105 protein-coding genes and 1 other RNA gene (2 of these 106 cut by a window edge) are annotated in these 115,343 nt (G+C 45.5%); 60 read left to right on the forward strand and 46 right to left on the reverse strand.

The window, feature by feature from the left end; all coding sequences use genetic code 11:
- Positions 1 to 99, forward strand: partial view of a 2TM domain-containing protein gene (locus tag ACZIX4_RS17040; RefSeq protein ID WP_463336847.1) — the 3' portion only. Its footprint begins 558 nt before the window's first position; the window shows 99 of its 657 coding nt (coding positions 559–657); its start codon lies off the left edge, out of view; it ends in the stop codon at positions 97 to 99.
- Position 100: 1 nt separating this feature from the next.
- Here the strand turns inward: ACZIX4_RS17040 and ACZIX4_RS17045 are convergent, their stop codons facing one another.
- A complete protein-coding gene (locus tag ACZIX4_RS17045; protein WP_463336848.1) occupies positions 101 to 688 on the reverse strand; it encodes a Crp/Fnr family transcriptional regulator in 588 nt (195 codons plus the stop codon).
- Positions 689 to 827: 139 nt separating this feature from the next.
- On the opposite strand from ACZIX4_RS17045, the gene ACZIX4_RS17050 reads away from it, so the two are divergent.
- Positions 828 to 1,307, forward strand: coding sequence for a hypothetical protein (locus tag ACZIX4_RS17050; RefSeq protein WP_463336849.1), 480 nt, complete (start codon positions 828 to 830; stop codon positions 1,305 to 1,307).
- A gap of 32 nt (positions 1,308 to 1,339) precedes the next feature.
- On the opposite strand, the gene ACZIX4_RS17055 is transcribed toward ACZIX4_RS17050, so the two are convergent.
- The 4 genes from ACZIX4_RS17055 to ACZIX4_RS17070 all read right to left on the reverse strand — a co-directional run bounded on the left by ACZIX4_RS17055 (position 1,340) and on the right by ACZIX4_RS17070 (position 5,407).
- Positions 1,340 to 1,753, reverse strand: coding sequence for a hypothetical protein (locus ACZIX4_RS17055; protein ID WP_463336850.1), 414 nt, complete (start codon positions 1,751 to 1,753; stop codon positions 1,340 to 1,342).
- A 160-nt stretch (positions 1,754 to 1,913) separates the two neighbouring features.
- The gene (locus ACZIX4_RS17060) at positions 1,914 to 3,836 is read right to left on the reverse strand and encodes an OmpA family protein (protein WP_463336851.1); all 1,923 of its coding nucleotides are present in this window, start codon (positions 3,834 to 3,836) and stop codon (positions 1,914 to 1,916) included.
- A 7-nt stretch (positions 3,837 to 3,843) separates the two neighbouring features.
- Positions 3,844 to 4,782, reverse strand: a complete 939-nt coding sequence (locus ACZIX4_RS17065) for a PorP/SprF family type IX secretion system membrane protein (protein WP_463336852.1) — start codon at positions 4,780 to 4,782, stop codon at positions 3,844 to 3,846.
- Positions 4,783 to 5,017: 235 nt separating this feature from the next.
- Positions 5,018 to 5,407 carry a hypothetical protein gene (locus ACZIX4_RS17070; RefSeq protein ID WP_463336853.1) on the reverse strand — a complete coding sequence of 130 codons (390 nt, stop codon included), beginning with the start codon at positions 5,405 to 5,407 and terminating at the stop codon, positions 5,018 to 5,020.
- A gap of 306 nt (positions 5,408 to 5,713) precedes the next feature.
- Here ACZIX4_RS17070 and ACZIX4_RS17075 point away from each other — a divergent pair, with 306 nt between their 5' ends.
- The 12 genes from ACZIX4_RS17075 to ACZIX4_RS17130 all read left to right on the forward strand — a co-directional run bounded on the left by ACZIX4_RS17075 (position 5,714) and on the right by ACZIX4_RS17130 (position 22,579).
- A complete protein-coding gene (locus ACZIX4_RS17075; protein WP_463336854.1) occupies positions 5,714 to 7,732 on the forward strand; it encodes a peptidylprolyl isomerase in 2,019 nt (672 codons plus the stop codon).
- Entirely contained in the window at positions 7,732 to 8,589 is an 858-nt protein-coding gene (locus tag ACZIX4_RS17080; RefSeq protein ID WP_463336855.1) for a peptidylprolyl isomerase, read from the forward strand. The genes ACZIX4_RS17075 and ACZIX4_RS17080 overlap by 1 nt, the downstream gene beginning before the upstream one ends.
- Positions 8,573 to 9,973 (forward strand): peptidylprolyl isomerase, encoded by a 1,401-nt coding sequence (locus tag ACZIX4_RS17085; protein ID WP_463336856.1) that lies wholly within the window; start codon positions 8,573 to 8,575, stop codon positions 9,971 to 9,973. Before ACZIX4_RS17080 ends, ACZIX4_RS17085 begins: the two co-directional genes overlap by 17 nt.
- A 102-nt stretch (positions 9,974 to 10,075) precedes the next feature.
- Entirely contained in the window at positions 10,076 to 11,029 is a 954-nt protein-coding gene (locus tag ACZIX4_RS17090) for an AAA family ATPase (RefSeq protein WP_463336857.1), read from the forward strand.
- Between the two features lie 88 nt (positions 11,030 to 11,117).
- A complete protein-coding gene (locus ACZIX4_RS17095) occupies positions 11,118 to 11,369 on the forward strand; it encodes a hypothetical protein (RefSeq protein WP_463336858.1) in 252 nt (83 codons plus the stop codon).
- Positions 11,370 to 11,390: 21 nt separating this feature from the next.
- Positions 11,391 to 11,930 (forward strand): hypothetical protein, encoded by a 540-nt coding sequence (locus tag ACZIX4_RS17100; RefSeq protein ID WP_463336859.1) that lies wholly within the window; start codon positions 11,391 to 11,393, stop codon positions 11,928 to 11,930.
- Positions 11,931 to 12,180: 250 nt separating this feature from the next.
- The gene (locus ACZIX4_RS17105; protein WP_463336860.1) at positions 12,181 to 12,564 is read left to right on the forward strand and encodes a hypothetical protein; all 384 of its coding nucleotides are present in this window, start codon (positions 12,181 to 12,183) and stop codon (positions 12,562 to 12,564) included.
- A 175-nt stretch (positions 12,565 to 12,739) separates the two neighbouring features.
- Positions 12,740 to 13,096 carry a hypothetical protein gene (locus ACZIX4_RS17110; RefSeq protein ID WP_463336861.1) on the forward strand — a complete coding sequence of 119 codons (357 nt, stop codon included), beginning with the start codon at positions 12,740 to 12,742 and terminating at the stop codon, positions 13,094 to 13,096.
- Positions 13,097 to 13,417: 321 nt separating this feature from the next.
- Positions 13,418 to 16,195, forward strand: a complete 2,778-nt coding sequence (locus ACZIX4_RS17115; protein ID WP_463336862.1) for a bifunctional aconitate hydratase 2/2-methylisocitrate dehydratase — start codon at positions 13,418 to 13,420, stop codon at positions 16,193 to 16,195.
- A 55-nt stretch (positions 16,196 to 16,250) separates the two neighbouring features.
- The gene (locus ACZIX4_RS17120; RefSeq protein ID WP_463336863.1) at positions 16,251 to 18,515 is read left to right on the forward strand and encodes an aconitate hydratase; all 2,265 of its coding nucleotides are present in this window, start codon (positions 16,251 to 16,253) and stop codon (positions 18,513 to 18,515) included.
- A 242-nt stretch (positions 18,516 to 18,757) separates the two neighbouring features.
- Positions 18,758 to 20,596, forward strand: a complete 1,839-nt coding sequence (locus ACZIX4_RS17125) for a M61 family metallopeptidase (RefSeq protein WP_463336864.1) — start codon at positions 18,758 to 18,760, stop codon at positions 20,594 to 20,596.
- A 120-nt stretch (positions 20,597 to 20,716) separates the two neighbouring features.
- Positions 20,717 to 22,579 (forward strand): T9SS type A sorting domain-containing protein, encoded by a 1,863-nt coding sequence (locus ACZIX4_RS17130; protein WP_463336865.1) that lies wholly within the window; start codon positions 20,717 to 20,719, stop codon positions 22,577 to 22,579.
- 122 nt (positions 22,580 to 22,701) lie between these two features.
- Here ACZIX4_RS17130 and ACZIX4_RS17135 read toward each other — a convergent pair whose 3' ends face one another.
- The 8 genes from ACZIX4_RS17135 to ACZIX4_RS17170 all read right to left on the reverse strand — a co-directional run bounded on the left by ACZIX4_RS17135 (position 22,702) and on the right by ACZIX4_RS17170 (position 29,520).
- Entirely contained in the window at positions 22,702 to 23,112 is a 411-nt protein-coding gene (locus ACZIX4_RS17135) for a DUF2721 domain-containing protein (protein WP_463336866.1), read from the reverse strand.
- Positions 23,113 to 23,198: 86 nt separating this feature from the next.
- On the reverse strand, positions 23,199 to 25,415 hold the full coding sequence (locus tag ACZIX4_RS17140) for a redoxin family protein (RefSeq protein ID WP_463336867.1): 2,217 nt from the start codon (positions 25,413 to 25,415) through the stop codon (positions 23,199 to 23,201).
- Between the two features lie 12 nt (positions 25,416 to 25,427).
- On the reverse strand, positions 25,428 to 26,339 hold the full coding sequence (locus tag ACZIX4_RS17145; protein WP_463336868.1) for an ABC transporter ATP-binding protein: 912 nt from the start codon (positions 26,337 to 26,339) through the stop codon (positions 25,428 to 25,430).
- A 149-nt stretch (positions 26,340 to 26,488) separates the two neighbouring features.
- The gene (locus ACZIX4_RS17150) at positions 26,489 to 27,193 is read right to left on the reverse strand and encodes a hypothetical protein (protein ID WP_463336869.1); all 705 of its coding nucleotides are present in this window, start codon (positions 27,191 to 27,193) and stop codon (positions 26,489 to 26,491) included.
- A 168-nt stretch (positions 27,194 to 27,361) separates the two neighbouring features.
- Positions 27,362 to 27,709: a VOC family protein gene (locus ACZIX4_RS17155; protein ID WP_463336870.1), complete on the reverse strand. Its 348-nt coding sequence runs from the start codon at positions 27,707 to 27,709 to the stop codon at positions 27,362 to 27,364.
- Between the two features lie 58 nt (positions 27,710 to 27,767).
- Positions 27,768 to 28,295, reverse strand: a complete 528-nt coding sequence (locus ACZIX4_RS17160; RefSeq protein ID WP_463336871.1) for a DUF4199 domain-containing protein — start codon at positions 28,293 to 28,295, stop codon at positions 27,768 to 27,770.
- A gap of 101 nt (positions 28,296 to 28,396) precedes the next feature.
- Complete coding sequence (locus ACZIX4_RS17165; protein ID WP_463336872.1) at positions 28,397 to 28,852, reverse strand: response regulator transcription factor; 456 nt, start codon at positions 28,850 to 28,852, stop codon at positions 28,397 to 28,399.
- Positions 28,853 to 28,923: 71 nt separating this feature from the next.
- A complete protein-coding gene (locus tag ACZIX4_RS17170; RefSeq protein WP_463336873.1) occupies positions 28,924 to 29,520 on the reverse strand; it encodes a hypothetical protein in 597 nt (198 codons plus the stop codon).
- Between the two features lie 92 nt (positions 29,521 to 29,612).
- Between ACZIX4_RS17170 and yaaA the strand changes: the two genes are divergently transcribed.
- The gene (gene yaaA / locus ACZIX4_RS17175; protein ID WP_463336874.1) at positions 29,613 to 30,371 is read left to right on the forward strand and encodes a peroxide stress protein YaaA; all 759 of its coding nucleotides are present in this window, start codon (positions 29,613 to 29,615) and stop codon (positions 30,369 to 30,371) included.
- 11 nt (positions 30,372 to 30,382) lie between these two features.
- Positions 30,383 to 31,306, forward strand: a complete 924-nt coding sequence (locus ACZIX4_RS17180; protein ID WP_463336875.1) for a hypothetical protein — start codon at positions 30,383 to 30,385, stop codon at positions 31,304 to 31,306.
- A gap of 58 nt (positions 31,307 to 31,364) precedes the next feature.
- Here ACZIX4_RS17180 and ACZIX4_RS17185 read toward each other — a convergent pair whose 3' ends face one another.
- The 5 genes from ACZIX4_RS17185 to ACZIX4_RS17205 all read right to left on the reverse strand — a co-directional run bounded on the left by ACZIX4_RS17185 (position 31,365) and on the right by ACZIX4_RS17205 (position 36,579).
- Entirely contained in the window at positions 31,365 to 31,655 is a 291-nt protein-coding gene (locus ACZIX4_RS17185) for a DUF3861 domain-containing protein (RefSeq protein WP_463336876.1), read from the reverse strand.
- Positions 31,656 to 31,931: 276 nt separating this feature from the next.
- Positions 31,932 to 33,521, reverse strand: coding sequence for an MDR family MFS transporter (locus ACZIX4_RS17190; RefSeq protein WP_463336877.1), 1,590 nt, complete (start codon positions 33,519 to 33,521; stop codon positions 31,932 to 31,934).
- A gap of 4 nt (positions 33,522 to 33,525) precedes the next feature.
- Positions 33,526 to 34,608 (reverse strand): HlyD family secretion protein, encoded by a 1,083-nt coding sequence (locus ACZIX4_RS17195; protein ID WP_463336878.1) that lies wholly within the window; start codon positions 34,606 to 34,608, stop codon positions 33,526 to 33,528.
- An 11-nt stretch (positions 34,609 to 34,619) separates the two neighbouring features.
- Positions 34,620 to 35,966, reverse strand: coding sequence for a TolC family protein (locus ACZIX4_RS17200; protein WP_463336879.1), 1,347 nt, complete (start codon positions 35,964 to 35,966; stop codon positions 34,620 to 34,622).
- Entirely contained in the window at positions 35,956 to 36,579 is a 624-nt protein-coding gene (locus ACZIX4_RS17205) for a TetR/AcrR family transcriptional regulator (protein ID WP_463336880.1), read from the reverse strand. Before ACZIX4_RS17205 ends, ACZIX4_RS17200 begins: the two co-directional genes overlap by 11 nt.
- Before the next feature lie 481 nt (positions 36,580 to 37,060).
- Here ACZIX4_RS17205 and epsC point away from each other — a divergent pair, with 481 nt between their 5' ends.
- Positions 37,061 to 37,876: a serine O-acetyltransferase EpsC gene (epsC, locus tag ACZIX4_RS17210; RefSeq protein ID WP_463336881.1), complete on the forward strand. Its 816-nt coding sequence runs from the start codon at positions 37,061 to 37,063 to the stop codon at positions 37,874 to 37,876.
- A gap of 21 nt (positions 37,877 to 37,897) precedes the next feature.
- Complete coding sequence (gene cysK, locus ACZIX4_RS17215) at positions 37,898 to 38,806, forward strand: cysteine synthase A (protein WP_463336882.1); 909 nt, start codon at positions 37,898 to 37,900, stop codon at positions 38,804 to 38,806.
- 250 nt (positions 38,807 to 39,056) lie between these two features.
- Here cysK and ACZIX4_RS17220 read toward each other — a convergent pair whose 3' ends face one another.
- Entirely contained in the window at positions 39,057 to 40,100 is a 1,044-nt protein-coding gene (locus tag ACZIX4_RS17220; RefSeq protein WP_463336883.1) for a glutaminyl-peptide cyclotransferase, read from the reverse strand.
- 95 nt (positions 40,101 to 40,195) lie between these two features.
- On the opposite strand from ACZIX4_RS17220, the gene ffs reads away from it, so the two are divergent.
- An RNA gene (gene ffs / locus ACZIX4_RS17225) (signal recognition particle sRNA small type) lies at positions 40,196 to 40,294 on the forward strand.
- A gap of 48 nt (positions 40,295 to 40,342) precedes the next feature.
- On the opposite strand, the gene ACZIX4_RS17230 is transcribed toward ffs, so the two are convergent.
- Positions 40,343 to 41,800 carry a WG repeat-containing protein gene (locus ACZIX4_RS17230; RefSeq protein ID WP_463336884.1) on the reverse strand — a complete coding sequence of 486 codons (1,458 nt, stop codon included), beginning with the start codon at positions 41,798 to 41,800 and terminating at the stop codon, positions 40,343 to 40,345.
- A 240-nt stretch (positions 41,801 to 42,040) separates the two neighbouring features.
- Here ACZIX4_RS17230 and ACZIX4_RS17235 point away from each other — a divergent pair, with 240 nt between their 5' ends.
- The 19 genes from ACZIX4_RS17235 to hisIE all read left to right on the forward strand — a co-directional run bounded on the left by ACZIX4_RS17235 (position 42,041) and on the right by hisIE (position 59,377).
- A complete protein-coding gene (locus ACZIX4_RS17235; protein WP_463337105.1) occupies positions 42,041 to 42,799 on the forward strand; it encodes a pirin family protein in 759 nt (252 codons plus the stop codon).
- Between the two features lie 117 nt (positions 42,800 to 42,916).
- A complete protein-coding gene (locus ACZIX4_RS17240) occupies positions 42,917 to 43,450 on the forward strand; it encodes a YceI family protein (protein WP_463336885.1) in 534 nt (177 codons plus the stop codon).
- Between the two features lie 635 nt (positions 43,451 to 44,085).
- Complete coding sequence (locus ACZIX4_RS17245) at positions 44,086 to 45,465, forward strand: anthranilate synthase component I family protein (RefSeq protein WP_463336886.1); 1,380 nt, start codon at positions 44,086 to 44,088, stop codon at positions 45,463 to 45,465.
- A gap of 25 nt (positions 45,466 to 45,490) precedes the next feature.
- Positions 45,491 to 46,081, forward strand: coding sequence for an anthranilate synthase component II (locus tag ACZIX4_RS17250; RefSeq protein ID WP_463336887.1), 591 nt, complete (start codon positions 45,491 to 45,493; stop codon positions 46,079 to 46,081).
- A gap of 77 nt (positions 46,082 to 46,158) precedes the next feature.
- A complete protein-coding gene (gene trpD, locus ACZIX4_RS17255; protein WP_463336888.1) occupies positions 46,159 to 47,142 on the forward strand; it encodes an anthranilate phosphoribosyltransferase in 984 nt (327 codons plus the stop codon).
- On the forward strand, positions 47,139 to 47,909 hold the full coding sequence (trpC, locus tag ACZIX4_RS17260; protein ID WP_463336889.1) for an indole-3-glycerol phosphate synthase TrpC: 771 nt from the start codon (positions 47,139 to 47,141) through the stop codon (positions 47,907 to 47,909). The genes trpD and trpC overlap by 4 nt, the downstream gene beginning before the upstream one ends.
- Complete coding sequence (locus tag ACZIX4_RS17265) at positions 47,906 to 48,505, forward strand: phosphoribosylanthranilate isomerase (RefSeq protein WP_463336890.1); 600 nt, start codon at positions 47,906 to 47,908, stop codon at positions 48,503 to 48,505. Before trpC ends, ACZIX4_RS17265 begins: the two co-directional genes overlap by 4 nt.
- Complete coding sequence (gene trpB, locus ACZIX4_RS17270) at positions 48,502 to 49,692, forward strand: tryptophan synthase subunit beta (RefSeq protein WP_463336891.1); 1,191 nt, start codon at positions 48,502 to 48,504, stop codon at positions 49,690 to 49,692. Before ACZIX4_RS17265 ends, trpB begins: the two co-directional genes overlap by 4 nt.
- Positions 49,689 to 50,465 carry a tryptophan synthase subunit alpha gene (gene trpA / locus ACZIX4_RS17275; RefSeq protein ID WP_463336892.1) on the forward strand — a complete coding sequence of 259 codons (777 nt, stop codon included), beginning with the start codon at positions 49,689 to 49,691 and terminating at the stop codon, positions 50,463 to 50,465. The genes trpB and trpA overlap by 4 nt, the downstream gene beginning before the upstream one ends.
- A gap of 134 nt (positions 50,466 to 50,599) precedes the next feature.
- Positions 50,600 to 51,403, forward strand: coding sequence for an SDR family oxidoreductase (locus ACZIX4_RS17280; RefSeq protein WP_463336893.1), 804 nt, complete (start codon positions 50,600 to 50,602; stop codon positions 51,401 to 51,403).
- A 35-nt stretch (positions 51,404 to 51,438) separates the two neighbouring features.
- The gene (gene fsa / locus ACZIX4_RS17285) at positions 51,439 to 52,095 is read left to right on the forward strand and encodes a fructose-6-phosphate aldolase (protein WP_463336894.1); all 657 of its coding nucleotides are present in this window, start codon (positions 51,439 to 51,441) and stop codon (positions 52,093 to 52,095) included.
- 274 nt (positions 52,096 to 52,369) lie between these two features.
- Positions 52,370 to 53,227 carry an ATP phosphoribosyltransferase gene (hisG, locus tag ACZIX4_RS17290; protein ID WP_463336895.1) on the forward strand — a complete coding sequence of 286 codons (858 nt, stop codon included), beginning with the start codon at positions 52,370 to 52,372 and terminating at the stop codon, positions 53,225 to 53,227.
- 139 nt (positions 53,228 to 53,366) lie between these two features.
- Positions 53,367 to 54,656 carry a histidinol dehydrogenase gene (gene hisD, locus ACZIX4_RS17295; protein WP_463336896.1) on the forward strand — a complete coding sequence of 430 codons (1,290 nt, stop codon included), beginning with the start codon at positions 53,367 to 53,369 and terminating at the stop codon, positions 54,654 to 54,656.
- Positions 54,649 to 55,674, forward strand: coding sequence for a histidinol-phosphate transaminase (gene hisC / locus ACZIX4_RS17300; RefSeq protein WP_463336897.1), 1,026 nt, complete (start codon positions 54,649 to 54,651; stop codon positions 55,672 to 55,674). Before hisD ends, hisC begins: the two co-directional genes overlap by 8 nt.
- Positions 55,671 to 56,759, forward strand: coding sequence for a bifunctional histidinol-phosphatase/imidazoleglycerol-phosphate dehydratase HisB (hisB, locus tag ACZIX4_RS17305; protein ID WP_463336898.1), 1,089 nt, complete (start codon positions 55,671 to 55,673; stop codon positions 56,757 to 56,759). Before hisC ends, hisB begins: the two co-directional genes overlap by 4 nt.
- On the forward strand, positions 56,756 to 57,334 hold the full coding sequence (hisH, locus tag ACZIX4_RS17310) for an imidazole glycerol phosphate synthase subunit HisH (RefSeq protein ID WP_463336899.1): 579 nt from the start codon (positions 56,756 to 56,758) through the stop codon (positions 57,332 to 57,334). Before hisB ends, hisH begins: the two co-directional genes overlap by 4 nt.
- A complete protein-coding gene (gene hisA, locus ACZIX4_RS17315) occupies positions 57,331 to 58,044 on the forward strand; it encodes a 1-(5-phosphoribosyl)-5-[(5-phosphoribosylamino)methylideneamino]imidazole-4-carboxamide isomerase (RefSeq protein ID WP_463336900.1) in 714 nt (237 codons plus the stop codon). Before hisH ends, hisA begins: the two co-directional genes overlap by 4 nt.
- On the forward strand, positions 58,038 to 58,790 hold the full coding sequence (hisF, locus tag ACZIX4_RS17320; protein WP_463336901.1) for an imidazole glycerol phosphate synthase subunit HisF: 753 nt from the start codon (positions 58,038 to 58,040) through the stop codon (positions 58,788 to 58,790). The genes hisA and hisF overlap by 7 nt, the downstream gene beginning before the upstream one ends.
- Positions 58,787 to 59,377, forward strand: coding sequence for a bifunctional phosphoribosyl-AMP cyclohydrolase/phosphoribosyl-ATP diphosphatase HisIE (gene hisIE / locus ACZIX4_RS17325; protein ID WP_463336902.1), 591 nt, complete (start codon positions 58,787 to 58,789; stop codon positions 59,375 to 59,377). Before hisF ends, hisIE begins: the two co-directional genes overlap by 4 nt.
- 49 nt (positions 59,378 to 59,426) lie before the next feature.
- Here the strand turns inward: hisIE and ACZIX4_RS17330 are convergent, their stop codons facing one another.
- The 6 genes from ACZIX4_RS17330 to araA form a co-directional block, all read right to left on the reverse strand.
- Positions 59,427 to 61,349, reverse strand: coding sequence for a glycoside hydrolase family 97 protein (locus ACZIX4_RS17330; RefSeq protein ID WP_463336903.1), 1,923 nt, complete (start codon positions 61,347 to 61,349; stop codon positions 59,427 to 59,429).
- 122 nt (positions 61,350 to 61,471) lie between these two features.
- Positions 61,472 to 62,428 (reverse strand): transketolase family protein, encoded by a 957-nt coding sequence (locus ACZIX4_RS17335; protein ID WP_463336904.1) that lies wholly within the window; start codon positions 62,426 to 62,428, stop codon positions 61,472 to 61,474.
- A 100-nt stretch (positions 62,429 to 62,528) separates the two neighbouring features.
- Positions 62,529 to 63,380 (reverse strand): transketolase, encoded by an 852-nt coding sequence (locus ACZIX4_RS17340; protein WP_463336905.1) that lies wholly within the window; start codon positions 63,378 to 63,380, stop codon positions 62,529 to 62,531.
- A gap of 6 nt (positions 63,381 to 63,386) precedes the next feature.
- Positions 63,387 to 64,052 (reverse strand): fructose-6-phosphate aldolase, encoded by a 666-nt coding sequence (gene fsa, locus ACZIX4_RS17345; protein WP_411406857.1) that lies wholly within the window; start codon positions 64,050 to 64,052, stop codon positions 63,387 to 63,389.
- Positions 64,053 to 64,076: 24 nt separating this feature from the next.
- On the reverse strand, positions 64,077 to 65,783 hold the full coding sequence (locus ACZIX4_RS17350) for a sodium:solute symporter family transporter (RefSeq protein ID WP_463336906.1): 1,707 nt from the start codon (positions 65,781 to 65,783) through the stop codon (positions 64,077 to 64,079).
- A 98-nt stretch (positions 65,784 to 65,881) separates the two neighbouring features.
- Positions 65,882 to 67,372: an L-arabinose isomerase gene (gene araA / locus ACZIX4_RS17355; RefSeq protein WP_463336907.1), complete on the reverse strand. Its 1,491-nt coding sequence runs from the start codon at positions 67,370 to 67,372 to the stop codon at positions 65,882 to 65,884.
- A 365-nt stretch (positions 67,373 to 67,737) separates the two neighbouring features.
- On the opposite strand from araA, the gene ACZIX4_RS17360 reads away from it, so the two are divergent.
- The gene (locus ACZIX4_RS17360; RefSeq protein ID WP_463336908.1) at positions 67,738 to 68,877 is read left to right on the forward strand and encodes an MFS transporter; all 1,140 of its coding nucleotides are present in this window, start codon (positions 67,738 to 67,740) and stop codon (positions 68,875 to 68,877) included.
- 264 nt (positions 68,878 to 69,141) lie between these two features.
- Here ACZIX4_RS17360 and ACZIX4_RS17365 read toward each other — a convergent pair whose 3' ends face one another.
- A complete protein-coding gene (locus ACZIX4_RS17365) occupies positions 69,142 to 70,611 on the reverse strand; it encodes a TonB-dependent receptor (RefSeq protein ID WP_463336909.1) in 1,470 nt (489 codons plus the stop codon).
- Positions 70,612 to 70,697: 86 nt separating this feature from the next.
- On the opposite strand from ACZIX4_RS17365, the gene ACZIX4_RS17370 reads away from it, so the two are divergent.
- The 3 genes from ACZIX4_RS17370 to ACZIX4_RS17380 are packed head-to-tail and all read left to right on the forward strand — an operon-like array spanning position 70,698 to position 72,497.
- Positions 70,698 to 71,462, forward strand: coding sequence for an MBL fold metallo-hydrolase (locus tag ACZIX4_RS17370; RefSeq protein WP_463336910.1), 765 nt, complete (start codon positions 70,698 to 70,700; stop codon positions 71,460 to 71,462).
- A 1-nt stretch (position 71,463) separates the two neighbouring features.
- A complete protein-coding gene (locus ACZIX4_RS17375; protein ID WP_463336911.1) occupies positions 71,464 to 71,964 on the forward strand; it encodes a hypothetical protein in 501 nt (166 codons plus the stop codon).
- A 38-nt stretch (positions 71,965 to 72,002) separates the two neighbouring features.
- A complete protein-coding gene (locus ACZIX4_RS17380) occupies positions 72,003 to 72,497 on the forward strand; it encodes a hypothetical protein (RefSeq protein WP_463336912.1) in 495 nt (164 codons plus the stop codon).
- A gap of 80 nt (positions 72,498 to 72,577) precedes the next feature.
- Here the strand turns inward: ACZIX4_RS17380 and ACZIX4_RS17385 are convergent, their stop codons facing one another.
- On the reverse strand, positions 72,578 to 73,543 hold the full coding sequence (locus ACZIX4_RS17385) for a hypothetical protein (RefSeq protein ID WP_463336913.1): 966 nt from the start codon (positions 73,541 to 73,543) through the stop codon (positions 72,578 to 72,580).
- A 230-nt stretch (positions 73,544 to 73,773) separates the two neighbouring features.
- On the opposite strand from ACZIX4_RS17385, the gene ACZIX4_RS17390 reads away from it, so the two are divergent.
- Entirely contained in the window at positions 73,774 to 74,901 is a 1,128-nt protein-coding gene (locus ACZIX4_RS17390) for a cysteine desulfurase family protein (RefSeq protein WP_463336914.1), read from the forward strand.
- 244 nt (positions 74,902 to 75,145) lie between these two features.
- Here the strand turns inward: ACZIX4_RS17390 and ACZIX4_RS17395 are convergent, their stop codons facing one another.
- On the reverse strand, positions 75,146 to 75,832 hold the full coding sequence (locus ACZIX4_RS17395) for an OmpW/AlkL family protein (protein ID WP_463336915.1): 687 nt from the start codon (positions 75,830 to 75,832) through the stop codon (positions 75,146 to 75,148).
- Between the two features lie 535 nt (positions 75,833 to 76,367).
- Here ACZIX4_RS17395 and ACZIX4_RS17400 point away from each other — a divergent pair.
- Entirely contained in the window at positions 76,368 to 78,866 is a 2,499-nt protein-coding gene (locus ACZIX4_RS17400; protein ID WP_463336916.1) for a M14 family metallopeptidase, read from the forward strand.
- 176 nt (positions 78,867 to 79,042) lie between these two features.
- On the forward strand, positions 79,043 to 79,561 hold the full coding sequence (locus ACZIX4_RS17405; RefSeq protein WP_463336917.1) for an O-acetyl-ADP-ribose deacetylase: 519 nt from the start codon (positions 79,043 to 79,045) through the stop codon (positions 79,559 to 79,561).
- Positions 79,562 to 79,566: 5 nt separating this feature from the next.
- Here the strand turns inward: ACZIX4_RS17405 and ACZIX4_RS17410 are convergent, their stop codons facing one another.
- The 6 genes from ACZIX4_RS17410 to ACZIX4_RS17435 all read right to left on the reverse strand — a co-directional run bounded on the left by ACZIX4_RS17410 (position 79,567) and on the right by ACZIX4_RS17435 (position 84,301).
- Positions 79,567 to 79,965: a hypothetical protein gene (locus ACZIX4_RS17410; RefSeq protein ID WP_463336918.1), complete on the reverse strand. Its 399-nt coding sequence runs from the start codon at positions 79,963 to 79,965 to the stop codon at positions 79,567 to 79,569.
- Between the two features lie 176 nt (positions 79,966 to 80,141).
- Complete coding sequence (locus tag ACZIX4_RS17415; RefSeq protein WP_463336919.1) at positions 80,142 to 80,321, reverse strand: GldL-related protein; 180 nt, start codon at positions 80,319 to 80,321, stop codon at positions 80,142 to 80,144.
- Between the two features lie 4 nt (positions 80,322 to 80,325).
- Entirely contained in the window at positions 80,326 to 81,693 is a 1,368-nt protein-coding gene (gene rimK / locus ACZIX4_RS17420) for a 30S ribosomal protein S6--L-glutamate ligase (RefSeq protein WP_463336920.1), read from the reverse strand.
- Between the two features lie 183 nt (positions 81,694 to 81,876).
- A complete protein-coding gene (locus ACZIX4_RS17425; protein WP_463336921.1) occupies positions 81,877 to 82,374 on the reverse strand; it encodes a hypothetical protein in 498 nt (165 codons plus the stop codon).
- Between the two features lie 232 nt (positions 82,375 to 82,606).
- A complete protein-coding gene (locus ACZIX4_RS17430; protein WP_463336922.1) occupies positions 82,607 to 83,407 on the reverse strand; it encodes a hypothetical protein in 801 nt (266 codons plus the stop codon).
- Positions 83,408 to 83,467: 60 nt separating this feature from the next.
- Positions 83,468 to 84,301, reverse strand: a complete 834-nt coding sequence (locus ACZIX4_RS17435) for a UDP-2,3-diacylglucosamine diphosphatase (RefSeq protein WP_463336923.1) — start codon at positions 84,299 to 84,301, stop codon at positions 83,468 to 83,470.
- Positions 84,302 to 84,468: 167 nt separating this feature from the next.
- Between ACZIX4_RS17435 and aroC the strand changes: the two genes are divergently transcribed.
- From aroC to ACZIX4_RS17455, 4 genes are all read left to right on the forward strand, one after another.
- Positions 84,469 to 85,530 (forward strand): chorismate synthase, encoded by a 1,062-nt coding sequence (aroC, locus tag ACZIX4_RS17440; protein ID WP_463336924.1) that lies wholly within the window; start codon positions 84,469 to 84,471, stop codon positions 85,528 to 85,530.
- A gap of 160 nt (positions 85,531 to 85,690) precedes the next feature.
- Positions 85,691 to 87,277, forward strand: a complete 1,587-nt coding sequence (locus tag ACZIX4_RS17445) for a choice-of-anchor J domain-containing protein (protein ID WP_463336925.1) — start codon at positions 85,691 to 85,693, stop codon at positions 87,275 to 87,277.
- A gap of 203 nt (positions 87,278 to 87,480) precedes the next feature.
- Positions 87,481 to 88,398, forward strand: a complete 918-nt coding sequence (locus ACZIX4_RS17450; RefSeq protein ID WP_463336926.1) for a T9SS type A sorting domain-containing protein — start codon at positions 87,481 to 87,483, stop codon at positions 88,396 to 88,398.
- 132 nt (positions 88,399 to 88,530) lie between these two features.
- The gene (locus ACZIX4_RS17455; protein WP_463336927.1) at positions 88,531 to 89,424 is read left to right on the forward strand and encodes an OmpA family protein; all 894 of its coding nucleotides are present in this window, start codon (positions 88,531 to 88,533) and stop codon (positions 89,422 to 89,424) included.
- Here ACZIX4_RS17455 and ACZIX4_RS17460 read toward each other — a convergent pair.
- Both ACZIX4_RS17460 and ACZIX4_RS17465 read right to left on the reverse strand, forming a co-directional pair.
- Positions 89,421 to 89,792, reverse strand: coding sequence for a VOC family protein (locus ACZIX4_RS17460; RefSeq protein ID WP_463336928.1), 372 nt, complete (start codon positions 89,790 to 89,792; stop codon positions 89,421 to 89,423). The genes ACZIX4_RS17455 and ACZIX4_RS17460 overlap by 4 nt on opposite strands.
- 2 nt (positions 89,793 to 89,794) lie before the next feature.
- Positions 89,795 to 90,676, reverse strand: coding sequence for an AraC family transcriptional regulator (locus tag ACZIX4_RS17465; protein WP_463336929.1), 882 nt, complete (start codon positions 90,674 to 90,676; stop codon positions 89,795 to 89,797).
- Between the two features lie 224 nt (positions 90,677 to 90,900).
- On the opposite strand from ACZIX4_RS17465, the gene ACZIX4_RS17470 reads away from it, so the two are divergent.
- Positions 90,901 to 91,260: a DUF983 domain-containing protein gene (locus tag ACZIX4_RS17470; protein WP_463336930.1), complete on the forward strand. Its 360-nt coding sequence runs from the start codon at positions 90,901 to 90,903 to the stop codon at positions 91,258 to 91,260.
- A 146-nt stretch (positions 91,261 to 91,406) separates the two neighbouring features.
- Positions 91,407 to 93,059, forward strand: a complete 1,653-nt coding sequence (gene recN, locus ACZIX4_RS17475; RefSeq protein ID WP_463336931.1) for a DNA repair protein RecN — start codon at positions 91,407 to 91,409, stop codon at positions 93,057 to 93,059.
- On the opposite strand, the gene ACZIX4_RS17480 is transcribed toward recN, so the two are convergent.
- Both ACZIX4_RS17480 and ACZIX4_RS17485 read right to left on the reverse strand, forming a co-directional pair.
- Positions 93,048 to 93,527, reverse strand: a complete 480-nt coding sequence (locus ACZIX4_RS17480; RefSeq protein ID WP_463336932.1) for a hypothetical protein — start codon at positions 93,525 to 93,527, stop codon at positions 93,048 to 93,050. The genes recN and ACZIX4_RS17480 overlap by 12 nt on opposite strands.
- A gap of 2 nt (positions 93,528 to 93,529) precedes the next feature.
- The gene (locus tag ACZIX4_RS17485) at positions 93,530 to 93,991 is read right to left on the reverse strand and encodes a hypothetical protein (protein WP_463336933.1); all 462 of its coding nucleotides are present in this window, start codon (positions 93,989 to 93,991) and stop codon (positions 93,530 to 93,532) included.
- 603 nt (positions 93,992 to 94,594) lie between these two features.
- Between ACZIX4_RS17485 and fabV the strand changes: the two genes are divergently transcribed.
- From fabV to ACZIX4_RS17515, 6 genes are all read left to right on the forward strand, one after another.
- Positions 94,595 to 95,788 (forward strand): enoyl-ACP reductase FabV, encoded by a 1,194-nt coding sequence (fabV, locus tag ACZIX4_RS17490; RefSeq protein ID WP_463336934.1) that lies wholly within the window; start codon positions 94,595 to 94,597, stop codon positions 95,786 to 95,788.
- 508 nt (positions 95,789 to 96,296) lie between these two features.
- Positions 96,297 to 101,198: an Ig-like domain-containing protein gene (locus tag ACZIX4_RS17495; RefSeq protein WP_463336935.1), complete on the forward strand. Its 4,902-nt coding sequence runs from the start codon at positions 96,297 to 96,299 to the stop codon at positions 101,196 to 101,198.
- A gap of 104 nt (positions 101,199 to 101,302) precedes the next feature.
- The gene (locus ACZIX4_RS17500) at positions 101,303 to 102,295 is read left to right on the forward strand and encodes a glycosyltransferase family 2 protein (protein ID WP_463336936.1); all 993 of its coding nucleotides are present in this window, start codon (positions 101,303 to 101,305) and stop codon (positions 102,293 to 102,295) included.
- Positions 102,292 to 102,885: a dephospho-CoA kinase gene (gene coaE, locus ACZIX4_RS17505; RefSeq protein WP_463336937.1), complete on the forward strand. Its 594-nt coding sequence runs from the start codon at positions 102,292 to 102,294 to the stop codon at positions 102,883 to 102,885. Before ACZIX4_RS17500 ends, coaE begins: the two co-directional genes overlap by 4 nt.
- A gap of 102 nt (positions 102,886 to 102,987) precedes the next feature.
- Positions 102,988 to 104,475 (forward strand): sensor histidine kinase, encoded by a 1,488-nt coding sequence (locus ACZIX4_RS17510; protein WP_463336938.1) that lies wholly within the window; start codon positions 102,988 to 102,990, stop codon positions 104,473 to 104,475.
- Between the two features lie 7 nt (positions 104,476 to 104,482).
- Complete coding sequence (locus ACZIX4_RS17515; RefSeq protein ID WP_463336939.1) at positions 104,483 to 105,208, forward strand: response regulator transcription factor; 726 nt, start codon at positions 104,483 to 104,485, stop codon at positions 105,206 to 105,208.
- A 534-nt stretch (positions 105,209 to 105,742) separates the two neighbouring features.
- Here ACZIX4_RS17515 and ACZIX4_RS17520 read toward each other — a convergent pair.
- From ACZIX4_RS17520 to ACZIX4_RS17535, 4 genes are read right to left on the reverse strand one after another with little or no spacing between them, the layout of a single operon-like run.
- Positions 105,743 to 106,327 carry a YdeI/OmpD-associated family protein gene (locus ACZIX4_RS17520; protein WP_463336940.1) on the reverse strand — a complete coding sequence of 195 codons (585 nt, stop codon included), beginning with the start codon at positions 106,325 to 106,327 and terminating at the stop codon, positions 105,743 to 105,745.
- Positions 106,327 to 107,574, reverse strand: coding sequence for a peptidase T (pepT, locus tag ACZIX4_RS17525; protein ID WP_463336941.1), 1,248 nt, complete (start codon positions 107,572 to 107,574; stop codon positions 106,327 to 106,329). The genes ACZIX4_RS17520 and pepT overlap by 1 nt, the downstream gene beginning before the upstream one ends.
- 51 nt (positions 107,575 to 107,625) lie before the next feature.
- The gene (locus ACZIX4_RS17530; RefSeq protein ID WP_463336942.1) at positions 107,626 to 108,243 is read right to left on the reverse strand and encodes an HD domain-containing protein; all 618 of its coding nucleotides are present in this window, start codon (positions 108,241 to 108,243) and stop codon (positions 107,626 to 107,628) included.
- Positions 108,230 to 108,709, reverse strand: a complete 480-nt coding sequence (locus ACZIX4_RS17535; protein ID WP_463336943.1) for an SRPBCC domain-containing protein — start codon at positions 108,707 to 108,709, stop codon at positions 108,230 to 108,232. The genes ACZIX4_RS17530 and ACZIX4_RS17535 overlap by 14 nt, the downstream gene beginning before the upstream one ends.
- A gap of 72 nt (positions 108,710 to 108,781) precedes the next feature.
- On the opposite strand from ACZIX4_RS17535, the gene ACZIX4_RS17540 reads away from it, so the two are divergent.
- On the forward strand, positions 108,782 to 109,810 hold the full coding sequence (locus ACZIX4_RS17540) for a quinone-dependent dihydroorotate dehydrogenase (RefSeq protein ID WP_463336944.1): 1,029 nt from the start codon (positions 108,782 to 108,784) through the stop codon (positions 109,808 to 109,810).
- A gap of 141 nt (positions 109,811 to 109,951) precedes the next feature.
- Complete coding sequence (locus ACZIX4_RS17545) at positions 109,952 to 110,815, forward strand: hydroxymethylglutaryl-CoA lyase (RefSeq protein WP_463336945.1); 864 nt, start codon at positions 109,952 to 109,954, stop codon at positions 110,813 to 110,815.
- Between the two features lie 160 nt (positions 110,816 to 110,975).
- On the opposite strand, the gene ACZIX4_RS17550 is transcribed toward ACZIX4_RS17545, so the two are convergent.
- Positions 110,976 to 111,329 carry a nucleotidyltransferase family protein gene (locus tag ACZIX4_RS17550; RefSeq protein ID WP_463336946.1) on the reverse strand — a complete coding sequence of 118 codons (354 nt, stop codon included), beginning with the start codon at positions 111,327 to 111,329 and terminating at the stop codon, positions 110,976 to 110,978.
- Between the two features lie 156 nt (positions 111,330 to 111,485).
- On the reverse strand, positions 111,486 to 112,988 hold the full coding sequence (locus tag ACZIX4_RS17555; RefSeq protein ID WP_463336947.1) for a T9SS type A sorting domain-containing protein: 1,503 nt from the start codon (positions 112,986 to 112,988) through the stop codon (positions 111,486 to 111,488).
- A gap of 247 nt (positions 112,989 to 113,235) precedes the next feature.
- Between ACZIX4_RS17555 and guaB the strand changes: the two genes are divergently transcribed.
- Positions 113,236 to 114,708, forward strand: coding sequence for an IMP dehydrogenase (gene guaB / locus ACZIX4_RS17560; RefSeq protein ID WP_463336948.1), 1,473 nt, complete (start codon positions 113,236 to 113,238; stop codon positions 114,706 to 114,708).
- Between the two features lie 250 nt (positions 114,709 to 114,958).
- On the opposite strand, the gene ACZIX4_RS17565 is transcribed toward guaB, so the two are convergent.
- Positions 114,959 to 115,343 carry the 3' end of a GTP cyclohydrolase gene (locus tag ACZIX4_RS17565; RefSeq protein WP_463336949.1) on the reverse strand. The gene runs 740 nt beyond the window's last position, so only the last 385 of its 1,125 coding nucleotides appear in the window; its start codon lies off the right edge, out of view; its stop codon occupies positions 114,959 to 114,961.

Raw genomic sequence — 115,343 nt, forward strand, 5'->3', positions numbered from 1 at the left:
GGTACTAACGCTTTCCTTGGCAAAGGCTGGGAAGAGCGTAAAATGAAGGAATACCTTGATAAGCACGACAGCAGCCACACTACATCTAAATGGGAGTAGGCTACTGTTTGGCCAGCTTGGCGCGAGTCTTGCTTAAAAACTCAGCCGAAATGCCCAGGTACGATGCTATATAGTGCTGGGCCACACGCTGGGGCAGGGTAGGGTACATTTCCAGAAATTCCAGGTACTTGTCCAGTGCGGTTTTGCTGATGGTATTGATAAGCCTGTTTTGGGTAACCCAAAGGTGGCGCTGTACCAGTATACGGAAGGCACGCTCAAAACGGGGTGCCAACTCAAAAAGCTGTTCCTTGGTTTCGGGGTTAAACGACAGGAATTCACAGTCTTCAAGCGTTTCTATGTACAGCCTGCTCGGTTTCTGGTCGTAGGCGCTGCTGGAAATATCACCCACCCAGGCATCTTCTATAGCAAATTGTAATATTACCTCAAACCCGTTTCCGTCTATATAATACTTACGTACACAGCCTTTTACCACAAAAGCCTCGAAGGTACATATGTCGCCCTCGCGAAGCATAATGGTCTTTTTAGGTACTTTTTTTAATTCCAGTAACGAATTGAAAATGTCCAGCTCTTCGTCTGAAAAGTTTACGTAACGGCTTATGTTCTTGTTTATCTGGGTATACGGATCCATAATGTGTGAGAGGTTTACACAAAAATAAGGATTTTGCCACAAATTTCCGAAAATCAACAGTATTCAGTTTTTTTGTTTTATGCCAATGGACTTCAGGTGCGCCCGGCGTTAGAAACTGTATATTAGCAAAAACATAATCATGAAGCGTTTCCTGAAATATATTGTTCCGGCAGTGTTTGTCAGTTTGGTAATGCTGTCCTGTTCTGATAAACAGCCTGAGGTACGTACCGATGCTGTTGTATTAAGTAAACTTATCAATTTACCTGTGAAACCTGTTTCGGTGCTGTGGGTTTCCCCAAAAGTAGTTGAAAACCCCCGCGTAGATTTAGGACCCACTGATTATTACATTAATGCAGTAATAAAACTGAATGATGCTGATTTTGAAAAGGTAAAGCAGCAATGCAGCACAGCGCCTTACAGCGAAGCCCAACTGGATAAAAGCTTTATGAAGCCCTGGTTTCCGCAGTCGGTAAAAGAATGTTTTAAAGATAAGGGAGATTACCTCCGGGTACCCGTTACCTGGGCCGACCCCAAAGTTTTTATTAAATCGCCACTACTACAGGGATTTTGCTTTTTTACCAATAACAATGAGGTATTCGTGCATTTGTATACGATGTAGTTTAATAGCGAATTAACCTTTATTGTTAACCTTTATTGTGAGTCAGGTACCCATGGCTTTAAACTCCGTTTTATTTCATTCTGGCTGAAGCCTTCGCGACGTAAGGCTACGGTATCTGTTACCCGTTTTGTAAAATCAACCCTAACCTTATCCGGGTCTAAAGAAGAATAGTTTATAACATAAAATTTCTTCAGCATCTCCTCATAATTATCCGGGCAGCCACTGCATTCTTTTTTAATTTTTCTATTATTGATATAATATACCATAACAGCATAATCGAATTTGCCACGTTTACAGTAACTGAATTTACCGATGGACACCACTTTATTTTCGTCAATTTCTTTGTTGTAAGAGTATTCCGATGTTTTAGAATAAATTATCATAACTGCAATTAATGCAGAAAAAATAAAAATCTTCCATAAACCTTTTTTTTCAATCTGATCCATAATCATTTGTTATTGTACTTGAATCAAATCCACGCTATCAATAGTAATTATGGCACGCGAAGAAAGCAACCTTATACATCACTTAATTTTGTATTCCAAATAAACACGCGTGTCTTCAATCGGGTGAAGTTCCCAACAACCGACAACTATCAACCAACAACTACTTCTTCACGATAATAAAATTACTCCTCCTGTTTAGCTGGTGGTCTTCTTCGCTGCACTGCTCATTATTGCTGCATTTGTTCAGCAGGCGTGTTTCACCAAAGCCCTTCACGCTTTCTATACGCTTAGGATCTATGCCTTTACTTACAATATAGCTGTAGGTGCTTTTGGCGCGGTCATCGCTCAGGCGCAGGTTGTATTCGTCCTTACCGCGGCTGTCGGTATGCGATTCTATCTTAATCACCACATTCGGGAAATGCTCCATCACATATACCACCTTATCCAGCTCTTTGGCAGCGAGCGGGGTGATGTAGTATTGGTCGAAATCAAAATAAATAGGGTTGATGTCTATCATTTCGGCATTCTCTTTTTTGGTAACCAAATCAGAATATGCGGTTAGTTTAAAGTCAAGTTCCACAGGGTCGGCAGAAATTACGCCCTGCTCGGTAGTATATTCCGGTTTTTCGGCAATTACGGTAACAGTCTCGTCACAAGGGATGGTAAATTCATAATGCCCCTGAGCATCGGTTTGCACCGAAGACGTAACCGTACCGTCGGCCTTTACTGCCTTAACCGTTGCCGCCGCTATAGGCGAACCATCCTTAGTATTGGTCACAGTACCTTTTATGTTTTTAACGCAGGGTTCGTCTTCCTTAGGCGTTACCAGGTAGATGTCGTCATCGCCCTTGCCCCCGGCGCGGTTGCTGCTCAGGTAAGTAAGCTTACCGTCGGCCGACTGCACATAGGCAAAATCGTCGCGGTTGCTGTTAACCGGTTTGCCCATATTCTGCGGAATCGAAAACTGCCCCACACCGCTTACAGTGCTGGTAAACACATCGAGCCCCCCCAGGCCGTAATGCCCGTCTGATGAAAAGTACAGCACATCCCCCTTCAGGAACGGGAACATTTCCTTACCCTCGGTATTAATCACAGCCCCGGCATTTTTAGGGTTGCCCAGCTTGCCATCACTGTATATTTCGCAATAGTAAATATCGGTTTCACCATAGCCCCCCGGCATGTCGCTTACAAAGTACAGCCATTTACCATCGGCACTTACAGCAGGTTGCCCTACCGAATAATCAGCACTGTTAAACGGTGCAGGCTGCTTTTTATCAAAGCGCTCACCGGTTACTTTGCCGTACACAATCTGTACGTTATTGGTGCCTGCCTTATCGTTTTGCAGGCGGTTGCTTTTGCTTACGTTGTTTACGCTTACGTAGGCCGTTTTCAGGTCGGGTGAAAAAGCCACCGCAGCGTTGTGGTAATCGGTCTGTGCATTTTTAAGGAACAGCTTTTCCTTGCCAAAGGTTCCGTCGGCATTCAGGTCGGCTACAAAAACCGACAGGTAGGGCTGCTGGTTCCAGGCGTAGGTTTTAGAACCGTCGCGCACCGTGTCTTTAGCCGAAGTGTAGACTGCCTTTTTACCAAAGAACACTACCCCGAAATCGGATTTTTCTGTGTTTATTTCAAGATTTTTTAGTTCATATTTTACAGGACGTTTGCTGATGCTATCAAGGTGCCGTTTTTGTTTGGAAAATTTTTGTCTTAAGGTATCATTGCCTTTTGAATTAAGCCACATAAGCTGTAATTCATCAGCAGTTTCATACTGCTCCTCCATCCTTAATGCATTATAATAACGCCTTAAAAATTTATACTGTACAGTATCTCCCTGAAGTGAAAATGCTCTTTTATAATAAAGTATTGCCGCCCCCGTATTGCCTATGTAGTAATTAGCCTCAGCGGCATGAAGCAATACTTCCTGCTTGGGGTTCTTTTCCTTTTCAAGGTATTGTTCATATTCGGCGGCAGCCTGGGTATAGGCCAGGTCGCGGAAGTGTATCTCTGCCTTGCGCAGCGCCCCCTGCGCCATCATGGTAGCTATGCAAAAAAACAGGGCTGCTGTGTAGTAGTATTTTTTCATAAGCTGATTAGAAGAAGCGTGGCGATTTTATACGGTTTGTTTTCGGGGCAAGCTCAAAGCGCAGCATAAACTCGTGCGTACCATTGTTGTACTTGTTCAGTTCGGTAACCGAATAGTCGAATGAATACCCCACAAAAATATTGCGGTTTATCTGTACACCTGCCAGTGCGCTTACCGAGTCGTCCCAGCGGTAACCGGCACCCAGCGTTACCACCTCCTGCAGCAGGAAGTTGGCCGAGACATCAGCCGTTATCGGTGCGCCGTTTACAATCTTAACCAATGCGGCAGGCTTAAACTTCACGTCTTCCGACAGGTCAAACACATAACCGCCTATTACATAATAATGCAGGCGGTCAGCCATCATGCTTTCCTGCACGTCGTTATAATAGTTATTTTGTATAAAATTCGGTACAGAAACCCCGGCATACCACTTATCGGTATAGTAATAAACACCGGCGCCTATGGTAGGGTTAAAGCGGTTATTAATGTTTGTATTAAGCAAAGGGTCGCCATCTTGGTAATAGGTACCGCGGCTCCAGTCAATGTTCAGTACGCGTACGCCTGCCCTGAGGCCAAAAGCCAGTTTGCTTTCCTCGCCGGTGCGTATGCTGTAGCTGAAGTTGGCATCGGCATATACCTCGTCACTCGGGCCTATGCGGTCATTTACCACGCTGAGGCCTACGCCTATGTTCTCGTAATATTCGCTCCACGGGGTGTGGATGCTGAAAGCCTGTGTTTGCGGTGCACCGCGCACGCCCACCCACTGGTTGCGGTACAGCAGGTTGGCCTGCAACACGCCCGGCGAACCCGTGTAACCGGGGTTTACCGTAAGGGTATTGTACATATACTGGGTGTACTGGGGTTCCTGCTGGGCATAAGCAGCCACTGCCAAGAACAGCACGGGGATAGGGATATATTTTTTAAAAACAGCGTAAATGTTCCGCATAAAGCTTGGTAATATTGGCCATAAGCTGTAAAAATAGTGTTTTTTTCTTAGCGGCTGAGTCGCTGAGTAACAAAGTTGCAAAGTTTAGCTTCCATTGCATACATATAGTATATACCACAGCTTAGGATACTTTAAAAATGAAACAAAAATGCATCCGTTAAGGATGCATTTTCAGTAAAAAGCAACAGTAAACACTTAGTTTAGTGTATCGTTCCAGAAACGTTTTAAGCTTCCGTTATTCATTCGTTGTAAACTCCATCCGCTTAAATGTAACGGTTTCCGGAGCTACCATTTCTTCAGGGGCACTTATGGCTATGTTGCTAATCTTTATGGTGTTCCTGTCAATTTTTGTAACAGTATGTTCTATTGGAGTGGTAGACCCGGATGCATAAAACAATAGTTTATTACCTGAAACGGTATAGTCAAACACCATCATAACACCGTCTGCGCGTGTCAGCATAGCCTGGGTATCGCTAAAGTTTACAGAGCGGTGGCCTTCAATGGGTTTGTGCTCCATCCAGCTGGCATCTTTAAGGAAATCAGTAGTTACGGTGTTGTTGTCGTCATCGCTGCAAGCGGTAAGGGCAAGGCAGGCCATGGCCAGGAAAAGGAATATTTTTCTCATAATTAATTGGTTATATTATATAGTAGATGCAGGTTTTAGGAAAAGGTTGCGTGGGAGCCCCTCCCCAGCCCTCCCCAAAGGGGAGAGGGGAAGCTTCACTCAGCATTTTTAGCTTTCTGTTTGCTCAGTAGCTAAGCGGCTCAGAGACTCAGCAGCTAAGAAGCTAAGTAGCTTTTTAAAATATATTCCTTGCACAATACTACCGATTGTTTACTTTTGTGAGTCGCAAACCCACAGCGGGTATACTATTTTGTATACTGCTGCGTTTAGTAAACCGTATCACTGATATATAAATTAAACTTTATAATGAAATTAAACAGGTTTTTTTCAGGCCTTTTAGCAGCCTCAGTTGTTGTAACCGGCTGTAAATCATCAAAAGAAACCACCACTCCTGCAACCGTTGCTGCCGCCCCGGCGCCACAAAAGGAGGTGCTTTTTACCGTAAACGATAAACCGTACTATACAGACGAGTTTGAAAGGGTATACAAAAAGAACCTGGACCTGGTGAAGGACGATTCGCAAAAAGACCTTAACAATTACCTGGACCTGTACATAGGCTATAAGCTTAAGGTAAACAAAGCCTACAAACTGGGCCTTCAGGATAATAAAAAATACCAGGGCGAACTGAAAAGCTACCGCAACCAGCTGGCTAAAAACTACCTTACCGACAGTAAGGTTACTGCCGAGCTGCTTCAGGAAGCATACGAGCGTTCGCTAAAGGAGGTACGCGCATCGCACATACTTATAATGGCCGATGAAAATGCTACCCCTGCCGATACCCTTAAAGCGTATAATAAAGCCGCTGAAGCCCGTAAGCGTGTGCTTGCCGGTGAAGACTTTGGAAAAGTGGCTGCCGAACTTTCGGAAGACCCTTCTGCAAAAGAGAATAAAGGCGACCTGGGTTACTTCTCTGTACTGAGGATGGTGTACCCGTTTGAAACTGCTGCCTTCAGCACCCCGAAAGGGCAGGTAAGCAAGCCTGTACGTACCCGTTTTGGCTACCACGTCATTAAAGTAACAGATGTGAGGGACAACCGTGGCGATATTACCGTGGCGCACATTATGGCACTGAAACCAAAAACTAATGATGCTGCCGAAGCTGAAAAGGCTAAGACCAAAATACAGGATATTTACAAGAAGCTGCAACAGGGTGAAGATTTTGCAGCCCTTGCCAAGCAGTTTAGCGAAGATAAATCGAGTGCTGAAAAAGGCGGTGTGCTAAACACCTTCAGCAGTGGCGAACTTACTTCTCAGGAGTTTGAAGACCATGCTTTCGCACTTAAAAATCCGGGTGATATTACCCAGCCGTTTGAAACACAATTCGGTTGGCATATCGTAAAGCTGGTTGAGAAGAAACCGGTTAAAACTTTTGAGCAGGCTAAAACTGAGTACGAAAACCGCATTAAGCGCGACGAGCGTTCAAGGCTTATTTCTGAAAGCTTTACGGCCAACCTTAAAAAGAAATATCCTATCGAAAAAAACAAGGCAACTTTTGAGCTTGCTGCCAAAACGCTTACCGACAGTATTTACAGCATGACCTGGAAAATGCCTGCACAAAGTGCCGCTTATACCCAGCCGATACTTACCATAAACAAGGATAAGAAGCTTACCGGCAGGGATTTCCTTAACTACGTTTCTACCCAGCAGAACCTTGGCATTACTGCCAAGCCGGTTGCGCATGCAGCTGAGGTGCTGTTTGAAAAATATACTAACGAGCAGATAAATGCTTATTACAACGAAAACCTTGAAAAGGAATTCCCTGAGTTTGCACAGGTAATGGAGGAGTACCGTGACGGCCTGTTGCTGTTTGACCTTATGGAGAAGGAAATATGGAACCGTGCCAAGACCGATACCATAGGGCTTCAGAAATATTATGATGACCATAAAGATGCCTACCAATGGAAGGAGAGGGCTGAGGTGGAAATTTATTCTTCTACCGATGCGAAGAAGGTAAACGAAGCCCGACAACTGTTGGTTAAAGGCAAAGACGCAAAAGCCATTAAGGCCAAGCTGAACACTAAAGAAAAGGTAAACATTATAGACAAGACCGGCACTTTTGAAACCGGTACTGATGCCATGCCGAAACTTACTGCCTGGAAACCGGGTGTAAGCGAGGTGGTAAAAGAAGGCAATTACTACTACGTGGTAAAAACCAAAAAGGTATTGCCGGCGGGCCCTAAAACGCTTGAAGAAGCTAAAGGCCGCGCCATAAACGACTACCAGCAGTATCTGGAAAATACCTGGGTAGACGACCTGAAGAAAGAGTTTACCGTGAAGGTGAACACCGATGTTTTTGAAAAAGTAAAAAAGGAGCTTAACCAGTAATGGGTAAAAAAGCGCTGTTGTACATAGTGTTGACCCTCGGGGCATTTTCATGCGGACGGAAAAACGATACCGTGCGCAGGGAAGATGCTGTGGCCCGCGTGGGCGATACCTACCTTGCCAAAAGCGAGATAGAAGGCCTGGTGCCGCCGGGTACGCCTAAAAAAGACAGCGTTGCCATGGTTAAGGCGTTTATAGACCGCTGGGCTTCGCAACGGCTGATGTATGAAGCGGCCAATGTGAACATAGGGGAGGAGAAGCAGGAAGAGCTGGATGAGCTGATCCGCCAGTATAAGACCGACCTGTACACACGTGCCTACCTTGAGGAAATGGTGAAGCAAAGCGTGGACACCCTCCTTACCGAGGAACAGCTGGTACAGTATTATAATGACAATAAAGAGAACTTCCGTACTACGGGCATGCTGGTAAAGCTGCGCTACCTGCGTATGGAAAAGAACCATGCTAAATTTGCACTGGCACGCCAGCGCTTTCTTAGCGGCAATAAAAAGGACAGGAAGGCGCTTACCGATATGTCGCTTTACTTTAAAAGCTACGCCTTTAACGACACTACCTGGGCCGATATGAACGAAATTTACCAGAAGCTTCCGTTTATAACACCCGATAACAGGCAGCGTTACGTGTCGGGGGGTATATCGTACCAGTATCCTGATTCGGCCGATGTGTACCTGGTTAAGGTAAATAAGGTACTGGACAGGAACCAGGTGGCACCATACGAATATATAAAGCCCACACTAAAGGAAGTTATAATAAATAACCGCAAACTGGAGTTAATTAAAAAGATCCAAAAAGACATTACGGATGATGCAATTAAAAATAAGAAGTATGAAGTTTATAAATAGCAGGCTTGCCGCATTTTTGTTACTTGCGCTGGTGAGTTTGCCCGCAGTTGCCCAGGAAATTATAAAAGATACGGTAAAGCCGCGCCCTGTGGCCCGTCCCGGTAAAGTTAAGGTAGACGGCGTGGTGGCTGTAGTAGGAGACTACGTGGTGCTGGAATCGGACATTGACCTGGCGTATAAAGAACTTCAGACACAAAATATAGCTACCGAAGGCATATCGCGCTGCGAAATGCTGGGCAAGCTTATGGAAGACAAACTGTATGCCCATCAGGCCATACAGGACAGTATTATTGTAGGCGATGCCGAGGTAAACGAGCAGATGAACCGCCGTATCGATTATTTTGTAGAGCAACTTGGCTCCCAGGATAAGATGGTAGAATACTTTAAAAAGAAAGACCTTGATTCGTTTAAGGCTGAGCTTTTTGAAATGATAAAAACACAGGAACTTACTTCGCAGATGCAGAAAAAAGTAATCGACGAGGTAGAGATAACCCCTGAGGAGGTAAGGCAGTTCTTCATGAAGTTTAAGAAGGAGGAGATACCGCAGTTTGGTGCCGAAATGGAAATTTCGCAAATCGTGGTAAAACCTGTTGTTTCGCAGGAAGAAAAACAGAAAGTCATCGACAGGCTTAAACAGATAAAAAAGGATGTGCAGGAAGGTAGCAGCTTTTACAGTAAGGCTGTACTGTATTCTGAAGACCCGGGTTCTAAAAACAGCGGCGGTTATTACAAAATGAACCGTAAAACCGCATTTGTAAAGGAGTTTAAGGACACGGCATTCAGCCTTGAGGAAGGAGAAATATCAGACCCGGTAGAGACCGAGTTTGGCTACCACCTTATTTATGTGGAAAAAATACGCGGACAGGAACGTGATGTGCGCCACATACTTATGTCGCCCAAAATAACCCCTCAGGCACTTAAAGATGCTAAGGACAAGATAGAAAAAATCAGGCAGCGCATAGCCAGCGGTGCCATAACCTTTGCCGATGCAGCCCGTTCTGAATCGGATGATAAGGAAACCAAAAACAGTGGTGGCCAGCTGATAAACCCAAGTTCACTTGGTACCCGTTTTGAACTTACTAAAATGGACCCTAACGTGTACAACGAGGTTTCGAACCTTAAAAACAACGAGGTGTCTGAACCGATACTGGATGTAGACCGCCGTGGCGTGCAGAGCTATAAGCTGTATGTAGTAACCAACAGGTACGACGAGCACCCTGCCGACTACGCACAGGACTATATTAAAATTAAAGAGCTTGCCCTTAAGGAAAAGCAGATAAAGACCATAGCCAAGTGGAGCGCCGAGAAAATTAAGGATGCTTATATTAAGGTTAGCGACGACTATAAAGGCTGCAAATTTGCAAACAACTGGCTGAAAAAATAAGCTGCAATTGCAGATATTATTAGGCAGGGAATAAAATTATTTATAAGTTTGAAGCTAAGGTACAAGCCTTAGCTTCATTTTTTAAAAACCGATTCAGAAACTATGTCAGACGTAGCAGCGATACAGAATTTAGTACAGAAACAGGCCGCATTAAAACAGGAAATAGCTAAAGTAATCGTGGGCCAGCACGAAGTGGTAAACCAGATAGTGCTGAGCATCTTTTCGGGGGGGCATGCCCTGCTTGTGGGTGTACCCGGACTTGCCAAAACACTTATGGTAAACACCATCAGCCAGGCGCTGGGGCTTGATTTCAAGCGCATACAGTTTACGCCCGACCTTATGCCGAGTGACATACTGGGTAGCGAGATACTGGATGAAAACCGTAACTTCAAGTTTATAAAGGGGCCTATTTTCAGTAATATTATCCTTGCTGACGAGATTAACCGTACACCGCCAAAAACTCAGGCGGCACTACTGGAGGCGATGCAGGAAAAATCGGTTACCATAGCCGGTGAAAACCACAAGCTGAGCCTGCCGTACTTTGTACTGGCTACGCAAAACCCGATAGAGCAGGAGGGAACCTACCCGCTGCCTGAGGCACAGCTGGACCGTTTTATGTTTGCCATAAAGCTGGATTACCCTACGTTTGAAGAAGAAGTACAGGTGGTAAAAAGCACCACCGCCGATAATAAGGTAACGATAACGCCGCTGTTTACCGCAGAGGAGATTGTGGAGTTCCAGCACCTGATACGCCGCATACCGGTAGCCGATAATGTGATAGAGTATGCTGTGAAGCTGGTGAACAAAACCCGCCCGGGCAATGCGCTGAGCAACGATTACGTAAAGACGTACCTGGACTGGGGTGCGGGGCCTCGCGCTTCACAGAGCCTTATCCTTGCTGCCAAGGCCAACGCCGCACTTACCGGCAAGTACAGCCCCGATATAGAGGATGTACAGGCGGTAGCCACCGGGGTACTGCGCCACCGAATCATTAAAAACTACAAGGCCGATGCCGAGGGCATTACCGAAGAAACGATAATCAAAAAGCTGTTTTAAGACAGCTTTTTTTATGTAATTAAATTTATTTAAAATGTTAGTTAGATTTATTTTTTTACTATTTTTAATAAAATAAATCTGACAACCAATGACAAATTTTTATTGCGAATATTGTGGAGCTAAAAGTTCAAGTGTTTCAAGTTTAACCAGTAGTTTATGTTCCCGTCATCCTTTAGGAACATCTAAGGGTAAGCATAAATTATACGAAGGAAGTGAAAAATCTAAATATACTTGTAAATATTGCGGAACTTCTAATTCTTCAATTTCAAGTTTGACCAATAGTTTGTGTTCTCGTCATCCAAATGGAACATCAAAAGGCAAACATTCACCAGCATTATAACCAATCAAAAATAATATATAAATGGCTTGGGGTACAAGAGAACAAAAAGGAGAAATTGCAAAAATGGGTATTGAAGCCCTAATAGGCTTTACTTCGTCAATGATTGAAGAGGGAAAACGAATTGATAAAGAAACTCGGAGTAATTCTGACAATGTCAATCGTAAAGAGTTTGAAGAATTGCTTGAGATCAATTCTGAATTAAATGAGTTAATTGATAACCTACTAACTGATGCGGAGCTTGGTTGTAAATATAAAAAGACTGAAGAGATTTTTTTGTACATCATCAGAATCATTATGTATGACGTGGAGAGTGACTACCGGGAAATAATTGATAATTTTACAAAGGCTATTGATACACAAGAGTTCATTGATTCTCATGAGTTGGCAGAAAAACGGAGGGAGGATAGGCTAGATGCTGAACATGCCGCTGCAATGAAAATATACAATTCTGAAATGACTCATTACAATGAAGAGCTAAAAGAGTTTAAATCAAAAAATTTTTTTTCAAAATTGTTCGTTGATGAGCCTGTAGAACCAGTAAAACCAATTAGAAGAGAATAATATAATCAAAAAGCTGTTTTAAGACAGCTTTTTTTATTTGGTGTAATATAGGAAACCTACAAGGTTGGAAAAACCTTCCAGGTTAGGGTGCGGATAGGAATGTTTGGTTTCCTACAAGGTCTTTAAGACCTTGTAGGTATTAAATATTAGACTGTTTAAATGCAATATAAATGGTGTGAAAAAAAACTTTTCATGATAATAAATTATTGAAAATTAAGTTGTTATTTTATGTAACCAAATAGCAACAATCATGAAGAAATACCTTTTACTATTCCCGGAATTGTTTTTTACGGCCCTTGCCACATACTGGGCTTACGAGAATTTTACCGTAAACGATTCGGTAAATTACATCGCCCTGTTTGTTATAGCGGTAATGTTGTTTCAGATGGTTTTCAGCAAAAGGGTACTGGGCCTTACCATGGGTGCAACGCTTACGTTGTTCTCTTTTTACATGATGCTGGCGGTGGTTTCGGAGTACAGGGATTTCCCTGAGGGTGACCCAGCCGGTACGCGTTTTTTGTATACGGGTTTGGGCTTCTTCTTGCTTTCGGTACTTACCGGCCTTGGCATGCTGCTGAAATATGGGCTACAGAAAAGCAACACTGTTGCGCCTGCTACAGGGATTACGGTATAAAATCTTATATTTGCGGTGTTTTCCATTTGCTACGCCAGTTCGGGCTTACGCCCTCGGGTCGAGCGAAACGCAGTGAAGCCTAGAAATCTAAAGCAAAATAGAGATTTCTCCATTCCGCTACGCTTCAGTCGAAATGGAAGAGTGGGCAACTCAGCCCTTTTTTAATGCATTAAAAATGAACAAACTCCTGCGTTTTGCCCCTGCAATATATTTTATACTGTTTACTGTATTCTGGTTTTTACAGGAATACGACAGCCTTGGCATTATAAACTACCCGTGCATTGCGTTGTTTATAGCATTGGCGGCACAGCTGTTTACTAATAACAAAACCACGGGTTTCCTGTACGGTATTTTGTTTGTTATTGTGTCGGGGTACATGCTTATCACTTCCTGGATTTCGTACTCAGAAACCGCTACCGGCGGCGATGGCTTCGGTTCGTTTTATGCCATACAGTTCGGTTTTTTTGGCTTCAGTTTGCTTATGGCGGCGGCTATGGTGTACTACAACCGTTATTTCAGTGTAAAGAAATAACCGTCAGTAAAATTCGTGTAAGTATTTTTGTATTGCTATATCGTTTTAGCAGTCGTTTTACCCAATAAAACCGTTGGTGCTATTTGCAGCAAATGTATGATTTTAGGCAGAATTTTTATATTTTGGCAATATGAGGTTAAATTAATGATAATTCCTAACCAAACCCTGCTTTAACATAAAACTTTTGAATTATCCTCACTAAAGTAGAATGTTTATAAATAATAATTTTGCCATTCTAAAGAAACAATAAAAATTTTTTAATTGAAATAAGTTTGAGTAAATTTACAGACTTTTTTAACAAACGAACATAAAGATTTAAGTATGGCTTTCGATAATATTTACAAGGAATACATCAAAGAAATTGAGGAAAGAAAAGCCCAGGGACTTCACCCAAAACCAATAGACGGAGCAGAATTAACAAGTGAAATTATTGCCCAGATAAAAGATACAGAGAATCCGGACAGAGCAGATTCTGTTAAGTTCTTTATTTATAACACGCTGCCGGGTACTACGCCTGCGGCAGCTGTAAAAGCAAAATTCTTAAAGGAAATCATCCTTGGCCAGGCTGTAGTTGCTGAAATTACACCTGAGTTTGCTTTCGAATTACTGTCGCACATGAAAGGCGGTAAATCAATCGAGGTATTGCTTGATTTAGCCCTTGGCCATGACATCGCTATCGCAAAACATGCGGCAGATGTGCTTAAAACACAGGTGTTCCTTTACGAGGCTGACACAGACCGTTTGAAAGCGGCTTATACAAGCGGAAATTCAATTGCAAAAGAAATACTGGAAAGCTACGCGAAGGCAGAGTTCTTTACTCAGCTTCCGGAGGTACCTGAAGAAATAAAAGTGGTTACCTACATTGCTGCCGAAGGTGATATTTCTACCGATTTACTTTCGCCGGGTAACCAGGCACACTCACGCTCAGACCGCGAACTGCACGGTTTGTGTATGATGACGCCGGAACAGCAACAGGAAATCAAAGATTACCAAACGAAGTTCCCTGATGCAAGCATCATGCTTATTGCCGAAAAGGGCACCATGGGTGTAGGTTCATCGCGTATGTCGGGTGTAAACAACGTGGCGCTTTGGACCGGTAAGCAGGCCAGCCCATACATCCCGTTTGTAAACATCGCGCCTATTGTGGGCGGAACTAACGGTATTTCGCCAATTTTCCTTACAACCGTAGACGTTACAGGTGGTATAGGTATCGACCTTAAAAACTGGGTTAAAAAACACGATGCCGACGGTAACCTTGTACGGAACGAAAAAGGTGAGCCGGTGCTGGAGGAGGTTTACTCTGTAGCTAGCGGAACGGTATTAACCATTAATACAAAGAAGAAAAAACTATATCACGGCGACCAGGAACTGATTGACCTTTCTAAATCGTTCACGCCGCAAAAATTAGAATTTATCAAAGCCGGCGGTTCTTACGCTGTGGTATTTGGTAAAAAAATACAAACATTCGCTGCCCAGACTCTGGGTATTGAAGCACCAACGGTATTTGCACCTTCAAAAGAAATTTCTATAGAAGGGCAGGGCCTTACTGCGGTTGAAAAAATATTCAATAAAAATGCAGTAGGTGTAACGCCGGGCAAACTACTGTACGCAGGTTCAGATGTTCGCGTTAAGGTAAACATTGTAGGTTCACAGGATACTACAGGCCTTATGACCGCGCAGGAGCTGGAGTCTATGGCTGCAACGGTGATTTCGCCAAGCGTAGACGGTGCATACCAGTCAGGTTGCCACACGGCTTCGGTTTGGGACAAAAAAGCGCAGGCAAACATCCCGAAACTGATGAAGTTCATGAATGATTTCGGTGTGATTACCGCCCGCGACCCTAAAGGCGTGTACCATTCAATGACCGACGTTATCCACAAAGTGCTTAACGATATTACCGTAGACGAGTGGGCGATTATCATTGGTGGCGACTCGCATACCAGGATGTCTAAAGGTGTCGCTTTCGGTGCCGATTCAGGTACTGTGGCACTTGCGCTGGCTACTGGTGAGGCTTCAATGCCAATCCCTGAGTCGGTAAAAGTAACCTTTAAAGGTGAAATGAAACAGCACATGGATTTCCGCGATGTGGTTCACGCTACACAGGCGCAAATGCTTCAGCAATTTGACGGTGAAAACGTGTTCCAGGGCAGAATTATAGAAGTACACATCGGTACACTACTGGCTGACCAGGCCTTTACCTTTACAGACTGGACTGCGGAAATGAAGGCGAAAGCTTCAATCTGTATTTCGCAGGACAATACCCTTATTGAGTCACTGGAAATTGCTAAGAGCAGGATCCAGATCATGATTGATAAAGGTATGGACAACCACAACCAGGTACTGCAAGGTTTGATTGATAAAGCAAATGCAAGGATCACTGAGATAAAACTGGGTTCTAAGCCGGTATTGACTCCCGACGAAAATGCAAAATATTACGCCGAAGTTGTAATTGACCTTGATGTAATAGAAGAACCAATGATTGCTGACCCGGATGTAAACAACGAAGACGTTTCTAAACGCTATACACACGATACTATCCGTGCTATTTCTTACTACGGTAACGACAAAAAAGTTGATTTGGGCTTTGTAGGTTCTTGTATGGTTCACAAAGGCGATTTGAAAATCGTTTCCCAAATGCTTAAAAACCTGGAAGAACAGCAAGGCGAAGTGAAGTTTAATGCACCTCTTGTTGTGGCTGCGCCTACGTATAACATTATTGATGAGCTGAAAGCTGAAGGCGACTGGGATTTACTACAGAAGTATTCAGGCTTTGAGTTTAGCGACCTTCTGCCTAAAAATACAGCCCGTACAGAATATGAGAATATGATGTACCTGGAGCGCCCGGGTTGTAACCTTTGTATGGGTAACCAGGAAAAAGCGGCGAAAGGCGATACGGTAATGGCTACTTCTACACGTCTTTTCCAAGGCCGTGTGGTGGAAGATACCGAGCGCAAAAAAGGCGAATCGCTACTTGCTTCTACACCGGTTGTTGTACTGTCGGCAATTTTAGGACGTATCCCAACCATCAACGAATACAAAACGGCGGTTGAAGGTATCGACCTGACTAAATTCTCACCTGCCAGTAAGCAGTTGGCATAATTTTAGTGCCTTTTACTGTCAGGAAAAATAAAGTATAATATTAAATTATAGAGATATGGCTTTTGATATTGAAATGATCAAAAAGGTGTATGAAAATCTGGCTGAGCGTGTGGACAAAGCACGTGAGCTGGTAGGACGTCCGCTTACACTTTCTGAAAAAATCCTGTACTCTCACCTGTGGGAGGGAACTCCTTCACAGGCGTTTACAAGGGGGAAAGATTATGTGGACTTTGCACCGGACAGGGTTGCCTGCCAGGATGCTACCGCCCAGATGGCCCTATTGCAGTTTATGCATGCCGGCAAAGCCAAAGTAGCCGTTCCTACCACAGTACACTGTGACCACCTTATACAGGCGAAAGTAGATGCTGCTACCGACCTTAAGCGTGCCAAAGAGCAGAGCAATGAGGTTTTTGACTTCCTGTCTTCAATTTCTAACAAATATGGCATTGGGTTCTGGAAACCGGGTGCCGGTATCATCCATCAGGTAGTGCTAGAAAACTATGCATTTCCGGGCGGTATGATGATAGGTACCGATTCTCACACGGTAAACGCAGGCGGCCTTGGTATGCTTGCCATAGGTGTGGGTGGTGCCGATGCTGTAGACGTAATGAGCGGTATGGCCTGGGAACTTAAATTTCCGAAACTTATCGGTGTAAAACTTACCGGTAAGCTAAGCGGCTGGACTGCCCCTAAAGACGTAATCCTTAAAGTAGCAGGTATCCTTACCGTAAAAGGCGGTACCGGCGCTATTGTAGAATATTTTGGCGAAGGTGCCACATCTATGTCATGTACCGGTAAAGGTACCATTTGTAACATGGGTGCCGAAGTAGGTGCTACTACATCTACTTTTGGTTATGACGAGTCTATGGGCCGTTACCTTCGTGCCACTAACCGTGCCGATGTGGCTGATGCTGCTGACAAAGTGGCTGCTTACCTTACAGGTGATGCCGAAGTATATGCCAACCCTGAGCAGTACTTTGACCAGGTGATAGAAATTAACCTTTCTGAGCTTGAGCCGCACCTTAACGGTCCTTTCACCCCGGATTTGGCTACGCCTATCTCTAAAATGAGGGAAGAGGCTGCCAAAAACAACTGGCCGCTACAGGTACAGGTAGGACTTATCGGTTCTTGTACCAACTCTTCTTACGAAGATATTTCACGTTCGGCTTCACTTGCCAGGCAGGTTGCCGAGAAGAAACTTAAAACAAAAGCGAAATTTACCATTACCCCGGGTTCTGAGGTAGTGCGTTCTACCATAGAGCGCGATGGTTTTATTGAAACTTTTGATAAAATTGGCGGTACTGTATTTGCCAATGCATGTGGCCCGTGTATCGGTATGTGGGACAGGGAAGGTGCCGAGAAAGAGGAACGTAACACTATCGTCCATTCATTTAACCGTAACTTCTCTAAGCGTGCCGACGGTAACCCTAACACGCTTGCGTTTGTAGGCTCTCCGGAGCTTGTAACGGCGCTTGCCATTGCCGGTGACCTTGGCTTTAATCCGCTTACAGACAAGCTTATCAACGAGAACGGCGAAGAAGTAATGCTTGACGAACCAACAGGGAACGAACTTCCTCCGAAAGGTTTTGATGCTGAAGACCCCGGTTACCAGGCTCCGGCTGCCGACGGTAGTTCTGTCCAGGTTGCAGTAAGCCCTACATCTGAGCGCCTTCAGCTGCTTGACCCGTTCACTCCGTGGAATGGTGAGAACATTATGGGTGCCAAGCTGCTTATTAAAGCGTTCGGTAAGTGTACTACAGACCACATTTCTATGGCAGGTCCATGGTTGCGTTTCCGTGGCCACCTTGATAACATTTCTAACAACATGCTTATCGGTGCCGTTAACGCATACAACCAAAAGACAAATAATGTAAAGAACGAGCTTACAGGTGCTTATGATGCAGTTCCGGCTGTACAGCGCGCTTATAAAGCTGCAGGTGTACCAACAATAGTAGTGGGCGACCACAACTATGGTGAAGGTTCATCCCGTGAGCACGCTGCCATGGAGCCGCGCCACCTTGGTGTTAAGGCGGTTCTTGTGAAGTCATTTGCACGTATCCACGAAACCAACCTTAAAAAGCAGGGTATGCTTGCGCTTACTTTTGCCAATGAGGCTGATTACGACAAAATACAGGAAGATGATACATTCAACTTTATCGACCTTGTAGAATTTGCACCGGGCAAGCCGCTAACGCTTCAGGTTGTACATGCCGATGGCAGTGTGGAAAACATCATTGCTAACCACAGCTACAACGCAGGTCAAATAGAATGGTTTAAGGCCGGTAGTGCACTAAACCTTATTGCAGCAAGCGCCCACTAAGAATAAGTATTGCTTTTATATACAAATGCCCACGCTGAAAAGTGTGGGCATTTTTGTTAGTTAGTGGATTTACTTTATCTGTTCAAACTAAACCCTCAGGTGTCATTTGGCTCAGGGTATAAACTGCAAACTGAGACTGCAAACTGAAAATGAGGTTCTGTTTTGAAGTTGCACACTTTTTTTTATCTTTAGCCGTAACAAAAAAGCCAATCGCTATACATATTGGCAAGAAAACATAGATCATGAATAAATTTATCTGTACACTGGCCTTATCCCTTACACTGGGCGGCCTGGCTTATGCACAAAAAGGCGGCGACATTAAGGTAGCCATAGACCTTACCAATGTAAAGGACGACAAAGTCCAGGTAACAGTAATCCCCGATGCTATAAAATCGGCTACGGTAACCTACTTTATCCCAAAAACAGTACCCGGGACCTATAGTGCCGATAACTACGGTACGTTTATAGAAGGCCTTAAAGCCTTTGACAAAAAAGGCAAGGAACTTACCGTAACCCAGCCCGATGTAAACTCTTGGAAAATAGAAGATGCTAAAAAGCTGGCCAAAATTACCTACCTGGTAAACGACAGCTATGATAACGAAAAAGAAAAGGAAGACCCTATCTTTTCACCATCGGGTACTAATATAGATGCAGGTAAAAACTTCATGCTGAACACTCACGGCTTCGTAGGCTACTTTGAAGGTAAGACCGAAACCCCGTATACCGTTACCGTAATGCACCCGGCAGAGCTTTGGGGCGCTACAAGTATGACTGACAGCAATGCATCGGCTACGATAGACGAGTTTAAAACATCGCGCTACCACGAGCTTACCGAGTTCCCGGTTATGTACAGCAAGCCTGATTATACCACCTTTACTGCCGATGGCATGGAGATTATCATTGCGGTATATTCGCCTACAGGCAAAGTAAAAGCTGCCGATGTAACCCCGATGCTGGAAAAAACAATGCGCGCCCAGAAGAAATTCCTTGGCCCTATAAACAGCAACAAAAAATATGCAGTGCTTATCTACCTTTCTCAGATGGGTGATAACGATGCAAACGGCTTTGGAGCATTGGAGCACCCTACCTGTACTACGGTGGTGATGCCTGAAATGATGGACATAGAAGAACTTGCCGAAAACTTTAAGGATATCGTATCGCACGAGTTTTTCCACATTGTTACCCCGCTTAGCGTACACAGTAAGGAAATACAGTATTTCGATTTCAACAACCCTAAAATGAGTGAGCACCTGTGGATGTACGAGGGTATTACCGAGTACTTCGCTAACCTGTTCCAGATAAACCAGGGGCTTATAGATGAGGAGGCTTTCTACAACCGTATGGCTGAGAAAATAGCACACTCACGCAAGTACAACGACACTATGCCGTTTACCACTATGAGTAAAAACGTGCTGGAGCCGGGCTACAAAGACCAGTACAACAACGTATACGAAAAAGGTGCGCTTATAGCAATGTGCCTTGACATTACCCTGCGTGAGCAGAGTAACGGTAAGCGCGGAATCCTTAGCCTTATGGCTGAGCTGAGCAAAACCTACGGCAATAACAAGCCGTTTAACGACAGCGAACTTTTCGATAAGATAACTTCTATTACATACCCTGCTGTGGGCGAATTCCTTAAAACATACGTATCGGGTAACACCGCTATACCATACGAGCAGTTTTTTGCCAAAATGGGTGTAAGCGAGGCTAAAACCAGCAAAACAGGCAACCCGTTCCTTATCAACATGCAGGAGCCTACCATTACTGTAGACCGTTCTACAAAAACGATACTGCTAAGGCCTGACCTTGAGCCAAACGCTTTCTACAAAACACTGGGCATACAAAAGAACGATGCACTGCTTGAAATAAACGGCACTGCTTACAACCTTGACAACATTTATGACCTGATAACCCTTAGCATCGGCTGGAAAGGCGGCGAGGACATCAGTGTGAAGATAAAACGCGACGGCAAAGAGCAGGTAGTTAAAGGCAAAGTTGTCCTTCCTACTGAAGAAGTAAACACATGGAAAGGTACTGATGCTTCTAAAGCTGCACTGCGTAATGCATGGCTGAAGGGTTAATTCATACCATTTTTCTTAAAATATTAAAATCCTGCATTATTTGCAGGATTTTTTTTATGCTTATACGCAACCTTTTGCATAAATTTATGTCTATATTAAACAAACCATTACCTAATACATATGAAAAAGATTTTACTCCTTTTGCTTTTTATTGTTAGCCCGTTGGTTTTTGCCCAGAATGCAGCTACCTGCGAAGAAGCGTATTCACTATGCGGGTCATTGGGTGTACCGTTCCCTAATACAACCGGCATACCTGCCGGACAAAACCCCCAACTTGTGGGTTGCCTTTATTCACAACCTAACCCTGCCTGGTTTTATTTCAGTGTGGAACAAAGTGGCCCCCTGGCATTTGTTATGAACCAGGTGTCTGACACTGGTGCCCCCATAGATGTCGACTTTATCTGCTATGGGCCATTTACCTCACCTGATGGTATGTGTAGTATTATGGGAGACAATAATATTGTGGACTGCAGCTACTCCGCTTCGGCTACAGAACAGCTTGATGTGCCTTACGCACAGGCAGGCGAATATTACCTGCTTATGATAACCAATTTTAACGGCAGTGCGGGGTTTATCACCATAGAAAGTCTGTTGAACAGCACAGGTGTTATAGGCTGCTCGGGCATAAACATCAATGCTTTTATAGATGCCAATGCTAATGGCGTGCGCGATATTGATGAAAACGGTTTCCCTTACGGTATCTTGAGTTATGAGGCGAACAGTAGTGGAGATGTACACAACATTACCGATTCAGACGGGTTTGTAACCCTGTACGATGAAAGCGCTACAGCCAGCTATGATTTCAGCTACAGCATACCGGAGCCTTATACAAGCTACTATTCGGTAAGCCCGGCTTCTTACCAGGGCATCAACCCGCAAGTGGCAGGCAGCATACAAACCTATGATTTTGCCATTACACTGTTGCAACCGTATAACGACCTTAACGTGCATATAATACCCGGCAGTGCGCCTTTGGCAGGTTTTAGCCACACGCTGCTTCTTGCATACAGCAACCAGGGCGCAGTACCGGTATCGGGTACGGTAACGTTTACAAACGATGCGGCTTATACCATTACCGATATTTATCCGGGCAGTATAGCCACTACTACAACCACAGGCTTTGAGTTTCCGTTTACCGACCTGCTTCCGCAGGAAACCCGTTACATAACTGTTACAATAAGTGTACCTGCCATACCGGAGGTAGAACTGGGCCAGCTTGCTACCTGTTCGGCTTCAATCACGGTGCCTGAAAATGACCTTACGCCTGCAGATAACGTAGCTGAACTTACACAGGAAATTGTGGCTTCTTACGACCCTAACGACATTACCGAATCGCACGGGCGCGAAATTGAAGCGGCTGCCTTTACTGATGATGACTACCTGTACTATACCATCCGTTTCCAAAACCTTGGTACTGCCCCGGCACATAATGTGCGTATAGAAGAAGTGCTGGATGTGCAGATAGATGCCTCAACGCTTACCATGCTAAGCAGCAGCCACAGCTATGAGCTGGACCGCACCGGAAGCAGCCTTAGCTGGAAGTTTGACAATATTATGCTGCCTGCCGCCGAAGATAATGAGGCCGGAAGCAATGGTTATGTATATTTTAAAGTGAAGCCGTTACCGGGCAGGCAGGTGGGCGACATGATACCGGCATCGGCAGGAATCTATTTCGACTTTAACCCTGTGGTAGATACCAATACGTTTACTACCGAGTTTGTGGCCACGCTTACTAACCCTGAAGTTATAGCAAAAGCCTTTACACTATATCCGAACCCTGCATCGGGCAATGTGAATATTGTTTCTGTAAACGGTATAGATACGGTGAAGATTTATGACATTACCGGTAAAGTATTGCTAAGCAAAGCCTGCAACGGCGCACTGCAAACTACCGTAGATACCGCAAGCTTTTCGGCAGGTACTTACTTTGTAGAAGCAGGGCAGGGCGGTACCCACAGCACGCTGAAACTTATAAAGCTGTAAATGCCCCAATTCTAAATATTCCAAAGAAAATGGCTGCTCGTTACCGGGCAGCCATTTTTGATTTATTTTTTGTAAAGGCGCTAAGATTGAATAAACTGAAAACTGATCCTGAAAACTGTAAACTATTTCCGGTGCTGTTCCGCTTCTTCTATAAGGTCGCTTAGGTGGATGCGTAGTGCTTTTACCGAAATACTGATTTCCCAAAACGAAACCCCCAGCGAGGCCAACAGTAATAACAGGCTAAGGCCAAAGGTATAAGCGCCCCAGTTTTCTATACCGAAGAACAACAGCATCATGGCAAATACTGAAAAGAACAGACTCAGTACGCCATACATCTGCATGTGGCGTATCAGGGTGAGGCGCTTGTTTAGGTTGGCTATTTCCAGCAGTATGCTTTTGGTCTGGTTTTGCTCGTAGCTTACTTTAAGCCCGCGCACTATACCCGCTATGGTTAGGAAACGGTTAGTATAGGCCAGCAGTATAAGCGATGTGGCCGAAAAAAGCAGGGCAGGGGTTTGTATGCTGAGTTCCAAAATATTTATGTTTTGTTGTAGAGACGCTGCATGGCAACGTCTCTGTGTATAAAAACGGACTGTAAATTATTAAATGCAAGAGTATATTACAACTCCTTCATGCCCAGTTCGCGGCGGATAACCTGCTCAAAGGTTTTTTCGCTTGGGCGCGGCATCGCTGCATTCACTATATTTCCTTTGTCATCTATCAGTATAAAGTGCGGAATGCCCTGTATGTCGTAATCTTCACCAAACTTATCGCCGTCATTGCTGTGCAGTTGCAGTACGCTTTTGCTTTTCAGTTTGGCATCAAGGTACCATTTATCCTGCTGCTGGTCGGTGCTTATGGCTACAAACTGTATGTTTTCTCCTTTGTACTTAATAGCCAGTTTTTCAAAGTAAGGCGATTCAGCCTTACACGGACCGCACCAGGTAGCCCATACATCTATAGCCAGGTATTTTCCTTTAAACTGTTCCAGAGAAGCAGGTTTACCGTCAAGCCCGGCAAGGGCTATTGCAGGGGCAGGCTTGCCTTTGTCTATACCTCCCAGGGTTTTGTTCAGTGCCAGTACATTTTGGGTAAAGTGCCCGTTAGTAAACGTGTGGGCATAATCCTTAATCAGGTTTTCACGTTCCAATGGATCACTGGCTTCACGAAGGCTGCTGCGTAGTTGCCATACCAGCATTTTGTCTTTAAAGATGCCCGGTTTCAGTTTGGCTATGGCGTGCAGTGATTTGGTATTTTCATCGGTATCGGTTTCATCCTTAAAAATCATCAGGCTGCGTACATAGCTAAAATAGGCTTCACTACTCAGCATCGCTGCGTCATCAAGCGGCACCATTTTTTTAATCGAAGCAATATCTGCATTCTCAGGAGTGGCTTTGCCGGGGAACATCACCTTGCGCTTTTTCAGGTACTCCTGCCAGTAATTTAAAAAGGTAAGTGTACGCTGCTGTTTCAGCTTGTTTATATAATCAGGCCCCGGTATATAATTATCGGCAGTACGGAACTTACTGGTTTCATCCATATCGTCTTTCCACTCCTTATATAATTGGCTGCTGAAAACCTCTACGTTTTCTAAGTTATCGTTAGACTCAAGGTAGTACTGCACCACGCTGAATGCCGGCGGCTGCTTTTCGTCAAATGCGTTTTCGGCCATCCTTGTGCCGGTTAGCTTGGCTTCCAGGGCTTTGCCGTATTGTTTTATATTCAGGTAAATGCTGTCCTTAGCGCCAAAAGAGAAGTTGCCGTTTAGGCCGTTATCCAATGTAAAACGGTACAAGTCCAGAGGTACTTCTTCCTTTATTTCATAATGGAATTTATTATCGGTTACAGGGATTATCGCTACCGTATCGTTAATAAATACGTCGGTAATTACTATGCTGTGGCATTGGCTTTTGCTGTCAATATTGCCGCTAATTATGGTTTTGGTATAGCGGTCAGTGGTTTTTGGTGTAAACATAAAAGCTGTTATACCCAGGGTTACAACCAGTGTTGCAATGAATACCCCAATGCGTTTTCCGTTACCAAAAAATGCAGGCTTTAGCCCTTTATGACTGTACCAATTAAAGCCGATGTAAACCATAAGATATGCAAGAACCAGCGACGCCAGTTCGGTTATGGTAATGGGGTAACCCAGTTCGCTGCCCTTTGCAAAATCAGCTACGTGGCCTATTACGTTAAGTGGGTACCACGCCGGCAGTACCTTAAACAACGAAAGGAACAGGTAACCCAGCAGCATAAAAAAGCCGATGAGGATGCTCCACACAAAGCTGGGTATAAGCACCGAAACCATGTATTGCAGGGCGGTAAAAAACAACCCGGTTACAAACAGCCTCAGTATTATCTTCAGTACGGCACCGGCCTCAAAGCCAAAGGTGGCTGCCTTGGGTGCTTCGGTAAACAGCAACGTAATGCCCCCGCCCACATAGCTCATAATAATAAGCGACAGTATAGAGATGAGGTTGGCCGTAAGTATCATGGTAAGCTTGGCGCTGTATATATCCCAACGCTTAATGGGCTGGGTTTCCATAAGCTGCCAGCCGCCGTTGCGGTGGTCGGTCTGGGTAATTCGGCTCACGGCAATAATAATGAACAGCGGGTAGAAAAACTGAGCGTACCCGGCCAGCATTTCCTCTATTATTTTGGTGAAATAGTTGTAGGGTATGGCATCGGCATTTTCGCTGCCCATGGTGTATTGTACAATCATCACAATTGCATATACTATGGGCATAAAAGCCCCCATACCGGCAGCAAGCCAAAACAGCCCGGTGCCTTTCTTTTTTATGTATTCGCCCTTAAGGGCTGTTATAAACGTATTCATAATCGGGTGGTTTTATTTTTGGTTGATTAGCGACATAAACCATTCTTCAAGGCCGTTCAGTACTTTCAGTTCGTACACATCGGCACCGGCAGTAACCAGCTTACGCAAAAACGCAGGGATATCATCGCGCCCCGGTAATTCCAGGAGCAACTGGTTTTCGGCTTCGCGAATTACGTCCGGGTGGTCGGCAAGGAGTTTGGTATGCCAGCCGGCTGCATCGTTAAGGGTAAGCTGCACACGGCATGCTCCCGATGCAGAGGCCAGTTCGCCTATGGTACCCTCAAAGCGCAACTTGCCGTGGCTTATAATACCCACATGGGTACACATACGCTCTACTTCGGCCAGCAGGTGGCTCGATACAAATATTGTAATGCCTTTTTCCTTATTCAGTTTCACCAAAAGCTGGCGAATGTCGCGCATACCGTTAGGGTCAAGGCCGTTTACGGGTTCGTCCAGCAAAAGCAGCTCGGGTTCGCCCAGCAGTGCCATAGCTATGGCAAGGCGTTGTTTCATACCCAGCGAATACTGCCTGGCTTTGCGGTGGGCATCGCGGTGCAGGTTTACCAGTTCCAGTGCTTCGGATATTTTGCTTTCGGGGATGTTCCGCAGGCGGGCTATGTAGCGCATGTTGTCCTGCCCGCTGAGGTGCAGGTACAGGGCAGGGCTTTCTACCAGTGAGCCTATACGGTGAAACACGGCAGGCATTTGCTCCTGTAGCGGTTGGCCAAACAGCTTTATGGAAGATTGCTGCTCGGCGAGGATGCCCGTAAGCAGGCGCATAGTGGTACTTTTACCCGCGCCGTTCGGCCCCAGGAAGCCGTATATTGCCCCTTTCGGGATGTTTAAAGAAACGTTGTCCAGGGCTTTCCTGCCCTTAGAGTAGTGGAAGGTAAGGCCATCCGTCTGTATAATGTTTTCAGGCATGATTGTTTCCGATTGGTTCGAGATGCTAATATAACATTAAAGCCACGAATTTCACGAATTTACACCAAGTTTATGTTATTGTGATTTGTAACTAAAAGTGTTATCGGAAGAATGTAGTGATGGTTTTTATCTAAATTTGTTTTCTGCTGTTAGTAACAATTTATCCCTTTACAATATGTACCAAGGCTTTTTGTTTTAACTAATCCTTTTGGCGTAACAACAACTTCGGCTGCTTCTGATTTTGGTTCAAAACGCGATTCTACAGGATCCTGGGCTCTTCGCAGGTTCATCTCGTAGTTGTTGTTTGTTATTCTGTAGCGGGCAGAAATTATACTGTCACCCAGAATATATCCATAAGTTTTAGCCAGTAGCATAGCTTCTTCCAGGTTGTTTACATTGCCTATAAAATCACGAAAAGTCTCTTCAGTAGTAATGTAATGCACACTATCGTTTTGTATTGTTACTACAAAATTGCTGCAAAAATGGGGGTGACAACCATGAAAAAAGCCATGATTTTCAGGAAGTTTTTTGGTATGCTTCCTGTATTTTAAATCTCCGCCTTCTGATATTATGGTAAATACATCGGGGTTATACCCATCAGATTCTCTAAAACCTACATAAGCCCAATATTGCCATTTAGGGTCTGGGATAAGCTTCTTTGCAATCGTATCAAGATAATCATAGCCCAGGCTGTAGGGGATGCGTTTAAATCCCTGCTGATTTCCGGTATAATAATATTTAACCCCTGCGGCAATAGGTTCAGAAACCTTGTGTTTTTCTATCAGGTTAATTTGATTTTTATCCTGCCTGCAGGCTGTGAGCAGCATGATGAAAGCAATAACAAGTATGCGCATGATTGTTGGTTTTACAGTACTAAGATAACGGAACTACTATTGAAATGTTTTCGAACACTTGTGATTTTCAATCCGTGCATTACAAGAAAGGATAAAAACAAAAGGCACGGATTAAAAATCCGCGCCATCGTATAGGGCTGTAAATTAATAGCTAAACCAAATAAGAACCTACTCGGTGGCAGGCTCCCAAAGCTCTATCTTATTGCCTTCGGGGTCGTATATCCAGGCAAACTTGCCGTACTCCATTTCCTGGCGGTCGTCGTCTATGCGTACGCCGTCGGCCTTCAGTTTTTCCAGTAGTGCATCAAGCCCTTCCACCCGGAAGTTGATCATAAACTGCTGGGTATCGCTGCCAAAGTAGCCGGTGTCTTCCTTAAACGGGGCAAATACTGTAGGCCCGGCTTCCTGTTGCCATGCCATACCGTTTACCCCCAGAAGGTTTTCATACCACTGCGCCAGTGCCTTGTGGTCTTTCGCGCGGAAAAACAATCCGCCGAATCCTGTTATTCTTGCCATATTTTTTTAGTTCCAAGTTTAAGGTTTAAAGTTATTTAGCGTTGCTGTCTCAAGATGTTCAAGCTTCAGCCATTTGAGGCTTTTTTTTCCTCATCAGGATAAGCGCGCTTATTATAGATACTATAATCCCGATGGGCAGTATCTCTATGTACGTCCACAATATTACATACCACGGTTTTTTGTAGTCGGTAACAAACTGGTCCATTTCGGCGGTTGCGGCTGCGATTTTCTCTGCTGATGCACCGCTTGTCTTAAGCCCTTTCAGGCATTCGGCTGCGTAGGTTTTGGCAAAGTCGGGGTACACATTGTACAGGTTGTACAGCCATACCAGCACATATACCGTGGAGGCAATAAGCGAAATGTAAATGCCAATTAAAAATGCATCTCTGAAGCTCACCGCGCCTCCCTGCGATTTGCGGTACTGTACCGTAGCCACAAAAATAAGCGAGAACGCAAGCAGCATGCTGGCAAAGCCGATAAGCATGGCCTGCCCGTTATGTAGCCCGCCCGATATAAAGGTAAACAAATACCCGATTACAGAAATACCTCCTGCAATAAGGCCGTAGGTTAAAACGATTTTTTTCATGTCTGTTAAATGTTTAGGCTGCAAAATTGGCAACGTTAAGGCACATTTCCCTCATACTAAAGTATGATTTTTACGGCTAATACTTTAGTGTGATACGGTGTTTAACTAATGATATTCAGTAGTTTTGCCTTTTCTACCGCCTGGGTACGCCTTTTTACGTCCAGTTTTTCGTAGATTTTAGAGGAATGCGTCTTCACGGTATTTAGCGACACAAAAAGCTGCTCGGCAATCTCGGCATTGCTCATCCCCGAAGCCATAAGTTGTAGTACCTCCAGCTCGCGTTTGCTCAGCACATCAGATTCAGCTATTGTAGCAGGCGGGGGGATAACTTCTACCTTGCGTTCCACAATTACGGTTTCTTTTTTTGGTTTGGCCAGCTTCAATGCCAGCCATATCCCAAGCCCTGTAAACACCAGTGCTATAAACCCGGTGTAGAGTTCCTGCCGGCTGCTTATAATAATGAAACGGTATTCGGCCCAGCGTAATGCCAGCAATAGTACTGCCAGGCAGGCGCCGTACAGCAATATATCCCGATATTTTTTAAGCCAGTGGCGCATTGAGGTGTTTTGGGCAAAGGTAGAATTTTCATGAGAAGTACATAATCATCCGTACTATCTAAATGTAATTGTCAGAAATTAAAAATCAGTTGAATTTCGAGATGAGTCATGAAATAAAAAAAGGCTTTTTCTACTTTACCATCTCGAAAATGAGTTATAATCACGTTATCATCGTTGGTTCCCCGACCGGGTAGATAACATTGATATGGGTCAAAATCATTACCACCTTCAATTGTAATTTGCTTTTCTAATTTCCATTTCCCATCCCTGCTAAAATCAAATAGAAGGATATGCGTTTTGTTCTCATTCTTATAAACAATGTAGTTTTCAATTTTTACGTACTCTCCCGATAAAATCGCTTCAATCACATAAAAATTGTTACTTTCTTTGAATTGAGATATTATATCTAAAAATAAGTAGCGCGAATCTTTCCGGTTTATTTCTCCTGTTGCCGAAATCCCCCATTGATTTTTAATTGCCGGGGTGTTTTTTTTGGCGTAGTCTTTTAAATATTCATCGTGTAATACCCTAGCCTCGTAATCATACGCTTCAGATGTCACACTATACCATGATTTAAAAAGTTCGTCATTTTTCTCAGATGAGGGTTTTTGAGCATTACTTTTAGCAATAGAGCAGATTAGGAATAGAATGCAAAATATACGTATCATAACCGGTTTGTTTATGCTAAGATAACAAAATCCTATACCGCTGTATTGCATCGCTTACTTTTACAAAGTATTTTTGGTGAAAATAACTTACTATGAAAATGGTGATTTCCCCGGCCAAGTCGCTGGATTTTGAAACTAAGCTTCCCGTACGCAAACATACCGAACCGGCTTTCCTGGCCCAGGCCAAAGAAGTACATGCCGCCGTTAAAGATAAAACCCCTGCCCAGCTAAGCAGTCTTATGGATATAAGCGATAACCTGGCGCAACTGAACTGGCAGCGCAACCAGGAATGGCAACCACCGTTTACCACCAAAAACGCACGCCCTGCCGTGTATGCCTTTAACGGCGATGTATATGTGGGGCTGGATGCCTATACAATTCCCGCTGCTAAGGTGAATAAACTACAGGACAGCCTGCGTATACTTTCGGGTTTGTATGGTTTACTGAAACCACTGGACTTAATACAGCCGTATCGCCTGGAAATGGGTACACACCTGCCGGTAGGGGAGAACAAGAACCTGTATGAGTTTTGGAAACAAACCGTTACCGAAGCCCTGAACAATGAACTTAAAGACGGCGAACTCTTTGTAAACCTTGCCAGCCAGGAGTACTTTGGGGCAATTGATGAAAAGGCACTGAAAGTCCCCGTAATCACCCCCGAGTTTAAAGATTATAAAGACGGCAAGCTACGCATGGTGAGTTTCTTTGCCAAGAAAGCACGCGGCATGATGGTACGCTACATTATAGACCATAACGTAAAAACCCTTAAGGGACTTAAGGGCTTTAATTATGAAGGCTATGCCTTTGATGCAAAATTAAGCAAGGGGAACACGCTTGTGTTTACAAGGTAATACAGATTAATATGCCGGTTTTTACCAGGAAGAAAAAGCGCTATGCGTTAATAGTTGTCGGATTTTTTATAGTTTCTGAATTGGTATTACGATACTGTTTTGGTTTTTGCAATGCCATACTTTATGTATCAAGCGCTGATTATGAATATATACCTGCGCCTAACCAGGACGGACAACGCTTTGGGAATCATTTTCACATCAATTCCTTTTCACAGCGAAGTGAGGAACCTGCCCCGGCAAAAACAAAAATCCTGGCACTGGGCGATTCTGTAATTTATGGTGGTATACAAACCGCACAGGACAGCCTTGCCACTACAGTGTTTACAAACCGTACAGGTGTGCAAATGCTTAATATTTCGGCAGGCAGTTGGGGTCCAGACAATTGTGCCGCTTACCTGAAAAAGCACGGTACCTTTGGCGCAAAGGCCATTATACTTGTGGTTAGCGGGCATGATGCTTACGATACCATGAACTTTATGCCTGTAGTGGGTGTATTGCCATCATATCCTGAAAAGCAATCGGCGCTGGCATGGGGAGAACTGATTAACCGTTATGTAGTACCGTTTGTTTTTAAGGGTATTTCTAATAAGGAAAGTGCTGTAACGCAACCTGTAAGAAAGAAAAGCAGTGTTTTTAATCCGGGGTTAAAACAATTAAAGGATATGGCCAAAGCGGCTGGTATTCCTTTTATTATATACCTGCACCCGGTACGGTGGGAAGCCCGGGCAAATAAAAATATTGATACCAGCAAAGAAATTATAGACTGGTGCGTACTAAATAACGTAGACTTAGTTAACGGGCTTAACTATAATTTTACGGCTGATGACTACAGGGATATCATCCACCTTAATTCTAAAGGCCAGAATAAACTTGCCGGTGCACTGCAACAATGCCTGGAAGAAAGGCAAATAGTACTTCAGGTTACTGAAAAATAAATTACGAATTACGAATTTTACCTATAAGTTTCAATTCGTAATTCGTAATTGAAAAATCTTAGTTCCCTTTCAGCTTCTTCATAAAGTCTTTCATGGCCGGAAGGAACTCTTCAAACAACGCATTGTCTTTATTGCGCAGCATTACTTCGCCCATCATTTTAAGTCCTATGGCAAACTCTGTGCTTTGGCCCATATCGCCAAAATGGTCTTTCTGCTGTAATACGTCAATAATAGTAAACAGGTTGTCGTGGTTGTCAAAAACCACTTCCACACGGCGGTGTAGGTCTTCGCTGGCCGGGCTGTAAATGTGTTCAAGGGTTACCTTGTAGTGATTGTATTTTTTGTTCATTTTAAGGTGATGATAAAAAAATAATAAAGTGATGTGTGTGCGTGTGTTAAAAAAACCTGCCGGCATGGAAATGTCGCGGCAGGTTCGGGAAATATATAAATGTAGTTAAGTTTCTTTCTTCAGTTATTGGTTGTCAGTTGTTAGTTGATGGCAGCTTCACTCGTATTGAAAATAGTATTCAAAAGGATTTGATTTTGCTATCATCACGTCCCAATTACTGAAAACTGCGACTGCGACTTAAAAACCAACAACTAACAACCGACAACCAACAACTAATTAGTGCATCGCATCGGCCATATCTATTTTGCCCTTTCCTTCCTTAATCAATAGGATAAAAGGAATACAAATGGCAAACAGTATACCCAGGTACAGGAATATATCCATGTATGCCAGTACGGTGGCCTGTTTCATTACTGCACCTTCCATAGCTTTATAGGCTTTGGCAGTAGCTTCAGTAATACTGTAGCCTTTAGCCATAAAACCTGCGGTAAGCTGCTGTACGCGTTGCTGTGTTTCAAATTTATAAACCGCTTCGTGTGCTACAAGGTTTACCCTGTGTGATTGCGTAAAACGTGTTACAAACGTACTGATGATAGCAATACCAAACGAACCGCCCAGCTGTCGTAGCATACCGGTAAAGGCAGCGCCTTCGCCAATAGCCTTACCTTTAAGTGTACTCAGCGACATGGTAGTAATAGGTACAAACAATAACCCAAGCCCCACACCGCGCAAAATAAGCGGCTTAAAGAAGTGTTCTGCACCGGTATCTGGTGTCATAACCAGGTACATCCATAAAGTAAAGCCTACGAATATGCTGAACCCTGCTGCAACCATATAGGTTTTCTTTAATCCGCGCTGTATCATTTGCCCTACAAAAGGCATCATAAAGGCGGTCATAAGTGAACTTGGTATCAGCAGCATACCGGCCTGAAGCGCAGTCCATCCTAATGTCGACTGGGTATAAAGGGGTATTATAAATGTTGACCCAAATAACCCAAAGCCCATGATGAACGACATGATGGTACCTATACGCAGGTTGCTGTCTTTAAGCACCTTTAGGTTTACAATAGGGTGTTCGTATACGCTTTCGCGCCATATAAAGGCAAGTAATCCAAAAATACTCAGTACGCTAAGGCCTACGATAAGCGGGTCTTCAAACCAGTCGTCCTGTTGGCCGTGCTCCAGTACAAACTGCAGCGAGCCGATGAACATTATCAGGAATATCATGCCCCACCAGTCTACTTTGTCGGCGCTTAGCTTTTCACCGTATTTGGGGCTCCTTACATACATTATAGAAAGCATGGTGGCTATAATACCCAGCGGCACGTTAATATAAAATATATACGGCCAGCTCCAGTTGTCTACAATCCAGCCACCCAGTGGCGGGCCAAGGGTAGGGCCTACAATTACACCCATACCGTATATGGCCTGCGCCATACCGCGTTTTGCCACAGGGTAACTTTCGGTAATAATGGTTTGTGCCGTTACCAGCAGCGCACCACCGCCCATACCCTGTATGAAGCGGAATACTACCAGTTCCCAAATATTTGTTGCATTACCACACAAAAATGATGATATGGTAAAAATGATGATGGATGCTGCGAAATAATTACGGCGGCCAAATTGCTGGCTCAGCCAGCTGGTCATGGGTATTACAATTACGTTTGCTATAGCATAGGCTGTAATTACCCAGGCCACATCGGTAAGGGTAGCACCAAGGCTTCCCCTCATTTCATTAAGTGCAACGTTTACAATGGTAGTATCTACAATTTCAAGCAGGGCACACAGTACCGCTGTTATGGTAATGATAACCCGCCTGTAACCGTATTCTACCAAATCGTCGCTTACGGTTGCTCCTCCTGCCATAATGTTATTTTAAGTGTACGTCTACTTCCACGTTCATACCCGGGCGAAGCAGTTTTACTTTTTCTTTGTCGTTGTTGTCTGTAAAGGTGATTTTTACAGGAAGCCTTTGTACGGTTTTTACGAAGTTACCTGTAGCGTTATCCGGAGGCAGTAGCGAAAAGCGTGCACCTGTAGCAGGGCTGAATGAGCTTACTGTACCTTCAAACTCGGTACCAGGGAAAGCATCTGCCTCTACAATTACCTTCTGGCCCGGAACCATTTTGGTAAGCTGGGTTTCCTTAAAGTTAGCCACTACCCATGGTTTTTCACTGTTGATGATGTAGAACAATGACTGGCCCGGTTGTACAAGCTGGCCCGGCTGAATGTCTACAGCGCTAAGTTGGCCGTCTACAGCAGCGGTAACCACAGTATAGCTAAGGTTAAGTTCGGCTGCTCTAAGGCTGGCTTTTGCTTTTTCTATGTTGGCTTTAGCCACTTCAGTTTGTTTGCTGCTTACGTTGCTGCGGCTTACACTGGCACTACGCTGGCTTTTGCTTGCGGCTTCGGCTTGTTGCAGTACCCTAAGGTTAGCTTCAGCTTCTTTTTTAGTAGCCTCTGCCTGCTCAAACTGCTGCTTGGTAATACTCTTGTTGGCATACAGGTTTTTGTAACGGTCGTAGTCGCTGTTAGCCCTCCATACACGTACTTTGGCTGCTTCTATATTTCCTTGGGATGAAGCAATGTTTGCATCGCTTACCGATACGCCTGCAGCAGCACCGCCTACATCGGCTTTGGCAGCTTCGTAGCTTCCTTCTGCGGCAGCAAGGGCAGCTTTGGCTTCCTCTACACGTACCACATAGTCTTTATCGTCTATTACAAACAGCGTGTCGCCTTTTTTCACCTGCTTGTTATCCTCAGCATATACTTTGGTAATATAACCCGATACACGCGGGATAATAGGGTTCATATTGTTTTCTACCTGGGCATCGTCTGTAGTTTCGTGCGCCTGAGAGTGTACATATTTGTATCCGCCGTAACCACCGCCTACAACTACAAGGGCAATAAGTATAACGAGGAACTTTTTATTTGTTTTCTTTTTTTCTTCCATGGCTAGGTGAATTATTTGTTCTGTGTAAGGTTAAATGAGTTTGTTAGTTTTCCTGAAGCATTAAGCAGCTCGTAGAAACGCTGGGTAATATCGGCCCTGCTGAAGGTTTCGTTCAGCTTCGCCTGAAGCTGGTCTACATCGGCTTCAAGGAGGTCGTTGGTATCTACCAGCCCGTTGTCGTATTTATCTTTAACAATGCGGTAGTTTTCTGCGGCCTGTGTTACGGCTTCGCTGTATACCCTGTTTTGTTTTACGGCAAAATTGTAGTTTTCAAGCGACTGGCGTACCTGTACTTTTACATTCTCTGTAGCTAGGTCCAGCTGCTGTTGCGATTCCAGCCTGCGGCTTTCGGCAGCCTGTACTTTCTTTTTGTTTTTAAACAGCCCGGCCAGGTCGTAAGATATGCTTACACCTGCATTGGCAGCATTGTACAGCTCTACAAAGTTTGGCACGTTAAGGTACACATAACCCGCAGAAAGCGCCAGGGTAGGGTAGTAGTCGCCTTTGGCTATTTTTACGTTGCTTTCGGCAGCCTTTTCAGCAAAGCGAAGCGCCTCAAGGTCGTTGCGCTGGGCTATGGCGTCGTTTTCGGTAACGGCAGGTTTTACGTTGCTGTTAGTAAAGTAACCGTCGTTAACGTCTATCTGGGTGTTTTCAGGCAGGTGCAGCAAGGTGGCCAACTGGTAGTTGATTACCGTAACATTCTTTTTCGCGTCTTCAAGAGATACCTCAATGTTGCTGGCCTGTAGTTGCGATTTCAGCAGGTCGTTGCGGGCTATAAGGCCGTTTTCTTCCATGGCGGTGAAATCCTTAACACGCTGGCGGGCACTTTTCAGGTTTTCCTCAATCAGGGAAACCGATTGTTTTGCCTTGTACAGGTTAGTGTACAGTACAATGGTTTGCATTGCTACCTGTTCTTTGGTACTTGCCGCATTAAAGGTTTCGGCCTTGTAGGCGTTTTCGCTGGCGGCAATGTTGTTCTTCAGCTTAAAGCCCGAAAAGATAGGCATGCTTGCATTGGCAAAACCATACATGGCGCTGTTAACGCTGGGTGTAGATCCGCCCGAAGAGCTGCCTGAACCATCATCGGTACTGCTTGTCGAAGTTTTAAGGTTAATGGTAGGGTCAGTCACCCTAAGGTACGCACCCGATAGTTTAAGGGAAGGGTATACGTTGTTTTTTACGTTATCCACTTCCAGTTTAGAGGTAGCTACCTTGGTATCGGCCAGGGTTGCTTCGGTGCTTTTGGTCACTGCCAGGTTTATGGCTTCGTCCAGCGAAAGTTGCCTTTGCTGTGCGTGCAGTGCCGTGGCGCTTAGCAACAGCAGGCTTACCGGCAGCAGGTTCTTAATGTTCATATGCCAATAGCGCTTTAATGGTTTGTTTAATGTGATGTGTAAGTTCATGTTTTATGTAGTGCTCAAAAGCTTCTTCAGTAACGAGGCCCATTGATTTTTCAAAGTAGGGTCTGTTGTTTCGAAAGTGCACCAGCGTGCCCATTATGGTAGCCGGTATAAGGTCGATATTTACGGCTTTGCTGAACAGTCCTTTTTCCTGTCCTTCTTCCACAATCTTCCTGAAAATTTCGGAGTTCTCACGCTTTATTTCCATAAAGCTTTCCATCTCTATAATCCGCTTTTTTGTGGTCAGCTCAAAGTGCATAATCTGGTACATGCACTTGTGTTTGTTAATACGGTTTATGTATAAATCTATGAGCAGTTCCACCTTTTGGAAAGGGGAGAGGTCTTCGTTAAAAATGCTTAGGAGCTGCATCTTCATATCGCTTGTGCGGTAGGTGATGAGTGCCTCCAGCAGCTTTTCCTTCGAACCGAAATAATAAGAAATCATGGCAATGTTTACGTTCGCCTCACGCGCTATGGCACGTATGGAAGCGCCGTCAAAACCCTCTTCGGCAAACAGCCTTTCGGCTACCTGGAGGATCTCAATCTGCTTATCATTAAAATCAGTCATTGCGATGCGATTTAATTTCGGTACAAAGTTAAACACTTGTTTAAATTAAACGTTTGTTTAAATCTCTTGTTAACATTTTTTTAACAGAAAACGGTTGCGATATCCATTATAGATAAATCTTATAGTTTATATTTATAAAATTAACATCCAGTATGTTGTGTACATTTATATAAACTTATTATTTACATTAAATAAAAATTGCGCCAAAATTAAAATTTCTAATAAATGTACGATACGTGCACTCCTTAATCCTGTCGTTTAATATAATTTTAACAGATTTATTAGTCTACTCAAATAGTAGGGTGTGTAAATTTTTCCCTACTTTTGTAAGGAAGGCTCCCTTCTTCCGGGAAGCAATCCGGCTGTCATTGCGAGGGACGAAGCAATCTATTCTGGGGATTCATCTCTGAACAATTTTTAAGATTGCCGCGGTCGTGCCTCCCTCGCAATGACGGAGCGTTTGGTAATACAGATTATAAAAATGAAACATCCTATATACACTGCAAACTACCTTAAGTCGGGTGTGCTGCCCGACATGCGCCACGTAGGCCAATGGATGGAAGACCTCTTCCAGTGGCTGTTTTGCATAGGGCCGCAGTTTGCCGATTACGACTATTTTGTGCAGCGCGAAAAGGAGCTTGAAAATACTTTCCTCAGCCTGCTTACCCTTGCCGGCCTGGAGGAGTCGAAAGCCGGAATTGTTGTATCTGTTTTACATGAAAAAGCAGCCGTTATCCATGCCAAATTAGAAGACGATTTAAAGGCTATTTTCAGGTTCGACCCGGCGGCCAAATCACGGTCTGAAGTGCTGGTTTCCTATCCCGGGTTTTTTGCTATTTCGGTATACCGCCTGGCACATGAATTATGGGTAATGAAGGTGCCGGTGCTGCCCCGCATGCTCAGCGAATATGTACACGGTAAAACGGGTATCGACATACACCCCGGTGCTGATATTGGCAACCGGTTTTTCATCGACCATGGCACGGGTATCGTTATTGGCGAGACATCGGTTATAGGCAATGACGTAAAAATGTACCAGGGCGTAACCCTCGGCGCACTCAGTGTGCAAAAGCAGGATGCCGAGCACAAGCGCCACCCGAGCATAGGTAACGGCGTTACCATTTATGCCAATGCCACCATACTGGGCGGGCGTACCTTTATAGGCCACGGCAGTGTGATAGGGGGCAACGTATGGCTTACGCATTTGGTGCCCGATGAGTCGCTGGTGTACCACAAGAGCGAGATTACCATAAAGACGAAGGAAACCTTCCCCGAGCCGCTGAATTTTGAAATTTAAATAATCCCAATTTATCCATATATGAAAGCGAACAACATCCTCGAAACTATAGGCAACACGCCCCACGTAAAGCTAAGCAAGCTGTTTCCCGGCGGTAACGTATGGGCCAAGCTGGAGCGTACCAACCCCGGCAGCAGCATTAAAGACCGTATAGCCCTGGCCATGATAGAAGATGCCGAGGCTAAAGGCATCCTTACACCCGACAGCGTTATCATAGAGCCTACATCGGGTAATACGGGTATAGGGCTGGCACTGGTGGCTGCCGTTAAAGGCTATAAGCTGATACTGGTAATGCCCGAAAGCATGAGTGTGGAACGCCGCAGGCTGATGTCTATCTACGGGGCGGAGTTTGAGCTTACCCCACGCGAAAAGGGCATGAAAGGTGCCATAGAAAAGGCTGCCGAGCTTACGGCTGCTACGCCAAATGCATGGTCGCCCAGCCAGTTTGAAAACCCTGCCAATACCGATGTGCACCGCCGCACTACCGCACAGGAAATACTGGCCGACTTCCCCGAAGGTGTCGACTACATTATTACCGGTGTGGGCACAGGAGGCCACATAACGGGCGTAGCAGAGGTTTTAAAAGAAAAATGGCCAAGCCTTAAGGTATTTGCCGTAGAGCCTGAATTATCGCCTGTACTGAGCGGAGGGGCTCCGGGGCCACACCCCATACAGGGTATAGGGGCAGGTTTTGTGCCGGGCATTTACAACAGCAGTGTGATAGACGGCGTAATACAAGTAAGCAAGGATGAGGCATTCGACTTTGCCCGCCGTGCCGCAAAAGAGGAAGGCATACTGATAGGTATTTCCAGCGGGGCATCTCTGGCTGCCGTAACCAAAAAACTGGCCGATATACCTGAAGGTGCCACAGTGCTTACGTTTAACTACGACACAGGAGAGAGGTATCTTTCTGTGGAAGGGCTTTTTTAAAGCTACTGAGCCGCTGAGCTTCTTAGCTGCTAAGCTATAAAAGACAAATGGCAGCCAATTGGCTGCCATTTGTCTTTTATATGTGGTGTCTGTCATTGCGAGGGAGGTACGACCGCGGCAATCTCATAATGATATAAAACCAGTAATGAGATAGCTTCGTTCCTCGCAATGACTGACCGGATAGGACACTGCGTTCACATTTGAGTGAAGCTCAATAATTTTCAAATTGGTACATTTTCAAATTGAAAAATTATTTTATCCTTATCTCAAACATCTTGTCCCAAAGCTTGCCGGTAACAAAGAAGGTTTTGGTTTTAGGGTTGTATGCAATACCGTTCAGTACATCCGTTTCAGGCGTACGGGTAATCTTTTCGCTAAGTGTGGTAAGGTCCAGCAGGCCTTCTACGTAGCCCGTAGCCGGGTCAAGTACCACTATGGTATTGGTCTGGTATACGTTCGCATAAATTTTACCGTCTACCCATTCCAGTTCGTTAAGCTCCTTTACCTTGCGGTTTTCGGCATAGATATTTACTGCGCCTACTTCTTTCAGTGTTTCAGGATCCAGCTTGTATATTTTCTCAGAACCGTCACTTTGGTACAGGTTTTTATCATCGTGGGTAAGTCCCCATCCTTCAATCTGCTTAAAGTAAGTAAAGTCCTTTACCTTGTTCAGGTTGCCCGCGTTGTACACAAACCCGGTGTTTTCCCTCCAGGTAAGCTGGTAAATCTTATTGTCAAACACCGTAACGCCCTCGCCAAAGTACTTGCCTTCAAGCGAAATTTGTTTGTATGCCTTACCGGTCTTGTAGTCGTTTTTGCGCAGTACCGATTTCTGGTACTGGCCGGTACCCTCAATCAGGGTGTCTTTATAAAACTCAAGCCCCTGCGTGTATGAGCCTGTATCGTGAGGGTAAGTATTTACAATTTCAAACGAAAGCATTTTTGCTTTCACCGGGCTTATTACCTCTACCTGTCCGGTAGCTTCGGTGTTTGCACCTTCGGCATATACCAGCGCTTTTATGGGAAGTTCGCCCAAAACACCTTCTTTCAGTACCACATCCAGTTTGATATTACCCTTAACCGAACCTATTTTTTCGTCGTTGAGGTAATACACAACCGAGTCTATCTGCTTATTTTCGGGGTTAAGTACCGTAAGCGGGAAGGTTTCCCCCGGCTTATACTGGCCTTTTACATTGTTAAAATCAAGTTCGAACGCTTTTTTTGCGTCGTTTCCGTCATTTTTGCAACTTAGTACAAGTGCCCCCAAAACCATGGAAGCTAACAATTTATGCATTGTGTAGAGGTTTTAAATAAGATGAAGCAATATACAATGTATTTTATTATGGGCAACGGGCTTGCAAAAATATAAAATGGTTGTATATTTGCACCCGGCAAGTCCTACACGACCAGCTCCTGCAGACTCCTCCAGGGTGGGAACGCAGCAAAGGTATGTGGTTGTAGCGGTGCGATGTAGGTCGCTTGCCTTTTTTTCTTTTTTTTCAGGTCTCCGTAAGGGGATTTTTTTGTTTATAGGTGTTACTGTTCTTCACCCGAAATAGCTTCTAAAGTACGCGTAATAGTACCGGTACGTACCTTAAAGTACACTTTATATGCTTTATGGTTCCTGTATTTTGTATCGTCATAGGTTATTTCATCATACTTAGCCGGAATCAGTGCCACACCGTTTTCATAGTTTTCATTCAGTAAGCCCATTTTGCCGTCTTTGGTAATCACGTAGTAGCCCATATTCCAGTATTTATGGTCGTATTCGGGTTTGCTTAGCTGTTTGTATTGGTGGTCGTAAAACCCCCACTTGCCATCCTTTTGCACATGCAGGGTGCGGTGGCTTTGCACTATGGTATCGTATGCTATGGGTATTGCAGCTTTAAAATCCTTGTCAAATACACCATACTTCCCGTTTTTCTTTACCAAGTGCCACAACTGCCTTGGGGTGGAATACAATACCTGTGCTTTAACCGTATCATATTCTAAAGCCAGCAAAACCTTGTTGTCGCGGTTTACCACCCCATACCTGCCGTTTTTTTCCACTACATATTCGTTAGGTGCACGGGGGTGTGGTGGCGGTGCCGGGGTAATGTGGCCGTACATACCCACCGGGAAAACAGGCTGTAGTGTAACGGGGTCTGTTACGCCAATGCCTCCATCATTTGTATAAACAAAATAGTCGCCATAGTCTTTATATTCAAGGATGTGCTTATACTTAAAATCAAGCAACACTTTACCGTCTGTATCTATAATGCCCAGCAGGCTGTCTTTTTTTGTGATGATATGCCGGTTATTAAACCGGGAGAGGTGTACAACACCCTCTAAGGTACCATAGACTACAGGGACTTTCTCTTTTAACTCAGCATCCAGCCACCCGAACTTTCCATCGTTAAATACCATGTAGCCGTTTTCGCCTTCATATTTTATGGCATCATATTGGGGTTGCAGTACTACATTCCCTTTGTAATCAATCAGCCCTTTTTTACAATTACCGCCTATAACATGGCGCTCTGCCAGGTACCACGGCACACCGTGGCTTTCCCTTGTTTTAGGTATACTGTCGCAGCCGTAAATTAAAAAGTAACGCCCCGGCTGGCCGTAGCTGTGCATCATGAGTTTTTTAGTCAGCACCACACTGTCTTTAGTAACGGGCTTAAAATCACTTTTAGAAAATTTATGTCCCATGGTATTGTAGCTCTTCAGTATGTTGCCCTGCCTGTCCCTTATTATGTACATATTGGGTAATGTAGATCCTATAACATCAGCCCACATCAGCGCGCGTGGGCGGCTAGCTTCATAAAAATCTACCTTTCTTTTCCAGGCATCGTAGCAGTTGATAACAACCATTTGGGTATCGCCATGAAAAGGATGATAGAGCGTGTCTACACTAAAGTCTTGTTCTTCATTCCCAAAAAGCGGTTGCGCCGCCATGGGCAAAGCGGGTAGGAGCAGGCTGAGGTAAAGTATTGCGTGTAATAAAAGCTTCATATTGGGTTGGTTTTAATATCCGTACGGGTATCAAATACCATTCCTGTTTTTCTTGACATAGTTCAATGCACAGGCCTTTTATATACCCCAACTTTGCACCGTTACCAATTAATACTACGTACTATGGACCGCAAAAGTTTTTTAAAGAAAGGCCTTATGGGTACCGGGATGTTTATAACATCGGCAGCCCTGGGCGATGCCATAACCAATGACATTGACGAACTGAAACCCCTGGAACCTATGGGGCATAACCACATCCCTAACCCGGAAACCACGCTTACCGAATACAGCGTGCTGCACCGCGCCGAAACCCGCGGCCATGCAAACCACGGCTGGCTGGATACGCACCACACCTTTAGCTTTGCTAATTACCACAATGCCGACCGCATGCACTTTGGAGTACTGCGCGTACTGAACGACGACCGCGTAAGCGAAGGCATGGGCTTTGGCACCCACCCGCATGATAATATGGAAATCATTTCCATTCCGCTGGAGGGCGACCTGGAGCACAAGGACAGCATGGGGAACAAGGCAGTAATAAAGCACGGCGATATACAGGTAATGAGTGCCGGTACGGGCATTACCCACAGCGAGTACAACAAAAACAGCGACAAGCTGGTGAAGTTCCTGCAAATATGGGTGTTTCCGAACAAAAAGGGAGTTACCCCGCGCTACGACCAGATAACCCTTAACGTGGCCGACAGGCACAACAAGCTGCAACAGATACTGTCGCCAAATCCTGCCGATGCCGGTGTATGGATTCACCAGGATGCGTGGTTCCACCTGGGCAGGTTTGACAAGGATAAAGGTGCAAGCTATACCGTGAAGCGCAAAGGCAACGGCGTGTATGCTTTTGTAATTAAAGGAAGTTTTACGCTGGGCAATGTAACCCTGAACGAGCGCGACGGCCTTGGCCTTTGGAACACAAACAGCATTAGCCTTAAAGCAAACTCAGCCGATGCCGAGATATTGCTTATGGATGTGCCGATGGCTTTGTAAAAAAATAGATAAAAATAAATTTCTTGTCCTAGTTCAATGCCGGGGCAGATGAAGCGACCGAACTTTGCTTCATCAAAATTGATAAACAAATTATAACCATAAAAATTTTAAAAAATCATGGCAACAACAAAATGGTCATTAGACCCAACCCACTCAGAAGTTACTTTTAAAGTAAAACACCTTATGTTTACTAACGTATCGGGTAACTTTACAAAATTTGAAGCTACAGCCGAATCTGACGATGAAAACTTTGATAACGCTTCTTTCAGTTTTTCAGCAGATGTAGATTCTGTAAACACTAATAATGCTGACCGCGACGGCCACCTTAAAAGTGCCGACTTCTTTGACGCTGCACAGTTCCCAACAATTGCTTTTAAATCTACAAGCGTAGCAAAAGCGGAAGAAGGCGAATATGTAGTAACCGGCGACCTTACCATACACGGCGAAACCAAGCCGGTAGCACTTGCAGTAGAATACGGCGGTATACAAAAAGACCCTTGGGGTAACATTAAATCAGGTTTTTCTGTAACAGGGAAAATTAACCGTAAAGACTTTGGCCTTAGCTGGAATGCTGCCCTTGAAACAGGTGGTGTAATGCTTGGCGAAGAAGTGAAACTTGCCCTTGAGCTTCAGTTTGTAAAACAAGCTTAATTTTTCTCCCAGAGAACTATCTACTACCTAAATATTTTTCACTCTCGAAGCCCTGTACGCAAGTATGGGGCTTTGGTTTTTGTAGAGCTTATGAGCGTCTGAGTCGCTGAGCTACTTAGCAGCTTCACTCGAATCGGTTGAGGTTTTCACGCCTGAGTAAGCTGTTCCCCTCCCTTTGAGCTATCATGTGGACACATCTTTGCGACTTAGCGTCTTTGCGAGGAATTTTCTACCACAAGGTTCGCAAAGTTTTTCACAAAGGACACAAAAGATATAAATTGTGCTTAATACGAACACCAAGGCTTTCCTTTTGAAAGCAAAAAAGTCCACAAAGCGATTTGTGTTCACACGATAGCTCTTGAAGGGGTGCCCGCAGGGCGGGGTGGTTACTTTATCGGTTCATTCCGAATAACCACATAACCAAATCACCGCATAACCTTTTCAAAAAAAACTTGCACATTAAAAACCACTTGCCTAACTTAGCACTTATGAATATCGCACAGAACATAGTTAATAATACCTGGTGGTGGCACTTTCACAACTCCGTGACGGTGGCCTAAACACGTATATACCTATATAAACGCATACAAACGGCTTGTCACTTTTGGCAAGCCGTTTTTTTTATACCCGTAACTATGAAAATTTACACACAGACATATAATTTTAATGCCGACCTGTACACGCCTGTAGGGCTGTACCTTGGCCTGCGCAACCACTACCGTAAGCCCTGCCTGCTGGAGGGTAACGACTATCATTCGCGTACCGACAGTACCTCATTTATTGGGCTTAACCCGTTGGTTGAGGTTACCGTCTATGGGAATAAAATAGTACAGCAGGCAGGGGACAAGGTAACAACTGTAGCCATTGCCAACCCGAGAAAAGTTACATCGCAGATAAAAGATATTTTAAATGGTTTTCAGTTTGATGCGCAACACAACCATAATGCGTTCCTAAGCTACTTCAGCTTTGAATATGCGCATTTCGAAGAACCTGTGGGTAATGCCAAAACATCAGTAAACGGGCTGCCATTGGCACAGTTTATATTGTTTGAATACCTGATAGTATTGGATCACTTCCACGATACCGGCACCATTTTCCGCAATTCATTTTCGGAAGATGTATTACCCGACAGTGCTTTTGAAGCAGTACTAAGAAGACAGACATTTACCCTGCTTCCGTTTGAAACAAAAGGCGAAGAAACCAGTGTGGATACCGATGAAAGTTTCCTCAATCTGGTGGAAAAAGCCAAAGAACATATTTACCGTGGTGATGTGTTCCAGCTGGTAGTATCGCGCCCGTTTGAGCAGGCATTTTTTGGTGATGATTTTCAAGTGTACAGACAGCTGCGCAGGCTGAACCCATCGCCCTACCTGTTCTATGCCGATATGGAAAGCTACCGCCTTATGGGCAGCAGTCCCGAAACGCAAATAGGCCTGCAAAACGGTCATGCTGCCATACATCCCATAGCGGGTACCGTACGTAAAACCGGCAACACGGCTGCCGACCAATTGAGCACCGAAGCCCTGCTGGCTGACGAAAAAGAAAATGCCGAGCACACCATGCTGGTTGATTTGGCTCGCAACGACCTAAGCCGTTTTTGCAATAACGTACACATAGCGTCGTATAAAGAGGTACAGCACTTTTCGCATGTTATCCACCTGGTGAGCAAGGTAGCCGGGGAAATGCGCGATGAGGATGCCTCGCTTGATTTGTTTGCGGGTACGTTTCCGGCGGGTACGCTTTCGGGAACACCAAAGCCTAAGGCATTGGAACTTATAAGCCGCTATGAAAGCACTCCGCGCGATTACTACGGTGGTGCCATTGGCTTCATCAACCCGAACGGCAACATCAACCTGGCCATTGTTATCCGCAGTATTTTCAGCCAGAATAATACCTTGCATTACCGTGCCGGTGCCGGTGTGGTCATAGACAGCAAACCCGAAAACGAACTACAGGAAGTAAACAACAAACTCGGTGCGGTACGCCGTGCCATTGCCGCTGCTAACAAACTTTAAACTCTAGACTTTACAACTTTCGACTATGAAAATCGGTATAATAGATAATTTCGACTCCTTTGTATACAACCTGGTACGCTACGTGCGCGAAACCGACAATGTGGAGGTGGTTGTACAACGTAACAATGAGGTAGACTACGATGAACTGGATACTTGCGATGCCCTGCTGCTTTCTCCCGGCCCCGGCATACCCAGCGAGGCTGGAGAACTGCTTGATGTGATTAAACGCTATTCAGGTAAAAAGAAGATGCTGGGCGTATGCTTAGGCCATCAGGCCATAGCCGAGGTTTTTGGAGGTGTTCTGGAACAATGCCCTGCCCCCGTACATGGCAAAGCTACCGATATGACGGTGCTTACCGACGACCCGCTATTCTTAAACCTGCCGCAAACCCTGCCCGTTGGCCGTTACCACAGTTGGAAAATAACCCCTGCCGACAGCCCGTACTTAAAAATCACGGCACAAACCGAAGACGGTACGGTAATGGCACTGCGCCACACATCGCATCCTACGTGCGGGGTACAGTTCCACCCGGAATCGGTACTAACACCACAAGGCAGGCAGATTATAGAAAACTGGATACGGGAGCCTTTTCTTATTTTAAATGATGAATTATAAATTTTAAATGAAAGGAGCATTTTTAAAAACTCCGTGAATCTCTGTGACTTCTCCGTGAAACTCCGTGTTACAATCTTATGAAAACGATACTCGAAAAAATAATAAACCATAGCCACCTTACCAAAGCCGAGGCGCACCAATGCATGCTGGCCATAGGCAACGGCGAGGTAAACGATGCCCAGACCGTAGCCCTGGTTACCGGTATACAAATGCGCGGGTTGCAGCTCGATGAACTTATGGGCTTCCGTGAAGCACTGCTGGAACTCGCCCTTCCCACGAAGTTTGAAGTAGGCGACAGTATCGACGTGTGCGGCACAGGCGGCGATGGTAAAAACACGTTTAACATCTCTACCGCTACCGCATTTGTGTTGGCATCGCTGGGCTATAAGGTAGTGAAGCACGGCAATTACGGCGTGAGTTCGCTTTGTGGTTCGAGCAACGTGCTGGAGGCATTGGGTTACACTTTTGTAAACGACCGCAACGCCCTCCAAAAACAACTGGATGAGGCGAACATCTGCTTTATGCATGCGCCCTTGTTTCACCCGGCATTAAAGGCGGTGGCACCCTTGCGCAAGGCATTGGGTATCGCTACGTTCTTTAACAGCATGGGGCCATTGGTAAACCCGGCGCACCCTACGCACCAGCTTACGGGTACATACAGTTTGGAATTGGCACGCCAATACCAGCATACACTGCGTAACGAACGTAAGGAGTTTACCGTACTGCACGGCATGGACGGGTTTGATGAGCTGACCTTTATCGGGGTAACCCGTATTTTAGGGCAGCAACGGGATGTGCTTTTGGGTAACAATCCGCTGCAAATCGCCATATCATTACCTGAAATAAGCGGTGGCGAAACCGTGAAAGAAGCCGCGACATTACTTGCTAACCTGCTTTCAGGGAAAGGCACCGAACCACAAAATATAGTATTGGCAGGTAACGTGGGACTTGCCTTGCAAACCTTCCATCCGGAAATGGATTTTGAAACGGCATTTGCCAAAGGTTACGAAGCCGTAAAAACCGGCACTGCCATCAACCACCTAAAAAAGATAGCATCATGAATGTATTAGATGAAATCATAGCTAATAAACGAAAGGAAGTTGCCCTGCTGAAACAGCAGTATACTATAAAAAGCTTTACCGAAAGCCCGGATTTTCATAGGCAAACGCTGTCGCTATCGGAACACATAAAGTCGAAAGGTTTTGGTATCATTGCGGAAATTAAGCGGAAATCACCCAGTGGCGGCGATATTAAAACCAATGTAAATATTACCGAACAGGCACGTTTTTACGAACAAAACGGCGCTTCGGGGATTTCGATACTTACCGATTCAACCTATTTTGGCGGAAGCATAAACGATATTTTAGAAGCCCGTGAGGCGGTAAACATTCCGCTGTTGCGTAAGGAGTTTATCATAGACGAAATACAACTATACGAAGCCAAAGCTGCCGGTGCCGATGCGATACTGCTCATCGGAGCGGTATTGCAACCCGAGGAAGCCAACTACCTGACCAATGTAGCGCGTAACCTGGGTCTGGAAGTTTTATACGAGGTACACACGCGTGAAGAAGTTGGCTTTATTCCGCCGGAAGTGGATATGGTTGCCGTAAACAACCGCGACCTAAAGGCGCAGCAAACCACGTTACAGCATTCGTTTGACCTGGCACCGATATTACCCAAAGGCATGCCACTGATTTCGGCATCGGGGATTAAGACACCTGAGGATATTGCCTTGATAAAAGCAGCCGGATTTAACGGGGCGCTCATTGGCGAAAGCATACTAAGGGAAGGGCACTTGGCACAACTTACCCAAAACCTTAAGCAATGATTATTAAAGTCTGCGGGCTAACCGATAATCCCGAAAGTAATGCCGTTGCTGAGTTAGATAGTGTGGATATGCTTGGGTTTATTTTCTTTGAGGGTTCATCACGGTATACCGAAAGTACATTGGCTACAGCCAAAAAGAAAGTGGGTGTATTTGTAAATGCACCGTTGGATTATGTGATGGAGAAGGTAGAAACCCACAAACTGAACGCAGTACAACTCCACGGCAGCGAACCACCGGAATACATAAGGCAACTGCCAAAAGGAATTGAAATCATAAAAGTTTTTGGTATTGCTTCGGCAGAAGATTTGGAACAGACCAAAGCCTACGAAGGATTAGCGGATTTGTTTTTGTTTGATACCAAAAGCCCTAAGCACGGCGGCACGGGCAAGGTATTTGATTGGCAAGTATTGGAAAACTACAGAGGCGAAACACCCTTTTTGCTGAGTGGGGGTATCGGGCGGGATTCGGCAGAAGCTCTAAAGAAATTTCGCCACCCAAAGCTTGCGGGTTACGACCTGAACAGCCGCTTTGAGTTGGCACCCAAAATAAAAGACGCAACACTGATTGCTAACTTTTTAAACGAAATGAAACCATGAACACATCCTATTTAGATACCGATGCATTGGGCTTTTACGGCGAATTTGGCGGGGCGTATGTACCTGAATTGTTACGCCCGAATGTAGAGGAACTTGAAGCGGCTTTTAACAGCTATTGCTTCACCGAGGACTTTGAAACGGAGTACGCCAACCTGCTACGCGACTTTGTAGGCAGGCCAACTCCATTGTACTACGCATCACGCTTAGGTGAAAAATACGGCGCACACATTTACCTGAAACGCGAAGACCTGTGCCACACCGGGGCGCATAAAGTAAACAATACCGTGGGGCAAATCCTGTTGGCCAAGCACATGGGCAAGACCGACATCATTGCCGAAACCGGCGCGGGTCAGCATGGCGTGGCTACGGCTACGGTGTGTGCGCTCATGGGCCTGAACTGCATTGTGTACATGGGCGAAAAAGACATAGAGCGCCAGGCACCAAATGTGCAGCGCATGAAAATGCTGGGTGCCGAAGTACGCGCGGCGGTATCGGGGAGCAAAACGCTGAAGGATGCTACGAATGAAGCCATTCGGCATTGGATAAACCATCCCGATTCGTACTATCTTATAGGCAGTGTGGTAGGGCCGCACCCGTACCCGAAAATCGTGGCGTATTTCCAGTCGGTTATTTCTAAGGAAATTGAGCTACAATTGTTAGATAAAACAGGCAAAAAATCTCCCGATAAAGTGGTGGCCTGCGTGGGTGGTGGCAGTAACGCTGCCGGGGCTTTTTACCAGTTTTATGATAATACAACCGTGGAACTCGTAGCCGTGGAAGCAGCAGGTTTCGGAGTAGATTCGGGTAAATCGGCGGCAACGAGCGTGCTGGGCACGCCGGGTGTTTTGCACGGTAGCCTTACGCTGTTAATGCAGGACGAAGACGGGCAGGTAACCGAACCGCATTCTATTTCGGCAGGGCTTGACTATCCGGGCATCGGGCCATTGCATGCACATACCATAGCTACAGGCAGGGCAAAAGCGATTGCCATTACCGACGAGGAAGCGCTGGAAGCAGCATTAGAACTATCCCGTCTGGAAGGTATTATACCCGCATTGGAAAGTGCGCACGCTTTATCTGCTTTGGGTAAAATGTCGCTAAAGAAAGACGATGTGGTGGTGGTAAACCTGAGCGGCCGCGGCGACAAAGACATGAATACGTATATGGACAAATTTCCCAACCTATGAATCCGTTTAAGAAAGATAAAAAACAACTGAGCATATTTGTAACCGCCGGCTACCCGGAATTGGACAGCCTGAAACCACAATTGCTACAACTTCAGGAACTGGGGGTGGACTTTGCCGAAGTAGGCATCCCGTTTAGTGACCCCATGGCTGACGGCCCTGTAATCCAGGAAACGAGTACTGTAGCCCTGCAAAACGGCATGAAGCTGGAATTGCTGCTGCAACAGCTTGAAGCCATACAGGGTGAAATACACATACCACTGGTACTCATGGGCTACCTGAATCCGGTACTGCAATTTGGGTTGGACAGCTTTTTAGGACGTTGCCAAAAGCTGGGTATTGCCTCGCTGATATTGCCCGACTTATCGTTAGAATTATATGAAGCCAAATACAAGGCCGCCTTTGAAAAGTACGGTGTGCCGGTTACCTTCCTTATTACACCACAAACCCCTGATGAACGTGTGCAGCGTATTGCCAAAGCCTGTGCCAACAGCTTTGTATACCTGGTGGGGCAAAACAGTATTACAGGGCAGGGCTACAGTATTGACGACGCGCTTATCGCCCGCTATACAGAACTGAAAATCCTGTGTGCCGAAACGCCGCTATTCATAGGCTTTGGTATAGACAGCAGTGAAAAGAAGGAAAAGGCTTTTGAAAGCGTGGATGGGGCTATTGTGGGTACGGCCTATTTAAAAGCGGTGAAAAACGGTGTGGAAAGGGAGTTTGTAAGGGGATTACAGGCCCCTCCCCAGCCCTCCCCAAAGGGAAGGGAGTAGCTTCACCCGTAACTGTCCTAACAAACTTTTTTGGAATTTAATTGCAAATCCCATTCCTGCTAATTCGTGAAATTGGTGTCAAAAAATCAACCATAAAGCACTACTTTCGCATACACATTCCGTAAACAGACAACATGAGCAAAGTAGTATTTATAACCGGTGCCTCGTCGGGCATTGGGAAATCCATAGGCGAATTTTTGTACCAAAAGGGTTACCGTGTGTACGGTACCAGCCGTAATCCCCAGAATGTAACAGGTTCGCTGTTCCCGCTGGTAGCGCTTGATGTTCGCAATGCCGATACCATTAAGGCGGCTGTAGCACAGGTAATTGCCGAAGCCGGTGCCATAGACGTGCTGGTAAACAATGCCGGTGTGGGTATTACAGGCCCCATTGAGGAAATCCCCGCCGATGAAATACGCAACAACTTTGAAGTAAACCTGTTTGGCCCTATTGAAGTGATGAAAGCCGTGCTGCCGCAAATGCGTGCACAGAAAAGCGGAACCATTATCAACATCACCAGTATTGCGGGCTATATGGGCCTGCCGTACCGTGGGGTGTATTCGGCATCTAAGGGTGCTTTGGAACTGATTACCGAAGCCATCCGTATGGAGGTAAAGGGCTTTGGCATCAATATCACTTCGGTTGCCCCCGGCGATTTTGCTACCAATATAGCCGCAGGCCGCTACCATGCACCATTGGTTAAGGGATCGGCATACGAAGTACCGTATGGCAATACGCTAAGCATGATGAACGAACACGTGGATGCCGGTAGCGACCCGATGCAAATGGCTGAGGCTGTGTATGCCATCATCAATTTATCTAACCCGAACGTGCATTACAGGGTAGGGGTATTTATGCAAAGGTTCAGTATAGTGCTGAAGAAGCTGCTCCCGGATAAAGTGTATGAAAAAATGCTGATGAAACATTATAAGTTGTAATTTCGCACCTGATTTTAAACATTAAATAACACAACATGAAATTTTTTATTGATACAGCAAACCTTGCACAGATAAAGGAAGCCCAGGAACTTGGCGTACTTGACGGCGTTACTACAAACCCTTCGCTTATGGCGAAAGAAGGCATTACCGGTAAAGACAACATCCTGAAACATTATGTAGACATCTGCAATATTTCAGATGGTGATGTGAGCGCTGAGGTAATCGCAGTAGACTACGAAGGTATGGTACGCGAAGGCGAAGAGCTTGCCGAGCTGCACGAGCGTATTGTGGTAAAACTTCCGCTTACCAAAGAAGGCATTAAGGCTTGTAAATATTTCTCTGATAAAGGCATTAAAACCAACGTGACTCTTGTGTTCTCTGCCGGGCAGGCGCTGCTTGCTGCCAAGGCTGGTGCTACTTACGTGTCGCCATTCATTGGCCGCCTTGACGATATTTCTACCGATGGCCTTAACCTGATTGAGGAAATCCGTGATATTTATGATAATTATGGTTATGAAACCCAAATCCTTGCTGCTTCGGTACGCCACACCATGCACATTGTAAACTGTGCCAAAATAGGTGCCGATGTTATTACCGGCCCGCTTAGCGCCATTACAGGCCTGCTGAAACACCCGCTAACCGACTTAGGCTTAGCCCAGTTCCTTGCCGATTACGCTAAGGGTAACCAGTAATTTTTTGGCACTGCCAAAAAATATTTGTTAAAAACGGGGCGTTGTAAAAAGTTTTATTTATACATTTGCCTCAGTCACAAAAGACAAAATATCATGATTTTTAATCAACTGCATCATCATCATTTCATCACTGGCTCAAGCGCGAGGAGGAAATGATATGGCAGTAACCTAAAATATTCCACAAACCCGTTTGAGTAATCAAGCGGGTTTTTTGTTTGGCTATATTTTCCTCCCACACATCCCGCTTCGTTACTCAGGCACATTTGAAAACAAAATGAGCATACTGAAAATTGCGGTACAGAAAAGTGGCCGCCTGAGCGAAAAATCACTACAACTCCTTGCCGATTGCGGCATTAAAATCCCCAACGGCGAACGCAGGCTTAAGGCTGTATCGCCAAATTTCCCTATCGAAGTACTGTTCCTGCGCGATGATGATATTCCGCAATATGTGGAAGAAGGCGTGGCCGATGCGGGCATATTGGGCGAAAACGAAGTGTGGGAAAAGGACAAGAATGTATCGGTAATAAAAAAGCTGGGCTTTGCCTCGTGCCGCCTTTCGCTTGCCGTGCCTAAGGATACCACTTATACCGACCCGCAGTACTTCAGCGGGAAAAAGGTGGCCACCAGCTACCCGGTTATCCTGCAAAAATTCTTTACGGAGAACAAGCTTGATACTGCTATAGAAACCATAAGCGGCAGTGTGGAAATAGCCCCTGCAATTGGTTTGGCAGACGGGATATTTGATATTGTAAGTACGGGAAGTACCCTGCAAATCAATGGGCTTAAGGAAGTGGAAGTAGTTACCAAAAGCGAAGCCGTACTGATAGGTAACCCCAACCTTTCTGCCGAAAAGCAGCAAATATTGGATAAGCTACTGTTTAGGATACAGTCAGTTAAAAATGCAGCCGAGAACAAGTACATACTGCTCAATGCACCAAACGAAGCCATCCCGAAAATATCTGAAATACTGCCCGGCATGAAAAGCCCTACGGTATTGCCATTAGCAGAAGAAGGCTGGAGCAGCATCCACTCGGTAATCCGTGAAGATGCGTTCTGGGACATCATTGACCAACTGAAAGCCCTTGGCGCTGAGGGGATTTTGGTAACCAATGTGGAGAAGATGATTTTGTAAGTGCGTTCTTCCATGTCGACGATAGGAGACGTCTCAGAGATTTCTCGACTCCGCTGCGCTGCGCTCGAAATGGAAGAACGGCAATCTCATAACCAAAACAAACTTTATGACTTTATAAACTTTCGACTTTAAGACTAATATGAAAACAATACTCAACCCCGATACCACCATATGGCAAGGCCTGTTTGCCCGCCCTGCGCTCGATGTGCAGGACCTGAACACGCTGGTGCAGCAGGTATTTACCGAAATAAGACAAAACGGCGATGCGGCTGTGGCCAAATACACCCAACTCTTTGACGGTTCGAATCCTGATGTGATCACAGTTTCTCAGGAAGAAATAAGTGCTGCCATAGCAACGGTGAGCGACGAACTGAAAGCCGCAATACAATTGGCTAAAAGCAATATTGAGAAATTCCACACGGCACAACAGGAGGGAATACAAATCATAGAAACCACACCCGGCGTAACCTGCTGGCGCGAAAGCCGTGCCATAGAAAAGGTAGGTATATACATACCCGGAGGTTCGGCACCATTGTTTTCTACTGTGCTTATGTTAGCGGTTCCGGCTGCTATAGCAGGCTGTAAAGAAGTAGTTTTGTGTACCCCACCGGACAAACAGGGCAACATCAACCCCGCTATATTATACACAGCGCAACTTGCCGGAGTGAACAAAATATATAAGGTAGGCGGCATACAGGCCGTTGGTGCGCTGGCTTTTGGTACGCAGGGCATCACTAAAGTGGATAAGATTTTTGGGCCGGGCAATCAGTACGTAACCGCTGCCAAACAGGCCGCCTTTGCTGCAGGTGTAGCAATCGACCTGCCCGCCGGGCCGAGTGAGTTGCTTGTCATTGCCGATGCCACTGCCAACCCTGCTTTTGTGGCTGCCGACCTGCTGAGCCAGGCCGAACACGGTGTCGACAGCCAGGTGGTATTGCTCACCACTGATGCTGCTTTTGCTGAAGCTACCCTTGCCGAAATCAATGCCCAGGTAGTACAGTTGCCGCGAGAGGGCGTTGCCCAAAAAGCCTTGAAAAACAGTAAAATCATAGTGCTGAAAGATACAGAGCAGTGTATAGCGTTCAGCAACGGTTATGCCCCCGAGCACCTTATAATAGCTACTGCCGATGCCGATGCTTTGGCACAGGAAGTTATAAATGCCGGTTCGGTTTTTATAGGGAATTACAGTTGCGAAAGCGCGGGCGATTATGCCAGCGGCACCAACCACACCCTGCCCACTAACGGATATGCCCGCAGCTACAGCGGTGTGTCGCTGGACAGTTTTGTAAAGAAAATCACCTTTCAGAAAATTACCGCGCAAGGGCTGCAAAACATCGGCCCGGCTATAGAAGCCATGGCTGCCGCCGAACAGCTTCAGGCACACAAAAATGCAGTAACCATCCGTTTAAAAAGCTTACAGAATGTTTAGTTTAGAAAAAATAGTACGCCCGAATATATTGGCTTTAAAGCCATACAGTTCTGCTCGCGATGAGTTTAAGGGTACGGCTACAGCCTATCTCGATGCCAATGAGAATCCGTTCGGTACACTGAACCGCTACCCGGATCCGTTGCAGAAACAATTGAAAGAGAAGCTATCGGAAATTAAAAATGTCCCGACAGATAACATCTTTATAGGCAATGGTAGTGACGAAGCGATTGACCTATGTTTCCGTATTTTTTGTGAGCCGGGCAAGGACAAAGCACTTACGTTTACACCCACGTATGGTATGTACAAGGTATCGGCAGATATTAATAATGTAACGCTTGATGAAGTGCCGCTTACGACAGATTTCCAGATTGATATAAACGAAGCGTTACCGTTATTAAAAGATGAAAAACTAAAAGTGGTGTTCCTTTGTTCACCAAACAACCCAACGGGTAATATCCTTAACGATGTGGAAACCATATTGCAAAATTTCAACGGTATTGTAGTTGTAGATGAGGCGTATATCGATTTTAGCGATGCAGTATCGCTTTCGCAGAAATTAGCACAATATCCTAATTTGGTTGTATTGCAAACCCTCAGTAAAGCCTGGGGACTGGCAGCGGCACGGGTAGGGCTGGCATTTGCCTCGGAAGAAATTATCAACCTGTTCAATAAGGTAAAACCGCCGTACAACATCAGCCGCCTGAACTATGAAGCTGCGATTAAGGCGTTGGATAATGCAGCAACGGTAGAAATCCAAAAGTTTATGCTTTTGGATGAACGGGCGAAGCTGATTGACAGTTTGGCACAACTGCCCATCACCAAAAAAATATACCCGACCGATGCCAATTTCGTACTGGTTGAGGTGACCGATGCTGATGGTATTTACAATGCTTTGGTAGAGAAAGGCATCATACTGCGTAACCGCAACAGCATAGTACCCGGCTGCCTGCGCATTACCATTGGCACACCACAGGAAAACACGCTACTCATCAACACACTAAAATCCCTGCAATTATGAAAAAAGTATTATTTATAGACCGCGACGGCACTCTTGTTATAGAACCGCCCATCGACCTGCAACTGGATTCACTCGAAAAGCTTGAGTTTTATCCCGGTGTGTTCTCAGGCCTAGGTAAAATTGCCCGTGAACTTGATTACGAGTTGGTTATGGTTACCAACCAGGACGGGCTTGGTACGGCTTCATTCCCTGAAGATACGTTTTGGCCTGCCCAGAATAAAATAATACAGGCATTTGAAAATGAAGGAATCCGCTTTAGTGAAGTGCTTATCGACCGAAGTTTCCCGCAAGATAACCTGCCGACCCGAAAACCCGGTACAGGTATGCTTACCCACTATGTTAAGGGTAATTACGATTTGGCCAATAGCTACGTTATAGGCGACCGCCTAACCGATGTACAGCTTGCAGAAAACCTGGGTTGCCAGTCGATATTCATCGGTAAAGATTGTGATGCTGCCACGCTGTGCGAAACCCGTTGGGATGCCATTTACAGCTTCCTGAAGCTAAAACCGAGGACGGGCAGTGTGGTTCGCAAGACAAACGAAACCAACATCAGTGTTACGGTAAACCTTGATGATAACAGCAAAACCAAGATTAATACCGGGTTGGCATTTTTCGACCACATGCTGGACCAGGTGTCACGCCACGGGGAAATTGGTTTGCAAATAGATGTAAAAGGCGACCTTGAGGTAGACGAACACCACACCATTGAAGATACGGCACTGGCACTTGGCGATGCCTTTTTACAAGCATTAGGCAGCAAAAAAGGGATAGAACGTTATGGCTTTTTGTTACCTATGGACGACTGCCTGGCACAGGTAGGCATTGATTTTGGCGGTAGGCCATGGCTGGTTTGGGATGCCGACTTTAAACGCGAAAAAATAGGGGAGATGCCTACTGAGATGTTCCTGCACTTTTTTAAATCGTTCACCGATACCGCTAAATGCAACCTGAACATTAAGGCAGAAGGCACTAACGAGCACCACAAGATAGAGGCCATATTTAAGGCCTTCGCCAAAGCTATACGCATGGCGGTGTCTAAGACCAATAACTACAACATACCCAGCACAAAAGGAACGCTATGATAGCCATTGTAAAATATAATGCGGGCAATACGCTTTCGGTGGAAAATGCCGTGAAACGCCTTGGCTATGCCGTGGTGGTTACTGATGATAAAACGTTGCTACGCACTGCCGATAAGGTAATCTTCCCAGGGGTGGGGCACGCAGCCCCGGCCATGGCCTATCTTAAAGAGAGAGGGCTTGATGCGGTATTGAAATCGCTAACCCAACCCGTGCTGGGCATCTGCCTTGGGCTGCAGCTTATGTGCCGATATTCTGAAGAAGGCGATACGGAAGGGCTTGGTGTTTTTGATACCGATGTGCTGAAGTTCCCGCCTGAAGATAAGGTACCACACATGGGCTGGAACACCGTACAGCACCTTGATAATGTTTTGTTTGAAGGTATAGCACCCGATGCCGATTTTTATTTTGTGCACAGCTACTATGCGGGGTTGGGCGATACTTCGGCGGGGGTGAGCCAATACATACTTCCGTTTAGCGCGGCCTTGCAGAAAGACAATTTTTACGCTGTGCAGTTCCACCCCGAGAAATCGGGTACTGCGGGCGAACAACTGCTTAAAAACTTTTTAGTATTATGAAAATCATTCCGGCCATAGATATAATAGACGGCAAATGCGTGCGCCTTACCCAAGGCGATTATGCCCAAAAGAAAGTATACAACGAAGACGCCGTGGCGGTTGCAAAAATGTTTGAGGCTGCCGGTATACGCTACCTGCACGTGGTAGACCTTGATGGCGCCAAACAGGGAAAAATTACAAACTATAAAGTATTGGAAGCCATTGCAACGCAAACAAAGCTTTCAGTTGATTTTGGCGGGGGCCTTAAAACCGATGAAGATATTACCATAGCGTTTAATAGTGGTGCAGCGCAGGTTACTGCGGGTAGCATTGCGGTAAAGCAGCCGGAAACAGTATACAATTGGCTTGAAAAATACGGTGCCGATAAAATCATTTTGGGTGCCGATTGCCGTAACCGTTTTGTGGCCACTAACGGTTGGCAACAGGAAAGTGAACTGGATGTGTTGGACTTTATAAAAGGTTACGAACAGAAAGGTATTACCTCGGTAATTTGTACCGATATCAGTAAAGACGGTATGTTACAGGGGCCGTCGTTTGAACTGTATAGCGAGATATTGGAAGAAACGAAAATTGGACTCATTGCAAGTGGCGGTATTAGTTCAATAGATGATGTTATACGGCTAAAAGAACTGGGCTGTAGCGGTGCTATCATTGGCAAGGCTATTTATGAAGGTAATATTACGTTAACCCAACTCTCACAATTATGCTAAAAAAACGGATAATTCCCTGCCTTGACATAAAGGATGGGCGTGTGGTAAAGGGCGTCAACTTTGTGGGGCTAACGGATGCCGGTAATCCTGTTGAACTTGCTGCCCGCTATGCTGCCGAAGGTGCCGATGAACTCGTGTTCCTGGACATAACCGCTACCGTAGAAAAACGTAAAACACTTGCCGGACTGGTTACGGAAGTGGCATCGCAAATTAATATACCGTTTACAGTAGGCGGGGGGATAAACATCGCCGCAGATGCTGAATACCTTATACGTAGTGGGGCAGACAAGGTAAGCCTGAACTCGTCGGCAGTAAAAAATCCGCAATTGATTAAAGAAATTGCCGATAACCTGGGCTGCCAGGCGGCGGTGGTTGCCATAGATGCCAAACGTACCAACGGCTTTTGGGAAGTGTACGTAAGCGGTGGACGCACGGCTACAGGACTTTCGGTTACCGAATGGGCGCAGCAGGCAGAGCAACTGGGTGCAGGCGAAATACTGCTTACCTCAATGGATAAGGACGGTACCAAAAGCGGTTTTGCTATTGATTTGCTGAATGAGGTGTGTGCCGTAACCACCATACCTGTAATTGCTTCGGGAGGGGCGGGCAGCAGGGAGCATTTTGCTGAGGTTTTTAGCCAAACTGAAGCTACGGCAGCACTGGCGGCAAGCCTGTTCCATTATGGAGAACTTGCCATACCCGATTTAAAAAAATACCTGAAACAACTAAACATACCCATACGATGATACAACCCGATTTTGATAAAACAGGGGGATTGATTCCCGCGATTATACAGGATTATGCCACAACTCAGGTGCTGATGCTGGGCTATATGAATGCCGAAGCCCTTGCCAAAACCCAGTCAGAAGGGCGCGTAACGTTTTTCAGCCGCAGTAAGAACAGGCTGTGGACAAAGGGTGAAACATCCGGTAATTATCTTACTGTAAAAGATATAAAGATTGATTGTGATAACGATACGCTACTGATACAGGTGCAACCCGCAGGCGTAGTATGCCATACCGGTACGCAGACTTGTTTTGGCGAGGGTACTGCCAAAGGTTTTCTTTATCAACTTGAGCAAACCATTGCCAGCCGTGCTGAGAGTGGCGATGAAAGCTCGTATACCAATTCGCTATTAAAACGTGGCATCAACAAAGTTGCCCAGAAAGTAGGCGAGGAGGCCATAGAGGTAGTTATTGAAGCCAAGGACAACAACGATGAATTGTTTAAAAACGAGTCGGCCGACCTGCTATTCCACTTTTTGGTACTACTCAGGGCAAAGGGATTTACGTTAGAAGATATTGAAGCGGTGTTGAAAAGCAGAGCAAAATAACAAAAAAACAGCCCCGAAGGGCTGTCTCACAACGTATGATAATTGGTTATTAAAACTTCATTACAAAGCCGCCGTATGGTTTTAGCGGTACAGTGGTTTTGGCCGGTTTTATGGCAGTTTTTTCGAAAAGCTGTCCGTTGCCATCGGTAATTTTGTAACCGCCTTTTTTAATGAATGACAGGTCTATGGTAAGGTCTTTGGCCTTGTTTTCGCCGTTAACGCCGGTTATAAACCAGGTATCGCCTTTGCGGCGCGCCATTACCACATCCTTACCCGGATAGCCCGCCAGGAGCTTGGTTTCGTCCCAGGCTACAGGGATGTTCTTTAGGTATTCCTGCACATAATCAGGCATTTTTGCCATGCCTTCCGGGATTTCGGCAAGGTGCTGTATACCCGAAAGGAACAGCGTAGGCAGTGCCAACTCAAATGCGCTGGTTGTCCTGCGGTTGATGTTCGGTATTTTATCCAGCGCCATAGGGGTGAAGTCCATAGGGTCGTACAGGTTGCGCGTAAACGGTAGCAACGCCATGTGCGACGGCGACTCATCGGCAACTTTTTGCTCAAACGAAATGAACTCAAACCCTTTTATAGACTCCATGGTCATCAGGTTAGGGTAGGTGCGCTGCCAGCCGCGCGGCAGGGTAGCCCCGTGGAAGTTCACCAGTATCTGGTGCTTCAGTGCCGACTTTAGTATCTCGTGGTAATAGGCAATCATGCTTTGCCCGTCACCGCCAAAGAAGTCAATTTTAACCCCTGCAATACCGGTATCGTGCAGCCACTTAAATTCGTTCTCGCGGCTTTCGGCAGTAAGGAATTTATCCTTTGGCCCGTAAGGCACCGTATTCCAGTCGCCCGCCGAGTTGTACCATAGTATCAGCTTTACATTATGCTCTTTGCCATACGCCACAAGTTCTTTTATCTTGTCGATGCCAATGCGCTTGTGCCAGTCGGCATCAATAAGGCAGTACAGCCAGTGCATTTTCTGCGCATAGTCTATAAACTGTTTGGTGGTTTCGTAGTTAACCGAATTGTCCTTTAGTATCGCCCAGCTCCATGACGAAATACCCGGGTGTACAAATGCGGTATCGTCTGTTACGGCCTTATCTGCAAGGTCGGTACCCAGGGTAGATTCAGCCACTTCATTAAGGCTGCCTATGGCTATGGTACGCCAAGGGGTTTCCCACGGTGTTTTAGATTCAGGGTACAGCGCTGCATCTTTAGCAAAACGCTCTGCATCCTGCGGGAATACGATTTTAAGGGCGCCAAGCTCTTTATTATAGTCAAGGTGCGATGCGCAGTAGTTACTGCCCAGGCCGGTTTCGGTAACGGCAAGCCAGGTATCGCCCTCGTTAACCAGCGCCGGGAAAACCCAACCCTGACCAATAGGCGATTTAGTATCTACGGGTACGCCCATCTGGTAGTATTCCTCGTAAGACGGGTTGGTGTGTTCCCACCCGGTTTTGGCCTCGCTAAGCGGTTGCAGCCATGCTTTGGCATCTTTTATAAAGTTAAATGAGGTCTTCTCTTCGGTGATGTATTTTACATCGTCTGATGCATCGGGGAATGCATAGCGGAATGCCACACCATTGTCTGACACGTTAAAGATAACGTCCATCTTTTCACCCTTATCGTTTTCAAGGTGGATCACCTTTTGGTCTGCCGTATAGGTAATGTCGGTTTTTTTACCCTGCAGCATTTTGTAGCTGTCGGTTATTTTACCGTTATCGGTAGCCGATACCAGCTTCAGGTTATCGAAGAAAGCAGCATCTTTCCTGATGATGCCCACAGCAGAAGTATCTATTACTACCTTGCCGTCTTTTTTTACCAGGTACCATGCCCTGTTGTTTTTGTTTACGCCAATTTCGGTAACAAGCTTACCGTTTGGGCTGGTTACGGTTTCGGTGGTTTTGCTGCCCGAACCGCAGGAAGCCAGCACTAATAACAGTGTGGCTACGCTCACGTGTTTTTTCATTGTTTTTAAGAGGTTTGATTAATAAAACGTTTGCGTGAGTTTGTAAAATAAAAGCCACTTTAAAGAACCGTTGGTTCAGTAAAATGGCTTTCGGTTGAATTTAATAAATGGTTTTTCGGATATTATTTTTTACGTGCAATAACCTTTTGTACGGCTTTCACGATGTGTTCTGCATCAAGGCCGTATTTGGTCATTAGCTGTGCAGGGGTTCCGCTTTCGCCGAAACTGTCGTTTACGGCAACGTACTCCTGTGGTACAGGGTTGTTTGTAGCAAGCAGCTGCGCTATGCTATCGCCAAGGCCGCCAAGGCGGTTGTGCTCTTCGGCAGTAACCACGCAGCCGGTTTTGGCTACTGATTTAAGTACTGCCTCAGCATCAAGCGGCTTAATGGTGTGGATGTTGATGATTTCTGCATCAATGCCCAGCTCGGCAAGGGTTTCGCCGGCTTTAATAGCTTCCCAAACCAGGTGGCCTGTAGCGAATATCGATACATCGGCACCTTCGTTTACCATCCATGCCTTACCGATTTCAAACTTTTGGTCAGGATCAGTAAAGATAGGCACTACCGGACGGCCGAAACGCAGGTATACAGGGCCCTCGTGCTCTGCAATAGCTATAGTAGCGGCTTTTGTCTGGTTGTAATCGCATGGGTTAATAACCGTCATGCCCGGAAGCATCTTCATAAGGCCGATGTCTTCCAGTATCTGGTGGGTTGCACCGTCTTCACCAAGGGTAAGGCCCGCGTGAGAAGCACATATTTTTACGTTTTTATCTGAATACGCTACAGATTGGCGTATCTGGTCGTATACACGGCCGGTAGAGAAGTTGGCGAACGTTCCGGTAAACGGAATTTTACCACCTATGGTAAGGCCTGCCGCCATGCCTATCATGTTGGCTTCGGCAATACCCACCTGTATAAAACGCTCCGGGAACTCGTTAATGAAGTCCTGCATCTTCAGCGAGGCAACAAGGTCGGCACAAAGCGCCACCACGTTTTCGTTTTTCCTGCCTGCTTCAAGCAATCCGGCCCCAAAGCCCGAGCGCGTATCTTTTGATTCTGTATAGGTATATTTTTTCATTTGTTCTTCATTTAAGAATTTAATGATTGAAAGATTTAAAAATTCAGGATGCTATCCATCACTACGAATCTTTCAATGTTTAAATTTTTCAATCTTTAAATTAATAATCGCCAAGCGTTTCCTCAAGTTGCGCTAATGCTGCTTCAAGCTGTGCATCGTTAGGGGCTGCACCGTGCCATTTGTGGCTTCCCATCATGTAGTCCACACCGTGGCCCATACCTGTTTTAAGCAGGATAACAATAGGTTTGCCCTGGCCGGTAAGCTCTTTAGCTTCGGCAAGCTTGGCTACTATCGTCGCCATGTCGTTACCTTCGCTTTCAAGAACTGTCCAGTCGAATGCTGCAAATTTAGCCTTAAGGTCGCCCAGTGAAAGTACCTGGCTGGTAGGGCCGTCTATCTGCTGGCCGTTGTAGTCTACGGCACAGATAAGGTTGTCTACACGGTTGTGCGGTGCAAACATAGCCGCTTCCCAGATTTGGCCTTCCTGAAGCTCGCCGTCACCAAAAAGTGCATATACAAGCTTGTTATCACCGTTAAGTTTTTTGGCAAGGGCAGCGCCCACAGCCACGCTCATGCCCTGGCCAAGCGAACCCGACGCAATGCGTACACCCGGTAGGTGCTCATGCGTGGTAGGGTGGCCCTGAAGGCGTGAATCAAGCTTACGGAATGTGGCAAGCTCAGCTTTATCGAAGTAGCCTGCGTGGGCAAGCACACTGTAAAACAGGGGAGAGATGTGGCCGTTAGAAAGGAAGAAAAGGTCTTCGCCCTTACCATCCATATCAAAGCCTTCTTTGCGGTCCATAGCGTTAAAGTACAGCGCCGTTACGTAGTCGGCACAACCAAGTGAACCACCCGGGTGGCCACTCTGGCAGCCGTGTACCATACGCACTATGTCGCGGCGTACCTGGCTTGCTACAGCCTCAAGTTTTTTAATATCGGTTATTTTTTCCATAAAATATTAAGCGTTTTTAGAAGCCGCTGCCGCGTGGTCTGCAAGGAATTGTGCAAGGCCGTTATCGGTAAGCGGGTGTTTAAGCAGGGCAGTCATTGCGCTAAGCGGGCCTGTCATAACATCGGCACCTATCTTGGCACAGTTTACAATGTGCATAGCGTGGCGTACAGAAGCAGCCAGGATTTGCGTTTCATAACCGTAGTTATCATATATAAGGCGTATTTCCTCAATCAGGTTAAGGCCATCTGTAGAGATGTCATCCAGCCTGCCCAGGAACGGCGATACATACGTGGCACCCGCCTTAGCGGCAAGCAGTGCCTGCCCGGCAGAGAATACCAGGGTAACGTTAGTTTTAATGCCCTTTTCAGAGAAATATTTAGCGGCTTTTACACCGTCTTTAATCATCGGTAGTTTTACCACTATACGCTCATGCAGTGCAGCAAGGGCTTCGCCTTCGCGTATCATGCCTTCAAAATCTGTAGCGATAACCTCGGCACTTACGTCGCCATCAGTAATTTCGCAGATTGCCTTGTAGTGGTTAATAATATTTTCGTGGCCTGTTATGCCTTCCTTAGCCATAAGCGAAGGGTTGGTGGTAACGCCGTCCAGAATCCCCATTTCATGGGCCTCCTTTATCTGGGCAAGGTTAGCGGTGTCAATAAAAAACTTCATATTGTGTGAGTTAAAGTTCGTTAATTACCAGTATTTTACATACAGGGCCGTTAAGCAAAGCAGTGTTACCACGATAAGCGCCAGTGTAGACGGCTCCACACGGAACATCTTGGTATCCAGTTGGAACGCTTTCGGGTTGATTTTCGGGCCGGTAAGGCTCATTACTATCATAAGCAGCATGGTGAATACAAATGCCCAGCCCATACAGATAAGGAATGGTATTTCGTATACGCCTGCTGCATTTTTATAAGCTGTCCAAAGCAGGGTTTCAGGGCCGAATACATCTACTGCAAAGCTGTTGAAGAAGATAGAAAGCACGAAGCCCGCTATTACACCCGCTACAGCTGCTGAGCCTGTAGTACGTTTCCAGAACATACCTAATAGGAACATGGCAAATACACCCGGGCTGAAGAAGCCGGTATATTTCTGGATGAAAGTGAAACCACCTTCACCGCCTATGCCCAGTGCGTCGTTCCAGGTAAGGCCTACCGAGAATACGATTGCCGCAAGGATGGCAAGACGGCCTACGATAACCAGTTTCTTTTCAGAAGCTTCTTTGTTGATATAGCGTTGGTAAATATCCAGTGTAAAGATGGTAGAGATACTGTTTGCCTTACCTGCAAGCGATGCCACAATAGCAGCAGTAAGCGCCGCTACCGAAAGCCCTTTAAGGCCTGTAGGAAGGAAGGTAAGTACCGCAGAGTAAGCGTTGTCTGCCTTAAAGGCTTCGCCTATACCCATTTCAGATTGAAGTGCACCGTTTTTATACAGTACATAAGCAGCAATACCCGGAAGCATAACGATAACCGGCATGGCAAGCTTCATGAAACCTGCAAAAAGGATACCGGTACGTGCCGTTTTAAGGTCGGCTCCAAGGGCACGTTGGGTGATGTATTGGTTACAGCCCCAGTAGTTAAGGTTTACAATCCAGATACCTGCAAAATACATGGCTATGCCCGGAAGCATAAGGTATTTGTTTATATCTGCCTGTGGCGAAGCAGCTGTAGGTTTGTCTACCATCAGCTTAAAGTGCTCCGGCGCATCCTGTACCATGGCGTTAAAGCCTGCAAGGGCATCAGGGCCAAGGCCGAAGTGTTCACCTACTTTAGTAAGTGCTATATAAGTAGTGGCAAGGCCTCCTACTACAAGCACTACTACCTGTATTACGTCGGTAAAACCGATAACCTTCATACCACCCAGTGTAATTACCAATGAGAATATGGCCATGGCTATTACAATGATGTGGAAGTACTCGGGTCCGGCAATACCGGCTATAGCGATTGCGCCCAGGTACAAAATAGAAGTAAGGTTTACGAATACGTAAAGGAACAGCCAGAATACCGACATGATAAGGCTGGTAGTCTGGTTATACCTGCTTTCCAGGAATTGCGGCATGGTGAATATCTTGTTTTTAAGATACACCGGTATAAACCATACGGCCACAATAATAAGTGCAAGTGCGGCTATCCATTCGTAAGCCGCTACGGCTACACCCACCACAAAACCGTTACCGCTCATCCCGATAAACTGTTCTGCAGAAATGTTAGACGCAATCAATGATGCACCGATAGCCCACCATGTAAGTGAGCCTTCGGCAAGGAAAAAGTCTTTTGAGTCTGATACGTTTTCTTCTGTGCTTTTCTTGTTGCGGTATACCCAGTAGCCATAGCCTGCAACAAGGAAGAAATACACGATAAAAATTACATAATCTATAGTAGCAAAGTTGCCCATAATTTGTGTGTGTTAAGGATTTTGGTTATAGCGGTGCCTAAGATAGTATTAAAATCTATCATAGGCACATAAAAATTTTACATAAATGCTACAACGTTTTATTTAAACGCTGCATCGTTCCACCTTAACTCGTTTTTAATGCTGTCTATAGTGGTGCCTTTGCCAATGCGGATAAACTCTATACCGGCCATTTCTGTAAAGTCCTGGATTATCTCGGCAGAAAGGTTCTGGCTATAGGCAGTGTGGTGTGCGCCACCGGCGTAGATCCATGCGGCACAACCTGTTTTCATATCAGGAAGCGGTTTCCACAGTACGCGTGCTACCGGTAGTTTCGGTAGTTCGTTTTCTACTTCTACGGCTTCTACTTCGTTTACAATCATACGGAAACGGTTACCCACGTCTATAATAGAAGCGTTTAGTGCAGCACCACCGGCTACGTTAAACACAAGGCGTGCTGGGTCTGCTTTTCCGCCGATTCCAAGCGGGTGTACCTCAAGGCTTGGCTTGGTAGCGGCAAGTGAGGCATCAATTTCAAGCATGTGCGAACCAAGAACAAGTTCGTTGTTCGGGTCGAAGTGGTAGGTGTAGTCTTCCATAAAGCCGTTACCGCCTTCAAGTCCGGCACCCATCACTTTAAATGCGCGCACAAGGGCAGCGGTTTTCCAGTCGCCTTCACCGGCAAAGCCAAAGCCTTCGGCAAGAAGCCTTTGTACTGCAAGGCCCGGAAGCTGTACCATACCGTGCAGGTCTTCAAATGTATCTGAGAAGCCAACAAAGCCACCGTCTACAAGGAACTTGCGCAGGGCAACTTCAATGCGGGCTGCTTCAAAAACTGAAGAATAACGTGCACCACCTTCTTTAAGGTCGTCTGCTACGGTGTACTCAGCGTTGTATACTGCAATCTGTTCTTTTATCTGCTCGTCTGTAACCGCATCGATAAGGGCCACTAGGTCGCCAATACCATAGCTGTTTACAGAGAAACCAAACTGAAGCTCGGCTTCTACCTTATCACCGTCTGTTACGGCTACAAAGCGCATGTTATCGCCAAAACGGGCTATTTTAGCACCTTGCCAGTCGTACCAGCCTGCTGCTGCACGGCTCCAGTCGCCTATTTGTTTTTCTACTTCAGGGTCTTGCCAGTGGCCTACAACTACCTTACGGTTTTTGCGCAGGCGCGATACCATAAAACCAAACTCACGGTCGCCGTGGGCGCTTTGGTTTAGGTTCATGAAATCCATATCTATAGAATTCCAAGGAATGTCGCGGTTAAACTGCGTGTGCAGGTGCAGTAGCGGCTTTTTAAGCGCAGCAAGGCCGCGTATCCACATTTTGGCAGGGGAGAAGGTGTGCATCCATGCGATAACACCTATTACATTCTCGGCAGTATTGGCAGCTACAAGTGTATCGTATATTTCCTGTGTAGATTTTACGGTAGGCTTGTATACCACCCTTACAGGTATGTTTCCGCTGGCATCAAGGCCTTTGGCCAGTTCCTGTGAGTGGGCTGCAACTTGTTTTAGTGTTTCCTCGCCATAAAGGTTCTGGCTTCCGGTAACAAACCATACTTCGAATGTCTTTAAGTTTATCATAACTGATGGTAAAAATTTTGATGTTTGTTTATGGGCTAACGGCCCGAAATTTTACTTGTAATTGTGTGTGTATTATAACTGTTAAAGAAGTTATAAAATAATAAGTGTCGAAATAACACTAATTTTTTCACATATACAAGTGTTTTACCAAAAAAATATTGACTCTGTAATTTTTAGCCCGATAATTAACATTACGGAAATAATTGGCACTGACTACTCTTACAGAATTGTTAATTGTATAGTTAAGGGTATCTTTGCGGCTGTGCTTGCGCTAAATAATTTTTACAAATAGGGGAAACCAAATAATAATTGTAAAAGTTACACTTGTAATTTTATCTTTGCAGACTAATTATCATTGTTTCAAAATGACACAAAAATATCAACCCGCTATTATACGGAGGGCTGTGGCAGCCATGTTTTTTATGGCAGGGCTTTGCTTCAGCAGTTGGGCATCGCGTATAGCTACCATACAGGAAAAGCTTTCCATATCTGACGGGCAGTTTGGCGCCGTATTGTTTGCCATGCCTGTGGGGCTTATGCTTTCGCTACCGGTTTCGGGCTGGGGGGTAAGCCGTTTCGGCAGCCGCAAAGTAGTATGTACTGCGCTTGCTGCGTACGGAACCTCGTTAATAGGGCTGGGGCTGATGCCTAATATGTACCTGCTGGCGCTGAATATTATGGTGTTTGGGTTTTGCAGCAATGCGGTAAACGTATCGGTAAACGCACAAGCGGTGGCCACTGAGTTGTTGTATAAGAAACCGATAATGGCATCATTCCACGGGGTGTGGAGCCTGGCCGGGTTTATAGGCGGGGGTATCGGCACGTTTATGATAGGGCAGAAGGTACCGCCGTTTATGCACTTTGTGTTTATTGCTGTAGTAACGGTAGGTTCGGTATTTATCTGCTGGCGTTACCTGAACGACGATAAGGGTTCGGGGGAGAAAAAACAATCGGCGTTTACCAAACCCGATGCTGCGCTTATCACGCTTGGGCTTATTGCATTCTGCTCTATGGTGGTAGAAGGTACGATGTTTGACTGGACAACGATTTACTTTAAAAAAGTGGTGCTTGCCAATGATGCCAATGCCGGGCTTGGCTTTACAGCCGGTATGTGCATGATGGCTACCGGGCGTTTTGTTGCTGATGGTTTTGCAGCGCGTTTCGGCCTGAAACGTACGTTACAGCTAAGCGGTATGCTGAGCCTTAGCGGGCTTGCTATTGCCATAGCATTCCCGTACCTGGTTCCTGCAATAATAGGTTTTATGCTTATAGGTGCAGGTATATCCAGCGTAGTGCCGCTGGTATACAGCGTGGCAGGTAAAAGCACTACCATGGCGCCGGGGCCTGCAATTGCGGCGGTGAGTACCATCAGCTTTTTAGGATTCCTTATAGGGCCGCCTATTATTGGCTTCCTCGCCGATGCTTTTAACCTAAGGGTGTCGTTTTTATTTGTGGCGCTTATGGCACTGCTGGTTATTGTATTTACTACAAGGGCTAAGGTTTAATATTGCCTCTTTTAATTTTACCACAAGGTACACCAGGTTTTCTCACGGAGTACACAAGGTAATACAGTGTTATGTTAGGCTAAGATTACAATCCCAATTATGGGATTGAAGTTCACGGGGCTTTGCGCACCGGCTTTGTGTCCTTCCGCTAACGGCGGATAACTTCAACTTCGTAGTGCCCTTCGTGAAAAAACTTCGTGTCCCTTGTGGTGAAATCCATAAAAAAAGCTGCCCTTTCAGGCAGCTTCATCAATCAAAATATTTTTATACCTGTTCGGCAGGTTCCTTTTTCGGGTCGTAGCCAAAGAGATGGTTTTGCTTTATAATTTCAGAGATACCTGCAGGTAGCATAGGTTCCCAACCCGGTTTCCCTTTGCTTATCAGTTTGAGTACTTCGCGGCTGAAGATGTTCAGAAGGTCGGTGTCCACATCGGTGATGTCTATTACCTTGCCGTTAAACTTAAAGAACTTGTAAAGCTCCTTCATACGCGGGTGCACCATAAGGTTTTCTGAGTCTACCACATTGCCTTCTTCATCCTTCATAGGGTACAGGTACACCTTAAGGTCGCGGTAGAACAGCTTACCGAATGCTTCCAGTATGCCCCCGCTAAGGTGGCGGTAGTATTTCTCGTCAAATATATCTACCAGGTTGCTCACGCCCATGGCAAGGCCCATACGGGCTTTGGTATACGCGCTGAAGTATTCTACCACGCGGTAGTACTCCTGGAAGTTAGATATCATTACCGTTTGCCCCATAGAACACAGCAGCTCGGCACGGTCCAGGAAGTCGCGTTCGTCTATCTCGCCTTCGCTGCGAAGGTTGCTCAGGGTTATTTCAAATACCACAAGGGTATTGGCTTTGTCTACTTTGTTTTCTTCAAGGAACATTTGGTATGCCTTTTCATACATATCCATGTTTACCTTGGTTACCGGGCGGAAACTACCCCTAAGTGCCAGTATGTTCTTTTTGTACAGTACGGCGGCAGGCAGTACGTTGTGCCCGTTCGGGTCGAACATTACCGCATCGGTCATGCCGTTCTTTACCAGCTGAAGGCTCATAAGCCTGTTGTCTACATCGGCAAAGCGCGGCCCACTGAAGTTGATGGTATCTATTTCCAGCTGGTCTTTATCCAGGTGGTCATACAGGTAGCGCAGCAGCTTCTTGGGGTCGTTGTATTTATAAAATGCGCCGTATATAAGGTTTACGCCAAGTATGCCCAGGGTTTCCTGTTGCAGGCGTGCATCGGTTTCCTTAAAACGTATGTGCAGGGTAATTTCGTTGTAGTCTTCATCCGGCTCTATCTGGTAGCGTATACCCACCCAGCCGTGGCCTTTAAACTGTTTTGCAAAGTCTATGGTAGCAACCGTATTGGCATAGCTGAAAAATACTTTGCTGGGGTGCTTGTCGCGGTTAAGCCTTTCTTCCATAATGCGCACCTCGTGGCCCAGCATTTTTTTCAGGCGGCTTTCGGTAACGTAGCGCCCGTCATATTCAATGCCGTATATCGCATCGCTGAAATCTTTGTCATAGGCCGACATCGCTTTTGCGATGGTACCTGATGAACCACCCGCACGGAAAAAGTGCCTTACGGTTTCCTGCCCTGCGCCAATTTCGGCAAAGGTGCCGTAAATGTTCTCGTTCAGGTTGATACGCAGTGCTTTATCCTTAATAGACGGTACCAGGGTTATTTCGCGGTCGCCTTTTACTTTGATTTCGTTATCTGAAAATTTCATAGCGCTGAAAGATATGTTGCAAAGTTAGGAAATCACTGCGTTTTATAAAACAAATAATGCTATTTTTGTAGAAAAAATACACAGTTTTGAACGTTTGGTTTCTTGGTACCGGTACATCGCAGGGCATACCCATTATAGGGAGTACGCATCCTGTGTGCCTGAGCACCGACCAAAGGGATAAACGCCTCAGGGTTTCGGTGTGGATTACCTGGGAAAACCACTCGTATGTAATAGATTGCGGACCCGATTTCCGCCAACAGATGCTTACCAGCGGCTGTACACAACTCGACGGTATATTGTATACCCATGAGCATGCCGACCATACTGCCGGGCTCGATGACATCCGCCCGTTTTTCTTCCGCCAGGGCGATATTCCCATTTATGCACATGCTCGTGTAATAGACGGCCTTAAAAAACGTTTTGACTATATATTTAAGGAAGGCGAAAAGTACCCAGGTGTGCCTACCGTGGCTATAAACGAGGTACGCGATGACGAACCCTTTACCATAGGCAATAAAACGGTGCTGCCCATAACGGTAATGCATGGCGAACTGCCTATTTTCGGGTACCGTATAGACGATTTTGCCTACCTTACTGATGTAAAGACAATACCCGAAAGCGACATTGAAAAATTAAAGGGTCTCAAGGTTTTGGTTATCAGCGCGCTGCGTGTAGAACCGCACGACAACCACCTGAACCTGGAGGAAGCCCTGGAAATGATAGGTCGCATACAGGCCGAAACAACCTATATTACCCACATAAGTCACATGCTCGGCTTCCATGCGGAAGTATCGGCGCAGCTGCCCGAAAATGTATTTTTAGCTTACGATAACCTTCAAATTACCTTATAAAATGAAGAAGAATTTATTCCTGTACCTGTTTGTTTTTTCGGTGTGCATTAACCTGTTTACCTATATGTACCTTACCGGGCAAACCAAGTACGAAGCTAAACGCGTGGCAGGTATAGAGAAACAACTGAAATCATCGCGCGACAGCCTTAAGGCCATGCAGGAAGATGCCGGTTATTTTTCTATGCAGGGAAATGACAATGTGGTAGACTATTTTGCCGATGGCGGCTTTATGGATACCCCGGCACTGGAAGCCAAAGTGAAAGATGGTATCATGGAACTGAATACCAACCCGCAGGGCAATCCGCTAACGCAAAATGAACCGCTAAACGGACAAAAATTCCTTATAAACCACGTAAAGGTGCTAAACCACAGGTGGATAATAGCCGATTTTAGCAACGGTACTGCCTGGGGCGATGTGCTTATCCGCTACTTTGTAGAAAGCGACGGCAAGGTTACTTACGAAACCATACAATCTACGCTGTACGCCGGTACAGTTAAATAAAAAAGCGTAATTTTATATTCCATATTAAGATACGATTGATGAAAAAGCCTTTACTGTTACTCATGGCCTGTTGCAGCCTGGTGTCTTGCGATTATATACTGAAAAAGCAAGACGACAGTGCTAAAACCGCAAAGGCCGATACCACTAAGGTTATGGGTACCGAAACGGAAACGGACAAAAACGGCTGTGTGATTTCGGCAGGGTACAGGTGGAGTGTGCTGAAAAACGACTGCATACGCCCGGTGGAAGATGCCTACAGGCTGAACTCGGTAGAAAAAGTGGAAGATGAAAGTGCGGTAAAGAGTGCGTTTGTGGTTTTTGATGAAGAAAAAGAAAATGCCGAACTGTACCTGCCCGATACGCAGACTTCGGTTATCCTTAAAAAGAAAGCCGATAATATCTACGTAAACGGTGCGTGGTCACTGCATTCAGATAAAGGGTATTCGCTTAAAAACCACGGTACCTTGATATATGTAGGAGCCGAAGCCGTAAAGGAAGGCCAGGTTACCGGCGATGAAAACCCTGAGAGTTAAGTTGATACTTCATATAAAAACAGTAAGCCCCGCTACAATGCGGGGCTTACTGTTTTTTATATACAGGTAGTTTATTGGTGTTATGGTACAAACCTGCCCAGGTAGTACACATCTTCTGTGCCGCCGGTAGGGTCATCGGTATTGCCCTCAGGGGCAAAGGTTTCGCCATTACTCAGGGTGTTATAAAACACAGCGTTTTTCAGGTACATTATGTGTACAAGTTCCCCGCCCACGCTTTGGGTATCTATAATAAGCTGGCCCGATTGGGTAGCCCATATTTGTTCAGGTACGGGGCTTAGCACATTACCATTACAAATAATTTCAGGGCTAAGGCCGGTACTGCTGTATTTTATGAATGTGAAATATACGCCATCATTATCTACGCTAAGTGTAATCGGAGGATTGGTTATACCCGTAGTGGTAGGTATACTCTCTTCAGGTATGTTAAGCAGTATTACTTCGTCGTTAGAATTCGTGTTGTTAAGGAAATACTTTTCACTGGTACATGCCGAAAACAGGTTTGATTCCTCTGTACCCTCAGCAAAATCAAAGTAAAAGCCTATCGGTTTTTTTATCTGGCCCAGGTAGTTGTCCTGTACACGTATGGTTTTTTCGCCCTGGGTAAAGCTTACATCTATAAGGTTTATAGAGTGGTAGTAGGTAACCATGCCCTGTGCGTCAACTGATTTTGTAGTGGTTATGGTAAGGTTGCCACTGCCTTCCCAGGTTTCGCGTACCGAAAGGTTTGGGTTGTCCAGGTCGCCGCAGATATTGCTGGTGGTAAGGCCGCTGCTGTTATATACGCGGTATTCTATATTGCCTTCGCTAAGGGTTACTGGTAATGCCCCGTGTTCTACATTCAGCAGGTCATCATCGTCAAATCTCAGTATCAGTACCTCGTTTTCGTTTACAGTAATATAGGTGTTTTCGGCAAAATCACAAGGCAGGGGGTCGCCCTCAAAGTTAAAGGTATTAAAGGTAAGCTCTCCGTCGTCGCAGGCTGTAAGCAGCATCATGCAGGCGATAAGCGCGAATATTTTTTTCATAGGTTTTATTTTAATGGCAAAAATAATGTTTTTAACGGTTTACAGAAAGCTTTTCGCAATTAGCTTCCCGGCACGCATTCCATGCGTTTTTTTTTATAAAGCCACGAATTCCACGAATCTTCACTAATGTTAATCATGCAGCACAGGCCAAATTCGGTTAATTTGTGTAATTAGTGGCTATGCTTATGCTTCTAATGGCGGTAAAACCAAAATTAGCTAACTTTGCAGCAATGAAAAAAGCTTATCTCGATAACGCATCTACTACGGCGCTGCGGCCCGAAGTAGTACACGAAATAGCCCATACGCTGGCCGAATACGGCAATGCCTCGTCTACGCACAGCTTTGGGCGCGGGGCTAAGGTACTGCTGGAAACGGCCCGCAAGGACATAGCCCGTTACCTTAACGCCGAAGCACGTGAAATTATTTTTACGAGCGGCGGTACTGAGGCAAATAATTTTTTACTGCGCAGTGCGGTAAAGGCGCTGGGCATTAAGCGCATCATCAGCAGTACCACCGAACATCATGCGGTGTTGAATACTGTGCACGAGCTTTCGGCGGAGTTAGGCATTACTGCCGAATACGTAAACCTGCTGCCCGGCGGCCTGCCCGACCCGGCTCACCTTGAAACGCTTTTACAGGAGGATGTACCTACTTTAGTAAGCCTTATGCATGTAAATAACGAAACAGGAGTGGTGCTTGATTTGGTTGCTATGGGCAACCTGTGCCACCAGTACAAGGCATATTTCCATAGCGATACAGTACAGTCGGTAGGTAAAACGGAACTCGACCTTAAAACCCTTCCGGTAGATTTTATTACAGCAAGTGCACACAAGTTCCACGGACCTAAGGGGATTGGTTTTGCATTCATCCGTAAGAACCTGCCCATGCAGCCGATACTTTTTGGCGGCGAACAGGAAAAAGGGCTGCGCCCCGGTACCGAACCCGTACACCAGGTAACGGGAATGGCTAAGGCGCTGGAACTTTCGTACAAACACCTTGACGAGGAACGCGCCTACATTACGGCATTAAAAGAATACCTGTATGCCCAACTTGATGCCCATTTCCCGGGATATAAAATAAACGGGCAGGGGGCGGGGAAGCTGTTTTATAACATGGCCAACATACAGTTTCCGTTGCCGGATGATAAAACCGGCATGATACTCTTTAGCCTTGACATGCAGGGTGTGGCGGTGTCCCGAGGCAGTGCGTGCCAAAGCGGCAGCATAAAACCTTCGCACGTACTGAAGGAAATATTACCTGAAGATGAGGTGAAGAAACCCTCGCTGCGTATATCCCTGAGCCATTTTAATACCAAAGAAGATATTGATTTGCTTATAACGGCGTTGCATAAGGTGTAAGCCTCTCTCCTCCCGATAGCTATCGGGACTCCAAAAGAGAGGGAGCAGCTTCACTCGGACATAGTTGATTCGTTATCGCGCAATTTTATGTTGCCAAATTAATACATCAACAAATCAACAAATCCACAAATCCACAACAATCGAATAACCGCATTGCCAAATAACCGTATAACCAAAAAAGCCGCTCCCCATCACAAGAGCGGCTTTCACCTTACACAAAAACCATCATTTGGCTTTCCAAAAACTAAAAACGGTATCCTATACCCGCGCCAAGTAAAAGCGGGTTGATGTCTACCTTCGCAGGAATTTCCAGCCCTGTGGCCAGGTTGCTTGCATCTACGGTAACATCGGTTTTCAGGAATATTTGTTTGGCATCAACATTTATAAAAAAGCGGTCGCTTATGTTGTAGTCAAACCCCAGTTGGAATGCATACCCAAAAGCGTTGTTATATTCTACATCCTTTACAGTAGTGCCGGCCTCGGTATTGTAAAAAATAGTGTAGTTAACACCCGCGCCTACGTACGGTTTAAAGGCCTGGCCTGCGCAAAAATGGTATTGCAGCGTAAGGGTAGGCGGCAGCAGGTACACGCTGCCAAGGTTTACATCAGTACTTGTAGGCCCGCCTATGGCAGAAATGTCTGAAGCCGTGGTATGCACATCATGCTTGGTAGTGCCCAGTATCAGCTCGGCGGCTATGTTTTTTGTAAAGAAATACGTAAAATCCAGTTCGGGGATGTAGCTGTTAGATATTGCGGCATCGCCACCGATTGTGCTAATATCGGCACTTTCAGCCGGTATTACACCCACGGCACGCATACGCACCTGCCAGCGGTAAAAATCGTTTGGATTAGTGTTTTCCTGTTCTTGTGCCTGAGTGGTGTTAAAGCCGAACAGCGCCAGGGCTATTACAGCAAAAGTTAGTTTTTTCATAAAACCTGTGTTTTGAATTACAGGTCAAAAGTAGGCCGCATAATTAGCGAAAAGCCTGACTTTAGTCATGTGTGGGGAATAATGTTGTGCTTATTATGGTTTGCCACAAATTTCCCGAATTTCACAAATTCAGGAAGTAATGTATTGCCAATAACCCCGATAGCGCGGATTTTTAATCATAACTGTTCGAAACCTTTCATCAGCTCCGGAGGAGCGGTATATCTATAGCAAGATGAATGATTTGGCAAGCAAAGGAGTTCCGGAGGAACGGCATATAATCGTATAAATATGCCGCTCCCCTGGAGCTCTGCTCACTCTTACCTATCCAAGAGCTATAGATATGCCACCCCTCCGGGGTTCTTTAACAGATAAAATTCATGTTTCGAACACTTGTGATTGAAAATCCGCGCTATCGATAGAAGCGGCACCTATATATGCCGCTCCTCCGGAATCAACGAAATTCGTGAAATTCGTGGCTCATTTTTTATTGGCGCCGTAAATCCTTACATTTGGTACAAACTATTCCCTATTCGCAATGAAGCACATCCTGGCCGCCTTAGTCTCCCTGTATACGCTGATTACCTTTGCCCAACCCAAAAGTCCCGATACCTTTCTGCCCGACTACGGCAGGCATGTTACTTACTACCACCAGCTTGAGGCGTATTTTGCGCAGCTGGTACAGAGTTCTGATATGATAAAACAGCAGGTGTATGGGCAAACCGCCGAGGGGCGCAACCTTAGCGTGTATTTTATTTCGACACCCGAAAACCTGAAGGAACTGGAAAACATCCGCAAAGGCCACCTTACCGCTGCCGGGCTGGAAGACCTGAAAGCTGCCGCACCCGATAAACTTATCGTATGGCTGAGCTTTGACGTGCACGGCAACGAACCTGCTGCTGCCGAAAGCTCTATGAATGTGGCATACCAATTAGTAAATCCCGATAATAAAGACACGAAGGAATGGCTAAAGGACATGATTATTATACTGGATCCGTGCCTGAACCCCGACGGTTTTTCGCGTTATGGCAACTGGCTGCACAGCATTACCGGGGCCAACCTGCACCCGGACCCGGACGACCGTGAGCACATGGAACCCTGGCCGAGAGGGCGTGAAAACCATTACCTGTACGACCTGAATCGCGACTGGGCATGGCAGGTGCAACCCGAATCGCAGCAGCGTATAGCCCTGTACAACCAGTGGATGCCCATGGTGCATGCCGATGTGCACGAAATGGGTTATGACGACCCGTATTTCTTTCCCCCGCCGGCTGAGCCTATGCACGATTTTATTACCAAAGGCCAAAAGGATTTCTATGAAGCCATAGGGCAAATGACTTCTAAAAAGTTTGATACCAAAGGCTGGAATTATTATTCGCGTGAGGTATTCGACCTGTTTTACCCAAGCTATGGCGATACCTACCCGAGCTTTAACGGTGCCGTGGGCATGACGTTTGAACAGGGCGGTATTGGCGCTGGCCGTGCTGTAAAGCTGAACAACGGCAATACCCTTACCCTTCAGGACCGTATAGACCACCATACCGTAGCCATGCTGAGCGTGGTGGAAACCGCCGCATGGAAAAAGAGCATGCTGATGCGCAACTTCAGGGCGTATTTTAAGGACAGCCGTGAAAACCCTAAGGGGAAATACCGTACGTATATTGTAAAGAACAATGGCCGCCTGCCCGAACTGGTGCAGCTGCTTACGCGCAACAAGATAAAATTTGCCTACGCAGATGAAACCAAAAAACTAAGCGGCTACCGCTATACTACCGACAAGGAAGACGATTTTACCGTAGAGCCAAACGACCTTATTGTAACCGCCGACCAACCAAAGGCAATACTGACACAGATATTGTTTGAGCCGGTACAGCGCCTTAGCGACAGCCTTTCGTATGATATTACCGCCTGGGATGTGCCGCATGCCTACGGCGCCGAGGCATATGCGCTAAAGAAATATGCATCAATCAAAACTAAAAAAGACTATACCTATAAAGGCAAGCTGGAGTACGAGAATGTATTTGCATTTTACATTCCGTGGTCGGGGAGGTCGGCTGTAAAAGTGCTTTCGTTATTGCACCAGAATAAGATTAAGGTACGTAGCGCGCGTAAGCCTGCATTGTTCAGGGGGATAAAAATGAGCCCCGGCGACCTTATAGTACTTAAAAGCGACAACCCGCAGCTCACCGGCTTTGCACAGACCATGGGCGTAATGCTGGATGGCAAAAAGGACTACGAAGTGCTGGACAGCGGCTATGCCGTAAATGGCAGCGATCTGGGGGGAGAAGCCTATCCGCTTCTGAAAGCGCCGAAAGTACTGTTGCTTTCGGGTGACGGTATCAGCAGCACTGATTTCGGGCAGGTATGGTTCTATATGGACCAGATGGCGGGTTACCCTGTAAGTATCATGGATGTGAAGAATTTCGGGGGCATTAACCTTGACGATTTTACAACGATAGTATTGGCCGAAGGCTATTATGATTTTAGCGATACCGACAAAACAAGGCTGGACAGCTACATAAGCCAGGGCGGCAAGGTGATAGCCATAGGCACCGCACTGGACCTGTTTGAAGACCGTGCCGGGTACAACCTTACCCGTTTTGCAACCGAAGAAAGCCGTGAAGCCTCTAAAAAAAGGTCGGAAGCCGCTGCACTTGATGCGCGTTTTTATACGTTTGACAATATGGTGCGCGAACAGCTTTCAAATGGGGTATCGGGGGCTATTGTAGAAAATACACTGGACACTACCCATCCGCTTAGCTATGGCCTGGGCAATAAATACTTTAGCCTGAAGACTTCGGGTACAGCCTATCAGCTGCTTAAAGGTGCAGTGAATGTGGCCTATGTGCCGTCAGGGTACAAGAGTTTCGGGTTTATTGGAGGTAACCTTAAACGGAAACTGGCCGAAACCGTAACGTTTGCCGTAGATTATAAAGGCAGCGGCAAGGTAGTGTATATGGTAGACAATCCGTTGTTCCGTGGTTTTTGGGAAAGCGGCAACTTGTTGTTTAGTAACGCATTGTTCCAGATAAATTAAATTCAGAATTTGTTTTTAGATTTGAGTGAAGCTGTTCCCCTCTCTGAGAGGGGTTAGGGGTGTGTTTTTTACCACAACGAACACCAAGGTTTTCACAAAGTTCGCTAAGTATTCGTATTAATGAACACAAAGGCTTTCCTTTGGAAAGCTGAAAAAAACACGAAGTTTTAAAAGTTTTGGCACAGATCAAGCTTATTCAGGGAGATATAACTAAGGTGGCGGTTGATGCGATTGTTAATGCAGCCAATTCCTCATTGCTTGGTGGTGGTGGGGTAGACGGTGCCATACACCGTGCAGGTGGCCCGGAAGTGTTGGAGGAATGCAGGGCAATACGCAACCGTCAGGGCAAATGCAAAACCGGTGAAGCGGTGATTACTACGGCGGGTAAGCTGCCAGCAAAATATGTTATCCATACGGTAGGGCCGGTTTGGAACGGTGGCCATAAAAACGAACCGGCGCTTTTGGCCAACTGCTACAAAAACAGTCTCACTTTGGCAGTAGAAAATGGTGTTACTACCATTGCTTTCCCTAATATCAGTACCGGGATATACGGTTACCCCAAGGAAGGTGCGGCTGAAGTAGCTGTGGGTACAGTTAAAGAATTTCTTTCAGGTAATGGTACCATAGAAGAAGTGACTTTTGTGTGCTTTGATGCAGAGAACTATGATTTATACCAGGCATTACTTGCTGAATAGTTACACTATTTAGCCGGTTCTACTACAAACACCTCGTCTATCCTCCTGAATTTAGGGTTGCTGGCTACGGTAACGCGCTGTATGTAGGAGTGTTCTTTTACCTTGGTGATTTTTACCATCATGGTTCCGGCTTTTTGCAGGGTTTCATTCCGCGCCGATGTAGCCGCAGTAGGGGTAATGGTATAGGTGCAGTCGTCTACCCAAACCACGTCAAAATCGTATACCTCTTCTGCATCCTCCATTTTCTCGGTTTGCTTGTTGCCGTTACGGGTAATGATACTCGTTTTTTTTGTGGCTGGGTCGGTAACCTTAAAGGTACCGTCCTTAAATTTTGCGCAGCCATCCTGGGCGTAGAGCGCTATATTTAGTAGCAGGGCAAAAGCAAAAAGTAACTTTGTCTTCATGGCGGGGAGGGATTATGGGATTAAACCTTTACTGCACGATAAATTTAGGTAAAGCACTTGTTAAAACCAACAGGCAGCTTTGTTAATTAACGTAATACCTTTTGTAAAAATTGTATTACTAAAGCACAAAAGGCCACCCATTACAGGCGGCCTTTCATTATTTTGTGTTGTAACGGTTATCTGTCTTGCTTTCGCAGCAGGTTTATAAAAATAAACACCACGCTTACCAGTATCAGTATACCGCCTGCCATAAGCATATTTTGCCCGCCCGGCCAGTGCATTATCCTGAAGAGGTAGCCCACTACGCTTATCAGCATCCCTACTGCTGCCGGTATTATTATGACGGTTTTATTCATTTATTTATTGCCACTTAAAGTTTTTCTCAATGGCCTTAATCATTTCGCCTGCAATGTCTTTTTGGGTAGCGCCTTCTATGCCCTCAAGGCCGGGAGATGAGTTTACCTCCAGCAGCAACGGCCCTTTAGACGAACGGATAATATCTACACCTGCCACTTTAAGGTTCATGGCTTTGGCTGCTTTTATGGCAATGCGTTTTTCTTCGGCAGTGGCTTTTATAACACTGGCAGTACCGCCCAAGTGGATGTTCGCGCGGAATTCACCCGGAAGTGCTTCACGTTGTATGGAAGCCACCACCTTGCCGTCGATAACAAAGCAACGGATGTCCTTGCCGTTAGCTTCCTTTATAAATTCCTGTACCAGTATGTTGGCATTAAGGCTCTTAAATGCGTTGATAACACTTTCTGCAGCTTTTTTGGTTTCGGCAAGTACCACGCCTTTACCCTGTGTGCCTTCCAGCAGCTTTACAATAAGCGGCGTGCCGCCTACCATTTTTATAAGGTCGTTAGTGTCCAGTGGCGAGTTGGCAAACCCAGTGGTGGGGATGTCTACACCGCTATTTAAGAGTAGTTGTAGCGAATACAGCTTATCGCGGCTCTGGCTTATAGCGGTAGATGAATTAAGGCAGAATACTTTAAGCGCCTCAAAATGGCGGGTTAGGGCACAGCCATAAAACGTCATGCTGGGGCGTATGCGGGGTATTACGGCATCAAAGTCGTTAAGCACACGGCCGCCACGGTAATGTATTTCGGGCTTATCGGCATCCAGCTTCATGTAGCAGTATTTCAGGTTCAGGAAGTGCATTTCGTGTCCGCGCATTTCGCCTGCCTCCATAATACGGCGGTTGCTGTATAATTCCGGGTTGCTGGCCAGTACACCTATGCGCAGACCGCGTTTTTCCTCGTCGCTTTTTTCGTAGTATTCCTTCAGTTTTTCTTTGGTAGGCTGGCCCAGCAGGTATTTCTGCTCAGGGTCTACCAATATGCGTCCGCTCATGGCCTCGCGTCCCAGCAGCATACGGAAACCCATAGAGTCGCGGTTGGTCAGGGTCATTTCTATTTCCCAGTCCTGGTCGCCCACCTGTATACGGGTTTTTATTACGTAGCGCTGCTCGCGGTATCCGCTGCTGCTTTTTACCACGCGCTTGTCTATAAGCGGGGCTTCGCTGTGTATTACCGCCTTGGTATTGTTCTGTATGGGGTGAATGTCAAATTTTACCCAGCTTTCGCCGTCCTTTTCAAAAGGTACAATGTTCAGGGCGTGGAGTGCAGAGGTTTTTGCGCCCGAGTCTACGCGGGCTTTTATAGTAGGTATCCCAAGTTCGGGGAAAGCGCACCATTCTTCGCTTCCTACAATTACTTTTTCGAGCATTTCAGTAAAAAATTGTAAAAACTAATTTACAGCTTTTTTCATTTGGCAGCGAGGGGCGCGGTTTATTTATCATAAATTTAATGTTAGCCCGTTGTAAACTGATTTTCAGGCCTGCATAGCCGTGTAAAAATAAAAATCCCGGCGGCATAGGCCACCGGGACTGTTTTTTGGGGTGTTTTATTCTTAGAATTTGTAGCGGATACCAAGCGCGATGTCCGGACCGAAGTTGTCGCCCCTGTAATCATCGTTAAAGTAAAGTTCCGGCCTGAAGTCAAGTGATAGCTGTAGTGGTATATCAAAGTTATACTCTATACCTATGTCACCGGCTACAAATATAAAGGTACCATCGTCATCATAGTCGTTGGGTCCCGGGCCGTCATAGTCGTGGCTCCATGAACCTACACCACCACCTACACCGGCGTACCAGTCAAACCCGCCTTCTATATTCCATACCCATTGGTATAAACCTGCAAGTTTAAAGGCGTCGTAGTCGTTAGAATTTCTCCATCCAAGGTCAAGTTCCAGCCTGTTGCTGCTTGAAAAGTCTCTTTGGTACGATATTTCTCCACCAAAACCATCGTTATCTCCCAGCCTTAAACCCAGTGCATTCCTGCGGTCCTGTGCTTGTGCGCTTAGTGCAATTCCTGCTAACAAAAACGCTGTAAATAATACTTTTTTCATAATGATCGTAGTCGTTTTATTTTCCTACGTCAAAATTAATACGACTGGTTTCGTAAGAATAGTAGTATGTTAAACTTTTAACAGTTAGATTTTTGTTAAAAAATGTAAGGGCCTTACAACAGGGAGTTTAGGGAGCTTGTAAAAGAAATCAGGGTAATGATAATCGGCTTCAGCATGTTCGGCCAGACTATCATTACCCTGATTTTGTATGAAAATTTATTAAGGTATTTAATTACTCTACGTTATAGGCATCCAGGTTTTCACCCTGCTGGATTGTACCGCTTTGCGGTATAGGTAGCGCTATGCCTAATGAAGACAAATCGGCAAGGGAGTAAGTAATGTAGGTAGATGTATTAACGGCACCTACATTTTTGGCAAAATATTGTGTTGAAGTTACCACATCCTGTTCGGGAAGTAAGGCAAAGTTTAACAGGTCCAGCGATATTTTAAGTTTAAGGGTGGTAACCACCGTTTTTATATCGGTATAGTTTGAACTGTTAATTGCTATGTTGCTAAGGTCTTCGCCGGCGGTAGTTTTTAGCGTATAGGTAAAAGTAAGGGGTAAGCCCTGTACTGTTTGTTGAAACGCTCCTGTAGTAATGCCTATCTGCTGCCCTGTTGTGGCATTGGCATCAAAAAAAGGAAAATCGGTTATGGCAATGCTAAACGGTATCTCTTCAGATACTGCTATAGAAGTGCTCCCCGTAACCAGTAGTTTGCTGCCATCCTGCCTTACTGCATTTCCGCTAAGCGAACCTGAATAGAAACCGGTGGCTGCTGCCAGGGTTTTAAACTTCTTATAGGTGTTGGCGCCTATAACCGTATCATTCGCTACATAAAGCGAGTCGCGCCCCGATGTGTCTACAGAACCCTCAGCACCTGTGGTATTAGTGTCATAAACCCAGTAGTCGCCGTTATCCAGTGGCAGATATACGGCAGTATTGTCGCCTCCGCTGTTGTTATTGTCGTCGCTGCTGCATGAAAAGGCCATTACCGCAACAAGGGCGGCAAGTGTGTAAGCAATTTTTTTCATTAGTGTTAGGGTATATTAAGTTTTGCGCTAATATAACCAACATTTTAAGATATTTACCGATTAATTTTTATTAAAAATAAGCGTGGCTACCAGTTGGTGTTCAAGCTTAAATTCAGGCTCCGGTTCTTCCTCAGTTACCTGTATTTTAGTGGCTTCGTCGGCATAGCGGTATAACTTCCATTTCTTTTTGTGGTACTCCAGTGCGGTAAGGTTTTCTATCCAGTCGCCCGAGTTAAGGTAGGTAACGCTGCCTTTCTTGTTTTCCTTTACGGTCATAGACGGCTCGTGTATGTGCCCGCACACTACGTAATCGTAATTGTTTTCTATGGCAATATCGGCAGCGGTGGTTTCAAAATCCGAGATGAATTTTACTGCCTGCTTTACGCCCGATTTTATCTTTTTGGAAAGCGAATACGGTTCGCGGCCCATTTTTACCAAAATCCAGTTTACAAAACGGTTCAATAATATAAGGTAGTCATAACCCAGGCCGCCCAGCTTTGCAATCCACTTGGCTGAGTTTACCGAGCTGTCGAACACGTCGCCGTGGAAAAACCATGCCTTTTTACCGTCCAGTTCCAGTACCACTTTGTTTACAATGCTGAAGTTGCCCATGGTAGTGTCGGTAAACTTGCGCAGCATTTCGTCGTGGTTTCCGGTAATGTAATATACGCGGGTTCCCTTCGCGGCAAAATCAAGCAGCTTCTTAACGACTTTAAGGTGCGACTTAGGGAAGTAGGATTTGCGGAACTGCCAGATGTCTATAATGTCTCCGTTAAGGATAAGGGTCTTGGGTTTAATACTTGATAAGTAGTGCAGTAGTTCTTTGGCATGGCAACCGTATGTGCCAAGGTGGATATCGGACAATACTACGATATCTACAACTCTTTTTTTCATCTGTCGTGTTTCTTGCAAAATAAGGGTGTAGTTATAATATGTTGGTTGCTATAAGGTTAATAAAATGTTTTGGCAATGCTGTGTTGTATTATGGTATTGTTTCTAAAAATTTTATCCCGAAAAAGGGGCAGTATTTGTTACATTTGTTTAAAATCAATACAGTAAACATGGCAGGCAATACCTACGGCACACTTTTCAGGCTTACAACATTTGGCGAATCGCACGGCGCGGCCATAGGCGGCGTTATAGACGGCTGCCCCCCGGGCATAACGCTGGATATGGATGCCATACAATATGAGCTAAACCGCCGTAAGCCCGGCCAGAGTGCTATAGTAACCCAGCGCAAGGAGCCTGATGAGGTGCAGTTCCTTTCGGGGATATTTGAAGGGAAAACCACCGGTGCCCCTATAGGTTTTATGGTGCCGAATACTAACCAAAAGAGTAACGACTATTCTCATATTAAAGATGTGTACCGTCCGTCGCACGCTGATTATACCTATGATAAAAAATATGGGGTAGGGGTGCGCGACTACCGTGGCGGTGGCCGCAGCAGTGCCCGCGAAACCATAAGCAGGGTAGTAGGGGGTGCTATAGCCCGCCAGGTACTGCCCGGTATTACTATTCAGGCGTATACATCGTCGGTAGGTGATATATTTTTAGAGAAGCCTTACCAGGCAATTGACTTCAGCCTGGTGGAGAGCAATGCCGTACGCTGCCCCGATGCCGAAGTGGCTGCCCGTATGGAAGACTATATTAAGGAGGTGCGAAAAGACGGTGATACCGTAGGCGGCACCGTAACCTGTGTAATAAAGAATGTACCTGCGGGGCTTGGCGAACCGGTTTTTGACAAACTGCATGCCGAACTGGGCAAGGCCATGCTGAGCATTAATGCTGTAAAAGGCTTTGAATACGGCAGCGGTTTTTGCGGTGCCAAAATGCGCGGCAGCGAACACAACGATATTTTTAATGCCGACGGCAGTACTAAAACCAACCTTTCGGGGGGTATACAGGGCGGTATAAGTAATGGTATGGATATTTATTTCAGGGTAGCATTTAAACCTGTGGCTACCATAATGCAGGCGCAGCAAACTATAGACAGCGACGGTAATGTGGTAGAAATGCATGGCAAAGGCAGGCACGACCCCTGTGTAGTACCCCGCGCAGTGCCTATAGTAGAAGCAATGGCGGCGCTGGTACTCGCTGATTTCTACCTTATTTCGGGTTTGTAAGGCGGTTTTTACAAGTTAAAACGGTGTAGTGATGTTAAAATTTTTTCGGTCATATTATTGAAATAGTACATATTACACCAATTTTTTGTATAAATTTAATATAAATAAATTGTAACGTATATATTTTTTATTATTTTTGGGGAAAATAAAAACTATCATCATGAAAAGACATTTACTTCTTTTAAGCATGCTTGGTTTGTGTGGCCTATCTTACGGTCAGGTTGCATTTACTGAGAATTTTGAAGGTGAAACCTTCCCGCCGGATGGATGGGAAGTGATTAACACTAACACTGATCCTGATTATAACTGGTCATTGTTTACAGGTAACAACGCTATAAGCGGAGCCCAGTCTGCAGGTGTGGCATGGGTTGCTGATGATTCTGACGAGTGGCTAATCACTCCAAGCATCGACCTTAGCAATTATACTTCTGCTTACCTTAACTTTACCCTTGTTACAGGTTATGAGTACATGGTAGATCCTAACGATAACGGTGATTTCATCGTTGCTGTTTCTACTGACGGTGGTGAAAACTGGACTGAGCTTTACACTGAAAACGATGAAGGCCTGTTTACAGATTACACTCCGCTTTACAAGCACTTAGACCTTACTGACTATGCTGGTGAAGCTGACGTTAAAGTAAGTTTCCGTTATGTAGCATACGATGCAGACATCGTATTCCTTGACGATGTAAGCATCACTGCATGTGCACCTATTACTAACCTTACTATAAGTGATCTTACAGACAGCTCTATAACAATAGGTGTTGAAGGAGATTCTCCTGCTTACACTGTAGAGTACGGTGAGCCTGGTTTTGAACTTGGTACTGGTACTACTGTAGATGTAGACGGTATAGAGTTTACACTTGACGGCCTTGAAGAAGGTACTGCTTACAACTTCTACATTACTGCTAACTGTAGTGAAACTGCTAACAGCGGATGGGATGGCCCGTATGTATTCTATACAGACCTTCTTTCTCCTGCAAACCTTCCTTACGAGTTTGGATTTGAAGAGCCGGCACTTAACGTTGCAGGTTGGTCAGTAGAAACTGTTAACCCTACAGGTGGTGCATGGAACAGGTATTCTGGTGGTACAGGCCTTCCTGCACAAGACGGTACTTACTTTGCCGGTGCTATAGGTATTGGTGCCCCTGCAGAATCATGGTTATTCTCTCGTGGCCTTAACCTTGTAGGTAACACTACTGTAAATCTTAGCTTCTATGTAATGAATGCTGCACTTGATACTAACGGTAACGGTAACTCTACAAACCTTTGGGTAACTGTAGGTGATGATAACACTCCTGAAGCACAAACTATAGAAGTTGCTGCTGAAGAAGAAGTTACTGATACTGAATTTACTGAAAGGACTTATGAGTTTACAGTTCCTGCTGACGGTGTTTACTACCTAGGTTTCCAATTTACAGGTCCTACTAACACTACTGCCGCACAGAGCGCACTTCTTCTTGATGCTGTAACTGTAACAGGTACTGCCGGTAATGATTCTTTCGAAACTACTAAACTTGCAGTGTATCCTAACCCTGCTTCAAACGTAGTGAACATTTCTAACACTGGTAGCGCACTTATCAACAGCGTTAACATTACTGATATCAACGGCCGTACTGTAAAAGCACTAAGCTTTGATGGTGTAGCTACTACACAAGTAAGCGTTTCTGACCTTGCTACAGGTGTATATATGATGACTATCAACTCTGATAAAGGTTCTGTAACTAAGAAAGTTGTTAAAAACTAATTAGTATACCTTTATAATATACATAAGGCCCCGCCAATGGCGGGGCCTTTTTTTATGCCTTGAGGTCTGGGTTTGATGTCAATTTGTTCCTACCCCTGTTTTTAGTAGGTAATCCAGTTGTTTAGTGCGGTAAACGGCGGTTTCAGGGGTTTTATAAGCGGGTAGTTTTTGTTTCCTTTATAAAAATTAAAACTATCACTATAATGAAAAGATTTTTACTTACGGGCTTAATGATTTTTGCCTTTGTTAGCGCCAATGCCCAACTTACATTTTCTTTTGAAGAAGCCGAAGGGTTTTCTGTTGGGGATATTTCAGGCCAAAGCGATTACTGGGGGGTATTTACTGACACCGACCCTATGGAGGTTTCAGAAGATTACAGTAGTGGCGACGGCCTTAATTCGCTAAAGTTTGCCGCACCTATTACAAATGACTATACGGGCGGTTACCTTTACTTCAACAACCCTTATACTACCTACAGCATTTCTATGGATGTGCTTACCGATGCTTTTGCTACGTCGGGCACAGGTTTCCAGGTTACAGGGCTTAACTATACTTCGGGTACGTATACTACAGCTTCGGCGCTTTATTTCTATTATGCCGATGGCAGTATCTATGTGTTTTATGGCGACGGCGATTCTGACTATGAGTTTATAGGCAATATGGATGCCGAGGTATGGACAAACGTACGTGCAGATTACGATACAGATAACAACGAAATCAACTATTACGTTAACGATGAACTGGTATTTACAACTGCTTTCTATGAAGGTGAAGGTGTTACGGTAAACATGATACAGTTTATAGCTGATGCAGGTACTACTTCGTGGTATATAGATAATGTAGTGGTACAGGAAACTACTACTGCTGCTGCTGTTGCAGATAATACTAAAGCCGTTTTCTCGGTATACCCTAACCCGGCTACAGATGTAGTTAATGTTTCGACAGGTACAGCTACAATCAATGCTGTGTCGTTCACAGATGTTAATGGCCGCGTGGTGAAAACCCAACAGGTAAATACTACTACAGCACAGGTAAGCATAGCCGACCTTGCTGCGGGTGTTTATGTTATGAATATTACTTCAGATAATGGTACGGTGAGCAAGAAGGTGATCAAAAACTAATTGCCGTTTTTATTTTTATATTTTGTCCCCCATGCCTGGCGTGGGGGATTTTTTTATGTTATCATTTTTGTAATACGTAGCGTGTATAATAAAATAAAGTCTATATTCGTTTAGATAAATATTTTAAAGCCCATGAACCGTATTTGTTTTGTACTGCTGTGTTTTTTTGCTGTTGCGGCAGGTTATGCCCAGGAACAGTTTTCGGTATATTTTGAAACCAATAAACACCAGCTCACCACCGCAGAGCAGGCCCGCCTGCGCGAATGGATGGCTTCTAACAAAACATCTAAGATACTTGCCATAAACGGTTATACTGATGAGGACGGCTCTATAGGCCTTAACGATACGCTGGCACAGCGAAGGGTAAGTGTAGTCTATAATATCATTAAGGGCAATGTAAAAATACGCGAGGATTTTAAAACCCGCAGCTTTGGTAAACTGCACAAGCAGGATGCCGTGAAGGCCAAAAACCGTAAGGCTACTATTTACTTTTTGCAGGAGAAAGACCTGGCTAAAGAAAATGAAATATTAGGTATAGTACCTGAACCGGTAAAGCCTGTTGCCTCTGACAAACCTGTTGAGTTCCCGGCTACAATAAAGGTGCCGAACATGCGTGGCGGTTTTGACGATATGAAGCTTGATGTGGCGTTTATGAACCGTATAAACACTGCCAAAACGGGTGAAACCATTGTAATTCCCAACCTGAACTTCCAGGAGAATACCTTTGCTGTAATGGCCGATTCGCGCCCGAGGCTGTACGAACTGCTGGAGGTAATGCGCTCTAATCCGGGCCTTAAAATAAAGCTTCAGGGCCACGTATGCTGTATGACTAAAGACCGCAAAGACCTTTCTACGCAACGTGCCAAAGCGGTAATGATGTTCCTTTTTACAAACGGTATAGAAAAGAGCCGCCTGTCGTTTGAAGGCTTTGGCGTGTCTAAACCTATTTATACCATCCCTGAAAAGACACCTGAAGAACGCGAGGCTAACCGCAGGGTAGAGGTATTTATCATTGCCAATAATTAGTCGCCTACAAGGATGCGGTAACCGTTGTTGTCTTCTATAACAAACTCGCGGCTGCCGTAAGGGCGTAACTCTATGCCTGTGATTATGGTAGCGCCACGGCGTTTTACTTCCGTATAAAAAACATCGATTTCCGGTACCCAAAGGATAAAATCGGGCAGGTCGCCACGGTGTGTGCGGTTAGGCGTATGTGTTTCTGCCTTGCCAAAATGCACTTGGAAACCGTTACGCTGTACCATGCCGTATACAGGTGGTTGCAGTACGGTGGCTATCAGTTCAAATCCCAGTTTTTCGGTATAGTAGTTTACGGTTTCCTGTACATCGGCTACGGCCAGTATGGGAGCACTGCCTATAATTTTGGGTGTTTCCATCATCAGTTTTTTGTATATCGTTTGGCAAAATCGCTCGGGGTTTCGCCTGTTTTGTTTTTAAATACCCTCGAAAAATACGCATAATCCACATAGCCCAGCACTTCGGCTATGCTTTTAAAGTTGCCCCGCCGCAGCACCAGTTCCTTTTTTGCTTCCAGCAGTACGCGGTCCAGTATGGCATCGGTGGCGGTTTTGCCGGTAACGGTTTGCGTTATGCGGTTCAGGTGTCGTGGGGTTATGTGCAGTTTTTCGGCGTAGAAGGCGGGCAGCTTTTCGCGGGTGTAATGCTCCTCCACAAGGGCTTCAAACTGCCTGAATTTTGTATAATAACCGCTGTCGGTATGGCTGGCTTCCTGGTTGCCGGTTTCAGAGAATATCCGTGCAGCATTAATATATACCAGGCTGATGTAACTTAATATTGCGGCTTTTTTCATGTTTTTCCCCAGTGCATCCTCCCTCAATACATTACTAAAATAATAATCCATACGCTCTAATTCCAATCCCTCAAGATATACGCACGGGCTGTTGTGCATGCTAAAAAAGAACGGGAAATCACTCAGCCTGCTACCGGTATAAAACTGCTCGTAATAATCCCGCGTGTGGAAAAAGATGGCCCCCTCGGTATCGGGCGATAGTGTCCAGTGGTGTGTTTGCCCCGGGTTCAGGAAGAACAATGCGCCGGGCTTCACCTCATAATCGGTAAAGTCTATTTCGTGCCGCCCTGAGCCTTTGGTAAACAGTATGGCCAGGTAAAAGTTATGGCTGTGCGGCTCGGCAATGTCTTTATGGCGTGTTTGCAGGTGGTTTTCCAGCGTATTGGTATGGAAATCCTCCTTATCGCCGTGGCTGAACTGGTTTATGTTGAGTACGTGTACGGGTTTCATGGTATGTGTGTGTTGGCCTCACCCCAGCCCGTTCCGTCATTGCGAGGAGGTACGACGAAGCAATCTCATCATTACAAGTTACTTTATAAGATTGCTTCGTTCCTCGCAATGACGGAGCCGTGAGCGGGATTAACAATGTCCTAAAAGTACAAATTATTGCGTAATAAAGCTATTGCCTTGTAGTGTATTCTGTGGGTAAATTTGTATATCAAAATCTTTAAGCTATGTCACAGTTTCACGATATTATAACAGAGAAATGCCCTAAGTGCGGCGAAGGCCAGGTGTTTGAAACCAAAGGCAACATCTTTTTGTTCCAAATGCCTAAAATGCACAAGGAGTGCAGCTGCTGCGGGCACCATTTTGAAAAGGAAACCGGTTACTTTTTCGGATCAATGTACGTAAGCTATGCACTGACCGTAGCAGAAATGATAGCACTGTTTGCTGTAATGCAGTTTTTTACCAAAAGCTCAGGTGCTATGATTAGCGGTGTGGCTGTAATGGCGGTGCTGATGAGTACGTTTAATTTCAGGCTGTCGCGCATGCTGTGGATTTATATGTTTGACGGAAAGGCACGTAGCGTCTAATATTCTTGACACGAATTATACGAATTTTTACTAATTCAATCTTGACAGAAGTTGGTGTAAATTTGTGTGATTCGTGTCAAAGACTTTTCTCCAATTCGTAATTTTAAAAAGGCTATATTTGTGGGGCACTTTGCATCGGAACACTTATGCTGCAAACACTTCAAATAAAGAATTTTGCGCTCATAGAGCACCTTCATATCGATTTTACAGGCAGTTTTTCCATCATTACGGGAGAAACAGGCGCCGGTAAATCCATCCTCCTTGGGGCGCTGGGTCTGGTATCGGGTAACCGTGCCGACCTCGGTTCGCTAAAGGACAAAGAACAGAAATGCGTGGTGGAAGCCCATTTCAAAATTTCGGGGTATAACCTGCGCGATTTTTTTGAGCAAAACGACCTCGACTATGAGGAAGTGACCATCATCCGTCGCGAGATTCTGCCTTCGGGCAAAAGCCGTGCGTTTATAAACGACAGCCCTGTAAACCTTGCCGAGGTGCAGCAACTGGGTGATTTCCTTATCGATATACACAGCCAGCAGCAAACGCGTGAACTGAGCGACGAGCAATACCAGATGCAGATACTGGATGCCGTGGCCGGTAACACTGCGCTGCTTGAAACCTATAAAAAGCAGTTGGCCGCCTATAAATCGGCGCAAACTGCCCTGAAAAAGCTTACCGAACAAAAGGCAACCCTAAACCGCGAACAGGATTACAACACCTTTTTGCTTACCGAACTTGAGGCTGCCAAGCTAAAAGCAGGTGAGCAGGCCGAACTGGAAAGCGAACTGGAGAAGCTAAGCAATGTGGAGTTTATCCGCGAGAATATGGCGAAAGCCATTGCTGTGGCTACTGAAGAGCAGATGGGTGCGGTGCAAAACCTGAAGGAAATACGCCAGGCACTGCAAAAAATAAGCAGCATCAGCGAAGAATATGCGGGGTACTACGAGCGCGTAAACAGCCTTATCATAGAGCTTGACGATATAAGCGAAAGCCTTTCGCAGGGGTATGAAGGCTTGGTGAACGACCCTGAAACATTGGAACAAATCAGCCAGAAACTACAGCTTATTTACGCCCTGCAAAAGAAACACAGCGTGGCTACCGTAGAGGAACTTATTGCCATTTATGAGGAGCTGGGCGAGAAAGTTGGTTTTGTCGAAGGGCTGGATGAAGCCATAGCCGAAAAAGAAGCCGAAGTACAGCGTACCCAGGCTGAAGCCGATGCAACCGCAACCGAACTGCATGAAAAAAGGGTAGGGGCGGTACCGGTACTGGTAGATAAAATCACGGCGATACTGGTGCAGCTGGGCATGCCGAACTCGCGTTTCCGGTTTGATATGGAAATGGGGGAGACGTATTATGCCAACGGTAAGGACAGTATAACGCTGTTGTTTTCTGCCAATAAAGGGACTGATTTCGGGTTGCTGAAAAAGGTGGCTTCGGGTGGCGAGATGTCGCGCATTATGCTTGCGGTTAAGGCCGTACTGGCAACGTACTCAAAATTACCTACCATAATTTTCGACGAAATAGATACGGGTGTATCGGGTGAGATTGCCATAAAAATGGGCGATATCATGAAGGCCATGAGCCGCGATATGCAGGTATTTGCCATAACGCACCTGCCACAGATAGCCTCTAAAGGCGATACCCACTACAAGGTATTTAAGAAAACCCAGGGCGACACCACCGTGAGCGAACTGAAGCTACTTACCGGTGACGAACGTGTACGCGAAATAGCTGAAATGCTGAGTGGTAAGGATGTAAGCGAATCGGCGCTGACGCATGCCAGGGCGTTATTGGGGTAAAGACCGTTTTATTTTCCGGGCACGGTTTGTTATGGGAATAACAATAGCAATTGTGATAAGGTATGTTATAATCAAAAGGACAAACGGGCTTGCCAGGGGTATAAAAACTTCGGGTATCCCTTCGGAAAAGTAAATCATTAAATAAGAATAGAACAGGTTGAAAAGCCTTGGGGTGAGATAGCACAGCTGTAGCGTTAATATCCCTGATAGTAAACGGCTTTTCGGTGTATCTAATAAGATTTCTTTTTTTGTGCATACCATAGCCAGTGACAAACCTAAAGGGATGATGGCCCCCGTAACTATACCCGACAAAATTATAGCGGTGAAATTTTGAAGATGAATCAGGTACTTAAAGGTGAGCAATACAATAATTGATATGACTATGGCTGCTACATAATACCGCGCAAACCATCCCTTGGGGTTATATGCTTTCGGTAAAAACTCGTCTTCATTTAATAGGTCGTTCATGGTTAGCCTTGTTTTCGTTTTCTTAAAATACGCTTTATAATATAATGGATGATGAGTGCTGTAATAGCATAATTTACGGTATACATAAGGAATATTCCTGCTACTACCCCCGTTAAATCTATGATTTTCACTTCATGTGTAAAATGGGCTATCATTGCAAGCGTCATAAATGCCAGGTATGAGGCTATATACACCAGACCGATGCCGTAGTTCCGGCTTTCCGGTTTAGTACTGTACATTTCTTTTTTAGTGAAAACGGCGAACACCGAAAACAACGGGGCACTAATAAAAACACAGATGCACAGTATGGGATTAATCAGGTCGGGGTAATAAATTTCAAATACCTTAGTCGAGTAAAGACAGGCAATATTAAAGCAGGCTGACAGTGCCGAAAACAGTATAAAATTTTTCCACGGATTATACTCTTTCGGTAAAAACTCGTCTTCGTTTAGTAGGTCGTTCATGTCTGTCTTTGGGAATTATGATGAAAGTAAACGATTCCTTATTTGTTTACGGCGTACTCTTGGCAGTATTATGGCTATAGTTATAAGGTATGTAAAAAGATACTGGATTATAATACTTTGAATTTTCTTTGACAGAATAGTACCAACAGTTAGCCTGATTGCAGCATCAGATATCAAAAAGATTATTACAACTATAAAAATAGCAAAAGCGATTTTGTTTAATTTCACTTTGTAAATTTCCCGGTTACTGGAAACCATAATATGGCAAAACACTGTAGGTACTATCATCAATACCCCGGCAATAATTATGGGAATGAATATGAATCCCCCTGCATTTGCTTTATAAAATGCCTCGTAAGTATAGTGGAGGAACCAAAATGAAAGCTGGCTACACATCGCAGCAATAATATAGGACACTAAAAAATATTTTTGCGGGTTGTATTCCTTTCGTATAAATTTTGGGTTAGTGTTACGTTGATCCATGGTTGGCAAATTAGTTTATTGGCTAAAATTACAGAATATAGAGCATAGTTATTTTAGTTTTTTATCTTTGCTTACCTTAAAACGATAAATATCAATTAACAAATACTGAATAAAACAGTTATGATTATAGAACCAAGGATGCGCGGCTTTATATGCCTTACTGCCCACCCGGCGGGTGCTGCGCAAAGCGTAAAGAACCAGATTGCTTACGTAAAATCACACGGTGAAATAGCCAACGGCCCTAAAAAAGTACTTGTTGTGGGCGCTTCTACAGGCTTTGGCCTTGCTTCACGCATTACTGCGGCTTTTGGCAGCAATGCAGCTACCGTGGGTGTTTTCTTTGAAAAAGAGCCTGCTGAAGGCAAAACTGCTACTGCAGGCTGGTACAACAGCGCCGCTTTTGAAAACGAAGCACACGCTGCAGGCCTGTATGCAAAAAGCATCAATGGCGACGCATTTAGCAACGAAGTCAAGCAACAGGCCATAGATATTATTAAAGCCGACCTGGGCCAGGTAGACCTTGTGGTGTACAGCCTTGCGTCTCCGGTGCGCCAGCATCCGGTAACGGGTGTGCTGCACCGCAGTGTGCTGAAGCCTATCGGTGGTGTGTTCAGCAACAAAACGGTAGATTTCCACACCGGTAAAGTATCTGAGGTTACCATACAGCCGGCGGTTGAAGGTGATATAGAAAATACCGTTACCGTTATGGGCGGCGAAGACTGGGCTATGTGGATTGATGCGCTTAAAGAAGCGGGTGTACTTGCCGAAGGCGCTACCACAGTGGCGTACTCGTACATAGGGCCATCGGTTACTGAGGCGGTGTACCGTAAAGGTACCATAGGCCAGGCTAAAGACCACCTTGAGGCTACGGCATTTGAAATCAGCGACAGCCTGAAGGATATTAACGGTAAAGCATATGTATCGGTAAACAAGGCGCTGGTTACGCAGGCGAGTTCGGCCATACCGGTTATCCCGCTATACATATCGTTACTGTATAAGACCATGAAAGAATTGGGCCTACACGAAGGCACCATAGAGCAGATAGACCGCCTGTACCGCGAAAGGCTGTACACCGGTGGCGAAGTGCCTGTAGATGATAAGGGCCGCATCCGTATAGACGACTGGGAAATGCGTGATGACGTACAGGCTAAGGTAAGCGAGCTTTGGGAAAAAGCCGATACCGAAAACCTTGCCGAACTGGGCGACCTTGAAGGCTACCGTAAGGATTTCTACAACCTGTTTGGCTTTGAAATTCCGGGTGTGGATTATACCGCCGATACCAATGAGGTTGTTAAAATAGAAAGCATAGGCTAATATCTTCTTAGCGAATATAAAGTGGGGCTGTTTCATTACGGTTTTCCATTTCGACGATAGGAGAAATCTCAGGTTATATACGAGATTTCTCCACTCCGCTGCGCTGCGGTCGAAATGGAAGACATGATGAAGCAGCCTTTTTTATTTGGTACAATTTGTTAAAATGCAATCAGCAGATTGTATGTTAATCTAATATGAATAATTGAAAAATGCTGTTGTACGGATGGGTTATACTTGTAACTTTTTAACAGTAAAAAAAGTGTAATACCTACAATTAAGCTAATAAATGCAGGTATTAACACACTTTTTGTAATATTTAGCGTCAGAAGGTTGTGATTTAATAATGTTAAATTAACATAATTAGTCTTTATGTTTTAAAGAATACAGCGTGTATTTTAATTATTGCTTCTTTATTTAACATTTGGAGTTTAATTTTTTCAAAAGAATTGCGAAAAATTCAAATTTATCATTAATTTAATATATTTAGTGAAAATTAAATGACAGTTAAATGAAAAAAATTACTTTATTGCTTGCTTTGATGCTGGTTTTTATAACCGGCTATGGGCAAGTAAGTTACACGTACGGTTGGGAGCCAACCGGACTCGGTAACTGGAATGGAACCAGCGGCTCTGCCGGTGGGTTCACCAGGAATACGAATACCCCCTGTGCAGGTACTGCTTCAGTAAGGGCAAATGCGTATTATGGCCTTGCGAGTATTTTGCGTTCACCAAACCTTGGTACTTCAAACGGTGGGCAAATTACCCTTAACTACAGCTACAAGGTTACGCAGTTTTCTGATAATACCATCGGCGCTCCTGTTACCGAGGTAAACCTTTTAGTGCAGTATGCTTCATCTGCAGACGGCCCGTGGACAACCGTGCAAACCATAGACAGTTCTAACCACACGGTAGCGACTACCTGTGCTCCGAAGACTGTAAACTTTACACCGGGCTTCGGCGATTTATACATCCGTTTTGTGTGTACTGCCGTAGGTGAAGACAGTGACCTTCGTTACTATTTTGACGAAATAGACATTAGCCAGGGTGCAGGCCCTACCTGCGTACCGCCAACGGCGCTTGTATCATCTGCTGTAACAGACGGTACCGCTACCATAGGATGGACAGCACCTGCAAGTGCACCGTCTGAAGGGTATCAATATGTGTACTCTACCAGCAGTACTGCCCCTACAGGCGCAGGTATCCCTGCAAGCGGTACATCGGCTAACCTTACCGGCCTTTTGGCAAATACCCAGTATTACTTTTGGGTAAGGAGCAGCTGTGGCGGTGGCGATTTCAGCCCGTATACTGCTTCGGGTACATTTACTACCCCGTGTAGCCCTACGGCTATTACCTACAACCAGGGCTTTAACGCTACTACGCAACCGGCATGCTGGACAAAGCAAAACGTAGCGGTACAAACTTCATCGTACATCAGCTTTGTTACTTCAGGCCTTTATCCTACTACAACCCCGCAAGAGGGTAGTGGCTATGTACTTTACAACTCGTACAATGCCAGTGCAGGTTCTGAAGAAAGGCTTATCAGCGCGCCGCTTTCATCTACGGGTGTAAACAGCGTGGATGTAGAGTTCTACTGGTTCCAGCTGAACGGTTCTGATTACAACTCGGGTAACTACCTTAACGAAGGTGTTACCGTACAATATTCTACAGATGGTGGTGCTAACTGGGCAAATGCAGGTGGTTTTATACCAAGGCATGTAGCTACAGCCCCATCGGCAGGAGAATGGTCTAAAAAAACGGTAACGCTTCCTGTGGCTGCCGCTAACCAGGCCAACTTCCTTGTAGCGCTTAAATTCCATTCGGAATACGGCTACAACATGTATGCAGACAACCTTACGGTTAAAGCTACACCGGCATGTGTAAACCCTACAGCACTTACCCTTGTAAGCGCAGGTGAAAACAACATCAACATTTCTTGGACTGCATCTGTGTCGGCTCCGGCTAACGGATACCAGTACTATGTAGGTACAACGGCTACTGCCCCTACGGCTGCAACAACTGCTACAGGCAGTGTAGGTGCGGGTGTGGTAACGGCTAACATAGGTTCGCTTACGCCAAGTACAGGCTACTATATATGGGTGCGTTCTAATTGCGGTACGGATTCGTACAGCGAGTGGGCAGGCCCTATCATTGCAGGTACGCTTTGCGATGCCGGTGAGGTACTTACCACAACCCCGGGTACACTATGTGGCCAGGGTAACGTAGCATTGGCCGCTACAGGAAACACAGGTGCGGTACTTAACTGGTATGCTGCTGCTACAGGCGGTGCTATACTGGGTACAGGTGCTACTTTTAATACGCCGCTTATTACACAAACCACTACATACTATGTAAGTTCGGGTAACATTACCCCTAACAGCACTGCTGTAGTAGGTGCCGGTAACTCTACAAGTACCAGCGGTGGTATATCTCCGTACTACCACGGATGGGGCGGTGTTAAAACACAGTATATCATAAGGGCTTCAGAGCTACAGGCGGCAGGTATTGCACCGGGCGCTATAAACTCTGTAGGCTTTACCATAACTTCATTAGGCACACCTACGCTAAACAGCTTTGCGATAAGCATGGGCGCTACTACCCAAAACGTGGCTACCACTACGCACGTAGACGGCCTTACGCCGGTATACAGCAACGCTGCGCAAACGCTTACAGCAGGTCTTAACAACTACACGCTTACATCTCCATTTACATGGGATGGTACCAGCAATATCGTAGTACAGGTATGTTATAGCAACGTAAACTATGGTGATACATCATCTGGTGTGCAGTATGACGATCCGGGCTTTGTATCAACTACGTATACGTATGCCGATAACCAGGCTGCTTCAGCTATTTGTGCTACCCTTACAGGTGGTGTAAACGGTTCGGGCAATACCCTTGCGGCAAACGGCAGGGCAAAAATGACCTTTAACGGTACTACTATTTGTAGTGGTGCACGTACACCGGTTATCGCTACCATTACTACAGCGCCAGCTATAACTGCTGCTGTAAGCCAGGCTACCGTATGTGCGGGTCAGTCTACAAACCTTTCGGTGACCAGCGACAACGCAGATTACACCTATACATGGATGCCGGGCAACCTTACAGGTGCTGCACAAACGGTATCTCCTACAGAGACTACAACGTATACTGTAACGGCTACAGACAACGTTAGTGGCTGTGTTACTACTGCTAACGTGGCAGTAGTTGTAAACCCGCTACCTTCTGCACTTACTGTAGCAGCTACAGGCAGCACGGTATGTGCCGATGCTATACTTCCGCTTACTGCCACCGGCGGTACAAATGGCGGATTGGTTACCCTTGGTACAGCAACTACGCTTACAGGCGATACAGAACAGCCTACGGCATTTTGTAACCGTTGGCCAAACTACTGGTCACAAACTATATACACTGCTGCCGAGCTTACTGCTGCAGGCGTTCAGGCAGGGCAGATCACCTCAATAGCTTACAACGTGGCTACATTGGGTAGTGCTGCTACCAATGCTAACTTTACTGTGAAGATAGGTACTACCACACTTGCTGCATTTGCAGATACCAACTATCTTGCTACTACAGGCTATACTACAGTATATGGCCCTGTAACCTATACGCACACGGCTACAGGTTGGCAGGTAATCAACTTCAGTACGCCTTACGTATGGGATGGTGTGTCTAACATTGTTATTAACGTAACCATGGACGGCGCCGACTCTGCAAACAATACGCAGACGTATTATACTGCGACTACTAACAATACCGTACTTTGGAAATACAGCTACAGCGGTACTACCACAACCGGTACTACATCGCCTAAGAGGGCAAACATAAGGTTTAACAACGTGGTGAATAACCCTGTAACATGGACTCCTGCCGAAAACCTTTATACCAATGCTGCTGCTACTGTACCTTATGTAGCAGGAACAGCAGCGGGTACAGTATACTTTAAGTCGGTTACTGCCGGTGCTGCCAGCTACACTGCTACAGCTACTGCCACAACCGGATGTACTACTACAGCTGCCGTAGCCCTTACGGTAAATGCTACCGCTGCACCTACAGTGGCTGCCCCTGCGGTAACCTTCTGTAACGCAGCTACCGTAGCTGAGCTTGCAGCTGAAGGTACTGCTATACAATGGTATACTACTGCTACAGGCGGTACAGCGCTTACTGCTGCTACAGGCCTGCAATCTACTACCTACTATGCTTCACAGACTGTGAATGGCTGCGAAAGCCTTACCAGGGCTGAGGTTGCCGTAACGGTTAACGTTACTGCTGCCCCAACTGCTGAAACTGACCAGTTATTCTGTAACTCAGCTACACTGGCTGATATCGTTATTGAAGGCGATAACATACTTTGGTATACTACTGCCGAAGGTGGTGAAGCCCTTGCTGCTGATGCTGCCATTATCACAGGTGCTTACTTTGCAAGCCAGACTATAGACGGCTGTACAAGTGCTACACGTAAGCAGGTGAACGTAACTGTGACGGTTACTCCTGCACCACAAGCGGGTGAAGAACAGGTATTCTGTAATGCTGCTACCGTTGCCGATATTGATGTAAGCGGTACCGATGTACAATGGTATACTACTGCCGAAGGTGGTGAGGCACTTGCTGCCGGTGCTGCCCTTGAAAGCGGTATTTACTATGCGAGCCAAACGGTTAACAACTGCGAAAGTGCTGAGCGTACTGCGGTAGGTGTAATCATCAACGCTATTGAGGTGCCTACTACAGCTGATATTATGTCTTGTGACAGCTATGTGCTACCGGAACTTCCTGAAGGTGTAACATACCATACTTTTGCACAGGGTGGTGGTGAAGCAATACCAGCCGGTACTACTATAACCGAAACTACTGTACTGTATGTATTTGCACAGGTAGGCCAGTGTACTGCCGAAGGTTCGTTTACAGTAACCATTACCGAAACACCGGTTATCACTGCTGTATCACCTCAGTCAGTAAGTACTACTAACGATGTTGCTACGGTTGCAGATATCGTTGCTAGTTCTGAAGTGGAAATTACATGGTATGCTACCGAGGCTGATGCTATGGCGCAAACTAACCCGCTTGCCATTACTACAGAGGTTGTAGCCGGTACTACGTACTATGCTGCAGCTGCTTCAGGTACTTGTGTGGCATATGCTTCGGTAATGGTGAGTGAAGTACTTGGTAACGACAAGTTCGATGTCCGCAACTTTGCGTACTACCCGAACCCGGTTAACAACGAGCTGAACATTAAGTACAGCGCCGATATTACATCGGTAGAAGTATACAACCTGCTGGGCCAGCTGGTACTTGGCACTACGCCAAATGCTGCTGCTGTGAAGTTAGATACTAACAAGCTTGCCGAAGGTACCTATGTGGTAACCGTGAAGGCGGGTGCTGTAAACCACACGTTCAAGATTGTGAAAAAACGGTAATATTTTTAAGTAGAAAACTTAAATTATCTTTAATAAAAACGGAAAGCCGCCAATTTTGGCGGCTTTCTTATTTAGAAAGAGTATCTTTGTTAAAAAAGGATTGCATGTTTTATTCGCTGATAATACCGGTATACAACAGGCCGGATGAAATTGACGAATTGCTGGATAGCCTTACCCGGCAGGACTACACCGCCGACTATGAAGTGGTGGTGGTAGAAGACGGGTCTACGGTACCCTGTGGCGATATTATTGTAAAGTATAAGGACGTACTGAATATTTCCTATTTCTATAAGCCGAACAGCGGCCCCGGCGATTCACGCAACTACGGTATGGGCGTAGCCAAAGGCGACTACTTCATTATATTAGATTCAGACTGCCTGCTGCCGCCACATTACCTGAGCAGCATAGACAACAGCCTTACGGCGCACTATGTAGACTGCTTTGGCGGTGCCGATGCCGCGCTGGACAGCTTCAGCGATGTGCAAAAGGCCATCAACTTTGCCATGACCTCATTCCTTACTACAGGTGGCATAAGGGGCAAATCAGAAAAAATAGAAAAATTCCAGCCGCGCAGCTTCAATATGGGCATCAGCAAGAAAGCCTTTGAAGCATCGCACGGTTTTGGGCACATACATCCCGGCGAAGACCCCGACCTTTCTATAAGGCTGTGGAAGCTGGGCTTTGAAACCCGCTTATTTGCCCACTCGTACGTGTACCACAAGCGCCGTATCGACTGGCAGAAGTTTAACAAGCAGGTAAGCAAGTTCGGTAAGGCACGCCCTATATTAGACAAGTGGCACCCGGAGTACAAGAAGATAACCTTCCTGTTCCCTACGGTGTTCATGCTTGGGCTATTTACCGCTGTATTATTGGCTTTCGCAGGTATTTCGTTTTTATTGTACCTGTATATTGCCTATTTTGTAGCAGTATTGGTATTGGCTACAGCCAAAAACGGTATTAAGGTAGGCTTCCTGGCGCTGGTAGCGGTGTTTATGCAGTTTTACGGTTACGGCTTCGGGTACCTGGAGTCGTTTGTAAAGATACACCTGCTTAGGCAGCCGCCAAAAGAGGCATTCCCAGAACTATTTTTCAAATGAAAACAAAGGTAATAGGGCTTACAGGTGGCATAGGCAGCGGAAAAACTACCGTAGCCAAACTATTTGAAGCACTGGGCGTACCGGTATATTATGCCGATGACGAAGCCAAAAAAATATTGTACCTGCCGCAAGTAGTGGAAGAACTTACTGCTGCTTTTGGCGAAGATATATTGCAAAACGGGCAGCCCGACCGCGCCCGCATAGCAGCGCTTGTGTTTAACGATAAGGAGAAACTGGCGACATTAAATAGTATCATCCACCCGCGGGTAGGGGAGCATTTCGGCAACTGGGTAAAAAGTCACGACACATATCCCTTCGTGATAAAGGAAGCCGCAATACTCTTTGAGAGTGGGAGTTATAAGTTGTGCGATGCCGTAATACTTGTTACCGCCCCGCAGGAAGAACGCATAAGCCGCGTTATGGCCCGCGATGGCGTAACCCGCGAGCAGGTGTTACAGCGCATGCAAAACCAATGGACAGACGGACAAAAGAAGCCGCTTAGTCAATTTATAATTGAAAACACTACAACACAGGCAGCTATGGCTCAGGCACAGGAGATTTTTAATTTTCTGAATATAATTGAAAAATAATGCCTGCTGTTAATATTTGGTTAATGGTTTTAAGCCGTAAGTGTTAAAATGTTAATTTTGTAAATGATGAACAAAACCAGGTTTAGATTGTTGGTAATTTTTATGAGCCTATCGTTATTAGGCATAATAGTTGTACAATTATACTGGGTAGATACATCGCTTAAAAATAATGACGAACAGTTCCGTTACCACATACAGCAGGTGCTGGGCAGGGTATCGGGCCAACTGGAGCAGCTGGAGACTGAAGAGTTTTATAAGGTATACCGCAAGTATGCCGACAGTATAGGCAAAGACCCGTCGCGGGCCGATATGCGAAGGCTGTACGACAGGCAGAACCAGCAGAACTCAGGCAACGTGGTATACTCAGGGCAGCTCACACCGCCCGATTTTGACGATATGCTCTTTGATAAAGCGGAAGTAGAGGCGTACATGAAGCGCAAAAGCAGCAAGCATCCTGTAAAACAAAACGGGGAACCTTCTGCCGAGCAGGCTGATGCCGACCGCCTTGTGAACTTCCAGATGGAAACGTTCCTGAAGGATTTCAGGGAGTATTACGGACTTGATACCTGGCTTAGTTCGCAACGGCTGAAAGAAATTATAGCCCGCGAACTGATACAGAGCGGTGTAGATACGCCGTTTGAGTTTGGCATCTATTACGGTGGCATGCCCACACGTATATCATCGGGAGGGTTAAGCCACGAACCGTCGATAAACGAGCACGTGCTCTTTGAAAATACCAACGGTTTTTCTAATTACCGTTTGTTTATAAGCTTCCCGCAAAAGGAAAAGTACCTGTTGTCTTCTATACTGGGCATCACCATGCTGTCGCTGGTATTTACGCTGGTAATCATTATTGCTTACCTGAGCGCCATAAACCAGCTGATAAAGCAGAAGAATATATCGGAAATAAAAACCGATTTTATAAACAACATGACCCACGAGTTTAAAACGCCTATAGCTACCATAAACCTGGCGCTGGATGCGATAAAGAACCCGAGGATTTTTGAAGACAAGGAACGGGTGCAGTATTACCTGCAAATGATACGCGAGGAGAACAAGCGTATGCACAGCCAGGTAGAAAATGTATTGCAGATTTCGAGGCTGGACAGGAGAGAATTAGATATTTCCAAGGAAGCCTCTGATGTAAATGACATCCTCGAAAACGCTATAGAGCACGTTTTATTGCTCATAGAAAACAGGGATGGCGTTTTAACACGGCACTTTAGTGCGCTGAGAACCACGGCTTTGTTAAATGATGTTCATTTTACTAACGTAATTGTTAATATTTTAGACAATGCAATCAAATATTCTCCCGATAAACCCGTTATAGATATTTACACGGAGAATGTTAAAGATTTCATTTTGATAAAAATAAAAGACCAGGGTATGGGAATGGGAAAGAATACCCAGAAACTGATCTTCGAAAAATTTTATCGCGAGCATACCGGCGACCGCCACGATGTAAAAGGACACGGACTGGGACTGGCCTACGTAAAGCGCATTATAGACGACCATAATTGCCACATATACGTAGAAAGCGAGAAAGGGAAAGGCAGTACCTTTATTATAAAAATGCCACTAATAAATTAAAAAAAATATGGAAGAAGTAAACAAAAAAATTCTTTTAGTGGAGGATGACCCAAACTTTGGGGCTGTACTAAAAGATTACCTGCTGATTAACGATTTTGACGTAACCCTTGCCAAAAATGGTATGGAAGGGTTTGAAAAGTTTAAAAAAGATAATTATGACCTGTGCATACTGGATGTAATGATGCCTTATAAGGACGGTTACACCCTTGCCAGGGAAATCAGGGAAAAAAACAAGGATGTGCCTATTATTTTCCTAACAGCTAAGTCTATGAAGGAAGACGTGCTGAAAGGTTATAAGGTAGGTGCCGACGATTACCTGAACAAACCGTTTGACTCTGAAGTGCTGCTGATGAAAATCAAGGCAATCATCCAGAGGAAATCAAGCGAAACCAAAACGGACAACTCTAAATTTGAGTTCCAGATTGGTAAGTTCCACCTTAACTCTAAGCTGCGTTTCCTAACCTTTGAAAACGAAGAGCCTATAAAGCTTTCGCCAAAGGAAAACGAACTGCTTAAAATGCTTGCCCTGCACGAGAATGACCTTATGCCGCGTGAGCTTGCCCTAACCAAAATATGGAGGGACGACAACTACTTTACATCACGCAGTATGGACGTGTACATTGCCAAGCTGCGCAAGTACCTGAAACCGGATGATGAGGTAGAAATCCTGAACATACACGGTGAAGGCTTCAGGCTGGTTGTAAAAAATAAAGTAGCTGCAGAAGAGAAGTAACAAAACGAAAACCTATTAAAAACCTTCGTTCCTATAGCAGGGACGGAGGTTTTTTTGTTTTCACATTTTCCATTTCGACGATAGGAGAAATCTCAAGGAGCAGCTTCACTTTTGTGGTTAATCCCGGAATGTTTAAAAGATTGCCACACTCCGCTGCGCTGCGTTCGCAATGACGGGTTGGATTGTTAGTGTCAATATCATAAACGTTTCTTTCTTCACGCGCTGTCATTGCGAGCGAAGCGCGGCAATCTCATAAAGCAATTCAAATTTAAGTCCTTTACAATGATGAGATTGCTTCGTCAGTTCGGGTGTTTATAAGGCACGGATCACAGATCCGCGCCATCGGATTGGAAGGTGCTATTCTACGTGAATATAATAAGGCTTTCTTATTACGTTCCTTTCTTCACGCGCTGTCATTGCGAGGAGGCACGACGAAGCAATCTCATCGTTCCAAATTATGATAGTTGCCTCATGAGATTGCTTCGTTCCTCGCAATGACGATTCGGATTGGAGCGTATATTCTACGTGAAAAATTTACTTCCTATACTTATCATTAAGGCCGCGGCCTTCCAGTATCATCGGTTGGATTTTTTCAAAGCGAGCCTGCTTTGTTTTATCCTGTTTGGCTTCGGCTATGTATTCGCAAAACTCGCGCTGCTTAAAGGGAGTAAACGCTTCAAAGGCGGTTTTCAGGCTGCTGTCGGTGTCCAATTGCTGTTGCAGGTATTCCGGTATTACCGTTTCCTTTTTAGAAGGTGTAATGGCAAGCCCCTGCTTTTCTATTTCTATGGCTTCGTTTATGTAATGAAGCACCAGCTTTTCGTTTATTTCACCTATCGAAGTAAACCGCCACTGGCGCAGGCCTTTGGTAGTGCCTTCATTGGCATTAATAAGCACACTGGCTTCGTCCTTTAAAAACACGCCCTTAAAAAACCAGATGGTAAAAAAGTCGTTAAAGCCGCCCACACCCAGCACATTCTTGCCGTTGTAGGTATAGGCAGGGCCGCCCCATTTGGTGGTTTCCACCAGGGGTGTTTTAGCAATAATGGCCTTGAGGGCATTAAGCTCCTCAGGCCATTTAGCTGATTTATCCCAACTTTTTTTTGGTTTTTCGTCCATTATTTGGTTTCGCCTTTAGCGGTAAGCTCGGCTATTTTTACAATAACTTCTACTGCTTTCATCATGCTCTCTACCGGTACGTATTCATACTTGCCATGGAAGTTGTGCCCACCGGCAAAGATGTTAGGGCACGGCAGCCCCATGTACGACAGCTGGCTGCCATCGGTACCGCCGCGTATCGGTTTAATGATTGGCTTAATACCAACTTTTTTCATCGCTTTTTCAGCAACCTTCACGATGTGGAATACAGGCTCCACCTTTTCGCGCATGTTGAAGTACTGGTCTTTTATCTGTAGTTCGGCAATGTCGCCGCCAAATTGCTTTTTAAACTTGCGGTTGATTTTATCCACAATGTTTTTAAGCATCTTTTTACGTTTCTTAAACAGCTTGGCATCATGGTCGCGGATGATAAGCTGCACCGTAGTTTCCTCTATACTGCCGCTAAGCCCCGTAACGTGGAAAAAGCCTTCGTAACCTTTTGTCTTTTCAGGCACTTCCTCTTTCGGTAGTGTAGATATAAAGGTGTTGGCAATAAGCATAGAGTTGATCATTTTGCCTTTTGCATAGCCCGGGTGAACGCTCTTGCCTTTAAAGATAACCTTGGCTCCGGCAGCGTTAAAGTTTTCGTATTCCAGTTCGCCTATCTGGCTACCGTCCATGGTATACGCCCAGTCAGCACCGAATTTTTCTACGTCAAATTTATGTGCGCCACGGCCTATTTCCTCATCAGGGGTAAAGCCGATGCGTATTTTTCCGTGCTTTATTTCAGGGTGCTGTACAAGGTACTCCATAGCCGTAACAATCTCGGTAATACCGGCCTTGTCGTCGGCACCCAGCAGGGTAGTACCATCGGTAGTGATTATGGTTTGCCCTTTATATTGCAGCAGGTCTTTAAAGTATTTTGGCGAAAGCACTATGTTTTGCTCCGCATTCAGCACAATGTCACCACCGTCGTAATTGGTAACAATCTGTGGGTTTACATTGGCCCCGGTAAAATCGGGCGTGGTATCAAAGTGCGATACAAAGCCTATTACGGGTACGTTGTGCTCTACGTTGCTGGGCAGTGTAGCCATGATGTAGGCGTTTTCGTCTATGGTAACGTCTTCCAGGCCTATGGCTTTCAGTTCGTCTACCAGTTTATTGGCCAGGTCCCATTGCTTGGCCGTGCTTGGTGTAGTGTCAGAATTTGGGTCCGATTCGGTGTCTACGGTAACGTAGCTTATAAAACGGTCGATTATATGTTGCATTTTGCAGGGTTATTTGTGTAAGCAAATTTACAATAAATTTACATTGGAGTATCAAAGCAGGCTGATTTCCAATGTTATGTTTTTGCGCGCCTCCGTTTCGTATAACTCTTTGAAATGCTTGGTTTTAAATATAGAATCCATCTCTAAAAAGTGTGATAACGCTTTTTTACGTCCCGGTTTGTACAGCAAATCAGGGTAAATACGGTACTCTTTCCGCACGTTTTTGCAATACTCTTCGTACACAGGCCACGGCTTGCCTAATATGCTCAGGTCGGCATCGGTAAAAAGGTTTATATCATCATTTTCAGATACAGTATGCTGCTTGGTAGCCAGTATCATTTCATGGCAAAGCGCAATCTTGTTTTCGGGGTAGCCAATGCCCCGCAGCCTTTCGGTAGCCATATCGGCGCTTTTTTCCTCATTGTCTTTCTTCGATGCATGGTACACCACATCATGATAGATAAGCGCAAACAACACTGTGTCCCAATCGGCTATAGTATCCTTTAGCGCAAGCAGTTCGGTATGCATGTTTTGCAGGTGGGTAAGGTTGTGGTAGTGGCGGCTGCTTTTGGTATAGGCCTTATTTATTTCTGCCAATATCGTATTGGCAACAGCCGTATTGTTAGTGTAATGTACAACCGTTTGGTAAAAAACGTCAGTGACTTCCATGGAGGGGTATAAGGTAGGTTTTCAGGTTTTCGGCCACTTTGTGCCAATGAGCCAGCATTTCATCACGCTGTTCGGCGTTTTCCAGTTTTTCCTGGTGGAAGCTCAGCGTGGTGCCGGTTTTGGCACGGATAAAACGTAACTGTAACGTGCTGGAATGTTCCCATTTTTTCTTTTTGTACAACAGGCGTACATGCGAAAGCTCGTTAAACACGCGTATGCATACAAAGGTACCTTTTTGCGTGGTAAATTTACGGCCTTTGCCCCACACCGGCTGGCCGTCGTAGCTCAGCCACAGAGCTATGCCTTTTGCCGAGAACATAAAATTCCAGGTATCGTGTAACGATACGGGGTAGGTGTGGCGTACACCCATCTGGTAGCCTGCATCTTTGGTTTTTCCTGTGTTGGTGGGTTCCATGGCGGCATCATTTACATACTTAAAGTTAGTATGGTAAAAGATGCTATGCAAGCCTTTTAAAATTAATTTAATAAAAATCGGGCGATATTTTTAAATTTGCAGTAACAACACAAACAAAAATCAATGTATAAGTCGCTCATAAGGCCCCTGCTTTTCCGTTTTGATCCAGAGAAGATACACCATTTCACCTTTTCATCCATACGGTTTTTAAACAGCGTACCCGGCATACCGGCGCTTATCCGCTCGGCGTTTACCATAAACGACCCCAGGCTGGAGCGCGAAGTTTTCGGGCTGAAGTTTAAAAATCCTGTGGGGCTTGCCGCAGGGCTTGATAAGGATGCCATAGCTTTTAAGGAGTTGGGTAATATGGGTTTCGGCTTTATAGAGATAGGCACGCTTACGCCAAAAGCGCAGGAGGGTAACCCGAAGCGAAGGCTGTTCCGCCTGAGGGAAGACAGCGCGCTCATAAACCGTATGGGCTTTAACAACGGTGGCGTACACGCAGCTGTAGAGCGCCTTAAAAAGAACCCGGCAGGCAAAGGCCATGTGCTTATAGGCGGTAACATCGGTAAAAATAAGGTGACGCCAAATGAAGAGGCGGTAAACGACTATATTATCTGCTTTGATGCGCTGTACGATTATGTGGATTATTTTGTGGTGAATGTGAGTTCGCCCAATACGCCCAACCTGCGTGAGTTACAGGATAAGGAGCCGCTTACCAAACTGCTTTCGGCACTGATGGATAAGAATGCAGCCAAACCGAAGCAAAAACCGATACTCCTGAAAATAGCGCCCGACCTTACCGACGGCCAGCTGCTGGATATTATAGACATAGTAAAAGATACCAAAATAGCCGGGGTTATTGCCACAAACACCACCATAAGCCGCGAAGGCCTGGTGAGTGAAGCCAAAACCGAAACCGGCGGGCTTAGCGGAAAGCCGCTTACCAAACGCAGTACCGAAGTGATACGTTTCCTTTCGGAAAAGAGTGGTAAGGCGTTCCCTATTATAGGGGTGGGGGGTATACATACCGCCGAAGATGCCCTGGAAAAACTGGAAGCAGGAGCCAGCCTGGTGCAGCTGTACACAGGTTTTATATACGAAGGCCCTCAGCTTATTAAGGATATTAATGAGAGGATTTTGGATTTATAGCTGCTTAGCCGCTGAGCTTCTAAGCTACTGAGCTTTGAAAGTGATTGTGAGGTTCAGCGACCTAATAATGCTATTTTACATGTTGAAACTTTCTAAAAAGCTAAGTGGCTCAGCGGCTAAGTAGCTCAGAAGCTCTAAAGAATGGAACAAGTCAAAATAATAGAATGTCCGCGCGATGCTATGCAGGGTATAAAACCTTTTATCCCTACAAAGCTGAAGATAACCTATATACAGTCGTTGCTGCGTGTGGGGTTTGATACTATTGATTTCGGCAGCTTTGTGTCGCCCAAGGCCATTCCGCAAATGCAGGACACTGCCGAGGTGCTTGCGGGGCTCGACTTGTCTGCTACCAAAAGCAAACTGCTGGCCATTATAGCCAATACGCAGGGCGCGGAAGCTGCGGCACAGCATAAGGAGATACAGTACCTGGGTTTCCCGTTTTCCATATCTGAAAACTTCCAGATGCGTAATACCCACAAAACCATTGCGCAAAGCATAATCACCCTCCGGGAAATACTGGATGTGGCCCACAATGCCGATAAAGAGGTGGTGGCCTACCTGAGCATGGGCTTCGGTAACCCGTATGGCGACCCTTGGAATGTGGAGATTGTAGGGGAGTGGACACAAAAGCTGGCTGCTATGGGCGTAAAGATACTTTCACTCAGCGATACCATAGGCAGCTCTACACCCGATGTTATTGACTACCTGTTCCGCAACCTGATACCGGCGTTCCCTGAGGTGGAATTTGGTGCGCACCTGCATACCACACCCGATAAGTGGCACGAAAAGGTAGACGCTGCCTACAAAGCCGGTTGCCGCCGTTTTGACGGGGCCATACAAGGCTTTGGCGGCTGCCCCATGGCAAAGGATGAACTTACGGGCAACATGCCTACCGAAAAACTGCTGTCTTACCTAACCGCAGTAAAAGCCGACCACGGCATGAACTCGCTAAGCTTTGAAAGTGCGTATAACGAGGCAAGCAAGGTGTTTTTGGAATATCATTAAAATTTCCCTTCTACAAGATAAGCAATTAAAGTTCATAATAGCCCTGCTTCGACAAGCTCAGCATGACAATTATGAACTTTAATTGCCCGAAAAATTTATTGAAACATACAGTCAGGCATGAGCTTGTCGAAGCCAGTTGTATATTTCAATAAATTAAACTTCAGGCACTAAAGGCAGAAAATGTTTTTTGCCTTTCTCCGTCATATATCAGGATTTTTGAAGTGTCGATATTAGCCTTTAAAAGAGGGTTTTTTATTGAGGCATTTGTAAGCAGGTCTACTTTCCTTTGAAAAAAGGCTTCCAGCTTTTCCCAAAGCGACAATAGCTTTTCACCGCGTTCCAGCGGGTCTGCAATGTCTACTTCCACAAGCAGGTCTATATCGCTTTTTCCCTCATTAAAATTACCATTTACAGAAGACCCAAACGCAAAAAGGCTCTTAACTCCATGCCTGCTGCACAGTGCCAAAAACTCATCCTGCCGTAAAAAAATGGTGTCCTGTAAATTCATATGCATAAAAGTACTAAATCTTTTTATTCAATACTATTTATAAAGGTAACTTTTAAAAGTACGTATAACTAGGCAAGCAAGGTGTTTCTGGAGTATCATTAAAATAAAAACTCCGCTTTTAGCAGTGCTAAAAGCGGAGTTTAAATTATTTGCCGTAAGGTATTAGTTCTTTATAAACTTCAGCGTAGTGCTGCCTTCGGCAAGTTTTATAAGGTAAACGCCTTTTGCAAAAGACGCTACGTTTATAGAGTTGTTGCTTGCAGTAAGTTCGCCTGATGCTATATTCCTGCCGTTTGTATCAAAAATGCTGTAAGCGCTTGCTGCTTCAATTCCTGATATTTCTACAACAGAATTTGCAGGGTTAGGGTACAGGCTTATGCTTTTGGCAGTAACTTCGTCTGTAGATGCTGTGCCGCTGCCATTGTAGCGTGCCAGTGCTATTTTACCGCCAGATAAACCTGCAAGTACTATTTTGCCATCCGATTGCAGTTTCATATCAAAGGCGCCGCTCACCGGGTTCTCAAAATCTGTAATGGTAAAACCGTTTGTGCCAAATGTGGTATCGGCACTAAGGTCGGCCTGAAGCCTGCCTACCAGGAATGAGGCCGCACCGGTATTATCGTCCATAATATAACCTGCAACTACCAGCTTGCCGTTAGTGTCTTTGGCCATAGACAGCGTAGTAGCGGTCTTTGTGCTGCCAAAGTTAAAGTGCTCTGCCGTAATACCGGTACCGTCTGCTTCTATAAAGCCGGTATACACCTCTGTTTGCGGAGATGTCCATATGTCACCGGTAAAATAGAAACTGTCGTCGTTGTTTAGTACTACAGAATACATGGTGCCATCCCACAGGTGGTTATAGCCGTCTGAAGAAAACGTGGTATCCATAGTACCGTTAGCATTAAGCCTGGCTAAGTAAAACCATGCTGTAGACCATCCTACCACGGTAATTTTACCGTTTGGCTTTATGGCAAGGTCTTCTATAGTAAACAGGTAGCTTGATGATATCTGGCTGTCTGGCAGTGCAGTATATTTACCACCACTGGCAAAAGTGGTGTCCAGCACCCCGGCCGAAGTATAACGTGCCAGTATGGCCCTGCTGTTGTTACTTGCCGAATACGATGTACCGCCGGCTACAATATTACCGGTAAGCCCGTGTACTTTTACTACCCAGTATTCGTCTTGCCTGTTGGCTAAGCCGGTTGTAGAGTAGTTAGTAAGTACCTTACCGTCTGTACCAAAAGTGGTATCAAGTGTACCATCGGTATTCACGCGTATTACCAGGGCATCCTTGTTGGTCCCGTTGTCGCTGTAGCCGCCTACTATAAGCTTGCCGTCGGCCTGTATGTCTATACAGGTGGCGCGGTCATCACTGCCCAGCTGTATATCAAAGGTAGCTATACCGTTAGTACCGAATGATGTATCAAGGGTACCGTTTGTATTGTATCGGGCACACGCTACGTCATAATCATAAATGCTGCTGTAAGTGTAGCCCGCTATTACAATTTTTCCGTCTGCCTGAACAACAAGCCCGTAAGCCCTTTCGTCGCTGTTTATGGTTGTAACAACTTTTCCGGAAGTACCGAATGAAGTGTCCAGGGAACCTGCCTGGCTGTAGGCTTGGGCAATAGACAATAATGATAAAGTAAGTAAAAGTCTTTTCATGTGAAGATAAAAATGTTGGTTTATTAAGGAAGCGAAAATACTATAATTTTCTGCGGAACAAAAAAAATAATTGTGCAAGCCCGTGATAAAATGTTATAAAATTTTACATTGATTTTATGTTGGCATAAAACGGCTGGGATTTATATAACATAAACTTATTACATAATAGTTGAAATCTATTTGGCAGCCTTTTTTTATTACCATAAAAATGACTATATTTGCACGCAATTTAACTACAAATTGCAACATGAAAGCACACACATCTAAAATCATCGGCGAGGGCCTTACCTACGATGATGTATTGCTTGTCCCTAACTACTCTGAAGTTTTACCGCGCGAAGTAAACATACAGTCGAAATTTTCACGAAACATTACACTTAACGTACCTGTGGTTAGTGCCGCTATGGATACCGTTACCGAAAGCGATATGGCTATAGCCATGGCTCGCGAAGGCGGTATAGGTGTACTGCACAAAAACATGACCATAGAGCAGCAGGCTGCCGAGGTGCGTAAAGTGAAGCGTGCCGAGAGCGGTCTTATCATAGACCCGGTTACCCTGCCGCTTACCGCTACCGTAAAAGATGCCAAAGCTGCCATGCGCGAGTATGGTATAGGCGGTATCCCTGTAGTGGATGAAAACGGAACGCTGAAAGGTATTGTTACCAACCGCGACCTTCGTTTTGAGAAAAACTTTGCAAGGGCTATTACCGAGGTAATGACGTCTGAAAACCTTGTTACTGCCCCGGAAGGTACTACGCTGGATGTGGCCGAGGAAATACTGCAAAACCACAAGATAGAAAAACTGCCTGTGGTTAGTGCCGATAACAAACTGGTAGGCCTTATTACCTTTAGGGATATAACCCAGGTAAGCAAGAAGCCTGTAGCCAACAAAGATAAATTTGGACGCCTTCGTGTGGCTGCCGCCCTTGGTGTTACTGCCGATGCTGTAACCCGTGCCGAAGCCCTGGTTAACGCCGGTGTAGATGCTGTGGTTATAGATACTGCACACGGGCATACACAAGGTGTGGTTACCGTACTGAAAGAGGTGAAAGCCAAATTCCCGGAGCTTGATGTGGTGGTGGGCAACATAGCCACTGCCGAAGCGGCACAATACCTTGTAGCTGCCGGTGCCGATGCCGTAAAAGTAGGTATAGGGCCTGGTTCTATATGTACCACGCGTGTGGTGGCCGGTGTAGGCTTCCCGCAGTTCAGCGCGGTGCTGGAGGTAGCTGCTGCCATTAAAGACAGTGGTGTGCCGGTTATAGCCGACGGTGGTATACGCTACACAGGCGATATCCCTAAAGCACTTGCAGCCGGTGCCGGTTGTGTAATGCTGGGTTCGCTGCTTGCCGGTACTAAAGAATCGCCAGGTGAAACCATTATATTTGAAGGGCGTAAGTTTAAATCATACCGTGGTATGGGCTCTGTGGAGGCCATGCAGGAGGGCAGCAAGGACCGCTACTTCCAGGATGTGGAAGACGATATTAAAAAGCTGGTTCCTGAAGGTATCGTAGGCCGTGTGCCGTACAAAGGCGAACTGTTTGAAAGCATGCTGCAGTTTGTGGGCGGGCTTCGTGCCGGTATGGGCTACTGCGGTGCCGGTGATATTAAAACGCTACAGGAAACCTCGCGTTTTGTACGCCTTACATCAAGCGGTATAGCTGAAAGCCACCCGCACAACGTAACGATTACTAAAGAAGCACCTAACTATTCGAGGTAATTGGGTTTCCATTTCGACCGAAGCGAAGCGTAGTGGAGAAATCTCTTCTACTTGAGATTCTTCGACTCCGCTGTGCTTCACTCAGAATAGAAGGTCGCTGTTCCATGTCGACGATAGGAGACATCTCAGATTGTTATTGAGATTTTTCGACTTCGCTGTGCTGCGCTCAAAATGGAAAACCACATATAAAAAAAAAAGGGCTGAATCATAATGTGATTCAGCCCTTTTTTTTGCTAAGCAGCTAAGAGACTCAGCGGCTAAGTTGCTTTATATACGTACACCTTCTTTTATGTATTACCGAATCAAAACTCTTAAACAGGTTATGTACGGCATTGTTCTCGTCAAGCTCCGGGGTGCGTATGCAGCGTTTTACGCCAAGCTTGGAAATGGCTTTATAGTTTTCAGAGAATAGTATAGCGTGGATGCCCTTGTTTTGGTACTCGGGTAAAATACCAATGAGGTAAAATGCTACGGCCTCCATCTTATTCTTTGCTTTAAGCAAATGGTACCAACCGAACGGTAGTAACGAACCGTTTGCTTTTTTCAGCGCAGGCGCAAAATCAGGCATCATAATGCTGAAGGCTACCATTTTGCCTTCTTCGTTCAAAACAAACTTTATCAGGCCGGGATTTATC

Source organism: Flavobacterium niveum (assembly GCF_055231775.1).

What these genes read in the sequence shown, in the direction of transcription:
- ACZIX4_RS17045 (WP_463336848.1), bottom strand. Translation starts at nt 688, where the DNA reads ATGGATCCGTATACCCAGATAAACAAGAACATAAGCCGTTACGTAAAC.
- ACZIX4_RS17050 (WP_463336849.1), top strand. Translation starts at nt 828, where the DNA reads ATGAAGCGTTTCCTGAAATATATTGTTCCGGCAGTGTTTGTCAGTTTG.
- ACZIX4_RS17055 (WP_463336850.1), bottom strand. Translation starts at nt 1,753, where the DNA reads ATGGATCAGATTGAAAAAAAAGGTTTATGGAAGATTTTTATTTTTTCT.
- ACZIX4_RS17060 (WP_463336851.1), bottom strand. Translation starts at nt 3,836, where the DNA reads ATGAAAAAATACTACTACACAGCAGCCCTGTTTTTTTGCATAGCTACC.
- ACZIX4_RS17065 (WP_463336852.1), bottom strand. Translation starts at nt 4,782, where the DNA reads ATGCGGAACATTTACGCTGTTTTTAAAAAATATATCCCTATCCCCGTG.
- ACZIX4_RS17070 (WP_463336853.1), bottom strand. Translation starts at nt 5,407, where the DNA reads ATGAGAAAAATATTCCTTTTCCTGGCCATGGCCTGCCTTGCCCTTACC.
- ACZIX4_RS17075 (WP_463336854.1), top strand. Translation starts at nt 5,714, where the DNA reads ATGAAATTAAACAGGTTTTTTTCAGGCCTTTTAGCAGCCTCAGTTGTT.
- ACZIX4_RS17080 (WP_463336855.1), top strand. Translation starts at nt 7,732, where the DNA reads ATGGGTAAAAAAGCGCTGTTGTACATAGTGTTGACCCTCGGGGCATTT.
- ACZIX4_RS17085 (WP_463336856.1), top strand. Translation starts at nt 8,573, where the DNA reads ATGAAGTTTATAAATAGCAGGCTTGCCGCATTTTTGTTACTTGCGCTG.
- ACZIX4_RS17090 (WP_463336857.1), top strand. Translation starts at nt 10,076, where the DNA reads ATGTCAGACGTAGCAGCGATACAGAATTTAGTACAGAAACAGGCCGCA.
- ACZIX4_RS17095 (WP_463336858.1), top strand. Translation starts at nt 11,118, where the DNA reads ATGACAAATTTTTATTGCGAATATTGTGGAGCTAAAAGTTCAAGTGTT.
- ACZIX4_RS17100 (WP_463336859.1), top strand. Translation starts at nt 11,391, where the DNA reads ATGGCTTGGGGTACAAGAGAACAAAAAGGAGAAATTGCAAAAATGGGT.
- ACZIX4_RS17105 (WP_463336860.1), top strand. Translation starts at nt 12,181, where the DNA reads ATGAAGAAATACCTTTTACTATTCCCGGAATTGTTTTTTACGGCCCTT.
- ACZIX4_RS17110 (WP_463336861.1), top strand. Translation starts at nt 12,740, where the DNA reads ATGAACAAACTCCTGCGTTTTGCCCCTGCAATATATTTTATACTGTTT.
- ACZIX4_RS17115 (WP_463336862.1), top strand. Translation starts at nt 13,418, where the DNA reads ATGGCTTTCGATAATATTTACAAGGAATACATCAAAGAAATTGAGGAA.
- ACZIX4_RS17120 (WP_463336863.1), top strand. Translation starts at nt 16,251, where the DNA reads ATGGCTTTTGATATTGAAATGATCAAAAAGGTGTATGAAAATCTGGCT.
- ACZIX4_RS17125 (WP_463336864.1), top strand. Translation starts at nt 18,758, where the DNA reads ATGAATAAATTTATCTGTACACTGGCCTTATCCCTTACACTGGGCGGC.
- ACZIX4_RS17130 (WP_463336865.1), top strand. Translation starts at nt 20,717, where the DNA reads ATGAAAAAGATTTTACTCCTTTTGCTTTTTATTGTTAGCCCGTTGGTT.
- ACZIX4_RS17140 (WP_463336867.1), bottom strand. Translation starts at nt 25,415, where the DNA reads ATGAATACGTTTATAACAGCCCTTAAGGGCGAATACATAAAAAAGAAA.
- ACZIX4_RS17145 (WP_463336868.1), bottom strand. Translation starts at nt 26,339, where the DNA reads ATGCCTGAAAACATTATACAGACGGATGGCCTTACCTTCCACTACTCT.
- ACZIX4_RS17150 (WP_463336869.1), bottom strand. Translation starts at nt 27,193, where the DNA reads ATGCGCATACTTGTTATTGCTTTCATCATGCTGCTCACAGCCTGCAGG.
- ACZIX4_RS17155 (WP_463336870.1), bottom strand. Translation starts at nt 27,709, where the DNA reads ATGGCAAGAATAACAGGATTCGGCGGATTGTTTTTCCGCGCGAAAGAC.
- ACZIX4_RS17160 (WP_463336871.1), bottom strand. Translation starts at nt 28,295, where the DNA reads ATGAAAAAAATCGTTTTAACCTACGGCCTTATTGCAGGAGGTATTTCT.
- ACZIX4_RS17165 (WP_463336872.1), bottom strand. Translation starts at nt 28,852, where the DNA reads ATGCGCCACTGGCTTAAAAAATATCGGGATATATTGCTGTACGGCGCC.
- ACZIX4_RS17170 (WP_463336873.1), bottom strand. Translation starts at nt 29,520, where the DNA reads ATGATACGTATATTTTGCATTCTATTCCTAATCTGCTCTATTGCTAAA.
- yaaA (WP_463336874.1), top strand. Translation starts at nt 29,613, where the DNA reads ATGAAAATGGTGATTTCCCCGGCCAAGTCGCTGGATTTTGAAACTAAG.
- ACZIX4_RS17180 (WP_463336875.1), top strand. Translation starts at nt 30,383, where the DNA reads ATGCCGGTTTTTACCAGGAAGAAAAAGCGCTATGCGTTAATAGTTGTC.
- ACZIX4_RS17185 (WP_463336876.1), bottom strand. Translation starts at nt 31,655, where the DNA reads ATGAACAAAAAATACAATCACTACAAGGTAACCCTTGAACACATTTAC.
- ACZIX4_RS17190 (WP_463336877.1), bottom strand. Translation starts at nt 33,521, where the DNA reads ATGGCAGGAGGAGCAACCGTAAGCGACGATTTGGTAGAATACGGTTAC.
- ACZIX4_RS17195 (WP_463336878.1), bottom strand. Translation starts at nt 34,608, where the DNA reads ATGGAAGAAAAAAAGAAAACAAATAAAAAGTTCCTCGTTATACTTATT.
- ACZIX4_RS17200 (WP_463336879.1), bottom strand. Translation starts at nt 35,966, where the DNA reads ATGAACATTAAGAACCTGCTGCCGGTAAGCCTGCTGTTGCTAAGCGCC.
- ACZIX4_RS17205 (WP_463336880.1), bottom strand. Translation starts at nt 36,579, where the DNA reads ATGACTGATTTTAATGATAAGCAGATTGAGATCCTCCAGGTAGCCGAA.
- epsC (WP_463336881.1), top strand. Translation starts at nt 37,061, where the DNA reads ATGAAACATCCTATATACACTGCAAACTACCTTAAGTCGGGTGTGCTG.
- cysK (WP_463336882.1), top strand. Translation starts at nt 37,898, where the DNA reads ATGAAAGCGAACAACATCCTCGAAACTATAGGCAACACGCCCCACGTA.
- ACZIX4_RS17220 (WP_463336883.1), bottom strand. Translation starts at nt 40,100, where the DNA reads ATGCATAAATTGTTAGCTTCCATGGTTTTGGGGGCACTTGTACTAAGT.
- ACZIX4_RS17230 (WP_463336884.1), bottom strand. Translation starts at nt 41,800, where the DNA reads ATGAAGCTTTTATTACACGCAATACTTTACCTCAGCCTGCTCCTACCC.
- ACZIX4_RS17235 (WP_463337105.1), top strand. Translation starts at nt 42,041, where the DNA reads ATGGGGCATAACCACATCCCTAACCCGGAAACCACGCTTACCGAATAC.
- ACZIX4_RS17240 (WP_463336885.1), top strand. Translation starts at nt 42,917, where the DNA reads ATGGCAACAACAAAATGGTCATTAGACCCAACCCACTCAGAAGTTACT.
- ACZIX4_RS17245 (WP_463336886.1), top strand. Translation starts at nt 44,086, where the DNA reads ATGAAAATTTACACACAGACATATAATTTTAATGCCGACCTGTACACG.
- ACZIX4_RS17250 (WP_463336887.1), top strand. Translation starts at nt 45,491, where the DNA reads ATGAAAATCGGTATAATAGATAATTTCGACTCCTTTGTATACAACCTG.
- trpD (WP_463336888.1), top strand. Translation starts at nt 46,159, where the DNA reads ATGAAAACGATACTCGAAAAAATAATAAACCATAGCCACCTTACCAAA.
- trpC (WP_463336889.1), top strand. Translation starts at nt 47,139, where the DNA reads ATGAATGTATTAGATGAAATCATAGCTAATAAACGAAAGGAAGTTGCC.
- ACZIX4_RS17265 (WP_463336890.1), top strand. Translation starts at nt 47,906, where the DNA reads ATGATTATTAAAGTCTGCGGGCTAACCGATAATCCCGAAAGTAATGCC.
- trpB (WP_463336891.1), top strand. Translation starts at nt 48,502, where the DNA reads ATGAACACATCCTATTTAGATACCGATGCATTGGGCTTTTACGGCGAA.
- trpA (WP_463336892.1), top strand. Translation starts at nt 49,689, where the DNA reads ATGAATCCGTTTAAGAAAGATAAAAAACAACTGAGCATATTTGTAACC.
- ACZIX4_RS17280 (WP_463336893.1), top strand. Translation starts at nt 50,600, where the DNA reads ATGAGCAAAGTAGTATTTATAACCGGTGCCTCGTCGGGCATTGGGAAA.
- fsa (WP_463336894.1), top strand. Translation starts at nt 51,439, where the DNA reads ATGAAATTTTTTATTGATACAGCAAACCTTGCACAGATAAAGGAAGCC.
- hisG (WP_463336895.1), top strand. Translation starts at nt 52,370, where the DNA reads ATGAGCATACTGAAAATTGCGGTACAGAAAAGTGGCCGCCTGAGCGAA.
- hisD (WP_463336896.1), top strand. Translation starts at nt 53,367, where the DNA reads ATGAAAACAATACTCAACCCCGATACCACCATATGGCAAGGCCTGTTT.
- hisC (WP_463336897.1), top strand. Translation starts at nt 54,649, where the DNA reads ATGTTTAGTTTAGAAAAAATAGTACGCCCGAATATATTGGCTTTAAAG.
- hisB (WP_463336898.1), top strand. Translation starts at nt 55,671, where the DNA reads ATGAAAAAAGTATTATTTATAGACCGCGACGGCACTCTTGTTATAGAA.
- hisH (WP_463336899.1), top strand. Translation starts at nt 56,756, where the DNA reads ATGATAGCCATTGTAAAATATAATGCGGGCAATACGCTTTCGGTGGAA.
- hisA (WP_463336900.1), top strand. Translation starts at nt 57,331, where the DNA reads ATGAAAATCATTCCGGCCATAGATATAATAGACGGCAAATGCGTGCGC.
- hisF (WP_463336901.1), top strand. Translation starts at nt 58,038, where the DNA reads ATGCTAAAAAAACGGATAATTCCCTGCCTTGACATAAAGGATGGGCGT.
- hisIE (WP_463336902.1), top strand. Translation starts at nt 58,787, where the DNA reads ATGATACAACCCGATTTTGATAAAACAGGGGGATTGATTCCCGCGATT.
- ACZIX4_RS17330 (WP_463336903.1), bottom strand. Translation starts at nt 61,349, where the DNA reads ATGAAAAAACACGTGAGCGTAGCCACACTGTTATTAGTGCTGGCTTCC.
- ACZIX4_RS17335 (WP_463336904.1), bottom strand. Translation starts at nt 62,428, where the DNA reads ATGAAAAAATATACCTATACAGAATCAAAAGATACGCGCTCGGGCTTT.
- ACZIX4_RS17340 (WP_463336905.1), bottom strand. Translation starts at nt 63,380, where the DNA reads ATGGAAAAAATAACCGATATTAAAAAACTTGAGGCTGTAGCAAGCCAG.
- fsa (WP_411406857.1), bottom strand. Translation starts at nt 64,052, where the DNA reads ATGAAGTTTTTTATTGACACCGCTAACCTTGCCCAGATAAAGGAGGCC.
- ACZIX4_RS17350 (WP_463336906.1), bottom strand. Translation starts at nt 65,783, where the DNA reads ATGGGCAACTTTGCTACTATAGATTATGTAATTTTTATCGTGTATTTC.
- araA (WP_463336907.1), bottom strand. Translation starts at nt 67,372, where the DNA reads ATGATAAACTTAAAGACATTCGAAGTATGGTTTGTTACCGGAAGCCAG.
- ACZIX4_RS17360 (WP_463336908.1), top strand. Translation starts at nt 67,738, where the DNA reads ATGACACAAAAATATCAACCCGCTATTATACGGAGGGCTGTGGCAGCC.
- ACZIX4_RS17365 (WP_463336909.1), bottom strand. Translation starts at nt 70,611, where the DNA reads ATGAAATTTTCAGATAACGAAATCAAAGTAAAAGGCGACCGCGAAATA.
- ACZIX4_RS17375 (WP_463336911.1), top strand. Translation starts at nt 71,464, where the DNA reads ATGAAGAAGAATTTATTCCTGTACCTGTTTGTTTTTTCGGTGTGCATT.
- ACZIX4_RS17380 (WP_463336912.1), top strand. Translation starts at nt 72,003, where the DNA reads ATGAAAAAGCCTTTACTGTTACTCATGGCCTGTTGCAGCCTGGTGTCT.
- ACZIX4_RS17385 (WP_463336913.1), bottom strand. Translation starts at nt 73,543, where the DNA reads ATGAAAAAAATATTCGCGCTTATCGCCTGCATGATGCTGCTTACAGCC.
- ACZIX4_RS17390 (WP_463336914.1), top strand. Translation starts at nt 73,774, where the DNA reads ATGAAAAAAGCTTATCTCGATAACGCATCTACTACGGCGCTGCGGCCC.
- ACZIX4_RS17395 (WP_463336915.1), bottom strand. Translation starts at nt 75,832, where the DNA reads ATGAAAAAACTAACTTTTGCTGTAATAGCCCTGGCGCTGTTCGGCTTT.
- ACZIX4_RS17400 (WP_463336916.1), top strand. Translation starts at nt 76,368, where the DNA reads ATGAAGCACATCCTGGCCGCCTTAGTCTCCCTGTATACGCTGATTACC.
- ACZIX4_RS17410 (WP_463336918.1), bottom strand. Translation starts at nt 79,965, where the DNA reads ATGAAGACAAAGTTACTTTTTGCTTTTGCCCTGCTACTAAATATAGCG.
- ACZIX4_RS17415 (WP_463336919.1), bottom strand. Translation starts at nt 80,321, where the DNA reads ATGAATAAAACCGTCATAATAATACCGGCAGCAGTAGGGATGCTGATA.
- rimK (WP_463336920.1), bottom strand. Translation starts at nt 81,693, where the DNA reads ATGCTCGAAAAAGTAATTGTAGGAAGCGAAGAATGGTGCGCTTTCCCC.
- ACZIX4_RS17425 (WP_463336921.1), bottom strand. Translation starts at nt 82,374, where the DNA reads ATGAAAAAAGTATTATTTACAGCGTTTTTGTTAGCAGGAATTGCACTA.
- ACZIX4_RS17430 (WP_463336922.1), bottom strand. Translation starts at nt 83,407, where the DNA reads ATGAAAAAAATTGCTTACACACTTGCCGCCCTTGTTGCGGTAATGGCC.
- ACZIX4_RS17435 (WP_463336923.1), bottom strand. Translation starts at nt 84,301, where the DNA reads ATGAAAAAAAGAGTTGTAGATATCGTAGTATTGTCCGATATCCACCTT.
- aroC (WP_463336924.1), top strand. Translation starts at nt 84,469, where the DNA reads ATGGCAGGCAATACCTACGGCACACTTTTCAGGCTTACAACATTTGGC.
- ACZIX4_RS17445 (WP_463336925.1), top strand. Translation starts at nt 85,691, where the DNA reads ATGAAAAGACATTTACTTCTTTTAAGCATGCTTGGTTTGTGTGGCCTA.
- ACZIX4_RS17450 (WP_463336926.1), top strand. Translation starts at nt 87,481, where the DNA reads ATGAAAAGATTTTTACTTACGGGCTTAATGATTTTTGCCTTTGTTAGC.
- ACZIX4_RS17455 (WP_463336927.1), top strand. Translation starts at nt 88,531, where the DNA reads ATGAACCGTATTTGTTTTGTACTGCTGTGTTTTTTTGCTGTTGCGGCA.
- ACZIX4_RS17460 (WP_463336928.1), bottom strand. Translation starts at nt 89,792, where the DNA reads ATGGAAACACCCAAAATTATAGGCAGTGCTCCCATACTGGCCGTAGCC.
- ACZIX4_RS17465 (WP_463336929.1), bottom strand. Translation starts at nt 90,676, where the DNA reads ATGAAACCCGTACACGTACTCAACATAAACCAGTTCAGCCACGGCGAT.
- ACZIX4_RS17470 (WP_463336930.1), top strand. Translation starts at nt 90,901, where the DNA reads ATGTCACAGTTTCACGATATTATAACAGAGAAATGCCCTAAGTGCGGC.
- recN (WP_463336931.1), top strand. Translation starts at nt 91,407, where the DNA reads ATGCTGCAAACACTTCAAATAAAGAATTTTGCGCTCATAGAGCACCTT.
- ACZIX4_RS17480 (WP_463336932.1), bottom strand. Translation starts at nt 93,527, where the DNA reads ATGAACGACCTATTAAATGAAGACGAGTTTTTACCGAAAGCATATAAC.
- ACZIX4_RS17485 (WP_463336933.1), bottom strand. Translation starts at nt 93,991, where the DNA reads ATGAACGACCTACTAAACGAAGACGAGTTTTTACCGAAAGAGTATAAT.
- fabV (WP_463336934.1), top strand. Translation starts at nt 94,595, where the DNA reads ATGATTATAGAACCAAGGATGCGCGGCTTTATATGCCTTACTGCCCAC.
- ACZIX4_RS17495 (WP_463336935.1), top strand. Translation starts at nt 96,297, where the DNA reads ATGAAAAAAATTACTTTATTGCTTGCTTTGATGCTGGTTTTTATAACC.
- ACZIX4_RS17500 (WP_463336936.1), top strand. Translation starts at nt 101,303, where the DNA reads ATGTTTTATTCGCTGATAATACCGGTATACAACAGGCCGGATGAAATT.
- coaE (WP_463336937.1), top strand. Translation starts at nt 102,292, where the DNA reads ATGAAAACAAAGGTAATAGGGCTTACAGGTGGCATAGGCAGCGGAAAA.
- ACZIX4_RS17510 (WP_463336938.1), top strand. Translation starts at nt 102,988, where the DNA reads ATGAGCCTATCGTTATTAGGCATAATAGTTGTACAATTATACTGGGTA.
- ACZIX4_RS17515 (WP_463336939.1), top strand. Translation starts at nt 104,483, where the DNA reads ATGGAAGAAGTAAACAAAAAAATTCTTTTAGTGGAGGATGACCCAAAC.
- ACZIX4_RS17520 (WP_463336940.1), bottom strand. Translation starts at nt 106,327, where the DNA reads ATGGACGAAAAACCAAAAAAAAGTTGGGATAAATCAGCTAAATGGCCT.
- pepT (WP_463336941.1), bottom strand. Translation starts at nt 107,574, where the DNA reads ATGCAACATATAATCGACCGTTTTATAAGCTACGTTACCGTAGACACC.
- ACZIX4_RS17530 (WP_463336942.1), bottom strand. Translation starts at nt 108,243, where the DNA reads ATGGAAGTCACTGACGTTTTTTACCAAACGGTTGTACATTACACTAAC.
- ACZIX4_RS17540 (WP_463336944.1), top strand. Translation starts at nt 108,782, where the DNA reads ATGTATAAGTCGCTCATAAGGCCCCTGCTTTTCCGTTTTGATCCAGAG.
- ACZIX4_RS17545 (WP_463336945.1), top strand. Translation starts at nt 109,952, where the DNA reads ATGGAACAAGTCAAAATAATAGAATGTCCGCGCGATGCTATGCAGGGT.
- ACZIX4_RS17550 (WP_463336946.1), bottom strand. Translation starts at nt 111,329, where the DNA reads ATGCATATGAATTTACAGGACACCATTTTTTTACGGCAGGATGAGTTT.
- ACZIX4_RS17555 (WP_463336947.1), bottom strand. Translation starts at nt 112,988, where the DNA reads ATGAAAAGACTTTTACTTACTTTATCATTATTGTCTATTGCCCAAGCC.
- guaB (WP_463336948.1), top strand. Translation starts at nt 113,236, where the DNA reads ATGAAAGCACACACATCTAAAATCATCGGCGAGGGCCTTACCTACGAT.